The sequence below is a fragment of the Paenibacillus sp. FSL H8-0283 genome, assembly GCF_045040675.1.
In the GTDB taxonomy this organism is placed as follows: Bacteria; Bacillota; Bacilli; order Paenibacillales; family Paenibacillaceae; genus Paenibacillus; species Paenibacillus amylolyticus.
This window is the reverse complement of the sequence record NZ_CP150295.1, coordinates 2822513-2937855: the sequence shown is the minus strand read 5'-3', so window position 1 is coordinate 2937855 and position 115343 is coordinate 2822513. Positions and strand designations below refer to the sequence as shown.

The window sequence follows — 115343 nt, the reverse complement described above, 5'->3', positions numbered from 1 at the left end:
GGCAATGCAATGCCCAATCCGAGCGCAGTCAACATGCTTTTTTTCAATATCGGCTTAAGCCGTTTTTTGTTTTGTTTCCCCTTCAATTCATGTTCCTCCTCGTGTACATTTCAAATTTGAACAACTACATGCTCAGTATAACGAGTCATTCTGAACCGATTCTGAACAGGACCATGGAACTATTTCCAGTTGTAATTCGACAAAAAACGCCATGGAGTATGCCTCCATAGCGTTTTGAACACAAATCATTTTCCAGTTCGGATCATATTCACCTAAAATTAAATTCCCTCAACAATCCGTTTGGCTCTAACCTTCACCTCACGGTAAAGTTCATCCTCATCAATCGTGAGCAGCTTTCTGCCTCTCATGAGGATCTGACCATTCACGATCGTGGTGTCCACGTCCGCCCCATTTACGCTGTAAGCCAGTAACGATTCTACCTCATGTACCGGTTGAAGATGTGGTTTCGCCAGATCGATCAGGATCAGATCAGCTTTGCACCCCACCTCAAGCATACCCACTTCATCCTGTAGACCAAGCAGACTAGCACTTCCACGTGTAGCCATGCTTAGTACGTCCTTGGCTGGCAAGCGAGTGGGATCACCATAGTCCAGCTTTTGCAGCCAGGTCGCGGCTTTGATCTCCTCGAACATATCCACGGTTGTGGCACTTCCCGCTCCATCCGTTCCGATTCCCACATTAATTCCCTGAGCCAACATCTCGGTAATTGGAGCAATTCCACACCCCAGCTTCAGATTGCTGACTGGATTGTGTGCTACACCGCCGCGCATGCCCTTCAATCTGCCGATGTCCCTGCGATTGAGTTGCACACCATGTGCAAGCAACACATGTGCCTGTTCGAACATCCCCGCCTCTTCCAGATACTCTGTCGGTGTCATGCCATAGCGCTCACGAATCTTCACAACTTCTTCCTTTGTCTCAGCCAGATGAATATGTAGCGGGATATCCTCTGTGACAGCCATGGCAATGACTTCACGAAGCGGCTCCATGGGACAAGTGTAGGGTGAGTGGGGCCCATACATGGTTGTAATCCGTCCATCGGCCGCTCCAGACCAGCGTTGTACAAGATCGATCGCTTCCTGCAACCTGCGTCCCCCATCATCCTCCATGAATACCATCCCACGTGTAAGTGATGCCCGCATGCCCGTTTGCTTAACCGCTTCTGCAATCTCATTCATATGAATGTACATATCCGCAAACGCAGTGGTACCCGAACGGATCATCTCGGCGATGGATAACTTGGCACCCCAATAGATGTCTTCCGGGTTCATCCGTGCTTCAGCAGGCAGCATTTTGCGTTCGAGCCAGTCCATCAGCTTCAGATCATCCGAAAATCCCCGGAGCAGACTCATCGGTGTATGTTGGTGGGCATTAATCAGTCCTGGCATGGCAACCTTATTGCGTCCATCGATAATCTCATCTTGGGGGTGAGGCACAATGTGATCAGCAATCTGCGTAATGCGATCACCCTCAACACGAATATCCCCCGTAAAGGGGGCATCGGCATCTTTCATCGTTAGGATCGTAGCTTGCTGAATCAGTATACTCATTACATTCACGGCTCCTCTGAATTGGTTATGGTTCTTTCCATATCCGAGGGTAAGCCTTCACGTAACGGCAAGGTCAAGTCATTTTAATTTTTGAATCGTCATCTTTCTGAAACTTTGTATAAAAGGTTTGGGGTCGATCTCGACCATATATGGATATACTCCTGTGCTTGTGTGCAAATAGAAAAATCCACCTTCATCACCCATACGGCGAAATGACATATCAAACACTTCCGTGATGTTGAACTCGCGGTATTTGGTCACGATTTTATCTGAATACAGAATCATGGAGCGGGCATTCATCTCAATCTCTTGGGCGAGACCCGTCACTTCTCTCTGTACTTTGTAATAAGGTAATACAGCAACGCAGTTCATGATCTCCCTCCATTCATGCCATGATTATTGTTCCATCATAGCAGATCGGAGGGTCCTAACAAAAGAACATGAACTCAGGTAATCGTGGTCATCACGCTTAGCGGCGTAGGAAGTGCATCCTGAATGTCTTGCAGAGAGAGACACTGTTCAATATGAAACACACCATGTGGCAATTCTGTTTTATACACGCGTTCTGCCACGGCTGCAGCTACCGCTGCTGTTGCATCTGCTTCCTTTGCGCCGACCAGTAGTTGTTCGACGCGGATTTGCTCACCATTTTCCCATCCTACGGCATCGACCTTGACCGCATACATCGGCTCTCCTCCGGGAATAAGGCCAAATGCCTTAACCGTTCCATTCCGAATAGACGGGATACGCAGCAACGAAAACAACCCTGCACGTTTGGAGATTGCCATGGATCTTGTGATCCAGCGGGAGTCCAGACAGAGTCTGGTAGATACGGTTGGAATACGCAACGTCCGAGCAACCACATGCTGATCCGAAAAGTTAAATCGATAGGCCTTCCGCTGCCCAAGTTTTGCTCCAAAATCAATACGTTTGCCATCTCCGAAACTTTGTACCTCAGCAGGTTTGCCCTTTTGCATCACTTGGTAAGTGGCATTCATCTGATCAAGGGTCCACTCCACGGCAGCTTTTCCGTGCTTCTCTCCAAGTCCCAGCATTACGGTAATGTCTGCTTCCTCCACCTGATCCATATGCATGGTCGCTTCGCGCACAAGCAAATTAGTCACTCCGGGTGATAATCCAACGCTGAGGATCGCGGTCGATTGGGAACGTTGTATTTTGGTGTGCAGCTGTTCAACCTGAGCGAGAAAATCATATTTTGCAGAAATATCAATATAATCGGTTCCGGCTTGTGCACAGGCTTCAACAAACCGGGTATCGCTCTGATCCACACACATAATGACCAGCTTAACAGGCCTTAACATGGATGGCTCTACAGGTCGTGTTACATCCAGTTGAAGTGGTAGCACAGCACCACCTGTAGACCTGCTGAATTCTTCCGCACGATTCATGCGTGTACCCGCAGCCCATACTTTACCCGGGAACAATTTCCCCAGTTGAGTACATATCATCTGCCCCACTTGACCATAACCGCCAACCACCCAGATCTGATCTTTCATAGGCTTCACGTTAGTTTCGAATTGCATAATACCCCTCCACCCAGAACGCCCCGAAGTAACGTGTAATATGTGAGAAACCGCATTCGGTCAGTAGCTGAGTCATCTCTTCAGAGGATATTGGATCGGATTCACGGCCCAGGGAAGCAGCAAAGCGCTCCCACTCTTCAGGAAGGACGCCCACACTCAACATGTGATCCTTCCAAGCTTGCATCATGATTGGATGTGCAGGTGAACGAAGATCGGCATTTACAGCCGCAATGATCAGTGGTGCACCCGGTTTAAGTCTAGCTGCGAGGCTGGTCAGAAACGTTCTCTTGGCCTCCATCCCCTGAAGGAAATGTACCATGAGCATGCTTGTCGCCCCATCATATACAATATCCTCCGGCAATTCTTCAACCGTGACAGGTTGCAGCTTCACTCTGGAACCGATGCCTGCTTCCGCGACTCGTTTCTCAGCAAGTTGCAGCATGGGCTGCGAAGGATCTACTCCAGTCAATGTCCAACCGGCATGACGTGATCCGAGCAGAGCAATCTCTTTTCCCCCTCCCGCTCCGGCAACAAGGATATGAATATCGTTGTTATTCGCAAAAGACGCTGTAAGCAGCCTTTCCATTAGATCATGCATATGTGAATAACCCGGAATTTTCAGGGCTATCGATTGTTCGTAACGATGAACATCTGCTGTTTCCCAGCTCATCGGTGATAGATTGTGATTCATGGACACCGCACTCCTCTTGAATTGAAGTTAGACTTGACTCGTTGTTCGTCTAATTTCATTATAGAAGGATACGGCGAGCCTACAATCCCAGAACATTGGGATATGCGCACAGAGAGAGGAGTAATCTTGTTGACATCACGTATTGATCGGAACCACAGACTTATCACTTCTCTTGAAAAAGGAACCTGGACCTCATATACCTATCGGGAAGCTGTTCTCAAGCAGATCCATACGGTGTTACCTTACGATGCATACTGTTTCACTACCGTTGATCCTCTGACTCTTCTCTCCACAGGAGCCGTGACAGAAGATGGTATTGAGGCCATTCATGATCGGTTATTCATCAATGAATACATGGAAGAAGATATACATAAATACGCTGAATTAATTCGCAGCGGTGAGCATACAGCTACACTTCATTCGTCCAACTTACAGCTTGAACAAAGCCCTCGATATATCAACATTCTTCAGCCAGCGGGGTTCGGTGATGAACTACGTGCTGTATTGGTTAGTGGAGACGCTTGCTGGGGATATCTGACCCTGTATCGTAAGACAGAAAGTGCTGTCTTTACAGAGGGGGAGCGGTTGGTGATTCAGTCCTGGACCGCTTCTATTGCATCGATGCTACGGTCCACGAGCTTGACACTGATCGATGAGATCACGAGTGAAAGTCCCGAGGAACCCGGAATTTTGATCACCTCAGACACGTTCCAGCTCTTATCCCTGAACGCCTCCGCTCAATATTGGCTGTCCCAATTGCGCATGCTGGAACATGTAGGGCCTGATGTTCTGCCCCGTCCGGTACGTGCAGTGAGTTCCCACCTGCAGCGCAAGAATCGGGCAGAACTGGTCGTGGATACTCAGATCGCTCCCGAATCACCCTCCAAAGTTTGCATCCAACTTCCGGATGGGCGTTACCTCATACTTCATGCCAGTCTCATGCAACAGCTTACAGGGCCGGATCAGATTGCTATCCGTTTGGAGCAGGCGATGCCACAGGATTTACTGCCCTTGCTCGCCGAAAGCCATGGATTATCCAGTCGAGAGCGGGAACTGCTCGGATATGTGCTCCGCAGCTATTCGTCCAAGGAAATTGCTGCTGCGATGCATATTTCCGTCTACACGGTTCAGGATCATTTAAAATCCATTTTCGCCAAGACCAAGGTATCCTCACGTCGCGAGCTCATCTGGTATTTCGTTTCCCGTTTTCAGCTGTCGGATGAACCTGCCATATAAATCTTGAATAATTCTCCAGTATCAAATTAACTATCAAATGAGAAAAAATCAAAAGATGCCAATACGATATCCTCGTAATGGCATCTTTTTCTATAGCTATTGTTTAAAAAGCATAGCGGTAATACAGGGTAACTTCGATGTTTGAACTTTTGATATCGTGCATTCTGCTTTAAAATGCAGCGCACAGTCCTGCCAAGCCGTTTTCCACAAAAAATTCCGACTATATTATTGATTGTGTTATTTGGCTTTTGCTAGTAAATAAAGAAAATATGGAACACTAATAACTGTAATAACGATTCCTGTTGGCACATCTCCTACGAGGCTAACCGTGCGCGTAATCGTGTCAGCCAACACCACGACTAGTCCCCCAGCCAAGCTGGCAGCCGGAATGAGCAATTTGTGATCGGGACCGACCAGTTTTCTGGCCATATGCGGAGCGATCAATCCAACGAAAAAGAAGCTGCCTCCCACAGCTACACTGCCAGAGGATAAAGCAACAGCAGCGATTGACAACCCCAAAAACTGCCGCTTTACGGAAACACCAAGCCCCTGTGCTGTCTGATTGCCCAGATGGAGGGCATCCAGTATGCGAGCCTTGTAAAAAATATAGCCGAGTAAGATCAAGACCCATGGTGTCAGTATGGAGATATAACCCCAATCATCGCCCCATAGGCTCCCCGCCAGCCAATACAGCATGAAGTTCATCTGCGAATCATCCAGCTTGAGTGTCAAGAAGGTCGTCAGCGCCCCGTACCCGCTTCCTAACGCGACCCCGGTCAAGATCAAACCGATTGGCGAGATGTCTCGTCCGCGGCGATACGATAATAAGAAGATCAAACCCGCTGCCAATAGTCCGCCTACAAAAGCCAACAGAGGCAGAGCAATAAAGGAACTCTTGCCTGTGGATGCAATGAATACAACGAAGAACAGGACAAACAAACCCGATCCCGAACTAATTCCCAGTGTTCCCGGACTAGCCATGTCATTACGCAGCAAACTCTGCATCACGACCCCCGCCGCTCCCATTCCCAGACCTACCAAAATCGAAAGTACAATTCGTGGCAAACGAAAATCAAACACAATCAGATTTTGCTTATCGGTACCGTTTCCTATGAGAACGTTCAGCACTTCTAGCGGTGAAAGATTCATTTTGCCAGAATTCATGCTAATGATCGCAAACACAAGGATGAGCACCATAAGCACTACATTGATGATAATGCCTCGTTTCATCGTATAACGCCGCTTGATCATTCATATTCCCTCCTTTGTCTTCGAGCCAAGAAGAGAAAATACGGCACACCAATGATAGAAAATATAATGGCAATCGGCGTTTCGAACGGTTTATTGATTAAACGTCCAGCCAAATCGGCCGATACGGTCAGCAACGCACCATATAATGCCGCTGCAGGAATAATGTATCGATAGTCGACACCTACCATATATCGCACAATATGCGGGGTAATCAGACCCACAAAACCAACCGGGCCAACCACAACAACAGCCAATCCAGTCAGTACAAGTACAATAATTGTCGACAAAATCTTGACCAGTCCGCTACGAATGCCGAGTCCACTTGCCACATCATCTCCCAAACTGAGCAATGTAACGGAAGGGGACAGCGCCAGTGCCAGCAGTATACCAGCAACAAAGAGCGGTGAGATAATCAGCAATTCTCCCCATTTGACCCCCGCTGTGCTACCCGCCGTCCAGAATGTCAATGCTCGTCCCAAATCATAATTGATTGCCAAGTACTGACTGAGTGCGCCAAACAACATTGAAATAGACAGACCTGCCAGTACAAGCCGCTGAGGCGTCATTCCGCGATTGCCCAGTGACGCGGTAAAGTAAGTCATACCGGTGGCGATCGCTGCTCCCAGACAAGCGGACAACATCATCTGCCAATACGAATAACCCGGCAGAAAGGCCAGGCATAGTGCAATTGCAAATGCTGCGCCAGAGCTAATCCCCATCAGCCCGGAGTCGGCCAGCGGATTACGCGTTGTCCCCTGCATGATAGCGCCACATACCGCAAGGCTGCACCCAACGATCAGATCAGCTACGGTACGCGGGAGACGCATGGTTTGAATAATTTGATGTTCAGTGAGCATTGGATCAAATCGGAAAATAGCCTCCCATACCGTTGCTAACCTCATATCAGCAGCACCAAACATAATGGATGCCGCCGACATGAGAACCGTTAATCCAAGCCCTATTACCATATACATGGTGAAGTTCATCGCCCCACGGCGTTTTTGTTCAGGCTTGCTTTTCATCTCGTTTCCCTTTCATCACCTATTTACAATCCAAACGAATATGGATATGAACGTCCATAAATTCGACTGGTCATGTTTGAAAATTTGGAGTGCTCAATTAAAATTTCGTTCTAACTCTTATTTAGCTAATGCTAGCAATTGACTAACAATATAATCAATCAATGCACTGGAAGTCATTACGTCGGTGGACCAAGATAGCGAAGAATCTACCTTTACGATCCGATCATGTTGCACAGCAGGTATGGCATTCCACACTGCATTATCAGAAGCAACGTTTCCATCTCCTAAGAAGATCATATAATCCCCAGAGTAAGCGGGTAATACTTCCATGGAGACATCGCCCCAATATTTATCTGCATCGATAATATCCGTTTGGACTTTTGAAGGTGCCTGCAATTGAAGTTCATCGTAAACAAGCTCGCCAACAGCATGCTTGGCTCCAGCTATGTAGTTACTTTTATCACTGAATTCTCCAACCGTAATGGTTACATCGGATAGGCCCGCATTCTGAAAAGCTAGCTTTGCTTCTTCAATTTTTCCGGTATAAGCATTCAAAACATCCTTAGCCTCTTCCTGTTTGTTCAAAACATCGCTAATAAATTGTATCCGCTCTTCTGTAGTCATATCACCATAGGGAACATAAATGGTCGGGGCAATTTTGGATAAATCATCATACGACTCATCACTCCATGCCAAAATGATAAGATCCGGCTCAAGCGTCATGATATCTTCCGGCTCCATGGCTACTTTTATCGAGTCTGTAATCTGGTTAGCATAAACAGGCTCTGTCTCTCCCCGTGCAGCTCTAGCCACACCTAAAGGAGTTACACCTAGGGCTACCACATCACCAACCAAATAATCGACTACAACTCGCTGAGGGTTATCAGGTACCTCAACATCACCCTTAACTGTGGATATCGTTCTGGTCTGCGAGACTGCTTCTGAAGCTTTTGTCTCCGACCCTTCCTGTTGTGTCGTTTGCTGTGTCTGAGCAGGTGTTGTATTTGCCGTTCCCCCATTATTCGCTGGCGTCCCCGACGTACATGCCGTCAATAACAGCATCATGCTTATCGCCGCCGCCAAAATCATTTCTTTACTTCTTAAAGATCCAAACATCGTTGATTCCCCATCTCTATAAGACTTGACTAGACTCGCTAGTTCCCTCTCATCGTAAGGGAGATGAGAATCATTATCAATACCATCAACCTGCATGGATAGTGCGTTTATTTTCCGATAATCACTTGGTGTCATCTTGTAATGCTTCTTAAACATACGGAACAGGTTTTTCTCATCTGTGAAACCAGCTCCTGTTGCGATTTCTTTAACCGTCGCTTCTGTATGTTTCAAGTCATGACAGGCAGCTTCAATCCTTCTCTGAATGAGATACTCCTGTAAGTTCATCCCTTCCCTTTTTTTGAACAAACGCGTCAATTGTCCACCACTGATCCCAAACATATCGGCAATTTGTTGAAACATAATCGGCTCCCTGTAATGTTTATCGAGATATACCTTGGCAGAACAGGCTGGATCTGGCTGGAGATACCGAATCTCACCACCCTCCAAATCCCTGTACACCTCATGAATCAATTGATATAGAAAACTTTTGGCCTGTAGCTGATCCATCGCTTTGCCACGTTTCCAGCCATTCATCATTCGTTGGAACCAATCACGTAGCAAGATGGGATTACTTGGCGTATAACCAAACTGTTGAACAAATGGATTTACTTGCTCCAGTAATTGTTGCAGATGTTTCTTGAAAAAGAGAGGTGATTCTGCTCTATAAAACACCATAAAGGTCTTCACCATCTCCTCTTTAGGCGTAATACTGAGCAGGCTCCCCTTCCCGCCGTGAACTAAACCGAAGCGTTCCATTGCAAATGTGGTTTCATTCAGTTGGATTTGCGCTTCACCCCCATATGAATAGATAAACATGCTACTAGGCATTTTATATTGCTCCAACGGGTATTGTGACGCTACATTCTGAAAGCGTACATCTATTAATGTAATAATCGAACGTGTCCAGATACTGGCCATCATATCAATCATCTCTGGTGTAAATCCCTGTCTTGCTTCTTCCTCTTGCATCTACCCGCACTCCTCGTTTCACTTTTTCCAATGTATACATCACTCAATAATTGATATTGATTATCAATATCACATTTGATCAGGTAAGTATATATCATTAAGTGATATTGGGGAACAGGCAGTGGACGTTATGCTTTCCATCCGCTTTCGTAAAAAACTAAAAAGGAACACCTGATAGTACAAAAAAGAAGCCTGCTCCATATGGATCAGGCTTCTTCATTATGTTTATTGTATTTAACAAGATTACGTAGTCACCATGTTTCTCTTGTCACCTGCAACCAAATTTATTAAGACTTTGCAGGTTTCCGAGAAGGTTTGGCGGAGCTGGATTTTTTATTCTTTTTCTTACTTACTTCCACAACCACAGGCTCCTGTGGGTGCTCCACCGGGTACATTTTACGGAACAATAATGTCTGTAGTACCAGGAATGAACCCCCAACTGTCCAGTAGAGCGGCATCGCTGCCGGAGCTGTAAGAGAAAAGAATGCCATCATCAATGGGGAGAGATAACCCATAATGGCGAACTGTTTTCGCTGCTCAGGCGCCATATTGGCTTGTGATACCTTGGCTTGAATCAGATATATGACCGCGACCACCACAGCGAGTACGTAGTCCGGCGCTCCCAGTTTGAACCACAGGAACGAGTGGGAGGACAACTCCGGTGTAAGTCGGATGGCTGTGTAAATACCTGAAAGTATAGGCAACTGAATGAGCATCGGCAAGCAACCAATGTTCAGCGGATTGAACTTATGTTTCTTGTATAGCTCCATAGTTTCCTGAGACAGCTTTTGCTTATCAGCAGGATCATTTTTGCCCTCATATTTTTTCTTGAGCGCATCCATCTCGGGTTTCATGGCGTTCATGATGACTCGTGTTCCCTGCTGGGACTTGGCTTGACGCATCATCAATGGCAACAGTGCCAGACGAATGACAAGCGTAATTACAATAATCGCGATCCCGTAGCTTCCACTAAATATGGTGGCAATGTGCTGAATCAGGTACGACAGTGGAAATACAATGTAGTGATTAAAAAATCCCGGTGTCGATGAAGTAATCTCCGACACGTTGTTACTGCATCCGGCAAGCAGCATGACTGCAAACAAAATGGCAATCAGGCCATAGATCCGTCCCTTGCCCGAAGTAAAAGTGAATCCCTTGTTGGTCTTATGTTCCATATATATCCTCCTCGTTGATTTGTTGACCAATCGTTCAACGAGGAATGACAATCTGGTTCATCTTCATCGGGCGCTTCTCTTCGTCTAATCATGCGGCTCCAGTCTTCCTGTCTATGCTGTCTGTCCAAACACAGGGCGGGAAGAACAGGTTCAAGTCCACCACCGGCGCCACCTTCCATCCAGTACTCCGTCATGCCACAGTGAAGATGGGCAATATAGGCATAACTGACGGTGAAGATGAGTCCAATCGAAAATAAATATGGTAATAACTCCTGCAGTTCAAACAAGGGATTCACCCCCTTTATAGGTTAGTTTTTATATTATAACACTTACATATTGTTTTTGCATAAATCCGTACGTGAAAACAACGACTATTCAGCTATTCCGTTCTCAATTTGGACATTTCTAGCTCAGCTCGGTGTCTCGCCACGTTATAAGAAGGCCATGAACGATCTGATGCATCCTCGTCCAGGTAGGCTTGACGTTCCAGCATTTCCCTCTTAAGATCCGGATACTCCTCCTGAGCAAACTCTCGAAGTAACGGAACTGCATCTGCCGACAGACTTGCAAGATAGGTTGCATCAATATTGCCAGTCTGATGATAACGTTCAATATTCAGCTCGGCAATCCGTTTATCCATGCCCACATAATTGACAGCAACATAAGCTGTGAGCGCCAGCACGATATACCAGCGGATCAGCGGTATTGATGTGTACCGTATACGAAGGCCAGCAATCAGCAACAGGAGTGCGAGGAAGATCATGAATGCGTGTACCAGGAAGCGGATGTACGTATATCCATATGCCTGCTCATACAGATTTAGGCGCATAAACGCGGAATACAACATAATTGCTGAACAACTGACCAGAATCAAGAGAAGTACCTGATGCACGATGGAACCCGTTTTGCCACTCGAACGGGTATACTGCAAAGCAACAATAAGAATAAAGAAGTTAATACCAGTGACGAGAATTAACTCTGCGAATCCACTTCTCGCATAATCTGCGTAAGACAGATCTACCGGAAGATGCCCCTCTCCTGCACCAAACAGATACGAAAACTGTACAAGTACAAACAAAACGTACACACAGTTAATGACAATCAGCATCGTCCCCACAATGATGGGGTCCAATCTGAATGGTTCCCGCTGAATCGGAGTGCGTTCGGGCTCCGGTGTAATCTTATTTGTAACCTTACCTTCAGTGGCCGGGTCCACAGGAGAGAATATATAGGTGTGATCACGCTTATCAACCGTGGATACTGCTCCATTTTTCCAATGTGCGTTCGCTCTCTTCTCTGCCTCATATTGCATTGGCTGTACAAATCCCCATACATAACCGAACAGCAATACACCTGCGATGACAATCCAGATGATTCTTGGTATCCCTGGAGTAAAAGCCAATTGATTCAGCCACTCCGGAAAACCGGCTAAATACTGATCAAAGACCCCGTCAGCAGAGGACAGTAATGCAACGACTACAATGAGGATAGGCAAGGACGCCACAAGACCAATGAGTACTTTGAAAACAACTGTTTTCTGGGATTTGCCCATGCCACGCCCGCCTGCTCTCACAGCAATAGCAGCAACAGTCCCCCAATGACGTATGGCTTGAGGTAGCAAGTGGTCAATAGCCGTACCAATCAAGCCAATCTCCCACCACTGCTTCTGTTTTCTGCCCATCAGATACGTCATATGTAAGATAACTACGCCAGGTATGACCAGAAAATTAAGAACATACAGCAGTTCATTGTCGTATAACAGAAACGTTAGCGACAACAATAGCACTACAGCCGCTACAAAAGCATCAATGAACTTGAAAGACCTCATGCGATCCCTTGCAAACAGATACATGAACACATAAAAGAGAATTACAAAGATAGGATACGATACGCCAATCTCATTACCATAGAATAAATACTGGTGAATGATCGCCAGCATCCATGCAGACAGTAGCGTGATTAGAGCGCGTTGCGGTGAAGCCATTATTTTATCAATCATGGGAAAAACCTCCATTAACCTTTCTATGCTATATTCTAGATGATAAAATAGGAATATAAATAGAAATTAAAATCGACAAAACTTCTTATTTTAGAGGAATACGTCAGAGTTCACCTCCAGGAGGGAATCAACACTTGAAATTACATCAGCAATATCTGCTGTTACATCGTCATTACGGTCACCATACAGAACATGAACTTACACTCGCCGATCTCGCTGAGTTGCTAAATTGTACACACCGCAATACGTTAACAATTGTCAAAAAGATGGTTGCCCATGATTGGATTCGTTGGGTTTCCCAGCGTGGCCGGGGTCGGCGTTCTTCACTGACTTTGCTTGTTCCGGCTGATCAAATCGCCGCAGAATATATGATGCAGGCCATGAATCGCCGGGAGTTACAGGAAGCTGCCGAGCAGGTGAGCGCATTCTCCAGTTCAACAATCATGCAGGATCATCTAAACCAGTGGTTGCTTGGATATTCAGGACATCATACGGAAGCCGGCACCAATAATGAGCAGATTGATACGCTTCGGTTGCCCCTCCGCCAACAGCTTCATGCGCTTGATCCGCTGTACATTAATCTATTAGCTGAATCCTTTGTTACCAGCCATGTCTTTGACGGGTTGGTTCAGCGGGGTGAACAGGGAGAGATCCTCCCATGTCTCGCTCATACCTGGGATGTCAGTGCAGACCGAAAGACCTGGATCTTTTATTTGCGAAAAGGTATTACATTTCACGATGGTCAGTTGTTGACGGCCCATGATATAGTGCATACGTTTGAACGGCTGCAATCTACAGATCGCCGGACACTGTACCGTGATGTAAGTAAACAGATTCTATCTATTGAAGCGGTCGATTCCTTAACCGTGTGTTTCCAGCTTAAAGATCCTCATGAATTGTTTTTGTCCTTCCTGACAACAAGTCGTGCAGCGATTGTACCTTCACCAGGGACAAACGAACATAAGATGAAGCATTCGGGTGATGTGCATGGGATGCAAAAACCTGTTGGGACGGGACCGTTCAAGGTCACCGCCTGGGATGATCACTTGTGCAGACTTGAAGCCTTTTCATCGTATTTTCAGGGTAGAGCCCATATGGACCGGGTAGATATCCTGCAAATTCCGTGGAGTGCCTCGGCAAAAATGGACGATAGCCAAGATATCGAAACTCCGTTCTTTCATCTTGTTCATAATCCGTCTTTGTCTGCGGGTGCAGATTGGACACAGATTAGTGCAGGTGTGATGGTTCATAAATTACTCACGTGTAATACACAAAAAACCGGACCGTTAAACGATCCGGAAGTAAGAGCACACCTTCAGTCATGCCTTGCTGGAATGTATAGAGATGACGGACAAGCAGATGACTCTGAAGTCATGGAGACTGATTTTAGTGCGGTGAATACCGGGATGGTTGACCCGGAGGGAATTAGAGATATTACTAAACGACTTACTTCGTCTACTCCCATCTCACTGCAAATTGCGACCATCCCACAGTATCGCAGGGATGCCCAACATCTGGCGTCCATACTGGAGCAGTGCGGTTTCTCCTGTACCGTCCGAACCGCTACGATGGAGCAGTTCAAAGGAAATCTCCGGCTGGAGTCTGATCTGATTCTCTTCTCTCTCATTCGGGACAGGGATGAAGAACTGCGCAGGTATGATCTTTACTCCACGTTGTCTGAGCATCTGGAAGATTCTACTCGTATAACGATCCATGAGATCTTGCAAACCATCGTTGCCTCTCCCATCGCTGCGGATCGAACTTGTGAATTAGATCGAATTGAGCAATTTTTGGTTGATCAGAATTTACTGTTCCATTTATCAGAAAAACCGGTAGAGACGGCTTATCTGCCTTCGGTACGTGGTCTATCTTTCAACAGCCAGGGCTGGGTGAACCTGCGTCATATCTGGTTTCCTTCTGACGCACGAGGACATCAATCTGATTAAACATCGTATTATATGACTTATACCATCCGATCACGTATCTTTTTTATTTTGACATTGTCGTGATCGGCTCTCCCTGTTTGCTTCTCAATGAAATAGTATCTTTACGTCGATATACTCCAAGTAGTAAACCCATCATGGCGTATTCTAAGATCACATGAGAACCAAATCCAATAAAAGGGAAAGTAACGCTAACAATCGGAACCTTTCCGGTAGTCATAGCCAGCGAGTAAAGCATTTGCAATGCGAACATCATTGTAATACTGAACACGATCATACGACCAAATTCATCGAGTACACGAGGTAGCATTTTCAGCATACTAGTAAGAAACCATACGATTCCAAGCAACAGCATTATGCCTGCTAACCAACCAAATACATCAATAAGCATTACACCGGGATAGTCCATATAAAATCCTGTAAAGTGGTCCAAAGACGTGTCAGAACCGTTTCCCCACCATCCGGCAGAATGAAGAATATTCATAATCGTTTGGTTATAGTAACCGTTTCCTAGCGGATCATTCTGGAGATCCAACACAACAGAGAGTCTCTCAAACCGCCTGTATTCACCACTCAAAAACAACTGTATCATAGTGACACTTCCCGTAATTGCAGCACCCACAAACGTATAAAACCATTTTCGTGTGATCCAGGCAAACAAGATAATAGTTGCCATTCCGAATGGAAACAATCGCACCCAATCTGAAGCCTGAAACAGGCTAAAAGACGGCAAAGCAACAAGAAGAATATACGTGGAGACAGATTGTACATCGCACTTAGTACGCAGCTTATCCATCATAATCGCACCTATGGCAAGGGGCAATACCCACATGGATATCGTCGTAAGATCAATTGTTAACCCAAATATGCTCCAGAACCGTTGTACACCATAATCAAACGGTGATACCAGCGGATTAATCCACAACATACCACTTAACAAAATATAGATCCACCAGGCAGATTTTTTCCATTTTTGATAATCAAAATACATCAAAAATACCATCAGCACTAAACCAACAATAGTGTAGAGCAAATGACTTTTATACAAAAACTGAAATCTTTCAACCGAGATATTTGTCGTATAAATCCATGTCAGCAGCAGGCTAATGATTAGCAAACTGGCAAGTCCCGTTAGCAACCCCCAATGCATACGATGGCGATGCAATCGGTGCATACTCTTGCCTACGACAGTAGGATCGCCCATCTGTTCAATGGCATATGCAATTGCTTCTTCCTCTGTGTAACCTTCTTGTTCTTTATCCAAAATCATCTCTTCCATGTGGTTTCCCAACTCATCACGCAGGTCGTTATGTACTTCGCGAGCTTTAACCTCAACACACATGTGATCAAGATAATGCTGAATTCGCTCATCTCGATTTGTCATGTCAGGCCTCCTTCCCCAAGAACCCGATCCACAGCTCTACGGAACATATTCCATTCTGCTTTTTTACTTTGTAAGGCCTCCATCCCCTTGTCACGAATTGAATAATATTTCCGTTTACGGCCTTCAACCTCCATCCAGTACGACTCTACCCATCCTTCAATCTCCATGGCATGCAAAATAGGATATAACGTGCCCTCTTTCAGATTAAACACACCCTCGGATTGACGATGTAATTCCTTAATTAATTCATATCCGTACAACGGTCGTTCCTGAAGCAGGGTCAGAATCAATGTTTCGGTACTGCCTTTAATCATTTGTTTGTTAACCTGCAACGCGCTCACTCCTTCCTTTACAATTCATTTAGCAAGAATTTTTAGATTTTGAAAAATACACTTTTAAAATCTCTTCTTTTTATATACATCGGAAACCTATGCATAGAACAACTAGGTATGATATTACCTTACCCTTCCTTTTCTGTCTAGCCAAAAAACCTCTTTATTTATGTTAAAATAAACAAGTCCTCTCATTCACGAACTCTAATGATGACTCTATATATTCGTGTATTTTTCAATTACATATACTATTTTTTTAATACATTTAAGGAGGCATTACATTCATGAGCAAACTAATTTTCTTTCTCGGCGGGGCCGGAAGCGGCAAGACCACCCTTGCCAAAGCCCTTTCACGTAAACATAAAGCGGCTTTCTTTGATATGGATATTCTGCTTCGTCCCGCGGCTGAGGCGATCATGACCCTTCAGGGACTTGATCCATCCGACCGGGATTCGCCTGAATACAAAAGGTTATGCCGTGATCTTGGGTACCGCATTACGATGGACGCCGCTCTGGATAACGTTCAGTTGGGTATCGATACGATCGTTGTGGGGCCATTTACCAAAGAAATCGGTACCCCGGATTGGATTGCTCAGGAACTTGCACGAATCGGACATACCCTGGATGATACGGATGTGCGTGTTGCCTATATTTATCTAGAGAATGAAGCGTTGTATCACAAGCGGATCACAGCAAGACAATCCCCACTAGATGAATGGAAGTTAGCCAACTGGGATGCCTTCACAGCTTCTCTCGTCCGTAAAGAAATAGCCTGGCCCCTCCCTGCTTCATCCGTCGGTTATATTGATAATTCCAGTGATGATCCTGCGATTGCCTATGCTGAACTTGAACGACGGATGTACGAGTAGTTTTATAAAATCTACTTCCCAATTCCTTTGCGCTATGTCGCTTCGCATGGAAAATATAAAGACGAAACAAAGAGAGGTATTTGTCGAGATCCCTGTTGGGTCCATCATGACAAATACCTCTTTTCATATATTCAAGATCATTCCAAACTCACTCTTCATCCTCCACAATTGCGAGATCACGCAAAAAGGTTTGCGGAAGTCCTGCCGTAATAAGCGCGTACTACGGAATCGCCATCACATTTGAACTGATAGATTATAGATGTACTTGAATGTAAGAGAACGAACATATCCCAACTCAAAGGAGAATTTCATGAAATCTCACGTAGCAACATGTCCAACTCGACAACAACACAGCTACAAATCAAATCCTAATTGGAAACGTGCCGTAGCCAACATCCTCCTGGTTGCATCTCTAAGTTTCACCACGATGACCAGTGTATCAGCTGAAAGCAGTCTCCCCCTTCATCAGGTAAGTCCTCAGGAAACTGAATCGTTCATCAATCAATTCTTCGCCCAACCTGAAGTGAAGTCTGCTCTGAAAGGTGCCGTAGTCACCGTTGTTCACGATCAACAGATCGTTTTGAATAAAGGATATGGTTATGCCAATGTGGAAAAACAAATCCCCGTCGACGCCGACTCCACTCTATTCCGTGTAGCCTCCATCTCCAAAACGCTGACAGCAACCGCTATTATGCAATTGGCGGAGCAAGGTAACGTAAAGCTTGATCAGGATATCAGCGCATACACAGACGCTTTGCATCTGACCAACCATACCGGAACAGCGTTAACATTGGATCATCTGATGACCCACACCAGCGGGTTTGATTTCACAGATGTAGCAGCTACAGACAGAGTACTGGAAAGTTCTTATCCGCTTCAGCAATTCATCCAAGACAACAAACCGTCCGTTGTTCGCAATCCAGGAGAAGTTTTCCGTTACGACAACTACGGCTATGCACTCTTGGGCTACATTGTTCAGAAACAGTCCAAACTTCCGTTTGAAACTTATGTACAACAGCATATATTCAACCCTCTTGATATGTCGGATAGCCATTTTACACTAAGCAAAGACACGCTGAGTAAACTCGCAACTCCTTATGGCGCTGAAGGGCAGGAGCTTCCGCAATATCCCAATATACCGGACAGCTCCCCTGAGGGCGGATTAATTACAACTGGACGGGATATGGCTCACTTTATGCTTGCGCAGCTCAATCAAGGTTCATACCAGAGTACACGTATACTCGAACCGTCATCCGTCCAAGCGATGCAAACGTTGGATGTGTCCATACACCCGGATATACCTGGCACAGGTTACGGATTCGAATCCACCTATTCGCAGTATAATCATGGACGTAAAGTCGTGAGTAAAGCAGGTGATCTTGACGGATTCCACTCCAATCTGTGGCTGTTGCCTAACGAGAAGACTGGACTATTTATCGTCTCCAACAGTGATGGACCAGATGTGCGAGAAGCGCTTTTTCAAGCATTTATGGATCATTTTTATCCGAGTAATGAGGTCCAAGATGTCAATTATAGCGTACCCAAGTCTTCACTCCGTACCTATGAGGGACTATATCGGGATATCCGTTTGCCTGCATGGTTATATGATATTTCAGCAACAGAGAAAGGTCTTCAGGTTATAGATGCTTATGGCACTCACACTTTAACACCTGTTAAGGACATGCTGTTCATGGATGAGGAAGGCAAGCTCGCTGGTTTCAAAAAAAATCAGTCAGGTGAAATCACGTATTTCTATTACAACAAGTCAGATAGCTGGTCCGAGAAATTGCCAGAAGCCAGACCTTATGAAGATGTGCCAGAAAACCATCCCTATGCTCCGTACATCTATCGCTTAACACAGATTGGTCTGTATCCACAGGATCAATCCCTATTTGAACCAGAGAAGCCAGTAAGTCGTGGGGATTTTGTAGCACAGGTTGTGGGCGTAAGCGGAATGTCCATTTCAGCTCAATCACCAAAATTTAAAGATACCCAATCAAGTCCCTATGCCGCCTACATTCAAACAGCCCTTGAACTGGGTATTGTGCAAGGTAATACCCGTGGATTGTTCCATCCTGACCAAGCCATAACAAGGCAAGAGGCCGCGGTGATCATATCGAGAACGGCACAACAACTCCTTGGCGCACCTGCCGTAACTGCCGATCTCATCGGTTCACAGGATCGTTGGGCTGAAGAAGGTGTCCAGTTTGTGGTTGCTCTAGGTCTCTACGGTCCGGAAGTATCTGTATCCAGCACTGGTGCTGTGGATTATAGATCGAAGCAACCTATGCTCAGGCAGGAATCATCAGTTTTGATGTACAAAATGTTAGGCACTCTGCTACATTAACATAGAGTGATGCTCGGCAAGCCATGTCATTGCTACATGGCTTGTTTTTCCACTTCATTTTACCAATGATGCATTTTATAAGAACGGATGATTTTACCATGCGACTAAAACTCTCATTACATAGATTCATGAAAACTAAATTTAATTTCGTGTGGTTTGTAACGATGTTGTGCTTTATACTGACAGCCACGTATATCCATATCTCTTCATTTATGAATCCTTATATCGGACTTTCGTTAACGCCAAATGCCTCCAATTCTTGGGCAGTACATGATGTAGATCCGCAAGGTTTAGCATATACATCCGGAATAAGATCGGGTGACACCATTATCTCGCTGGAACCCAAAGGAGGAGTCCGGTTACTCCATCAAAAAGGTGTATTCTTAGTGACTGAAGCCTACACCATCGGCGTTGAGAATTCTCACGGTCAGGCATCCGAACATACCATGAAGCCTGGACCACGTGAATGGTTCAACATCGGCTTCTCATCCATAGTGGAATTATTGCTATTGTTGACCGGAACCTATGCCTTCTTTAACCAACCCGGTTCACGAGTGATGCGCCTGTTCTACCTCCTTAACCTGTCCATGGCCATATGTATACTGACGATATACACATCCCAGTTGCCTTTATCTAATTATATTCTGGCCTTTTGTGCGGCATGGTTACCTTACTGTCTAACTGCTTTTTATGTGTCTTTTGTATTCCGTACCCGTCTGCATCGTTTCCGATGGTTATTAATCATCAGCAGATGTATTGCCGTTGCCTACTCTACCGGCCTTGCCTTTCTGTACATCAAGCAGTGGATGATGACCGATGTTCAGTTCAATCAAGGCATTACTACCGTCAGTACTCCTGTTGCACCGTCTGGTCCAACCAATCTGCTTAACTTTATTCTTTGTGCAACCCTTCTGATCTTAATCTGGATGACATGGGTTTATCGTAAAAGCTACAATCGCAAGGAGCAGAACCAGCTATTGCTCATGTTAACAGGAATACTTGTTAGCCTGATTCCCTTCATCATCTGTTTTGCTATTCCAACCCTGCTTCAAGGTGAACCATTATTGCCTGTAGAGTACACATTAATTGGATTTCTGCCTTTATCATGGATGTTCACTTATGTACTTGTACAACGGAGTATGCTTGACCTCAAACTGGTTATGCCAAGATTGATGATTCATGGACTATATGCTTTAATCGTATTTTTACTGTTTCTGGCTGCTTCTCACCTGCATTCGTTAATTCATATCAGCTTGCTGTTTGTCTCGTTTTTGCTGATCACTTGGGTGTATCAGTACACGCTCACACGCTCACGCAAGAAAAACAAACTTAACAAAGACTGGTTGGAACACCAGCAACTCCGGTTGACTGTGCGAATGGCTGAGCAGCAAAACATGCGGGACATGATTCACGTGTTTGCCGAGATGTTCCACAAGATGCTGGATATTGAAGGTGTAATTGTCATATGGATTGATGATAAGCACAGATATTCTCAGGAAGGTACAGGGGTTTTTGCTTCCATTCAGAATATAGATAACCAGGCGTTGGATATTAAAGTTTTACGACAAAAATATGATTTGGCACAGGTTTGGGAGCTGTCGGGTGAGCCCACTACGGAGACGATAGGATTTCTGGGCATTGGTCACAAAGAAAATCGCACCCTTTTTTCAGCAGAGGAACAGGATATCATTGATAAAGGCAGGCTGGAAGCAATTCGAATGCTCGTCAATGGCAGACTCTTATCCGATCTGCAGAAGCGATATGAACACCGTGTAGACCAGACAGCTTTTCATGAACACCAGATACGCCGTCATCAGCAGTTCAATGATATTATGATGGAAGCCCAACAGGCAGAGCGTATGAAAACCTCATATTTCCTTCATGATCAACTGCTACAAAACCTGATTTTCCTGTCTCGAGATTTGGAGGAATTACACGATACCGGAGAGACACATAAGGATCAAACGGCTGTTTGGCTGGAGTGCCTGTATGCTTCCCAGAGAGATATACGTCAATTGTGTGATGATCTCTACCCTCATATTATGGATCGAAGTGATCTTGAAGAAGCGTTGCAATGGCTCATCCGTACACTTCAAATGCAAAGTGGCATCAGCATGGAACTAAACTACAACGCCCTCTCTGAAGAGTTGAAGTACGAACCTCTGAAGTCCACCGTCTTTCGGACGATCCGTGAACTCATCATGAATGTGATGAAGCACGCACAGGCGTCGTTCTGCTCTATTCAGGTACATACAAGGGATACTGACTTGATTCTCCAAGTAGAGGATGATGGCTTGGGATTTAATGTTCATACCACATTTGATACTGCAACAGGGCACTTCGGTTTGATATCCATACAGAGCAGCATTCAGCATCTCGGTGGAGAATTCACCATACATTCCAACCTTGGCAAAGGAACCTCAATCAACATCCGTTTGCCTTTAACCAAAGGAGCAACTGAACAATGAGCGAACCCATTACAGTCGTACTGCTTGATGATCACCCCCTGGTCATGGAAGGTCTCAACAACCGCTTAAACCGCGAATCCGGCATAGATGTACTGAAAACATTCAGCGATCCATTGCTTTTTTTATCCGAAGTAGAGGCGTTGCGACCAGATGTTGTTGTGATGGATATCCGCATGCCCCAGCTTGACGGGTTCGAGGTTGTGAGAAGATTGAAAGATCAATACGGGTTATCCGTTAAAATCATACTGTTATCCGGATACAACTATCACGAATTCCAGTTAAAAGCTTATGATCTGGGCGTTCATGCCTACTTGTCGAAACAAGCAACGTATGGACAGATTATCAACGCCATTCACCAGAGTATGTTGGGTCATGTTCTTATTCCAGAGACCATGTTATCCCCTAATCTGGAGGAATCACTCACGGCAACAGAACGGGAAGTGCTTAATCGTATTGCACTGGAGATGACCAATAAGGAAATTGCACAGGATCTGGCGATCAGTCAACGTACAGTGGAGTATCATATAACTTCTATTACGCAGAAATTTGGTGTGAAGTCCAGAATTGGTGCTGTAGTCAAAGGCTATCAGGCAGGGATTCTCGGTGACGTAACACTCCCTGAGAAACGGTAAAAACATGTACCCGTTTAAAAGAACAACAAAAGAGCAGTAGAACACCCTCTAACGCAACCTGAGGTTTGTTCTGAACCGCTCTATTTGTTGATTTACTTTACTATGAGGTTTTCCTATAAGGAGCATTCATGCTTGATACGTCTGCTCCTTTACCCGCGCTGACGCGCCGCATGACGTTCAGCAATACGAGCCGTGATTATTCCATGACTCTCATCAATCTCTTCCGGTGTGCACGCGGCTTTCAGCTCATATACTTTCACTGGCGAACGTTCAATGATATCCAAAAATGAATCAAAAAAGGTCATGTCTTTACTATGGATGTATGGACACCAATGATCTGCCAACCCTACAGTTTCATGAATATGCACGCCAACCACGTGATAAATCAACGCGTTAGCCTCACGTACATTATCGTACAGCCCCATTCGATCCATCATCATGCTTCTTCCGTCGTATCCAACTCCACATCAATGTTTATCGAATCAGGCGTGAGATCCGCATCGAACGTTATTCCGCGCAGATGACTATTCCACCCCTCGCCCACCTCACGACGGATCAAGCGAAGATACTAACGCTCCCCCGTCTCCGTCTGCCAGTGAATCATAGCTGGATGCATCTGGCCGTTGGTATTCACATTTCCCAACATGGCCCCGATCATGCGCTCCTCGCCAATCCAAGCTTTGGCTGTACACAAATTCCAATTGGACGTTGGATCATTGCGCTCACACACGGATCTCCATCCTTTATTTCTGTAGTTGCTTCGCCTATTCTCTATTTTTAAGTGCGTGTCAGACTGGACTTGATTGCAGCCAATGCACCGATTGCTCCTGCTTTGTTCCCCAGTTCAGCTACAGCTAGAAGTGTAGGCAGAACAGTGTAACGTTGGAGGCGTGTGCGCACTTCATTTAGATAATAGGATGGGTTGGATGCAGCCACGCCACCACCGATCACTATAATGGAAGGATTGAGTAAAGCCGTAATATTCGCCAGACCTCTCGCCATATAACGCATGGGTAGTTCCAGAATCTCCAGGGCAGCAAGATCACCCGACTCCGCTGCTTTGAATACATGCCTGGCTTCAATCTGTTCCGCTTCCCCTCCTGCCAGACTCATGATCAGGGATAAGGAACTCCCCTTTCCAGCAGCAAAATAACGCCTCGCCTGTTCGGTAATTCCCGTACCTGAGGTCACTTGCTCAAATACGCCAAAGGAATCCGCATCCGCAACGTAACCGGTATAAAGCCCTTCGTCTCCTGCAATGAAATGCCCAATCTCACCTGCTGCTCCATTCTGGCCGCTATAGAGCTGTCCATTCAGGATAAGAGCAGATCCAATGCCTGTTCCAACCGTGACCATTACACAGTGTTGATGTCCCTGTGCTGCCCCTTGATCATACTCTCCCATTGCGGCCATATTCACATCATTATCCAACATGATATTCCCGCTGTAGTACTTCGCAATAACAGGGCGAATATCTAGCTCAGGCCACTGAAAAGCGGGAGCATTTCGCAGTATCCCCTCCTCTTGCAGAATCACACCAGGGAATCCCAAGCCTGCACCTTTAAGTTGATCCAGACTGCATCCAACTTCGCGGCAGAATATTTCCAATTCAGTGAATAACCATCGGAAGAACTCATCCGGCTGATCACTGGCAAGCGTAGGCAAGATACGTTCATGAACTTCATTTCCAGCCTGTTGTGATGACAAGAGCATTAATGTTTTGGTGCCTCCAATGTCAATACCTGCAATCCAGCCGGATAGATCACCTCCAACCGTACCATTCTGATTGGTCTGATCATTATTACTTACGTTTTTCACGGATTCTGTCATGCCTTTTTCCTCCTCACATGTTGTATATCCAATCTCTTATTCCATGGCTTCCTGCTGAAGGTTCAGCATCGTTTGTTGTATGGCCACCTGTACCGCGCCAGTGACAACAGCCTGCTCACCAAGCTTGGAACAGATTAACTGTGGTTGCACAGGGAATTGCTCAGAGATGATCTGCCTCAGTAAAGGCAATAACACATCACCGTTCCCTCCTACCCCTCCGCCAAGCACAATGAGATCTGGAGCAAGCACAACGCTAATCTGACGCAGAGCGGAAGCAATCTTCTGGCTGTATTGTTGTAGAATGTCTAACGCCTCTACTTCTCCACTGCGCGCAGCTTCAAATAACTTCTCGGGAGTCAGGTGTCTGTGAAGATCATCTGCGCCCGAATCAGCAGCCTCCAATAATAGTTCATCATGCTGATCTAGATAATCTTTCGCCAGTTGCATCAGACCATCAGCGGACAGCACTTCCTCCAGACGTCGGCCATCGTCCACCAGCATCTCCGCGATCTCTCCAGTTAAGCCACCTAAACCTCGAAGTAGTTGGCCATGTACCATGATTCCAGCGCCCGTCCCTGTACCGATGGAGAAAAAAACAAACAAGGGATATCCTGCTGCTGCACCACTCCGATACTCCCCAAGGGCTGCAAGATTCACATCATTTTCCAGAATTACTTCACAGGGAAAAGCTCCTGACAACGATTCTAGAGAGAAAGCTTCTTCCAGACCCGCTAACGGGTCCACAATACGATTGATACGCCCTGAATCAGGCAGCACTACGCCTGGTATACCGAACCCGATGCACTGAATCTGATCCCAGTTCAGATGATTCTCATCAAGCAGTTCGTTCATATGGCTTCGAAGAAGCTCCAACATCGTCGCTTCCGCTCGCTCATAAGTTTCTTGAACAACCATGGGATATGTTCGATAGGCAATGATCTCTCCATTCAGATCGGATAATGCAATCCGAATACGAGTTGCGCCGATATCTATACCACAGACATAATAAGCCGTTTCGTTGAAACGAATGAGGGTTGCTTTTCGACCCTGAGCGTTGTCAGCTGGCCCCATTTCCCTAACCAGATTACGGTCAATCAGATGTTCGACCGCCAAAGACACCGTTGGTTTACTAAGTCCGGTCTGACGGCTGATATCCGCTCTCGACATGGTTCCCTGAGTTATGAGGGCATCCATGATAAGATTTTCATTCAGATTGCGGATATACTGCGGTGTGCCAGCCATGTTATCGCCTCCTCTTATAGTTAGCATTTTTCATAATTCGATTAAAGTCGCTCTCGGGTACAAAATATAGACGAATAACACCGTTTCGATCTATATTTTGCTGATTGTAAAACGCTCTTGGAAATTATGCTAAATGCTTAGTTAGTTAGGTTTATTAACAAATTGATTAAATTCAATATATCATCGTGTTTGGTAGGTGTACAGCTTTTTGTCATTGCACTCTTTTAGTAGAAAGTTTTACTAGAAAGAACCAACCTTCACCTGTAACACAGAAGCCTAATAAAGGAATTATTATACAATAATAGACGTTTATACATTTCCGAAACAGTGACACGCTCATAGAATACCTTATCACGATCAGGGAGGTTTTAATATGTATAGAAAACATCATAAATGTCATCATCCAAGACCAAAGTGTTTTTACAAAAAAATTACGAAAACTTGTGTTACCAAAGTTAAATATGTCCCTACAAAGTGTAAAAAACACTGTCATGTCACTGTTGAATATTGTGGAGTCAAAAAAAGAAGACATTACTAATACTCTTTTGCCCTTCTCTTCGGAGAAGGGTTCTTTCTTATTGAACTAGATTAATACCGGATACCATTAACCTATCAAAAAAAGTTGCGGTGATATTTCACCGCAACTCCTTTCTTCCTTATATACATATATTCATCAAGTTTTAGAGAGTTCAATAAATCCTTCACCGAAAACATCACGCACGTCATGAATGGTGATAAAAGCAATCTCATCTTCTGCTCGTACAATCTTCTTGAGCATAGAAACTTCCTGCTTGCTAATCACAATGTATAGAATTTCTTTCTTATTTTTTGTGTAATAGCCATGACCGGACAGGACGGTTACTCCGCGATCCATCTTCTCAATGACTTGCTTCGCGATTTCATCCTGTTTGGAAGAGATAATCATAACGGCTTTTTTCGGATTGAGCCCTTCAATAATGAACTCCATTGTTTTGGTTCCAACAAACAGCAAGACAATTGTACACATTAATCCTTGCGGTCCAATGATGAAGTATGAGGAGAAAGCCACAATCAGATCGAAGAACAGAAGTCCGTAACTGATATTCCAATCCAGATATTTGTTGGCAAGTCGGGCCAGGATCACTGTTCCCGCCGTTGTGCCTCCTACTCTAACAATCAAGCCAATACCAAGACCGGCAAATAATCCGGCAAAAATGGTATTGATCCAGAGTTCATCCGATGCAATCGTCCAACTCTCCGTCAGATGCAGGAACAACGAATTGAATACCACTGCAATAATCGTATATACCGTAGTCGTTTTATCAAGAAACCGATATCCCACAATTAACAAAATACCGTTCAGGATCAAGTTCATCAGTCCAGGGGACCATTCAAACAGGTAATACAAAATAATCGTGATACCCGTGACGCCGCCTTCAGCCAAATCGTTCGGGATGACAAACAGGTTCACCGCCAGTGCAAACAGAAATGCACCTGCCATAATAAATAGGATATCCGTAATTCGTTTCTTCATTATGCATTCCATCCAATCCATCAGAAATCAACCTAATCGACCCGTCTCATAAGTTGTCATAATCACTCAAGGATAGATTTTACCATGCTCACAACAAAATTTGTATACATAATACAAATTGTTGCGTAATTTGTGCAAAGGAATTAGTAAAACCTGCTCTTCTGTCTTCTGCAGAGCTATTGAGTATCATACACCCATGACAAATGTCATGGTCCATCATTGATATTCATCATTACAGAAGGCTGACGTTTATGACTTACTGTCATGTTCGGATTGTTTTACAATGATAAAAACGCTTCCTACAGGAAAGTCTAGCGGGAAACGCCAAGTTGTAGCTGATTACAGTTATAACGATTGAAGGAGGACACAATTTTATGAACAGATCAAAAGAAATGGCCTTAAAAAAAGAAGTTACCCCTTACGAAAAAAATGATCTCAGACTAAGTATCCGCCAGTTAATCAATACATTGCTCCCGCTCTTCTTGTTATGGGCTGCAGCTTACTTTAGCTTATCGGTTTCCTACTGGCTGACCTTCCCGATTGCCTTGGTGGCATCCGGATTTGTACTGCGGACCTTTATTATTTTCCATGACTGCTGCCATGGTTCATTCTTCAAGAGCAAACGCGCCAATGATATTCTCGGTACCATTACTGGTGTATTAACAGTGACACCCTATCAGCAGTGGAAAAACGAGCATTCTATCCATCACGCAACAAGCAGTAATCTTGACAAACGTGGTGTAGGTGATATCTGGGTTATGACAGTTGACGAATATAAAGAAGCTTCTCCTTGGGGTCGTCTCTTCTATCGGATTTATCGTAACCCGTTTGTATTGTTTTGTATCGGACCCATTTACGTGTTTCTGTTGGCTTACCGTTTTAACCGCAAAGGTGCTAGACGTAAAGAACGTATCAATACACACCTGACTACCGTATTAATCGTAGTGCTCTATGCATTCATGTCCTGGTTAGTCGGATGGCAGGCTTTTGTAATGGTGCAGGCACCTATCTTCTTCTTCTCCGGTTTCTTTGGTATCTGGTTGTTCTACGTCCAACATCAGTTCGAAGAGACTTATTTTGAACATGAAGATGAGTGGAGTTATGTAAAAGCAGCTGTTGAAGGCAGTTCTTATTACAAATTACCAAAATTATTGCAATGGATCAGTGGTAATATCGGGTTCCACCATGTGCATCACTTGAGCCCACGTGTACCTAACTATTTCTTGGAAGAAGCACATAACGCAACACCACCTTTGCAAAAAGCAACGACTATTACACTACGTTCCAGTCTGGTTGCCCTGCGCTTCCGTCTGTGGGATGAAGATTCTAAACAGTTTATTAGCTTCAGACAGCTCAAAAAGCTATCCCGCAAGCCGTATGTTCAACCGCCTATCCGAGTAACCAATCCAGCGGGTCTGACAGAGAAGCCTTAACTCTGTCGGATTCGTTTTCTTGTGTTCAAGCCATAGTCATGCTACAGTCATGCTAAAGTTGAGTACAAGTTTGAGGAGGAGAATTCCATTCAAAAGTGGATGCAAAATTTTTATAAAAAAACAGGGTTGAACCTTTATGTATGGCTCGCCTTTTTCATCCTGCCATTCTATTTTATATCGCAATATTCTAAATTATGGACGATGGTAACCGGCATCATCATTATCCTCGTCTTCTTCGTCTGTTACCTGCTCGCCTTCATCACCAAGGGCTGGCAGGTGTACATGTGGATTGGAATGCTTATTGCCATATCCATTACGATGACGATCGCCTATGATTATGCCTACTTCTCATTGTTTCTTGCTTTCTTTATTGGGAATATTAAAAATAAAGCTGGTTTCTTCACCCTCTACTCGGTGAACCTGGGAGCCAGTTTCGTAACCATTAATTACGGTTTCATTAATCAGAGTTCTCTGTTGGTGAGCCAACTCCCGTTTGTATTCATCAGCTTAATGGCCTCCATCCTGCTCCCAATCAGTACGTATAACAAAAACAAAACTGAACATTTGGAAGGCCAATTGGAGAATGCGAACAAGCGACTTGATGATCTCGTAAAAATGGAAGAACGCCAGCGTATTGCTCGTGACCTGCACGATACACTTGGACAGAAGCTCTCTCTGATCGGTCTGAAAACCGATCTGGCGAGACGGTTGCTCCGCAATAATCCCGATCAGGCCGAGATTGAATTGAACGACCTCAGACAAACGGCAAGTACAGCTCTGAAGGAAGTCCGGGAAATGGTCACCACCATGCGTGGTACACAATTGGTCGATGAACTGTTCCGGGCGGAGCAGATTCTGAAGGCCGCTTCGATTGAATTTGTGCTGGAAGGTAATCCGAAGTTACAGGATACGTCACAATTGAATGAAAATGTGCTCGGTATGTGCTTGAAAGAAGCTGTCACGAATGTCGTCAAACACAGTCAGGCAACAACCTGTACTATCATCATTAAGGAAACACTAGCGGATAATGTAGTAACCGTTCAAGATAACGGTGTTGGAATAGAACGAACTCGCAAACAGGATCGGCGCGGAACAGGAATTTTGGGCATGAAGGAACGACTTGAATTTGTGAACGGTTGTCTGGATATTCGCTCTGCGACAGACATCCCGGGTACAGCGATCATTATTCATGTTCCGAAACTCGTTCGCAAACCGATAAAGGAGGCAGAATCATGATTAGAATTGTAATCGCGGAAGATCAGCGCATGATGCTCGGCGCCTTGTCCTCCCTCCTCAATCTGGAGGAAGATATGGAAGTCGTCGGACGTGCCAGCAACGGCCAGGAAGCCCTTGCCCTTGTCCAAGAGCTTGCACCAGACATCTGTCTGATGGATATAGAAATGCCCGTGAAAAGCGGCCTTGAAGCTGCAGAAGAACTCAAAGGAATGAGCTGTAAGGTCATTATCCTGACCACTTTTGCCCGGACCGGATATTTCGAACGTGCCCTAAAGGGCGGTGTCCGTGGTTACCTGCTCAAAGATAGTCCAATTGAAGAACTGGCCGAATCGATCCGCCAAGTTATGAATGGCAGACGCATCTTCGCTCCCGACTTGGTAGATGAAGCTTATGTAGAAGAAAACCCCCTGACAGAACGGGAAAATGCCGTACTAGGCCTCATGGCAGATGGGAAAAACACCAAGGAAATCGCCGGGCATCTGTTCATCACAACGGGCACGGTGCGTAACTACATCTCCATTATTCTCAACAAGTTAAATGCCAGTAACCGCATTGAGGCCATCACTCGCTCCAAGGAAAAAGGGTGGTTCAAATGAAAGCACCGCTTTAACCTATTGAAACAAAAATAGCATGTACCCCGGCTGCATAAGCTGCGATAACATGCTCAAAATAAAAAGCTTGGCCCAGCAATTTCTTCCTGGGCCAAGCTTTTTTTAGGTGTATCGTAACAATCCCAAACTCATTTCTTCTACATTGCAGGATAACCGTAGAATACTTAAGATTTCACAGATACAACCATACCAAGAGCTTCTAATGGCACTTGATCGGTCTTAAGCTGATGAATTTGGTTACCGTCCTGCCATGAGATCGTTACATGAACAGACTGTCCACCACTTGGATATTCAACCTTGATATACCCTTTATCTTTAGGTACAGGCAAGGTATGTAACTCCAGGTACTCCACCATTTTTTTCGCTATGCCCGGATTATTCATTTCATCTTCGGATACCGAACGAATTTCCAGCGTCCATCTACCTTCTTGCCAAGTCAGATATTGACTGCCTGCGGCACCTTCACTCATACCTTTGATGCCATGTCCTAGATCCACAGCCATATCTGCTGGAATATCTTTAAGGTCCGTCTCAGGGAATATTTCTGGCTGATCCGGGTCCTTGTAGGTTTTCACTTCATAGGAAGCCAGTACAGGTATCTTACTGTCGGATGCAGTTAAAGATTGATCATTAATGGCAACAGACTGAGTGGTAGCGTAGAAGTTTACCTTAAATGCATCCGCAGTATTGGACAGTATTGCCGCCCCCAAAGATGTACCCTTGTCCAATGTGAATGAAGTGGGTAACGCTGCATCCTTCATTTTCAACTGGTTGCGAACTTGCTTGATCACATCATTCACACCTGAATGACCAGTGGCAACTTGGTTGTCATTTGCCTTCGATCCTGATGTGTCTTCATTATCTGTTGTGCCCGTATTCTCTTTGGTTCCTGTTTCATTTTCATTAGAGAAATCAGCACCACCGCTGCCGGTCTCGGTCTGCTCCCCCACTGTTGTCGTTGGTGAAGAACTATTCTCTGATGATGCTGTATTTGAATCCGGTCCGCCACATCCTGCCAAAGCAAGTAAAACGGCTGTCGTTACTGGAATCGTGATCCATAATGGCTGTTTCTTCATGATGTGTACCTCCTTCGTTGTAGCCAATCTAAAAATTCAAAAGATTAACGCTTGTCGTTCCAGAAGTTAACCGGCTGTACTTTTTTGCTTAATACTTCAAAACGATACCCTTCTGCCTTCAATGTTTTCAATACTTGCGGTAATACTTTCAGCGTTGCTTCCTGGTCGTGCATAAGCACAACAGGTGTTGTTCCGCTCTTTTGCACATTGTGGATTTGCTTCATTACACTGTTATAGACTTTCTGGTGATCCTTCTTGTATTTCCAGTCTTCCGAGTCGACATTCCAATCCCATAGATGGAATCCACCCTGGCCCAGCAGTACATTACGGAATGCCGGTTTGAGATAAGGTTTACTACCATATGGCGTCCGCACGAGACTTGTTTTAACTCCGGCAACCTTGTTCAGACTTGCATTGGCCTGTTGCATCTCTTTCAATCCGCTATATGCAGATTTATAGAATTTGCCTGGAACGTGAGTCACACCATGCAGACCCAATCCATGTCCGTCAGCTACGATACGTTTGGTAGCCTTCTGAAATTGCTCCATCTGAGGTCCCAGCATGAAAAACGTTGCCTTCGCATGATATTGATCCAGAATATCCAGTAACTGACCCGTATGAGCGGTTGGCCCATCATCAAACGTCAGGTATATGATTTTGGAATTTGCTTTGCTTGCACCATCCTTGGATGCAGCTGATTTGGCAGATACCGACTGCGGCAATAATAGTGGAATGATTAATAAAATAGCAAGTGTGACCATGATAGATTTACGAATATGTAGCATAATTAAAAGTCTCCCTTATGTGTTATATTTCCCCGGGTGTCCATGTTTTTCTACCTTCATCCCTTGGCGATTAATCCTAATACTATCAAAGATAGTGGCTCCTGTTCTCGCTCCAAAGGCTACGGTAGAGTTACACTTTTGTCAGATAAACCTAAAATTTAATACGAATTTGATAGATTTGCGCAAAATAAGATCCCGGCAGGATAGATCAATTGTGACATATCCTCTATTACCCACATTCAGAATTTTGATAGACCTTTACTCCAATTCAAGTAAATCAATACAATCTATAAATATCGTTGCATGCAAAAAAACCTGCACAAGTGCAGGCTTCTTTGTCTTCAATCAGCATATGGCATCAAACCATCATCCCATGCAAGGGGATTGCCCCCATTGCTTTCAGGATCATTACCTCATGCTGTATGTAAATGGTGTTTTGACGCTGGAATCTTCTCGACTCCCTACGTGCAATTTATTCAGTTGGAGCAGTGAACGAACGTTTGCCAAACTCGGCATCCAGCATGTAGAAGGCATTGCTGTCTTTTTCAATGCGGCGCAGCTTCTGAATAATATTGTCAAACAAAGCTTCCTCTTCAACCTGCTCATCAATGAACCATTTCAGGAAATACATCGTTGCATGTTCACGTTCATTCAGAGCGATGTCAGCCAGATTGTAGAATTTTTTCGTGTTTTGCTGTTCATGAGCATAACCATGCTCAAACACATCCAGCATCGAAGCATATTCATTCTTCGGTTCTGGCAAAGCCTCAAGTGTCGCACGTTGCCCACGATCATTCAGGAATTTGTATATTTTCATGCCATGGAATCGCTCTTCTTCCGCTTGCACGATGAAGAAGTTCGCAAATCCATCCAGACTTTTGCTGGAACAATAGGCTGCCATAGCCAGATATACATGAGCGGAATAAAACTCAAAGTTCATCTGTTCATTTAAAGATTCTGTTAACGTTTGGCTCATAATCAAAACACCTCTTTCTTTCTCTAGGGATGGTTATATTCTAACATAACGTAAGCAGGACTTACACCGATTTTCTACAAAATTCGCCAAGGACTGAACGAACAAAAAAGCTCTGCCGCGATGGCAGAGCTTCTTTCATTCTTTAGAGATATGCAATTATACCAAGAACGCTTTGGAGATGATAACCAACAGGATGAACAGAACCAGAATGGCACCTACAGAAGTGAAACCTCCGTATCCGTAGCCTCTTGTTTCTCCACCTAATACTTCGCTCATTGACCGTACCTCCTCTGCAACAGGTATGGGTTATCTTATGCAGGAAGAACGACTTTGACAGGGCGGATGCCCTAATTATTCAGATTGCTGTTTTTTTCGTTCAGTACCGGGGAGATTGCACACGCATGATATCCAGAAAAGGTACCTTCGCTGTGAACTCTTCTTCGGTATACTCTACATGCACGAGTCGTGTACGGGAGTCCATTTTGACGATGACTCCTTGCACCTGATCTTCTTTGCCCCATACCGTCAACAGTACTTCCGAACGTTCCCGAAAAGCTTCAACCAGCTGGTTTCCCAACTCTTCGAGTTCAAACTCATCCCGTGTAGGTCTTTTTGCTACTTTTGCTTTTGCCAATGTGGCTGCCTCCTCTACTCCGACGTCCCGATTCCACGGGTTGATTGCCGAGTTCATATTCAATTAGTATACCATTCATTTACGTTCGTGTAATCTCATGGCCACCAGAATGAGCAAATTCCTCAGGCAAGTTACCGTTAACCGTGATACCTCCTATTCTTCTCTATACTCCACAATGATGCTGTACTCATTCGATCGGGTTTCGCCAGCCCGTTTTTGTCCATTCCATTCATACGTGTACCTGGCAATCAAGTCTCCTTGCAGCGTCCCCACCTTCTCAGAAGCTAACTTCGCTACATACGAGATGTTCTTTTCCGTTCCAGGCTCAATCACGCCCACATGCAGAACCCGTGGTGTGGAATACTCTGATATGCTCAATTGGAGCTGACCCGTAGCTTGACCAAGCCATCTGGCACCCTCAGGTAAAATGCTCCCAAGTTGTACACGTGCCGGCAAATTCCCCGTATTCCCCACACGTACCTGAAAAGTGACGGTACCTCCCTGCTCGACCAATGTGGGTGTCACTTGAACATAAGCCTGAATTATCGGCGCTTTCAATTCGACCACAGCCTCATTAGATGTAATCATCCGCTGCACTGACCGTGAATCCGGCAATCGAAATGTATACATCAGGCTAGCATGATTCACATACCTGTAGTCATCAGGCATCGATTCATCTCGATCTGGAAGTTTCGCTTCGAACTGAATATTCAGAACCGACCGGGCTGTCAACGTCCCCAGATTAAGACCTTTAGCCAGGTTGGTTCCGGGACGTTTAACCCCATTCCAGCGCAGACTGCCTTCGACAAATGTCATACCTGTTGGCAGTACATCCAGGAGAGTTCCATCCACCGCATAACTGCTTGCATTGGAGACGGTAATATTATATTGGACGGCATCACCCAATGTGGCCGTTACCGGGAGCACACTTTTCACCACAGAGACCTGGGGCTGTATCACTTCCAGAGTAACCTGATTGGAGTAGACCATCTCCTGCTGTCCTGCCGAGATATACGCCAGTACAGCTACACTTGATATTCCCTTTGCATCGCTTCCCCCCGTAACCTGAACCCGATATTGTATTCTAATTGAGCTTCCGGGTAAAATCTCTCCAAGTTGTATGCCCGTATCAGGCGTTACTTGTGGCGCAAACATTTCATCTACGATGACACTCGCAGGTATAAAAACAATACCTTGTGGCAAAGAAATCGTTACTTGGGCATTCGGGGCTGCAATAAAACCCGGATTGCTCACGATGACGGTGTACATGACAATATCCCCTGAGAAGGTATAGATGTGATCCGCCTGAAAGGAAATCTCCAGCCGGGATGAGACCAGATTGACCTCAACGATATTGGATTGTTCCATACCCGTAACCGATCTGCCTTCTGGTGTCAAAAACTCATAGTTAACCTGTGCCTGATTCAGCAGCTTCAGTGTCTCAGGTAAACGCAAGATTACAACTTGGAAGTGGTATCGCAACGTGGCTCCAGGCGCGATTTCGGCTGGAGGCAATCCTCTCTCCGGTGATGCTCCCGGTAACGGAATACCATCACGCAGTACACTGTTGGGAAGCAGTGCCGTCTCTGCAGATAGCTGATCCAATAGGTACACTAGGGCCGTAAGATTTCCGGTGTTAACAATTTCAACACGGTAGATAAGAGACTGCCCCAAGGCAGCCTCCGTGATATTGCAGACTTTTCTGACTTCAAGCCTGGGGCCGATCCACGGTGTTACAACCGTATTCGAATAAGATACCTGTTCCAGTTCAGTCGCACCCGAGCTGAATCGAACCAGGGACTGATTCTTTAGCCAGTGGGACAACGGACCGGAAGATTGGCTCATATCACCACAACCTCTACTCTGAATGTAACCGTAACGGAAGCACCCGCAACAATCGAACCAAGCGTGATGCCTGTATTCGGATTCCCTGTTGGTCTTGGCACACCATCCACCGTAACACTTCCTGGCACAAATACTGTACCGACAGGTACCGGGTCAACCATGACCACATTATTCACCACTTCAATGCCGCTATTGGTTACTACAACGGTATAGGTGATTACATCACCAACAACAGCATCAATGGCACTTGTGCTTTTGGCAACAACAACATTTGGTGCAGATACCGGGATAACCAGAACATTCGAAGATACGCTCCCCGTCAACAGACGGCCATCGGGTGGACTAAATGTATAGTTGGCCACCGCCTGGTTAACCAGTTGCTGATCCTGTGGCAACGAATCCACAGTCACTTCGAGGGTAACCGTTACAGTAACCGTACCTCCGGACGGTATGGTACCCACAACGATACCCGTCTCCGGATTGGCACCTGGCTGTGGAACACCATCAATCAGAACACTGTTGGGAAGCAGTACCGCTCCGTTTGGTATACTGTCGATTAATGTTAAATTAACAGCAAGATTCCCACTATTGATAATTGCAAAAGAATACGTGATGGTGTCACCAATCGTTGCATTGGAGGTGCTCCCTGTTTTGGTTACGGCAATAATCGGCTGATAGATTGGTGTTACAACCGTATTGGAATACGCTGCTCCCGAGAAAACACCCGATGTGAAACTTACGGAAGACTGACTGCTTACTTCCGGTGGTGTTGGCAGTGTATTGACCCGAACTGCATACGATACCGTTATCGATGCTCCAGGGGCTAAACTACCAAGGGCTATGCCCAGCGCCGGGTTTGCCAAGGCCCGTGGAACGCCATCTACCAGGACGCTCCCAGCAACAAATGTTACGGCCGGACTGATGGGATCGGTTAACACAATATTGTTTACAGGGTCAATTCCTTCATTGGTCACAACCATTTCATACACAATCGTGTCGCCTACCACGGCATCAACTACCGAAGCTGTCTTAACTACACTGACGTTCGGAGCAGATACTTGAATGTTGAGTGCGTTGGACGTAATCGTGCCTCCAAGTGTTCTTCCATCAGGTAATGTATACGAAAATGTCGCAGAAGCCTGATTGGTAATGGACTGGCTCAAAGGTAACGTCACAATCACAACGGAGAAGGTAACTAGAGTTGTTGTGGAAACGACACCAAGCGGAATACCCGAAGCTGGATCTGCACCTGGTGCAGAAGCCCCGTTAATAATAACGCTATTAGGAACAAACTCTGTTCCTGCCGGAATGGTATCCGTTAACGTGACAGATGCGCCATAGTTCCCGGTATTGGAAATGGCGATGCTGTACACAACGGTATCCCCTACCGTTGCTATCGTCTGATCTCCCGTTTTGACTGCCGCCAGAATAGGTTGAAAGACCGGAGTTGTAACCGTATTGGAGAATGTGGTCGCTGAGAAAGCCCCTGATGTAAAGCTGACCGTGGACTGATTGTTTAACACTGCACTTGCCGGAAGCGCCGTGACCTGCACACTAAATACAACGGTTACCGTTACGCCAGGTGCGATGGAACCAAGGGTTATTCCCGTAGAAGGATTGGCACCAGGGCGCAGAACACCATCGACAAACACGCCGGTTGGCGCAAGAACGGTACTTGTCGGCACTGCATCCGTGAAAACCACATTGTTCACCGTTGCAATTCCGTTATTGGTTACAGCGATGCTATACGTTACGATATCACCAACTGATACCGCCGTTGAAGTTGTGGATTTGACGACATCGACATCCGGTGCCGATACGGTAATGGTCAACACATTGGATAGAACAGACTCCGTGATGTTCCGCCCATCCGGCAATGTATATGATAGAGCTACCGAAGCCTGATTCACCAGTTGTTGCGGACTTGGCAGCGTATCAACAACTACTGAAAAGGTAATGGTGGTCGTAGCTCCGGGAGCCACAGTGCCTGCGGGGATGCCCGTTGCTGGATTTCCTGCTGGCAGCGGTTGACCGTTCACAATAACGCTATTTGGAACAAGGATGGTTCCGGCTGGAAGGTTATCTGTCAGGTTAATCTGGGCTCCAAAGTTTCCCTGATTGTTCACAGTTATCGTGTAGCTGACTGTATCCCCAACGGTAGCATTTTGTGTACTGGCTGTTTTTTGCGCTGAAAGAATAGGCTGGTACACCGGAGTGACCACGGTATTTGAAAAGGTTGTGCTTGAGAATGTACCTGAGGTAAAACTGACCGTAGAGCGATTGCTCAACTGATCACTTGGCGGGATCGCGTCGATACGGATACTGAATGTGACCGTCGCGGACGTTCCTGGCCCCAATGTACCAAGGGGTACCCCACCTGCCGGATTGGCTCCGGGTTGCGCAACCCCATTCACTGTGACACTCCCTGTAACAAAGGAGGCTCCAGCTGGAATCGGGTCTGAAAACTGAATATTGTTCACCGGTGCAATTCCGCTGTTGGTCACCAGAATGGAATAGGTCACCGTATCGCCTACCGTAGCCGCAGTGGAAGCTGTGCTTTTGACAACAGCGACGTTTGGTGACGAGACCGGGAACGTGAGTGTATTCGAAGTGGCTGAGCCAGTCAACGTCCGCCCATCTGGAGGTGTAAATGTAAAGGATGATGTAGCAAAATTGCTAAGCTGCTGTGGGGATGGAAGTGAATCCACAACAACGGCAAACGTGACAACAGCCGTCGCCCCTGCTGCTACAATGCCTACCGGAATACCTGTTGCTGGTGTTACTCCCGGCTCTGGCACACCGGATACAACCACACTGTTGGGTACAAAAGTAGTCGCAGAAGGAATATTGTCTGTGAGAGTAACATTTGCTTCCAGATTGCCAGCATTGCTGACCGTCACCGTGTATACAACCGTATCACCTACAGTTGCATTTACGGTATTTGCTGTTTTGACAAGTGAAATCTGCGGTTGTATGACCGGAGTCTGAGTGGTATTGGACGATGATGACCCTGAAAATGAACCGGACGTGAAGCTGACCGTCGACTGATTGTTAATCTGCGAAGGAATCGGCATGGTAATCGTCACCTCAAAAGTTACGGTAACCTCGGCTCCTGGAGCCAACGTACCGATTGGAATGCCGGCGGTCGGATTGGAGAGCGGGAACGAAGTCCCGTTCACAATGACACTTCCGGGTACAAATGGGGTATTCGAAGGAAGAGGATTGACATATACCACATTATTAACGGCTACTGTGCCGTTATTACGAATAACAGATGTGTATCGAATGACATTTCCGACTACGCCATACTCTACATTGTCACTGTTGACAATCGTAACATTGGGCAGAGACACTGGAATAGTGATGGTGTTTGATGACGAGAGACCGGCAATCGTTCTCCCGCTTGGGAGTGTGTAGGCAAATGAAGCAACCGCCTGATTAATTAACTGCCTTGCATCTGGCAAACTGGTAACCGTCGCAACAAAGGTGACCGTTGCACCTGAGCCCGCTGCAATCTCTCCTAGACTGATACCCGACTCCGGGCTGAATCCAGGTGTAGGTACGCCATTAATAATGACACTATTTGTGCTGAATACTGCTCCTGCTGGAATGGGATCTGTCAAGGTAACCGTTGCAGCTATGTTACCTGTATTGTTAATTTGGATGGTGTAATTAAACGTATCGCCTACCGTCAAACTTGTTGTACTTGCTGACTTCACCACTTGGATCATTGGAAGAAATATGGGAGTATTTACTGATATTGAAGAAGAAACACCGTTAAAACTGCCTGATGTAAATGCTGCATTGGCCTGGTTACTAACCAAACCCGTAGATGGAACGGAATTCACTCGGGTCTGATAGGTCACAGTTACACTGCTTGAGCTATTCAATGAACCCACTGCGATTCCCGCAACGGGGCTTGCGCTGGGAACAGCAGATCCATTAATCGTGACACTACCCGGGACAAATTCAGAGCCGGATGGTGCATCCGAAATCACCAGATTTTGTACTGCACTAATTCCTGCGTTTGTTGCAACAACGGTATACGTAAGCACATCTCCAACTGTCGCATCCGGTGTGTTTACTGTTTTACTAATAGAAATATTGGGAGCCGATGCAGATATACGAACGATATTGGATAAGCTGCTGCCTGAGAGATTCCTTCCACTTGGAAGCTGGTACGTATAACTTGCTGTCCCTTGATTCTCCAGTGTCGGGGGAGTCGGAAGTGTGGTGAGTGTAGCGCGAAACACCACCGTAGCCGCAACTCCCGGCAGGAGGCTTCCCAGTGTTATTCCGGTTAATGGGCTTGTTCCAGGACGTGCAGTACCATTCACAGTTACCGAATTCGGGACAAACGTCAGCCCCGCTGGAATCGTATCCGTCACATTCACTTGATTCGCTATATTCCCACTGTTCGTGACCACAAGTGTGTATGCAATCTGATCCCCCAGTGTCGCATTGGTTTGGCTTGCCGACTTGTTGATACCAACAACAGCTTGGTATACAGGGGTTGTAATGGAATTGGAGTTGGAAATGCCCGTGAACGAACCAGAGCTATAGGACACTACCGCTCGATTAACTAACGAACCTGAAGCAGGCAAAGACTGCACATTCACCTGAAACGTCACCGTCGCAGAACTTCCGGCCGCCAATGTCCCAATAGAGATACCACTGCTCGGATTCGCAGACGGTACGACAGTTCCCCTTACGGTTGCACTGCCGGGAACAAAAGCTATTCCAGCAGGGATCGCATCTGTAAGTACCACATTATTAATCACCTGAATACCGCTGTTGGTCGTAACTACGGTGTACGTGAAGGTTTCCCCGACAGCAACATCGGTAACGGATGCTGATTTTACCGTGGTCACATTGGGCAATGTTACCGGAATCGTTAAGGTATTCGAGGCGATGTTTCCCGTGATCGTCCGACCATCAGGTGAATTGAAGGAATAAGAAGCTGTAGCCTGATCCACAAGAGTCGGCGGTGTTGGCAAGCTTGTTACAAGTACCTGAAAAGTCACGGTATTGGCACTTCCTGCCGCGAGGCTCCCCAGATTTACGCCGGTAACCGGATTGGCGCCAGCAATCACATTTCCATTCAGACGAAAGCTGCCTGCTACATATGAGCTACCACTTGGAATGTTATCCCTCAATGTAACGTTGGCAGCAACATTCCCTCCGTTGTTCACCTGCAGTGTATAGGTTACCAGGTCACCCACCGTGGCATTGGTGGTACTCGCCGATTTCACAATGGACAGGTTTGGCGAATAAACCGTAAGGGTGGAGTTGTTGGAAGGAATAACTCCGGTAATGACCGGCCCCCCTGCTACACTTTGAAATGTAAAGGCTGCATTGGCCGAATTCACCAGTTGCAGGATGCTTGCATCCTGACCGATGAGTGCTCGATAGGTTACAACAACACTGCTGGATAAAGTTAACGAACCCAACGGAATGCCTGCCGTCACATCAAGTGTTGGACGGGATACACCTGCAACCGTGACACTGCCTGGAATAAAGGTAAGACCTGCAGGAAGTGAATCGGATAAAACAACACTGGCCGCACTCGCAGTGCCTGCATTGGTAACGGTGACCGAATATAGAATACTATCCCCGGCAACTGCACCGGCGGCGACCGTTGCCTTAGCCAATGTGATTTTGGGTGCATTAATATCAACTTGAATTGCATTGGCGTTGACAATGTAGGCATCCCCCGAGGTCGTTAATGTCAACACCGCAGATGACTGGTTATTGATCAGTCTTGCTGAAACATCCACATTGGTAATATCCCAGCCTTGACGTCCACCGATAATATTTGTACCTGGAGCTCCGTTGATCTGATTTCGTGTCCCAAACGTTCCTGTTGTATTAAGCGCTCCGGTATCTCCGTTAATCTGAGAAGCAAAAAAGTTCGCAGCTAGATTATTGGGCCCGGACAAAGCAACCGATGTAGCTGAGGTTGGCCCGAATAATGCCTGGTCACCGGTCCGGTTTGCGTCTCCCTCCTGCGCACTGAACAGTATTCTTCCTCCCAATACACCGGAAAGGGGCGTTGCAAATCCAGTCAGTGTGGTAACAACAGGTGGTGAAGTGGATTGAACGAGTACGCCGCCTGCACGCAAAGACATGTTGCGAAAAGGCAGATTAGGATTCTGATAAATGACTCCAAGTGTCCACCCCGCATGATTGGCCGTGGAATCATTTGTAATAACTATAGTCCCTACCACTGCACCGGTGATATATGTACCTGCTCCCCCATTTTGTACAAGTGTGGTTACGTTGGCGGAACGTACATAGCCAGCAGCACCGCCCCCCAGATCAAATTGATTGTAGGTAAGTGGATCAGGGGTAACACTGGAAGTCCCTGCGGGTGTAATAAACGTAACCGGATTGTTGATGGCAGCACTCAGATTGACTGTACCATTGATGTAACTGCCGCCCCAGATCAATTCTGCATACAGAACGCTACTTCCAGCAGGTAGTGTAAGAATGGCTGCTGAACTGTTGCTCTGATACAGGCTTGTCGTTCCCAGTGGATAGGTGCCGTACTGGAGGCTGGTGTTGGTTGTGATAAAACCTCCAATACTGTCCTGTGTTCCGGGTACTCCCGCTGTTTCCGAACGACTCAGTCCAAGCGTATTTCCTGTAAATGTAATTGCTCCCGTAGCATTAACGGTTGAACGAACGACAAGAGGAATGAAGATCACCTCCCCTTCATCAATGATTTCCTACATATGGAACGGAGCCATGTATATAGTCTATGAGTGTATTGTTGAGTTTTGTTTGTCCTCCATAAAAAGTTTGTGACAACTCGAAACTTCTGTGAGTCTTGTTCTCACATAACAGTTAAATACATTTGCGTTTTGTTCATTGTGATTTATAATTATCATATACGAGAGTAATTCTGTCGTACCATTATGATGCAGTCAGCGGTGATATATGAAAGGTTTCCATACGCATAATAGCCACATTCCAACAGAGTACGAGTTCAAACATTCCAAATGGATCCAAAAAATGCTCCATGCCTACTGGATTGTTATCATTGCACATTTCGCCATTCAGATTGGCTGTTTCCTGTTTCTGGAGTATGATCGCACACCTACAGATTTCTTGATGAATGTCCTCTTCTGGCCTACGGCCGTCAGCTGTTCATGCATTTTGTTCGCAAGTTGGGTTGATCGGCGCTTCAGTTCATATTCCTTTTACACCATGTCTATAGCCAGCACGGTTATCGCCTGGACGATTATTCATGTCAATTATGACATCCGAATTATATTAGCAATCTGTCTGTTGCCCATCTTTGCTTCGGTGCTGTTTTTCAGTAAAAAGAGAGTCTGGATTGTCTTTCTGATGCAGATGACTGGTTACTTTTTGGTTTTGTTCGATCCGGCCTACAGGTTGTACCTGTCTTCATTTGACATGGTATCCATTCCTGCTTTTCTAATCCTAGGTACATATGTAGCACAGGTTATCGTAACCAGCGGCGTTGAGGTGCTCGATGATCTTCATGCCAGCATGCTTGCCAAGCAGGACCTTATTGTGCGAAATGCCATTATGACCAAACAGTCCAAAACAGACGGTCTAACCAACCTTTATAATCAAAGCTCATTCAAGGATTATTATGAAAAAGCATTTGAGTATGCCAACAGTGGCATGAGTCTGCATCTGGCCCTGATCGATATTGATGACTTCAAATCCATTAATGATACGTATGGTCATCGGGTTGGAGACATCATTCTGGAGAAAGTGTCCCTGATCATTCAGGAAACCATTACCTCAAGTGATATTGCAGCACGGTACGGGGGCGAAGAGTTCGCCTTATTGATGTTTGAGCAATCTTTCAAGCAGGCCTATGCCTTGGTGGAACAGATTCGTCAGAAGATTGCCCTGATGGGTCATCTGGAACTTGAAGGAGCTTCCATCACGGTGAGTATCGGTCTCAAAAGCTACAGCCCTAATCTAACCAAAGACAAATTGTTCGAGGAAGTGGATGCCTGTCTGTATGCCGCGAAACGAACAGGTAAAAATAAAACCGTAACATCACTTGATCTGACTTCGTCCTTGTCAGAGAAAATATAACTAAAAAAGTTGTGCTGTACACCGGAATTCCGGTTTGTACAACACAACTTTTTTTGGGTTTGAATACGATCAGCAGGCTGATCTTCTTCATACGTCTATGTTTTCATTCCGCCCATTCCCAGCGATGACGATTTTGCTCCAGCCTAGGATGCAGGTATTCGGACGATCCGTCAATGATGAGACGCAGCTCTTTGATCCAATCCTTGAAGGAATCAAATGAAGCAAACATATTCGCCATCTCTATCGTCAAATAAAGAAAGTGAGGGGCTGGATATTCCGCAGTGATATGGCGCAGCGCGCTATCCACAGGTGTATATTTCTTTCTCTTACCCTCAAGCCCCTCCACACGTATACGTGAAGTTGGATGTTCCCGCCGCCAATCATGCAGGCGGTCTTCTCTTTTGTAATATGCCTGTATCGTATCCTTGCTCATTCGTTTAAACGTGCTCTCGTGTAAAGGATACAGCACAAGCTGTATGAATGAACGGGTATCTACCGTTGCAGCGGCTCGCTCGAGTTGCTCATCGGTCACATGTTCAAACGAGTCATAAAAAGTCAGTGTACCTTTGCGGCTGGCCGCAGGTGGCTCATAACCATAAGGTACAGTTGTATATTTTCCAGACAATTTCACCCCTCCTTGTCTATACGCTTATTCGCACAAAGGTAATTGGGATAACCCCGCTAATGTTATTATACGCTAACGATCCTGCTTCAACTCGGAATAAAATGTCATTCTGTTCTTGCCTGCACGTTTGGACTCATACAAAGCTTCGTCCGCCATCCGGATAATCTCACTTGGGTTGTCGCTGTTGGTTGGATATTCAGCTCCTCCAATACTACATCCAATTCGAATTCGCTCGTATTCGATAATAAACGGCTTGTTCAGGCTTTGAATGATGGCTTCTGCATAAGCCATGGCTTCTTCCCTCGGATGACTTCCAACAGACTGAAGTACAATCAGGAATTCATCTCCGCCCAATCGGACAGTTATCCCCTTCACCTGACCAAGAGCAGACAGTCGCTGGGCCACTTTCTGTAACAGCACATCTCCAGTCTGATGTCCAAGTGTATCGTTGACCCGTTTGAATCCATCGAGATCCAGATAGAGAAAAGTCAGCGTGTGATTTTCACTTTCGGTCTCCAGAGACTCCTCCAGATACACTTCAAGGGCAGTGCGATTTGGCAGTCTAGTCAACTGATCAAAATGCGCCAGATTCTGCATCACGACCAGCTCTGAGTTTTTATTCATAAGAGAGGTCAGCATATCCCGAAGCGAACGGGACAACACTTCAATCTCCTTAATCCCCTTAATCGCAGGAATCTCAAGCTCTTCCCCTGCACGCAGTCGATTGGCTACTCTGGTAAGACGCACAAGCGGGGCAGAGATCAGACGTGAGACAACCCAGCCAATCAGTGCAAACAGCACGGTAACGGCGAGTCCAGACCACACATTAAACCACATCAGGTCAAACACAGAAGCAAAAGCAGATGACTTGACTTGACGAATGACAACGGTCCAGCCTAATCCGGGATAATCCAGATGACCCTGGCTGTAGGCAAACCCTGTCACATATTCATTACCGTCAGGCCACTTTTCAATGGACCAACTGCTCTTGTTGAGCTGGGCCTCTTCGATGCCAGGCAACACCAACGGTTTACCGACCCATTCCTTCGGCCCGAGCAACACTGTATGTTCCTTTTTGCTTACGATAAAAAACTCAATGTCCTTTTCTTCCCTTTCCAATGGGGCAAGTACAGATTCCTCGACTTCCTTCGCCCATTCCCAGCTTAAATGTGCAGCGAGCACACCTTGAATCATTCCTTTGCTATCCTTCAGCGGAAAACTGATATCGACAAATTGCAACGGCTCTCCCGTTGGATTCGGAAGCAGCTTGGCAAGAAGTACTGCATTATGCACATCTCCAATGAATTTACCCTTGATTCCCTCCTGATACACAGGTCGCTCTGATAAATTTTCCCCAAGCAAGATACCATCCGTAGCAGCTAACACTTTTCCCTTCGGGTCCATGAATCCAACCCATGAGAATGAGGGAAAGCTATCTTGTAACTGATCCAGCAGCATCTGAATCTCATCAGGTTGGAATTCATCTTCCAACGAAGCCATTTGGCCCAGCAGGTCCAGTTCACCCGCACGAGCGGACATGAATCGATCCAGCTTGTCCGAAGCCTGTGAGGCCGTGCCTGTAAGCGAGTGACCAATCTCAGTCTCTACAGCAACAAATGACTTTTGGCTAAAAATAGACCCAATCGTCAGGGTAACCAGCAAGGATAACACAGCAAAGATGACTGTAAGCACAGTTCTAATTTTGAATGACATTACTTCCTCCATTACACGGTGAAACCATCTTGCTTCTCAACATAACTATGCTGTAAAGAGTACACGGAATGTCACCTCGGACGTGTCTCAAAACTCGCTGAAGTGCATCTTTTACCGCCTTTTCGCCCCCTGCTGCGTCACTTTCCCTTGACGTGCCCCGGCACGCCTGCGGAAAACTTCCTGGCTTGGAACGAAAATTCGGCAAAATCTGCTTCTTCGGAGTTTCAGACACGCCCTAATCGTTTTCATATTTATCGGAACTTGTGTGTTTTTTTATTATACATGCCCATACAATATTATACTGAAATCTTCACCGTGTTTCTTCCATTCAAAGAATAGACACGATTCTGTATATACATACTTGGGTTATGAATATAGAGAGCAAGCATATCCTTCAAAGGATCATGCGCCTGTATGTCACACAGAGAGAAGTCGAAATTCTAAACATTGGGGGTGTAATGTTGAGCCTGCTTCATGTTGCTGTTATTCTGCCTTTTGCCGCTGGCATTCTTCTTGCCATGCTGCATCGTTTCTTCCGTAAATTACATTTGGGATGGCCGGTTCTCCTTGTCCCGGCACTATTATTTGTATACTTTGCGAGTCTCATACCCGCTGTGTCACAGCGCAATACCGTATCCGGAAATATCCCGTGGATCCCTTCATTGGACATTGGATTCAATCTGTATCTGGACGGTCTGAGCCTCATGTTGACACTGCTAATCACCGGAATCGGTGTCCTCGTTGTTCTCTACTCCATCTTCTACATGGATATGAAAGAAGCGCTGAACCGTTTCTACCTGTATCTGTTGATGTTCATGGGAGCCATGTTGGGCGTGGTACTGTCTGATAATATGATCGTGCTCTACGGATTCTGGGAATTGACCAGTATTACGTCATTCCTGTTGATTGCATTCCATTACAAACGTAAAGCCTCAACTTCAGGAGCACAAAAATCATTCCTGATTACGGTATTTGGCGGTTTCGCCATGCTTACCGGATTCATGATGATGTATCTCATTACCGGAACATTCAGTATTCGTGCAACCATTACAGGATTGGGTCAGTTTCAGGAAAGCGCACTATTTCTACCCGCACTTATCTTGATCCTGATTGGAGCTTTCACCAAGTCAGCTCAGTTCCCGTTCCATATCTGGTTGCCGGATGCCATGGAAGCTCCGACACCTGTGAGTGCCTATCTTCACTCAGCCACCATGGTCAAGGCCGGACTGTACGTTGTAGCACGGTTTACACCAATCTTCGGTGGACAGGGACTCTGGTTCTGGCTCGTTACCGGCGTTGGTCTTCTGACTTTGTGTTATGGATCATTCCTGGCGGTGAAAAAAAACGATCTCAAAGCGATTCTTGCCTATTCGACCATCTCTCAACTTGGTCTGATCATGTCCCTCTTAGGGGTTGGATCTGCTGCTCTCTACTTCGGATATGGCGAATCCTCTGCGATGTACACTGTTGCAATAACCGCTGCGCTGCTTCACCTGTTTAATCATGCAACCTTCAAGGCCGCTCTGTTCATGGTCGTAGGGATTGTTGATCATGAAACGGGTACACGTGACATACGGAAGCTCGGTGGACTTGCTTCATTCATGCCAATCACATTCACCGTGGCATTGATCGGCTCACTTGCCATGGCGGGTATTCCGCCCTTCAACGGATTCCTGAGCAAGGAGTTATTCTTCCAGGCGATGGTGGAAGTCACGCATCTACGAATCTTTGGACTTGGGTCCTGGAGTGTTCTATTGCCGGTATTCGCTTGGCTTGCAAGTGTGTTTACCCTGATCTATGCGCTTATTATCGTGTTCAAAACATTCCTCGGTCGTAGCCAAAGCGAGATCCCTGCCGAGAAGCTGCACGAAGCGCCCGCTGGCATGCTCATTCCGCCTGTTGTTCTAGGTGTTCTTGTCGTTGTATTCGGACTCTTCCCGAATCTGCTGGCCGGATCACTGATTGAACCGGCAATGGCCGCTGTGCTTCCATCCCTCTTGAATGGGAATGAGCGCTTCGATGTACATTTCTCCCTGTGGCATGGATGGACTCCGGAACTGATTATGACAATCGGAGTTGTGATTCTCGGAATCACTCTCTACAAGCTGTTGCCACGATGGAGGAATATTTATGAGCATTATCCACAAGGATTAACAATTAACAATATGTACCATGTCGTGCTTGATAATCTTCAGCATTATGCACGCAAATGGACGGAAGCCTATATGAATGGCTCGGTTCGTAATTATCTCGTTTACATTTTCTCATTCACGGTCGCGTTGCTGGTCTATGCCTTCTTCCGTTCAGGAGAAAATATTACCTGGAATCTGCAAGGCAATGCACCTTACTCATTTTATGAGGTGGTACTACTAGTCACGCTCATCGGTGCTGCAGTTTCGATTCCTTTTGCCAAGAACAGACTATCGGCAGTCATTATGACTGGAGCAGTTGGTTACCTTGTAACTCTGCTATTCGTACTCTTCCGGGCGCCGGATCTGGCGTTGACACAGATGATTGTTGAGACGGTATCCGTTGCATTGTTCCTGCTCTGCTTCTACCATCTGCCTGAGCTTCAACGTGGCAAATCAAGCCGCAGTTATCTCACGGTAAATATGATCGTAGCGATTGCAGTCGGAATCGTGATGACTTTTGTTGCATTGGCCGCAAGCGGAACAGCCTCACTGGACAGCATTTCTACTTTCTTCCTTCAGGAAGCCTATGACTCAGCTGGTGGTAAAAATGTCGTGAACGTGTTGCTGGTAGATTTCCGTGGCTTCGATACGTTATTGGAGATTATGGTGCTTGGCGTTGCTTCGTTATCTATCTACTCCATGATTAATCTGAACCTCGAAGCAAAAGATCTTGGAGCCCGCTTGAAGTTCCGTAAGAAGGACGAGAGTCAGGATTCCGAACCTGCTCTGGATGATGAAGCGGACAATACGAAAAAGTATGGTAACCGGGAACGCAGCTCATCCTCGTGGGATACTGTCCCCTTGCAGAGTAATGATGTATTGCTACAAACGACCACCAAGGTTGTTGTGTTCATCATACTGACGTTTGCCATGCACCTCTTCTTTGCAGGTCACCACAATCCGGGCGGAGGTTTCATCGGCGGCTTGGTCACAGCGGCAGCGCTCGTATTGATTGCCCTGGCATTCAGTACAGATACGATACGCAAAGCGTTACCGGTTGACTTCCGTATGCTAACAGGAATCGGATTGGGTATAGCTTTACTCACGGGTGCGGGTTCATTTATATTCGGAGTCCCGTTCCTAAGTCAAACCTTCGGCTATTTCGAACTTCCTTTGCTGGGAGAGACAGAACTCGCTACAGCCATGCTGTTTGATCTTGGCGTGTATCTCGCTGTCCTGGGTGTCACCATGACCATCATTCTACAGATCGGGGAGGATCGCTGATATGGAAATATTGATGTGTGTAGCCGTTGGCATTCTGTTTGCGGTTGCCGTCTTTTTAATCTTGTCGCGGAGCCTGCTCCGCATCGTACTTGGCATGTCCATACTAACCCATGGTGTGCATCTGCTCTTGATCACCATGTCACGTCTCAAAACTGGGGCACCACCACTGCTTGGGGAGATGGCTGAACGTTATGTCGATCCTCTTCCTCAGGCTTTGATACTAACTTCGATTGTTATCAATTTTGGACTCACTGCGTTTTTCTTTGTTCTCTCCTATCGTTCTTATCTGAAGCTGAGAACAGACGATATGGAAGAAGTAAGGGGGCGCCCATATGAATAATCTCGTCGTTCTGCCCATTCTGTTGCCTTTGATTACAGGTGTTCTGGCTCTGCTATTTTTCCGGAAAACGAATATCCAGCGGATCATTAGTGTCATTGGACTTTTGTTTACAGCAGCGGTCTCAACGATACTCATTACGCGGGTAGCTCAGACTGGAGTTCTAACGCTTAATATGGGTGGATGGGCACCTCCCTATGGTATTGTGCTTGTTGCGGACATGGTATCGGCGCTACTTGTCGTTGCCGCTTCCATCATTGCACTGGCGTGTCTGCTGTATGCGTTCCGCAGTGTGAACAAGGAGCGGGAAGAGCACCACTTCTATCCGTTCTTTCATTTTCTGATCGCGGGCGTTAACGGTTCATTCCTAACCGGAGATCTGTTCAATTTGTTTGTCAGCTTTGAACTGATGCTCATCTCTTCCTATGCACTGATCGTATTGGGAGGTACGGAAAGACAGCTTCGGGAAACGATCAAATATGTCTTGATTAACATCGTTTCTTCAGCTCTTTTTGTCGCTTCCATCGGCTTCCTCTACTCCATAACTGGCACACTGAACATGGCAGATTTGTCCGTCAAAATTGCTGAAGTGGGACAGAGCGGAGTCATTACCTTAATTGCTGTTCTCTTTCTGATCGTATTTAGCATCAAGGCCGGACTGTTCCTGTTCTTCTGGTTGTCGGGCTCTTATGCGGCACCACCTGCTGTTGTCACTGCATTGTTCGCAGGATTGCTTACAAAGGTTGGCTTGTACGCGATTGTGCGAACATTCACACTGATCTTCTATCATGATCCTGATTTCTTCCATGCACTAATCGGATGGATGGCTGGAGCAACGATGGTCCTGGGTGTCATCGGTGCGATCTCATACCGCGATGTAAACAAGATTCTCATCTACAACGTGGTCGCAGGTGTAGGGTTTGTCGCTTTTGGTATGGCTGCGGCCAGTCGCCCTGCACTGGAAGGTCTGCTCTTCTATATGCTGCATGATATGTTGATCAAAACATTGCTCTTCCTGCTCGGCGGTGCCTTGATCGCTGTTGCCGGAACATCCAAACTCGACAACATGGGCGGGTTAATCCATCGCTATCCGCTGCTAGGCTGGATGTTCTTCATTAGTGCACTTGCCTTGGCAGGTTTGCCGCCATTTAGTGGATTTCCAGGGAAGTTGCTTCTCTTTGAAGGAGGCTTGCAGGCAGGCTTGTATGGTCTTACCGGCATTGCGGTGCTTTCGAGCTTGTTGATGTTATATTCGGTACTACGCATCTTCATACAAGCGTTCTGGGGCGAACCACCTGCCGGGGTTACAAGACGCCCTTACGCGGTGAACGGCCTGCTGATTCCTGCCGGAATTCTGTTTGTATTCATCATCGTAATGGGTGTGGGGGCTGAAGGCATGTTCCAATTGACCTCCCGCGCAGGCGATATTCTACTGCATCCCAATATTTATATTGATGCCGTATTGAAGGAGTAGATGTCTATGGCCTTTCAGATTGTACTGAATCTTATCATTGCTTTTGTATGGATGTTTCTGAACAACGCCTGGAATGGTGTTGGTTTTCTCATAGGTTACCTGCTCGGACTGCTTCTCATCGGGGGGATGCGCAGATTCTTCCCCCAGCGCTTCTATATTGTGCGAGTCTGGGCCATTTTCAAACTAATTACACTGCTGTTCAAGGAACTGGTGCGAGCCAGCATTGAGGTTATACGCCAGATTATCAAGCCCAAGTTAGATATAAGGCCCGGTATTTTTACGTATAAAACTCAATTGTCCTCGGATTGGGAAGTTACTCTGCTCTGCTTACTCATCTCATTGACACCAGGTTCTCTGCCGCTTGAGATCTCGGGTAATCAACGTAAACTGTTTATTCACGCACTGGATATCAAGGATGAACAGAAAATGAGAGATGATATCCAAAATACATTCGAAAAAGCAATTATGGAGGTGACGCGTTAATGTTATCCTCACTGTTGTTCATCTCATTGCTCATTCTCTCCTTAGCCATTCTGGGTTGCTTGTACAGGGTGCTTCGGGGACCATCCATGGCTGACCGGATCACGGCACTGGATACCATCGGTATCAATGTGATTGCCATCGTTGCCGTTCTGTCGATGATGCTGCAAACTCAAGCCTATCTGGATATTATCTTGCTGATTGGCATTTTGGCTTTTCTAAGTACAGTGGCATTTGCACGTTATATTGAACGGGGGGCGGTATTCAAAAATGATGGAGATCGTTAAAGTAGCCGCTGAAACCGCTATAGGTCTACTCGTACTGCTCGGTGCACTACTCAGTGCACTCAGTGCATTCGGACTTATTCGTCTGCCTGATGTATATCTACGTGCCCATGCCGCAACCAAAAGTATGACACTTGGAGTGTTCTGTGTATTAAGCGCTACATTTTTCTACTTCTGGTATTTCGATAACTATATCAGTGCCCGCTTGTTGTTAGGTATCCTGTTTGTATTCATCACGGCTCCGGTCGCCGGACATCTGAACGGACGGGCCGCCTATCGCACAGATGTACCACTGTGGGAGCAGAGCGTGCAAGATGAACTGGAACCCTTGTTAAAAGGAAAAAAAGTGAACCATGAAGCCAAGGATATGATGGAGTAATCCCCAGCCTAGGCATAACAAATCCCCCGAGGATCAGCCGCCCGTTTCGCGGGTTGTTCCCGGGGGTATTTTTTTATTTTGCATACACGGATCATATCAAGCACTGATTATGCAGACTGATTAAGTAGTAAAGTCAGAATCCATTCAGTCCCTGTCTTCTCAGGTCCGCAGCCACAATACGCGCAAGCTCCGCAGCCCCTTGACGATTCGGATGCAGACTATCCCCTGTCATATATAGAGCAAGTGTTGCCGCAGGACCAATGGACGTGAAATAAGCAGAACTTAACTTATTCAGTTCAACCAGGGTGACTCCCTCTTCCTGAGCGAGTGCACGGGTTGATTGATTGTACCAGCGGTTCTCCGCTTGATGCACATTGGCTGTATTAAAATCTGTTGCCCGGCCCTGAGGCGTGGAGAGGATAACCGTTGCTCCTTTGTTCTTCGCCTTACGTACCATATCCCGCATAATCTCTTTGAACTGCGCCTCCGTTGTATTATTCTTGGCATTGGTATCGTTAATTCCGAATTGCAAAATAAAATAATCTCCCGGCTTGATATACTTCAGAATCGCTTCCATCTGACCATCATCGCGGAAACCTCTCGCAAATTGACCACTTGCCGCCATATTTCGAACCTGGAAGGTGGCATTGTTCACATAGGACGGAAACAACTGTCCCCAACCTCCTTGTACACTGCTACCCAGCGGATAGTAATTACAAACTGTTGAGTCACCACCTATGTAGATCGTGCGGTTGGTAACGGTTTGATTGGATAACTTCCGGATTTCAAGTGCACTAAGTGTGAAGGCGGTGCCTGTCTTTCCTTCTGTAACCAGCAGGTTTAATTGCCCGTCAGTCACCGGAATTTGAAACTGGTCCGTTGCCCCGTTGCCCGTCATATTAATGATCTGGTAGACACCTTCTGCAGCCACACTCGCTCTGGCAGTATTGCCCAGGACCACTTTAACTTCATATAGGCCATTGGACAGATTCACATTGAAGGTATTGGTACTCTTGGTGCCGTAAGTCAGAAACTGCACAGCGTCACTCTTAACCCCGCTTCCTGATGCAGGCACATTTCTCATATTGGCAGGTGTGTTGAAGCCATAACCTTTCGTAGGCGTATAGGCATCTCCTGCGGACACGCCTGTGTAACCGTTCTCAACAGCACCCGAACCAAAATCAAATCTGTAATTGTCCGTTGCCGCTTCGGCGACTTGCCCTCCACTGCTTCCCAAACCGATGCCCATTGTACTTGCAAACAGAACAAAACAGAGCAGAAGCTTAACCGATATTGACCATTTCATCACTAATTTCTCCTCTCGAATCAGAATTATATTAGTTGAAGATCCACAGCTTCACAGAACTTGATCAAGCCAGCCATAAGCCTTCGCTCCGCTAATCTCATGTCCACCGGTAAAGAAATCCGCATCCAGTGATTCTGCTGCTCCCGCCTGCTCATATATGTGTGTCAAACGGGCATACGCCTCTCTCGCTGCATAGATTGGGAACACCTGATCATCACTTCCAGCTTCAATAAAAAGTGGCCTAGGCACAATCAGGCCGATGAGATCCGGCAACTCCGCTTCACGCAGGATACCTGGCACATAGTTGTCGAGACAATGGTTCCGATCCAATATGCTACCCTGGAATGTATTTGCATAACCGCTTACCACAGTTGCCCTGAACCGTTCATCCAACGCGGCTGTAAATGCGGTCACCAGCCCACCGCCCGAGATACCCATGCTTCCAATTCGCTCCAAATCCACTTCTGGCCGAGTCGATACATAATCCAATACACGTGTTGTTTCATACACCCTATGACCGGCGAGGGTCTTCCCCACCATGAGCAGATGCGCAGCAATCTTCGTACAGGAGCTTACCCCTGGTGGCGCATCGCGGTCCTCTTCCAGTCTTCGATCACCAAATCCGAGCAACTCTGGAGCCGCAACCACATAACCACGCTTCACAAGAGCTACTGCAAAGTCCTTGTGTAATCCGGGCTCGCCTGTCCGTAGTGACCCATCCGGTTCCATACCCGATATCTCTCGGCTACCGTAGCCATGCCCATGACAAGCAACGATAGCAGGTCTCTTGTTTTCGGTAATGCTTCCATCACCCGGAATTAATAAATACACTGGCATGCGAAGTCCTGCATAGGTCGTGATTTCAATCCGCTCCCGAATATATCCGTCACATGTAATGCGCTCCAGTAAGACAGGATTCAGTGCTGCCGCCATCGTGGGAAAACCTCCCAGCCGTTCTTTCACACGTGTACGTAACTGACTGCGCCATAACTCCAGGGGTTGATCTGCATGATACGCGGAACGACCACGAAGATTCGTTTGTTGTTGTAGATAGGCTTCAATATCAGACATGGGCCTGTGTCCCTCCTGTTTTTCATAGGATAACGTAGATATAAGACTGTGATATGGAATTAATTCCATCCATTATAGAACATCTATGTCACCCATGAATTGAACATGTTTGCCTGTTTTGAATAGAATCACACGATTTCTAGCCAAAAAAAGGATATCTCCAACCGGAAGACAGGTTACGGAAATACCCTTCATTTCATCTGACCTGGCAGCCACCAGTTCCACCTGCCCATTAATTTCATCAATGCAGGTACCAGTATTAGACGGATTAATGTAACGTCAATCAACACCGCTGCCGTGATTCCGATCCCTAACTGCCTCACACCTGCGACTTCAGCAAAGGCAAACGGCACGGTCACCGCAAGCAGAATGGCCGCTGCGGAGGTGACCAGACGACCTGTAGAAGCCAATCCCTGTTGGACAGCCACATCACTGTCTCCGGTTCGTCTATACACTTCCTGAATACGGCTCAGCATAAACACACCATAATCCATGGATATGCCAAACACCAATCCTGCAATGAATACAGGAATCATAATGGCAATGGCTGACGGCTCCATACCTAGATGTCCTTCATTGAACACCCACACCAATATGCCAAATGAAGCGGCTAAGCTGAGCAGATTCATCAGAATTGCCTTAATTGGAATGAGCATCGATCGGAATGCCGCCAGTAACACAAGATAATTGGTGACCACTACAAATACCAGCACTTTGGGCAGTTGACTTGTGACTTCCTGCATTATTTCATACTGCTTGGCAGCTTCCCCACCATAACGTAGTTTTACGTTATTGAAACCTGGTGCATGATCGCTATTCCTTATTCGTTCCAGCCAGTCTGCAACCTGTTCCGACCCAGGCTCCCCGTGCACGGCGGCTATTAAGCGTATGGAATGATCAGAGACCGTTGAACGCAGCCATGCCGTCCTGGTTGACTCCTTGCCTTCTATGGAAGGAGTCAATAAGGACGGTGGAATTTGAAAAAGGCTCTGCGAGCCATTTTGATTCGGCTGTAATAGGCCCCATGGTGAAACAATGCTCAATACGTCTGAGTCCTGCAGTAGTTGACGGGCTTTGTTGTGGGCCAACTGCCAGTGAGAGGCAGTCAACAGTTCCTGCTGTCCGCCAATCAGGATCTCGATGGCGGAGGTACTCTTTTGCCCCAAATCATGTTGCAACTGCTCGGCTGCCTGGCGGGACTCCATTCTCTCTGGCAGTGAAGAGGCATCCGGGACGGACAGTTCCAGCCGTGTCACTGGATAAACACACAGGAGCAGCACAACCGTACCTCCAATGGCCATACTGACTGGTCGTTTCATAACCATTGCAGACCATCTATGCCAGACCGAGCTTCTGGGTAACGAATGGACTAACTTTCGCCTGAAGACCCGACCCGCAGACAGTGACAGCAGAGCTGGCAGCAGCGTAACATTTAACAGTAGCGATAGGAGCAGAACAATAATGGCACCCAAGGAGACACTCAGAAACATCGGCAGTCTGATCCAGAGCAGACCCAGTAGCCCAAGGAGCACGCAGGCTGCCGAGAATAACACCGCTCTGCCTGCTGTACGCAATGTTCGCTGAAGAATCTCGCTCCGAAGAACCTCGCTCTGCATATCCAGACTGCTGCCTGTAAAGTTAACTTCGCCTTCATCTTCATAGGCCCGCTGAACTTCTTCCCTGTACCTGCTCAGGATGATCAGGGCAAAGTCTATACTCAGTGCCATGCCCACCATGGGAATCACATTAATGATAAAGTTGGACATTTCCAGATGATAACCAAGGAGTGACGTGACTCCCATCGCAGTAATCACAGCACTGATCCCCATCATGACAGCAATCAACGCGGCATATAGCCCCCTGAATGCAAAACACAAAACGATCAGGGCAATCGGTAGGCCCACCATCTCTGCCCGTTCCAGATCACGAAAGCTCAGATGATTGACATCCTGCTGCACGACTGCCTTCCCCGTCAATTGCACCGTACCTGGACCGTCTGTTTCCAGCACGGCGCGTAGCTGCTCCAGTGGGGGACCCATCTGATGCGCGGGCACATCCATTTTCACAAGGGAATATGCCCTATGGTCTTTAAGCGTCACCCTTTCGCTAGCATCCAAAGGGGACGTGATAGAGGTTACCGCAGGCAACACTTGAACCTGTGTCAAACGATCCTTGATCCACTGCCTGAACTGTAACGGCGAGGTATTTTCCTTTTTCTCAAACACCAGAATAACCGGATCAGCGGGAGATCCGAATTCATCCTCCAGAACAAGTTCAACCGCTTGCGCATCCCCGTGAACCCGTTTTAATCCGTGATCCTGAACAATGTCAGGTAACTTCCACGCCCAGACCGTTGACATCCCGATGATAAATACCCAGCAGAGAATAATGAACCGCGGATATCGGCTGATGAAGGCAGCAAGTCTGCGATAACCCATACCTAAGCTCCTCTGCGATCAGATTAGTCATTCGATTATATTCATCGGTAAGGGTAAGATCATAAGCACATTCATACACTTGCGGTGTATATCTCCTTCACTCGGGTCCGCGAACTATTGGATGCCATGATTCACAGGTGTTCTGTTCGCTATGGGGGCAGGGATGTATGTAAAAGGAAGTAACTCTGCTGTCAGTCCCGGGCCAAAGGCCAGCGCTATCCCACTGGAATGCTCTTCCTTCTGTCTGTAATCCTCGCGGATGGCTTGAAGAACAAAAAGAATCGTCACGGACGACAGGTTGCCATAATCCCGCAGGATGTTTCGGCTGTAGGAGACCTGCTCATCTGTCAACTGATACAGCTTCTGAACGGCATCCACGATGCCTCTGCCTCCCGGATGGATCGCCCATATTTCCGGTAAACCGCTCCCCTCTAGCAACCGTTCTACCTCTGGACCGAGATGCAAACCAAGCAGCTTCGGAATCTGTGGTGACAGGTAGAGATCAAAGCCTGTATTGCCGACTTCCCAGATCATTTCTTCTGCACAATCCGGGAGCAGCGTTGAGTGCCCTCGGCCTAGTCGAAAACATTCATTGCGGTCTGTACCGGACCCACCAATAACACAGGCAGAGGCACCGTCTCCGAAGAAAGATGCAGCATACAGGTCGTCCCGTTTGGCAGATGGCTGAAAGTGAAGTGTACATAGTTCCACACACACGATGAGAACCGTAGCCTTCTGATCTGTCGTTACAATGGAATTCGCCAGTTGGATCGCCTTCAGACCGGCTGCACATCCTTGAAACACCAGTGGAATCCGGTTGATCTGCGGTGACAGTTCAAGCTGTTGGATCAGCCGAACATCAAGTCCGGGCAGGAATTGCCCCGTGCAACTCACCGTAATGAGATGTGTAATTTCCGAGGAGGTTACGTCTGCATCCTGAATGGCCTGTCCGGCCGCCTCGAGACCAAGTGGAACAGCAGCAGCTTTGTATTTGCCCATACGCTCGGATGTAGTCGGAACCTCGTCCGCATTGGTAAAGGGTAAATATCGGCAAGAATCAACAGGCTCAAGCAGATTCGGTTCACACGTATACCGAGTCTCCACACCGCACTGATTAAAGATTCGTTTGGCCCACCTTCTCGCATCCGGCTCATGTTCCAGCGCTTGCGCGAGACGGGCAGACACATCCTTTTGCTCAATACGGTGGGCAGGCCACGCCGTTCCTATTCCCATAATACTTGCCCCAGTATTTGCCTCAAGCTGGTTCATCGGCTTAACCCCCTTATAGTACGTGTTCAAAAGTAGGCTTTTTAAACAACCTATATATAAAATAGGTTCATATGACATGTGTGCAGGATATAGTACAAGTCTATTCACTACCTGTCCTGTTTATGTTCATATTAACAAGCAAAGGCGGACAACTTATGCGAGTTTCGCACGTGCTGTCCGCCTTTGATACCGGATTAAACCCGTTCCTATATTACATATTCGATCTGTCAGAACTATTCAGGCCGAATTATCGTGAATCTCTCCCCAAGCTTGGCATAATCATTACCTGCCAGTCGACTTACTGGTTTCAAATGGTCCATCAGGATATAGCCCTTGTCCGGATTGTAGACTTGTTCACTGAAATGATACTGTACAATGCGTACCAGCAGCAGGTCACTCACTGGTTTGCCCTCATCATTCGTGATCGGAATGTGTTGATACAGCTCACACTCCATCCGAATGAGTGCTTCCTGAATTCCTGGCACAGCAACCTTGGTACTTGGCACTGTAGTCAGTTTTGTCCGCTCAAGCTCACTTTCGTGGGGTTCCAGTATGGCTGCTGTCTCATTCACTTCTGTTATGATTGCTTCATCACAGATATGCACGACCAGTTCTTGATGAGCAAGCACATTTCGTGCAGTATCTTTCATGATACCGTCTTTACGTGCAATAGATATGGATAACAGCGGCGGGTCCGAACTAACCACATTAAAGAAACTAAAAGGCGCTGCATTAATTACACCATTCTTATCTGAAAGTGTCGTCACAAAAGCAATTGGACGTGGTACCACCGAACCACTCATCAGTTTATAGTTGTCTCTTCCCGTTATTTCACGCGGATCCAATGTATACATATGTAAATATCCCCTTCCATGCTCGTGTAACAAGTGTCAATTTCACTTCAGGACACGATAACACACTCATATTTATTATATAACGTAAAATGCTGAATTAACAAAAAAACTCCCTGGTGCGATTGCACCAGGAAGTACGAACATGCTTTTTCATACCGACTATTTCTTATTTAACAATGCTGTTCAGAATGTCTTCCATAATTTGAAGGTTCGCTTGAACTCCGCTGTACAACCAGCTACTGGACCGGGTGAATTCAAAGACATTACCTGTCTTTACAGCAGGAATGCTCTGCCATACGGCATCTTTCAGCGCTTCTGAGCCTGCTCCCTTGTCACTGTTCACCAGGAATAGATAGTCTGTGTCCATTTCCGCGATCTTCTCCAATGAAATCTCAGACCAGTTACCCGTTGCCTTCGCAGATGCTTCCTTCACAACATTAGGCTCTGCAAGTCCAAGTTCGTTGTACATCACTTCACCACTGGAAACATTGTTGCTTACAACATAAAACTTGTTATTGAACAACCACAACGCTGCGGCCGACTTTGTTCCTCCAGTAACAGCAGTTACTTTTTCTTTGATTTCCTTTGCCTTGGCATCATAATCGTCAAGCGCCTTCTGCGCTACATCCGATTTGTTCAGAAGCTCGCCGATCTTGAGCAGAGCCTGACGCGAGTCCTTGTTGACCTCATCTCCGAGTACATAAGTAGGGGCAATTTTGTTGTACTGTTCGTATTTCTCCCCTTCCACTGTACTTTCAGAACCCATAATAATCAGGTCTGGTGAGAAACTGGCCATGGCTTCAAAAGGTAGATCACTTGCAATACCAGGTATACCATTCAGATCGGTTTGCAGATAATCCTGCAAACCACTGCCGTTGTTGATGGCCCATTGTGCTGCTGGCTTAACACCGAGTGTAACAAGATGGTCTTCCAGATAAGAAGCGATAATGCGCTCCGGATTTGCGGGAATTGTTACTTCGTGTCCCATTGCATCTGTTAATGTGCGCTCTGTAGCAGCTTCTGTTTGTGTCTCAGTCTCCGTTTTTGTATCGTTCAATCCTGCTGCTCCATTCTCTGCAGGCTTCGCTCCACACGCGGCCAACCAGATGGACATAACCATCACCGTCATTAGAAGCATGATCATCTTTTTATTTCTCTTAAACACTTGATATATCCCCTTTCAATTCATTATAAAAACCTTATTCGGCGTTATTGTGACAGATTTCAATGTTCAAAAATATTGACACTATTATTGATACATATAATATCCGTATGTACATTTGTCTGATTCCATTGACAATGATAATTGTTATCAGTTCAGTTGTCAATTCGATTATATTCTGCGCTATACAGTTGAACTAAAATTTATTTACACTGACACTACGATGATAGAACAACCTTCCAATCGCTGTTATCCCCAGATTTTTTCGATTCCCCTTTCTCTAAGGGAAAATCCGGTGATAAATGCGAGCGCTTCGCTTTTTCAGGTTTTTTTTATCTTCTCCGTTTGGTGTAAATGATTAGTTCAACTATATAGATCATTTAAAATCTTCTTGACGGCATTCACCTATAGGCGGATGCCGCCATATGCTGAATGCAGAATACGACGACAGGAAGGATGTTCTGTACATGTATTACGAATATAACCCTTATCTAAGTTATGGAGAAGACCGTTCCTTTCAATTGCCTCCACTGTTCCCAGGAGGTGGCGGTGGCGGCACACCGGGTGGTCCGACGTTTCCTGGTATCCCTGGCGGTCAAGGCGCCTATCCTCCATACATTCCAAGCGGAGGACCCGGTCCATATATCCCTGGAGGCATTCCAGGTACAATTCCGGGTACAGCACCGGGCGTACCTGCGCAACTGACTCAAGGCAACCTGCCCACCCTACTTAGTGCCTATCCTCGTCCGGTAGGTCAGCCTCCGGCAGAAATGCTTTTTCTGTATAACCTGATCAAAAGCAGCCCGGGTCTGCTTCCGCTTTTCCTCCAGCAACAGCCGCAAAGTCTCACTCAAGCTGTGCAATTTGCACAGACTGGTGCAGCGGCACCACGAGATAACGAAGAACGTGCGCTGCCCAACTTTTGCTATAACCGGTGGTCCCTTGTCTTCACATACAATGATGTCTACCTGATGTGGCCTGCAATTAATCTGTTTGGTTTTGTGGTGGGGTACTTCTATCCATTCCTCACGCCAGGTATACTGTCCAATACACAGATTTTGTTTGCGCTCTGCTAAACCTCTCCTTACCTACAGCAAGAGCCCCACTTGGAAGCATAATTCCTTCCAAGTGAGGCTCTTTTTCGTCCTTTTATCCAGATGTACCTTTACATTACTAAGACTCCATAAACGCAAGGTGTACAGAATCAGTACCTTTAACTCAACACTTGATCGTTCTGGCGCTTCCCGCCTCTACTGACCATTAGGAAGTAAATCACCAAGGCACCGAGATCAGCACACGCGATAACGATTCCCATTGGCACGGCTGTTCCTTCTCCCCCGAGACCTACGAGGGGAGCGACAATACCTCCGAACAGGAACGTCATCACACCAATTAGCGCAGACGCACTGCCTGCCGATTTCTCCTGATTGGCCATCGCCAAAGCGAAGGACGCGGTATTGACCAACCCAACACTGGATACCACCAAAAATAGCGGAATCAGTACAGAGATTAGATTACCTCCAGCCAGAATGGCGATGAGCAATGAAGTTCCTCCGAGCGCCGCGGTTAGCAGCCCCGCGATTAACAGGCGATTCTCTGATACCTTTCCTGCAAGTCTACCGGCAATCTGACTGGCCAGAATAATGCCTAACCCGTTAATGGCGAAGCATACACTGAACATTTGCGGGGATACCCCGTATATTTTCTGAAGCACAAACGGTGAACCTGATATGTACGCAAACATGCCAGCAGCTACAAACCCTTGGGTTAACGCATAACCCATAAACTGACGATCCCCCGCGATTTGGCGAAACGTAAGTAATGTCTGCTTCAATCCTCCGCTTGATCTGCGATTGGAAGGTAATGTCTCTCCAAGACCGAAAATGACAGCCAACAACGTCAGTATACCGATGAGGCTAAGCAAAATAAATACGCCGCGCCACGATGTATACGTCAACAATTGTCCACCAATGATTGGTGCAGCAATCGGGGCTACGCCGTTAATCAGCATTAACAGAGAGAAGAACCGTGTCAGTTCCGGGCCCGAATATACGTCTCTGACGATTGCGCGCGAGATGACAATCCCTGCCGCTCCAGCTACACCTTGAATGAACCGCAGCACAACAAAAGAGCCCATCGTCGGGCTAACCAGGCAAAGTATGGAGGCGATCGTATAGAGCACAAGCCCTGCAATGAGCGGTGTTCGCCGACCACGCACATCACTTAGAGGTCCAGCAAGCAACTGTCCAACCGCAAGTCCAATCATACACGCCGTCAGACTGAGTTGAGCATACGATGTAGATGAACCAAACTCATCAGCCAGCGTGGGCAATGCGGGTAAATACATATCTAGGGACAACGGCCCGAAGGCCGACAATGTCCCCAGAATTAAAGCCATTCGTACACGAGATGTGGAGTTTGTGTTCAATGAAGCTGTTGTACTTTTCATCAAATACTACTCCCCGCTACCCAGCAGCTTGAGCAGGTTGGACGGCAGTGTGAACTGTTGATTGTTAATAATAATACGGCGCAGTTCTTCTTCATCCCGCTCATTATCGGCGTCCTTAATCTCCTGAATTTCCCGGTGAAGTCGCTCCATCTGTTGATCCAGCGCATTTGCCGAATCTGCCGCACTCTTTAACTCTCTCGTCAAATGCTCGGGAACATCCTTATTGTATTTATAAAAAATCTTATGCTCCAGACTCGCCCAGAAATCCATCGCGATTGTACGGATCTGGATCTCCACACATGCTCGTTCCTCACCATTGGACATGTACACAGGCACTTCCACCAGAAGGTGAAGGCTTTGGTAGCCGTTTGGCTTTGGATTCTCGATGTAGTCTTTGACCTCCAGTACACGCAGATCACTCTGGTTGCACAGCATATCCTTAATGCGATAGATATCCGAGATAAAGGAACATGTAATCCGTACCCCGGCGATATCCTTGATATTTTGCTTAATGCTCTCAAACGTTAACTCATGATTTTTGCGGAACATCTTGTTCATAATGCTCTCAGGAGATTTCAGTCTGGACTTTGTATGCTCAATTGGACTGTAATCATGCAAAGACTGGAATTCTTCCTTCAGGACTTCAATCTTGGTCTCCATTTGATCCAGAGCAAATTTATAGATCATCATAAATCTGGTAATTTCATATTTGAATTTCTTGAATTGATCAATTGGATGTGGAGCGTTCATCATGGCTTTCTCCCTTTCTTTCTGCACACTAAAATTAGTTTTATGAATATGAGAACAAGCGGTCAATCCACATGTCTCCTGAACCATTATAAATCATATGGAGCCAATAAACGAATTTCTCACATTTGGGCTGGCGATTCAGCCTGGAAGGTATGGGAACTTATTTTACGCGCATCCTATAGAAGCATCCCTTTCATTTGGCCCGCAAATATTAATAAAAGAGGTGGATTTTCCTGCTCTATCAAGTGACGTATTCATCCGATACACTTCGGGTTAAAGCTTATTTATACCTGCCACAAGGTTGTTCATTACCTGATATCAAAACATATGAAACTTCTCATCCCGGCTCTATCTCCTCTGCCTTTCCAGACTTCGCTTCCATACATAAGCCTCTACATCTTCATCTGCAACCGCTCGCCAGCCATTACCCTGCTGCAACAATACATGATACGGATAACTTACCGGAACAGTGGCCGGTTTTGATCTATTGCCGCGGCGGACTTGGTAGCTATGGCGGGGTAAATACCGTTTGGCTTGAGCAATTTGTACATAAAGGTTATATCGTGTTCGCCCCATCCTATCGTGGCAACGAAGGAGGTGAGGGCCGTGACGAGTATGGCGGGAAAGATGCCGAAGATGTGCATGCCGCTTACCGGTTGATACAGCGTTTACCCTTTGTCGATCCGACTCGGATATCGTTAATGGGGTTCTCCCGTGGGGCCATTAATGCTGTACATACCGCAACGACCTATAATGAGGGACCGGACAGAGTACATAAGTTAATTCTTTGGAGCGGTGTCGCCGATGTGGAACGCACTTACCATGAGCGAACCGACCTGAGGCGCACATTGAAACGGGTGCTAGGTGGTTCCCCACGCACGGTTCCAGAAGCTTATCTCGCCCGTTCTCCCTTGTCGAAAGCGAACAAACTATCTTGTCCCGTGCTAATCATGCATGGTACATCAGATACACAAGTGAATTATAGTCACGGAACCCGAATGTATCACTGGCTTAAGCGGCGAGGTGCAGACGTCACATTTCACGCTTATGGCGGGCAGGATCATCATTTTCACGAGAAAATACATCAGTCAGCGGTTATCAATATGTTTGATTGGCTCGCTGCACCTTAAGTCTTGCGCGATGAATTTCATTTTGAAGATGCATGGGTTATGGCTGTATACTGGAGGGGCTACGTTTTTTGAAAGGACGGATAGGATGAATCAAAGCACCCTCCAAAAATACGCCATGTTGCTTCTCTGTATGTCTGCCGGAATGGTGGACCTGATCGGATATCTGGGACTGGGGCATGTGCTCACAGCCAATATGACGGGAAATATTGTTTTGTTGGGTATTGCCATTGCCCGTGCTCAGGAATTTGTCGTGCTGCGGTCATTGCTTGCTCTCATCGGTTTTATTGCCGGCAATGCCATTGCAGCACATATGGTTGGACCTGTGCAGACCAAAAATGGCTGGTCTTCTAAGGTCACAGCTGTATTTACTGTTGAAAGCATATTGCTCCTGCTGTTCGCGATCGCCATGATTAGTCCATTTTCAGAACAACTGTCCTATCTGTTAATTGTCATCCTAGCCGTTGCAATGGGGATGCAAACAACTGCGGCACGCCGCATTGGCATTGCTGGCATCTCAACAACCGTGCTCACCAATAATTTGGCCGCTGTGGTTGAGGATACCGTAAACATCCTCAAAAAGCTGCGACATGCCAATATCCGATCGTTAACCAAAGCCTTGTCCACAGATTCCTACCTTCGTGCAGGTGCTGTTGTCATCTATTTGATCGGCGTCATTGCAGCCGCATTGTTATTCCACCGTGTGCCCATGATTGCAGTCTGGATTCCTGTCCTGATCATTGGCGGCGTAACCCTATACGCCCGATTACATGCATGGGGAACTTCACAACAAAGCGAAAGTTAATAAAAGTGAATAGTAGAAGAAGTAACCTGTCCATGTTCAAGTGGCTGTTCAAAAGTCCGCTTTAGGATACTGAAAACTGGTCTTTTTGAATATGGACTTTAAGTTATTTTAAGTACAATCACGCTATTTATTTCATCAAAGCAGCTTCTTGGCGGATAAGCTTGACCAGATGCTGTGCAGCAGGTGATAATACCTCCCCGGCTCGTGTACATACGGCAACCGTATTTCTCAGCTGTACACCTCGAACAAACACACGTGCCAGCCTGCCTTGCTGCACATCTTCGTTCACAACCAAAGAAGATATAAAGTTGGCCCCATAACCTGCCTTCACCGCACTAATCGTTTCGTTCAGCCCGTTGAACTGAAGCGCAATGCGGGGAGCGGCCAGGTTATTTGTTGTGCAAAGGGAAACGAGTCGCTCACGCGTGGCACTGCCTTCTTCGCGCATGATGAACGGTTCTGCCATCATCTCATGTAGCTCGATTTCTTTGCCCGCATACGGATGGTCAGGGTGCACAACAAACCACATCTCATCGTCAAACAATTCATCCCATTGGACACCTGCATGTGTAATGCCACTTCCACCATACACTGCAATCTCTGCCTCATAACGAAGTAATTGGTCAAAAGCCATCCGGGTGTTGGTTGTGCTCACAACAATCTCCACATCCTCGTGCATTTGCTTAAACCGCGCAATCCAGCCCGGCAACAGAAAATTTGAAGGCAAGTAGGTTGCCGTAAGACGGATCAGTCCTTTCTTGCCCTCCCGAAAATCCTGCACAAAATTCTCGACATCCTGCTCCAGCATGAACAGACGTTCCGCATAACCTGTCAACTGTATCCCCGCATCCGTAAGCACTAGTCTTCTTCCCTCCGAAACAAAAAGCTGGATTCCCAATTCACGTTCAAACTTCTTCACCTGAGAAGATACCGCAGGTTGACTAATATTTAGTTCCTCTGCGGCACGAGTGACCCCGCCATATCTCACGATGGCATGAAATAATCGTAATCCATGCAGATTCATGTTTACACCTCTTCCACGTCAAATTACATAATCTAAAGTTATATTATCATACATAATATATATTTTATTTATATATCTGCTCCATTTATAGTTGAAATATGAAATCCAATACAAGGAACAAGGAAAGGAACATGTGAACATGAAAAATATAAATACGACGAACCTACAGCATACCTGGACTCAAGTCGACGACTACATGAATGATCTGCTGATTCCATCAGATTCCCTGCTGGAACATACACTGCAAAGCAATGCCGAAGCTGGACTCCCTGCTCATGACGTAACACCAAATCAAGGAAAGTTACTTCAGCTCCTGCTGCAAATCCAAGGCGCATCCCGTGTACTTGAAATAGGCACATTGGGTGGATACAGTACCATCTGGATGGCAAGAGCGCTGCCTGAACACGGACGCATCGTCTCACTGGAATCGGAATCACATCATGCAGACTTGGCCCGAGCCAATCTCACACGAGCAGGACTGATGCACAAGGTTGACCTGAGAGTTGGTCCTGCCCTAACCACCCTTCCCGATGTTCAGGAAGAATACAGGGAACCGTTTGATATGATCTTCATCGATGCTGACAAACCAAGTAATCCCGATTATCTGAGATGGGCCCTGCGACTGACTCGGACGGGGAGTCTTATTATTGGTGATAATATCGTCAGGGACGGTGAAGTGATCCGCACAGACAGCACAGACCCCAGAGTTCAGGGCGTTCGATCATTCCTGCAGTTGATCGCGGATCACCCTCGACTTGAAGCTACAGCACTGCAAACGGTCGGTAGCAAAGGTTACGATGGATTCGTCATTGCTCGTGTGATTGATGCCCCTGAACCAAAATAAACAGTGGTCAATTCTTCCGCAAATTCCCCTTTCCTGTTAAACTGGAATCACTGCACAGGCAGACTGGGGGGAACCACTTGAGAGTTTTACAACATATTAATGATGAAATTCGCGGCTGGTCCCGCAATATTCAACTGTTTTTCCTGGCTAGCATTCTGTATCAGATCGGAAATGGCATGTTCTCTGTCCTGTACAATCTGTACATTCAGGGTCTGGGCTATAATGATACAATGAACGGCCAGATTGTAAGTATTCAATCACTCGCAACAGCCATTATGTTTGTTCCTATCGGTCTATGCGGTGATCTGTTCAGCCGCAAGCGATTACTCATTACCGGGGCGTTATTCAGCGGAATCTTTCTGATCGGACGCTCCTTCGATTATTCGGCTACAGGACTGATCTGGTTCGCGGTATTCTCTGGCCTTTTCGCTGGGGTGTTCCAAGTACTGGCCATTCCTTATCTGGCGGAAAACGTCAAGAAAAGCCAGCGGCTGAAGATGTTCAGTTATTATTCATCTCTTGTGCTCGCTTCCCAGGTTCTTGGTAGCCTGGGTGGCGGCGTATTCGCAGATTTGTTACATACGGCAGGACTCGCCAAAGTGACCGGATTGCAGACGGTTTTATTTGTTGGTGGTGCAGCAACACTAGCTGCATTTATTCCACTGTTATTTGTAACCGAAGGCAAGGCTGCTCCGCAGACCACGATTCCGGCGCAACCCGTTCTTCAACCCAATACGGATCTAAAAGAAAGTTCAACGATTACCCCAAGCACGGACGATTCGATCACGAAGAAAAAAGATTCCCGACTGATTGGTCAGTTTATAGTGACTCAGTTGTTAATTGGATTAGGTTCCGGACTGGTTGTACCGTATCTGAATCTGTATTTCACCAATCGGTTCTCGGTTTCTCTGAGTGGCATGAGCTTACTGATTGCACTTGGTCAGATTATGACGATTGTATCCATGCTGATTGGTCCTACCTTGGCGGCAAAGGTCGGAAGCGTAAGAGCCGTTGTCATTTTCCAGGTCATGTCGCTACCCTTCCTTCTATTAACAGGCTTCACCAATCTGTTGTTCATCGCTTCGCTCAGTTTCTTATTCAGACAAGCATTGATGAACGCAGCCAATCCCATTCATTCAGCGATACTGGTGGATCGGATCTCGGACAAACGCCGCGGCATTGCCAATTCACTGATGCAGACCTCGTTCATGATTGGATGGGCGACCATGGGACCCGTTCAATCCTATCTGGTCACCACGTACGGAACGTATTGGGGTTACGCGATCACTTTCAGCATCACAGGCTGTCTATATGTTATTTCATCACTGATGTACTTTGTAATGTTCAGAGAACCCAAACCTTCCGCTACGGCTCTCGCAGGATCTTAATGAGTTGAACAGTAGCAGTCTGGTTGTTCCGCAGATAACGCAACGTATCTCATCATCAGGAGTGATCACACATGAACATGAATCCTTCATTAAACCTGAATGCATACCTGAATCTCATACCACCTCATTCAACCGGTAGGCTAAACGGATGGAACTGATGCGCAAGCTTGGTTCCCACGTTGTCTTTCGGTTTTTTCTTAGTCTGGGTGTCTCTGTTCTTGGCGGATTGCTGTTCACAGCCATTCATACACCAATCCCGTGGTTGCTCGGGCCAATGGTATTTATGCTGCTTGGCTCCCAAGTCGCCAAATGGCCCCTCATGTGGCCTGCCTCCATTCGGGACTATGGCATTCTGATTGTAGGTTATTCGATTGGACTCACCTTAACAAAAGAGGCACTGCACGGCATTTTGCAACAACTTCCTATGATGCTTCTGATGACCCTGCTGTTAATCGGATTGTGTGTAATTACGGCCTACATCGCTTCAAAGATAACCGACTTTGACTTCCCCTCCCTGCTGGTTGGCAGCATTCCAGGAGGACTGTCCCAGATGGTGTCCCTTGCAGAAGAAATGAAATCTATCAATCTGACGCTAGTTACCTTTTTGCAGGTGACTCGGCTGATCATGATTGTCTTCTGTGTTCCGTTCCTACTGTTCAGTCCGTGGATTGGAGGTACCGCAGGTGGAGGTTTGGATCATCCGTTCATTGACGTAACAACGTGGGGTTCCCTTTTCCCGGAGATTCTTGTCTATGCTCCGCTCTGTGTAGCTGGTGCATGGGTTGCACGCAAACTCCGATTTCCGACGGCCTTTATGCTTGGCCCCATGATTGTCATGTGTGTCGTTCAATTAAGCACAACGATGCATACGCCCAGTCTGCCAACCTCCCTCTTAAACGTATCGCAATTGATGATTGGCAGTCACGTTGGACTGATGCTCAAGCCGGAACAGTTGCAACGTAAGACACAGACGGTGACCCTAGCCGTGATTAGCAGTGTACTTCTCATTGCTGGTGCGCTTGGATTGAGTTATCTGTTAATGAATGTGTTCTCCCTCTCCGCGGCAACCTCACTACTCAGTATGGCCCCTGGCGGCATGGATCAGATGAGTATCATGGCACATGAAGTGAATGCCGATCTTTCGGTTGTATCCGGGTATCAATTGTTCCGCATCCTGTTTATCTTTTTCATCGTCTCTTCCGTACTGAAGATGATTCTTGTACATATGTTAAAAGAAAAGAAAGCAGAGCCCTCACTTCAATGATCATATTTTGTCTGATCCCATGCCAAAGAGAGTATCCATTTGTTGCCACATCCTGCGGATACTCTCTTTTATTTGTACAGACTTAACTTCAGCATTTGGCTTCATTCAATTTTAAGCATAATGACTACTTATGAATAAATTCGGTTGTACATCCAGCCTACAATGCCCACCGTAACCACTGTTGCCCCAATAATAAATGCATAATAGCCAATCTTACTTTTGGACTCCGAAGTCTGATGGTCATAATAATCCGAGTTACGTCGGTAAAACCCCATCCATAACTCTCCGATCATATTCACTACAACCAATACAAAACGTTTAACAAGCCCCATTGTATTCGCGTCTCCTCTCTCTAATCAAACTTCTTCCCTATTAAGTATAATTATCCCAATTCATTAAAACAACCTACTCATATTACCTTTGGTGCAGTTTCTTGCTCCAACCAGGTTAGAATATCAAATGCTTCCTGATCGGTGCTACCACACATCTCTTCCTCAGCTTGCAATCCACTGCATACCGCAGGACGATCTTTTTGGCCAAAAATTCCGCAGCGATTATCATCCGTAAGTTGCACACAACGTACACCTGCCGGCTTGCCATGAGCCATGCCCGGTATCGGTGATGATATGGAAATCGCGATACAACATGCGGCACAGCCTGTCCTGCATTCCATACATATTCCCTCCTAATTTCAATACTTATAGTACTGACAATACGTGTTCAAAAAGACCGGTTTTCAATACCAAGAAGATGGGATGAATTCCATCTTCGATACTGATGATGCCATTAGGCATCCTTCGTAATCAAAAGCGGACTTTTTGAACTACCTCTTAATTATGAACGATTTATCCAAGTCCAGGTTCGAGCGAGCCCCTGAGCAATTCTCCGATTCATACTTCGATTGGAAAAATACCCTCCATGACTTAGCGGGTTCCAACTCATAGCCACGCCGCCAGAGTTCACTTCAATGTCTTCTTTGACCGCTTTCTCATAAGCGGGATCAATGGGGCGTAATGGATAACCCAGAATATCATCCCGATCGTAGAAGTTCACCCACTCCCCTTCCAGCCCAGCATAGTACTGATTCACATGGGAAGAGGGCACCTGAATTGGACAACTAAAGTCATGGTAACGCAAACTCCATAAGGGCAGGGTTGTACCAAACGAGTAAAAATGGGTCAGCGTGTCCCCCCGCTCCAGAGCCGAGTTCACATCCACAACCTCAGGAATACGACTGGACGGATATTGCAGATCGTAGAAGAAGTTACTGGCGATTACGGCACCCAAACTATGGGCAACCACACAGAGCGGAGCTTCCGGTCCATTACGCTGTGCAAGGGTATGCATCGCCTGATTCAACGTTCGATGTACGGCATCGTAGTTATGGCCTTGATTTTCCACCGGTTGATAAGCAACCGCATCAGCCAGGTAATGGATGACAAATCGGCGCAACGCCTGAAAGTTCAATCCCGGTGAGCTGACGAGCTGTTGAAAAAGCGCCTCTTCCCGCTCCTCAAATACATCCGCCCAATATACAGGTTCGATATCCAGCATCTGTTTGGAGGCTCCAGGCAAGACCATTACCTTGTCCAATTCCTTATGCAAACAAGCAATCAGCTTATCCGCGTACCCATCCTTCCGCATACCCAGCCCATGAATGACCATCACCGCAATACGTGTCATGGCTCTCCTCCTCATCGATCTAGGAACTCTTTCTCCACCATATGAACGCCACGACTCGAACATGCCTGAAGCTTGCTTTGTCAGAAGAACCTTTCCAACCACCATTATTTTAAAAATGTGATTCTTCCATTTTATATACAGTTTACCATGATCGTCATGAAAATAACGATCATACAGCAAAAAGGAGCTGCACATCACGCAGCCCCTTCTTGTTGTTGTATTCAATTAACCTTTCAGGTGAACCTTCAACACACCATTTTGATTAGATGTAACATCACCTGTCGTGACTTCCACCCGCTCAACCATATCTTGACCATCTGGAATGATAATCGGTGTAATCAGCGGGTATCCCGCATCTTCAATTACCTTACGATCAAACTCCAACAGCTTTTGTCCAGCTTTTACATGTTCGCCGGCTTCCACATGCATGTTGAAGCCTTCACCCTTGAGGGATACCGTATTAATCCCGACATGGATCAGAACTTGTAATCCACTCGCGTGTTCAAGAATCACCGCATGTTTACTTTTGATCACATGAGCCACCTGAGCATCAAACGGAGCCACAACAACGTTGCCGGAAGGTTCAATCGCTACACCTTCACCCATCTGTTTCTCGGCAAAAGCTGGATCAGGTACTTGCTCCAGTGACACGGCCTGGCCGGTTAATGGCGCCATGATTTCCAGTGTATTCACGGCTTCGTCCCCTACTTGAGCTGCACTACGTGTGAGCTGGTTTGGATCTGTTTTTGCAGTTGAAGAGGTAACACCCGAAGCAGACTGCGATGTAGCCGCTTTAGGCTCATTAACGGTTTCATTGCTTGCACTACGATCTTCTTTTCTCAGTTTGGCTCTGCCAAAAAGGACCGTCAGTACAAATGGTACAACCAGGACAATCGCCATGCCGATGAAGAAGACACCCCATTTGTTAGGGAAAATCGACAGGAATCCCGGCACGCCACCTACACCGATGGAGGTTGCCTGAACATTATTCATCGTCAGCAGCACACCACCAATCGCGGAACCGATCATACCAAAGATAAACGGATAACGGTAACGAATGTTAACACCAAAGATCGCCGGCTCGGTTACCCCGAGGAAGGCCGATACCGAGGACGTTGCCGCAAGTCCTCTCATTTTCTTTTCACGCAGGACAAGCATCATCGCAAGTGCCGCTGAACCTTGTGCAATATTGGACAATGCCAGCATCGGCCATAGGAACGTACCGCCCTGACTACCAATGAGCTGAACATCTACCGCGAGGAACGTGTGATGCATACCGGTGATAACAAGCAAAGCGTATAGACCACCGTAGATCAGACCACCCAGCGCCGCGTATGAATCGTAAACATAGATCAAGCCGGAAGTAATTGCATTTGCAATGGCAAATGTAACTGGTCCAATGATCGTGAAGGCCAGGAATCCGGTAATCAGCAACGTGACCGGTGCAACGACCAGCAGTTTAATTGAATCATGTACCCTTTTGTTCAGGAAAATCTCCATCTTCGCAAGCAGATACGCCGATACCAGTACCGGCAGGACCTGCCCTTGATAACCGATCTTCTCAATCTCCCAACCGAACAGATTCCATGTTGGCACCGTGCCATTATTCACGGCATCAGCGTAACCATATGCACTCAGCAGATCGGGATGTACCAGAATGAGACCAAGCACGATCCCGAGCAGCGGACTGCCGCCGAACCTTTTTACAGCTGCCCAACCAATTAGAGCCGGCAGGAACGTAAAGGCTGTACTTGCGATCGTATTAATAATGGACGCAAGATCCTTCCAGGCTGGATAAACATCCACTAATGATTTTCCATCAAAGAAAATGCCTGGACCTGTCAGAATATTGTTAATCCCGAGCAAAAGACCTGCCGTAATGATTGCAGGCAAGATCGGAATGAAAATATCCGAGAGTGTTTTGATCGCTCGCTGGATTGGATTTTGCTTTTTACCAGCAGCCGCCTTCACATCATCCTTGGAAGAACGATCTCCCCCGGTAATCTGAATCATCTCATCATAGACTTTATCCACCAGACCAGGCCCAATAACGACCTGGAATTGTCCTTGGGAAGAGAACTGTCCTTTGACCAGATCATTCTGATCCAGACTTTCAGTATCCACTTTACTCTCATCGTACAAGGCAAACCGGAGTCGTGTAACACAGTGTGTAGCAGCTTCAATATTCTCTTTGCCACCGACAGCCCGGACGATCTCCTCAACCTGTTTTTTATCGATTGCCATAGTGTCACTTCCTATTTATAAAATGTGATTAGTCCTGTTGTGGCACAAGCCACATATAGGATGCATACGGACTGAGAGAGATTTCCTGCGTCAGCACAGGTGCTGCCTCCGTATTTCCTATGAGTAACTCTGCTGATTTGCCTGCAATGTGATCATTCCAGACCGCTTCCGGAAGCGAGACCGTGACGTCTCGTTTACTGAAGTTGGATACAACAATCAGGGTTTCATTTCCATTGGTCCGTGCGTACGCGAATACATCCGGATGTGCATCGTCCAATCGTTCATACAGACCGTCGATCAGCACGTTAACCTGTTTACGTAGGGCAATCAATTTGCGGTAGTGGTAGTAGATCGAATCTGGATCAGCCAGCTGCTGTTCCACGTGAATGGAAGGATACCGCTCATCCACCTTCAGCCAAGGTGTTCCGGTAGTAAATCCGGCGTTCTTACTTCCATTCCACTGCATCGGTGTCCGAGAGTTGTCCCGGGAACGCTCTTTTACAATGTTGAATGCTTCTTCAGCGGATTTGCCTCGTTCTTCCTGAAGCAAACGGTACATATTCGTTGATTCGATATCGCGGAACTCGCTAACGTCATTCCAGACCGGATTCGGCATGCCGATCTCTTCTCCCTGGTAGACATAAGGCGTACCTTGCATGCCGTGTATCGTTGTTGCAAGCATCTTCGCACTCTCGGCACGATAGTCACCATCATCGGCGAATCTGGACAGTGCCCGAGGCTGATCATGGTTATTAAGGAACAGCGCGTTCCAGCCACCACCAGCTTGCATGCCTGTCTGCCACTCACTAAAGAGCTGCTTCATCGCTTCGAAATCATACGGCATCAGTTCCCACTTCTGACCATTCGGATAATCTACTTTCAGGTGATGGAAGTTAAACGTCATCGAAAACTCCCGGGAAGCCGGGTTCGAATATTGGATACAATGTTCCAGTGTTGTGGAGGACATTTCCCCTACGGTCACCATGTTGTAAGGCCCGAATACTTCATCGTACATCTCGGTGATGTACTCATGCACACGCGGTCCATCCGTGTAGTATTTGCGTCCATCACCCGGTGACACGCTACCATCATCATCAGGGAACCGCTGGTCTTTGGAGATCAGGTTGATCACGTCCATACGGAAACCATCCACACCTTTTTCGGCCCAGAACTTGATCATATCCCGCACAGCTTTGCGTACTTCTTCATTCTCCCAATTGAGATCTGCCTGCGTTTTATCAAATAAAGTCAGGAAATATTGTCCCGTCTGTTCATCGAACTGCCAAGCAGGCCCACCGAACTTGGATTGCCAGTTGTTTGGCACACCGCCATCCGGAGCAGGATCTTTCCAAATATAATAATCCCGATACGGATTATCCTTGGAAGAACGGGATTGCTGGAACCACTCATGATCGGTCGAGGAGTGATTCACCACGATATCAATCATCAGTTTCATATCACGAGCCTTCAGACCTTTCAGCAGTTCGTCAAAATCCTCCATCGTTCCATAATCCGGATTAATCCGATAATAGTCCGCTACGTCATACCCATTATCATGCTGCGGAGATATATATACCGGCTGCAACCACACAATATCGATACCCAGATGTTGCAAATAATCAAGCTTCTCGGTTAATCCACGAATATCTCCAGTACCCGATCCGGTTGTATCATTAAAACTCTTCGGATATACCTGATACACCGTTGATGTCTTCCACCAAGATGACGGAGTTGTGTTATTAGAACTCATGTTAACGCCTCCAATAAATTGTAATGCTCTTATGTGATGTTCTCGGCTAACTTCATATCTATATTACATAAGTAAACATGTATATACAAGTTGAAACTATAATATGTATATTCTCCGCCTCTTCTACACATTCCCCATAAATCTTTCCTCTGTAACATTTATTTTGGAACCTGCGTTCGTGAACCCAATGATATCTGTATTGGGACAACAAGAAACCGTCTGTTCTCCCCACCATTGGTGCGGGCAACAGACGGTCTAATTTGGTTGAACTTGGTTGAATTTTTCAAAAACGCCTCTTACGACATCTCCGGTGAAACTACGGTTATCCCTTGTTTTTCCTGCATATTCAACTTCAATAGAGATAGTGCAGCTTGCTCTTCCCTTTCCAATTCAGCAGCACTGATCTCACCAGAGAGTACGGCACGCATTCGCTTTTGATCCAGCAGACCTTCCCATTTTGCCACCACAAATGCTGCGACACAGTTGCCCATCAGGTTGGTGAATACACGCATTGTATCCATGAATCGATCTGCACCAAGCAGCAGAGCAACCGCTGCTACCGGAAAAGCATTGACAGCCACTGCCGTTGCGGACAGGGCCAAGAATGCGGAGCCAGGTACTCCTGCCATGCCTTTGGAACTTAACATCAACACCAGCAAAATCGTAATTTGCTGCATCAATGTCAGTTCAATCCCTACGGCCTGAGCAACAAAAACCGTGGCCAAGGATAAGTAGATCGAAGCGCCATCCAGATTAAACGAGTACCCCGTTGGCACCACAAGACCCACAACAGCACGATCACAACCCGCCTTGGTTAGTTTGTCCATCATGCGAGGCATCACCACTTCTGATGATCCGGTTCCAATCGCCAGCATCACTTCAGAACGGGTATATTTCACAAATTGCAGGAAATTTAGCCCGGTAATCCACCAGGCAGCCAATGCCAACATGACCAAAAACAGCAGTGCTGCGCCGTAACAGGCCAGAATCAGCAGACCAAAGGACGACAATGTGGATGCCCCATAGGCACCTACCGTGTAAGCCATGGCTCCAAATGCACCAATTGGTGCGAGTTTCATGATATAACCGATGATACGAAACACAATGCCGAGCAAGTTCTCAATCAGCGTCAGTACATTCTCTTTTGCCTTACTCTCCGTTGCTGCCAGGGCAACCCCGAACAGGCAGGCCACGAGCAGTACTTGCAGAAGCGCATTTTGTGCAAAGGCATCTACAACACTTGTCGGAATAACATTCATGATAAAGTCTACCGTATGCGGTAACTCGGAACCATTGGTTTTTGCTTCAATGCCGCTTGCATCTATGGTTGAAGGGTCCACGTTCATTCCGGCACCGGGGCGAAGCAGATTGGCTGTTCCCAATCCAAGTACCAGCGCCACTGTAGTTGCAATCTCGAACCACACGATGGCTTTCAGTCCGATGCGACCTACCGACTTCAGATCACCGATCTTGGCAATACCTGTCACAATCACCATGAAAATCAGTGGTGCGATGATCATCTTGATCAATTTGATGAAACCTGTTCCGAGCGGTTGCAGCAGGCTACCCAGATCCGGCCACAGGATGCCTACGCCAATCCCGATGATTACCGCTACAATAATTTGAAAAAATAATGATTTCATAAATGACATGAACGCTCCCCCTGTTTGCGGTCAATTCGGATTTCCGTTTGGTTTCCGTGTAACTTTTTATATCATTCTAAAAGGGAGTTCAACAATGGAATTTCAATGTTTTTGTCATTTGTACCAACTCTATCGGTGAAAATTGAACCTGGAACCGAAAAAAGACGAATATCGCGTCAGTTATCTTGACGTGATATTCGTCTTTATCCATAAATCCATTTATTATTGAACAGGGGTTAAATGTGCATCACAGGGTAATCGATTCTCCCGGGGCCAGCACACGTCCTTCCAACCCTTTTGCAGCCAGCTGCTGCACAAAGTGTTCCGCATCCTGACGAATTACCGGGAACGTATCATAATGGACCGGAATCGTCAGTTTGGCATTAAACCATTCGGCCGCTTGCAGCGCATCCTCAGGTCCCATGGTGAAGTGTCCACCAATCGGCAAGAAAGCTACATCAATATCATGACGATCACCGATCATTTTCATATCCCCGAAGAGACTTGTGTCTCCGGCATGCAAAATCGTTTTACCACCAATATTAATGATATATCCAGCAGGCATACCTGCATACATGATCCGTTGTTCTTCTTCGAGCACAATCCCGGAAGTGTGGAACGCCTGAATCATTTTAGCTTGAGCAAAATCAAGATCTACCGTTCCGCCCATGTTCATGCCGAGTGTATCCAGACCCTTCCAAGACATATATGTAGCCAATTCCACAATAGCCACAACTTTGGCGTTATTTGCTTTGGCAATAGGCTCAGCATCGAGGATGTGATCCATATGTGCATGTGTCAGCAACACAACATCGGTCTTAATATCTTCAGGCTTCGTGACGGCAAGCTCGTTGCCACGCAGGAAGGGATCAATGATCAGAGACTTTTCTTCTGTGCTCAGCTGTACACTGGAGTGACCGTGGAACGTAATATTCAACAACTTGGATTCCTCCCGACATATGTTTTGATTATTTTGAAAACCACTATTTATTATAAATCATACCTCTTCACCAACGCAAAATCACGCTAGCCTCCGTGTCACCGCTGCTTACGATATACTCTTGCTTCATACGGCTGAAGCTGAATCGCACCTTCATCGGTAGAATAACGTCTGCTCACATTGCTGATGATCAGCTTGGCATGCTCGGAAGTCCAACCTTCCGGCCAGTGCATCTCAGGTTCATGCCCACGGAAATTCAGAATGACCAGCATCTGCTCATCATCCAGCGTTCGGGTATAGGTATAGATATCCGGATCATCCGGCAACAGCAATTCATACGCGCCATAGATAAGCACTTTATGTTGTTTGCGAAGCGCAATTAACTTACGGTAATAATGCAAAATGGATTGCGGATCACTTTCGGCATCAGCTACATTAATTTCAAGATAATTATCATTCACCTGAATCCACGGCTGACCCTGGGTAAAACCTGCGTGTTCCGTCTCATCCCATTGCATAGGCGTGCGGGCATTATCGCGACTCTTCAGCCAGATCGCCTGCATGACTTCATGCTTTGATTTACCTTGACCAATATAATGATTGAAATAATTTTTGGTCTCGATGTCCCGGTATTGTTCGATATTCGGGAAAGCGACATTGGTCATGCCGATCTCTTCTCCTTGATAGATGTAGGGGGTCCCTTCGAGTGTAAGCATCCATGTCGCCAGCATCTGAGCAGAACGCACCCGATATTTACCATCATCACCAAAACGGGAAACCGGACGTGGCTGATCATGGTTCCCCATATAATTGGCGTTCCAGCCTCTACCATGTAAAACCGTTTGCCATCGGCTCATGATTTCTTTGAGATCGGTCAATTTCCATTCCTTATAGTTCCATTTACCAATTCCGGAGGATTTGGCATCGATAAACATATGCTCAAACTGGAATACCATATTAAGCTCATCACGATCCGTCCCCACATAAGCCAAGGCCTGCTCAGGTCCAAGTCCTGAAGTCTCGCCAACTGTCATGGGTCCGTAGGGTTTCAGGATCATGTTATTCAGTTTCTTCAGGATGGAGTGTACCTGTTCCAGGTTGGAAAAGAGCTGATACGCTGGAACCACCGGCAGATTATGCGGGTTGTGGGCACTTGGCAGACCCTCTGCCTTGGCGATATGCGCCACTGCATCGAAACGGAATCCGTCGACCCCTTTTTCCAGCCACCAATGCACCATCTCATACATCTCTTCTGCCATCTGTGCATTGTTCCAGTTGAGATCCGGTTGCTGTTCGGAATACAAATGCAGATAATATTCATTTGTCTCAGGATCATGCTTCCACACTGAACCCCCAAAATAGGACTCCCAATTATTTGGCACCTGCCCATTTTTTCCTGAACGCCAAATATAATAGTCCCGCTTCGGATTCATCTTTGATGAACGTGATTCGGCAAACCACGCATGTTCATCTGACGTATGATTCAGCACCAGGTCCATCATGATCTTGAGACCACGCTTGTGGGCCTCTGCCAATAATCGATCAAAATCCTCCATCGTGCCATACTTGCGTAAAATGCCGTAATAATCCCGGATATCATATCCGTTATCATGTCCTGGTGAATCGTAAATGGGACAGAGCCAGATCACATCTACGCCCAAATTCTCCAAATAATCGAGCTTCTCATAGATCCCCTGCAAGTCGCCATATCCATCTCCGTCCGAATCCTTAAAGCTGCTCGGGTAAATCTGGTATACCACACTCTCTTTCCACCAAACGATATCGCCCACCTCGCTCTCATCATTGTTCAATATATAAATTGAACGAAAGAATATTTACACTAGACACTCCGATGACAGAACAACCTTCCGATCGCTGTTATCCCCAGATTTTATGAATTCCCCTTATAAGGGGAAAATCCGGTGATAGCTTATGCTTCCGATGCAGCTTTCTTTCAGAAAGCTTTTAGGCGAACGCTTTCGCTTCTTCAGGTTATTTCTGTCCTCTCCGTTTCGTGTAAATGTTTAGTTAAACTTATATATAATCTCTGCTCATTGTATTAAGCCGTTAATATGTTTTATCCGAAATGATTCCCTTGTAAACATTTGAAAGGTATCTTATGCAAAAAGACCCGGTCATGGACCGCGATCTGCGGTTCAATTCCGAGTCTTTTTTTGTGAATATAAGACTAACTTAAATCCAGCGTAACCTATCCAGGCACCGATCGTGTTCAGAATAATGTCATCCACATCAAACGAACCTACACGTGTAATCAATTGTGTGACCTCAACACCCAGCAGAAGCAAAACAACTGTAGATGTAAAGGTCAGGAACGTACGGCACCTTCGAAACAACCATGGGATCCAGATACCCAGCGGAATGAACAATACGATATTGCCAAACAGGTTTTTGACCCAGGTATCTGTATTGTACCTCTCCCTCTCCATAAGAAGTGGACGAATCGTCTCGAAGGGTACGAGATTATATTGATAATACATGCTAGGTGTTCGTCCACTGACAAACAGTAAAATACCCATAATCAGTATGTAAAGCAGTGCCATGCAAGCAACAATGGTCAGCGTCCACTTGGAGTGGAGCCACGACTTTTCGCTCATTCATCCCGTCCTCCGACCTTGAATTCCGCGAAGCGGTAAGGTCTATTTTAACGGGATATATATCTTCATGTCCAGTTGTTCAGGGGTCGATTTCCAGACATCCGTCACTTCAAAGTCTGGTCCTTCCCTCCGTTCATAGTTCGACTGCGGCAACCAGCTGCCATAGATCATTTTCCGAATATCCTGCCCGGAGCCTTCCACGGTGAACTCTGCATACAAGCCGCCCGGAATTTCAATCGAAGTAAAACCGGGTTCAAGTACCTGCGATGCTCCACTGCTTTCTTCACCCACAATAAAAGAAAATGCTCCATCCTCTTCAAAATGACAGGCCACACCATAAGCCATATCAGGGCGTTTCCTCTCCGGGATCGCCATGAATTTCTGTTCCATGCCAAAATCGTGATAAAATCCGGGTATTTCAGCATAATGCTGATTGTCATTCAGGTTGGTCTTATATTCATAGCCGACAATCCAGTTCGGTTCCCGTGTGACCAGACGGGGTGTGTTCATGTGGAAAGTTCCATCAAGCCGAGTTCGATAATCGTTAAAATCAATGCTCTGTTGCATCTTCAGAAGAGACAACTGATCCACTTCCAGCTTACGCAGCTTCGCCGGTGTCATTCCAAAGTAGGCTGAAAATGCACGGGTAAATGCCTCTTGAGATTGATAGCCAAAGCTCATCGCAATGTCCAGTATGCCTTCCGATGTGCCCCGCAGCATCCCTACAGCTTCCGTTAATCTGCGTCTGCGCACGTACTCCAGTACCGTGAATCCCGTGATCGCCTGAAATAAACGCTGAAAATGAAACGCCGAAAAGCTCGCAGCAGCGGACGTCTCTCTGATATTAAAATCATCTTGCAAATGCTGCTCCAAATACTCAATAGCAAGCTGAATTCGTGTGTAATGATCCATAGTGACGGCTCCCCTATCTAATTCAAAATATCAAACGATTTCTTATGTAGTATGACTGAGATCCAGATCTTTTTTTTGATTTTGTGTGCGAACTTGTATGACGAAAGATACGTGAGTTCCGATTCTCTTCAAGTTGAATGACACTATGATACACTGTATGCCAAAAACCCCTTGTTCTACAAGGAGATGCTCTCTACGCTGGTTGATTTACCAACAGAGATAGCTCTTGTGAACAAGGGGACTTGTTTGTTTAACAATCTATGCTTAACCTTTCCAGTTCCCGGACACGGGATGAATACCCCAGATATCTGTCGCATACTCACTAATGGTACGATCACTGGAGAATATGCCGGAATGTGCCGTGTTTAATATCGCTTTCCGAGTCCAGCCCGGAATATCCCGATACGCCTGGTCAATCGCAGCATGGGCGTCTGCATAAGCAGCAAAATCACGCAATACAAAGTATTCGTCACCATGGGCCAGCAAGGAGTCATAGATATCCCAGAACTCCCCGTCACGATAACAGAATGCACCTGGATGTACCAGTTGCTCCACAACCTCGCGAATGCGTTCATCTTGCTGCACAATCTCATTCGGACGATAGCTGCCGGAACGATAATACTCAAGTACTTCGTCTGCACGCAGACCATAGATGAACATATTTTCTTCCCCAACCTGCTCCGCCATCTCCACGTTGGCTCCATCCATCGTGCCAATCGTTAAAGCACCGTTCATCATAAATTTCATGTTGCCCGTACCGGAAGCTTCCTTACCTGCGGTTGAGATCTGTTCACTAACATCCGCAGCGGGAATGATCTTCTCTGCAAGAGAGACGGAATAATTTTCGAGGAAAAATACCTTCAAGCGGTCATTCACGGCCGCATCCCGATTCACCGTGTCAGCCACGTTGTTGATCAGCTTGATAATTTTCTTGGCAAAATAATAACTCGGCGCTGCCTTGGCACCAAAGATGAACGTACGTGGCACCATATCAAACGAAGCATCATTCTTAAGCCGGTTATACAGATGCATAACATGCAGAATGTTCAACAGTTGACGTTTGTACCCGTGTAGTCTCTTCACCTGTACATCAAAGATGGAATCCGGATTCACTGCTGTCCCGGTATGATCCAGAATATACGCAGCAAGCCGCTCTTTGTTATCCCGCTTAATTGAACGGAACTGCTCCTGGAATGATGTATTATCCGCAAAACCAGCCAACTGGTCCAGCTTGCCCGGCTCTGTTATCCATTCGTTACCGATTGTATCCGTGATGAGATCCGACAGTTTCGGATTGGCATGCATCAACCAGCGGCGATGGGTGATACCATTCGTTTTGTTATTGAAACGCTCTGGATACAGTTCATAGAACGGAGCCATCTCGCGCTCTTTCAAAATCTCGGTGTGCAGAGCAGCAACACCATTCACGCTATGACTGCCTACAATCGCCAAATGTGCCATCCGTACCTGATCGTTTGCAACAATCGCCAAATGCCCTATGCGATCCTGATCTCCCGGATACCGGTCCAGCAGCATGCCACAGAAACGTTTGTTGATCTCTTCAATGATCATGTAGATTCGTGGCAGCAGTCTGCTGATCATGGATACAGGCCATTTCTCAAGAGCCTCACTAAGCGTTGTATGATTGGTATACGATACAGTACGGGTTGTGATATCCCATGCTTCATCCCAGCCGTACCCCTTCACATCAATCAGGATGCGCATCAGTTCTGGTATAACCAAGGTTGGATGCGTGTCGTTAATGTGGAAGGCCACTTTATCAGGCAAACGATCATACGGTAGTTCCAGTTTGTTGAACGTACGCAAAGCGCTCTGTACACCTGCCGAGCACATGAAGTATTGCTGCTTCAATCGCAGCAGCTTTCCTTCATACTGGGAATCATCTGGATATAGAAACTCCGAGATCGATTCAACCGATCGGCTATAATCCAGATAACCGTAATAGTTCGAAGGGGTGTCGAGTGAAGTCTCGCGCTTTGGCTCGGCACTCCAGAGACGCAATGTATTCACATGAGTTTGACCATAACCGATGACAGGCACGTCATAGGGAATGGCGACAACCGATTCGGCATCTTTTGTAACAAACTGATATTCTCCATCCTGCTCATGAGCTTCTACCCGGCCCCAGAACTGTACTTCCACCTTTTTGTCTGGACGGCGGACTTCCCATTCATTGCCCTTATCCAGCCAATTGTCGGGTAACTCTACCTGATTACCATTGATGATTTTTTGCTCAAACAACCCGTATTTATATCGAATCCCGCAACCATGTCCTGCATATCGTAGTGATGCGAGTGAATCCAGGAAACAAGCAGCGAGTCGTCCCAGACCTCCATTACCGAGTCCTGCATCCGCCTCCTGTTCTTCTATCTCCTCCAAGGAGAAGCCCAGCTCAGCTAAACTGTCACGCACCAATTCCAATTCATTCACATTCAACAGATTGTTGCCGAGCAGACGTCCAATCAGGAATTCCAGCGAGAAGTAATAGACCTGTTTATCCTGGCGCTGCTTGAACCCCTGATTCGACGCTGCCCAATCCTGGCCTGCATATTCACGAATCATGCTTCCCAGTACATGGTACACGTCTTCCTGTGTTGCTTCTTCAATCGGTTTGCCCAATTTGCTGACCAGATTCCGTGTAAAGATACTCTTGAACGTTTCCTTGTTGTCAAACAAAAGTAGGTTCCTCCCGGGGAAATCCTGCAGGATGGTGGCGGTTCATATACTCAATTGCTCAACATTGTGCAAAGTGGCCGTTACGGTTACGAATCGTTCTTATGATCGCTGTTACCCCTGTATTTTCTTGAATTTATTATTTAGATGTGAAAATACAGTGATAAAGGCGAGCGCTTCGCTTCTTCAGAATCGATTTCGTCCCCTCCACTACGTTTGCACGTATGAAGGAGCTCTAACAGTGGCACCCGATGCTTAGTAAGTGTATGAACCTAAAATCCATCCTACAGGATTTTTATTTTATATATATTTATAGAAGATATCGGTTACGTGGGGGCATTAGATAATAGTACTTTTCGCTAAAATGTATGGATTCGACGGGTCGCCGATCAGCGTCTGTCCTCCGGTCAGCTTCACGTCTTTATCGAGAATGACGTTCTCAAGTACCGTCCCCTCACCAATGTAACATTTCTGCATGATGATGGAACCTTTTATTTTGGCACCCTTGGCCACCTGTACCCCACGGAACAGAATGCTGTCCTCCACCTCTCCACCAACAATGCAGCCATTCGCGAGAAGTGAATGTTTAACATCGGCGGTATCCAGGTATTTGGCAGGCGCTTCGTATTTAATTTTGGTCTGGATCGGATCTTCCTTGAAAAGTTGTTCATATTGCCCTGTGTTCAGCAGATCCATACTGTTGCGATAATAACTGTCAATGGAATTGATGACTGCGTGATAGCCATCATATGCATACGCAGCGATATTCAATCCATCCGGATTTTTTTGAATCACATCCCGGAAGAAATGGCTCTCGCCATGATCGATGCAGCGTTGCACCTGGCGCAGGAACAATTCTTTTTCCATGATGAAAATTTCTGTATATATATTCGGGTGATTAGCGCTTTGGTGAATGTCCACCACGTTACCGTCCCCGTCATGTTCAACTTTGACACAGGCGTCATGCTCAGGCAGCAGCTGATCTACTTTTTTGCAGACCAGTGTAACGTCCGCTCCTTTACTGATGTGATACCTGTAGACATCCTGGAAGTCTGCTTTGGTCACATGGCGACTGCCCGCATGCACAACATATTGTCCTGCCCCTCTGTGGAAAAAGTCCAAATTGTTATGGAAATGTTGCAAATCCCCTTGTGATGTATCTGTTGGATCGTTCCAGTCTGGTGGCAAAATAAACATGCCACCATGCTTGCGATCCAAATCCCAAGGTTTACCGTCACCAAGATGGTCCATCAACGAGCGATATTTTCGCCGTACAAATACACCAATACTCTCAATGCCTGCATTCATCATATTGGATAGAACAAAATCGATCAGACGGTAACGTCCGGCATAAGGCACCGCGGCTCCGCAGCGAAAATACGTCAATTCCTTCAATTCTTCAAGTTCATGGTCAAGGTTAATAACTCCGATCAATTGTTTCATCGCATGCACCGTCCTTTTGACTTCAATTAGGCCTTGCTGGTTATTCCTTGGCGAAGCTGACGTTCCAGTTCTTCCTGATCCACGAGCAATATATCACTCTCATCTTCCGGTGCAGGCGAAATCTGTGTTCCATCCGGAATAACCAATCCTTCTGCGATAATAGCTCGGTAAATGCGCACATTTTGCCCGATTTTCACTCTTGGCATGATCACCGAATCGATGACCGCACTGTTCTCACCAACTTCAATTCCATAGAACAGCACAGAATGATTGACCTCACCATGCACTACAGTACCTTCACTAATAATACAATTCCGCACCTTGCCCGAAGGTGAGATGTATTGTGCAGGTTGGTTTGGATTACGTGTGAAAATACGCCAGTCCGGATCATTCAGATTAAACGGTGTGTCTTCGTCCAAAAGGTCCATATTGGATTCCCACAGACTGCGAATGGTACCAACGTCTTTCCAATAACCTTCAAATGGATACGCATATAAGGATTTTTCATTTTCAAGCAATAAAGGAATAATATCTTTACCAAAATCATAGGAGGTGGATGCCTGTTGTTCATCCTGGATCAGGAAACGTTTCAGTACATCCCACTTGAAGAGATAGATACCCATGGAAGCCAGTGTGCTCTTGGGCTCAGGAGGTTTTTCTTCAAATTCATAGATGCTATAGTCATCGTTGGTGTTCAGCACTCCGAACCGGCTGGCTTCTTCCAATGAGACATCAATGACCGATATGGTGCAATCCGCATCTTTTTCTTTGTGATACTGGAGCATTTTTTCGTAGTCCATCTTATAGATATGATCCCCTGACAGAATGAGCACATGCTCAGGATCGAATTGTTCAATAAAGTTCAGGTTCCGGAAGATCGCATCCGCTGTACCCCGGTACCAGTTGCTACCGTCTTCACGTTCATGTGGAGGAAGTACATATACCCCGCCGTTTTTCCGATCCAGATCCCAGTCACTGCCAATGCCAATATAGGAATGTAAGACAAGTGGTTCATATTGGGTCAATACACCCACTGTATCAATACCAGAATTAGAGCAGTTACTCAGCGGGAAATCAATGATTCGGTACGTGCCCCCAAAATATACAGCTGGCTTAGCCAGTGATTTGGTCAATCCTTTTAACCTCTTACCTTGCCCTCCGGCAAGTAGCATCGCTACAACTTCTTTTTTCGCCATCATTACAGCCTCCTCCACGTGCATTCGTTCTGATTCATTTCAGAGCCCATAATCGATATTCTGTTGTGTGGACACTGTTGTCTTGATTAGGAGCTTGCTGTACAGATGTGTAACCGGTGAATCTTTGTTGCAGTTGAACTTCTTGGATTGTAAAGCCTGAAATAGAGATGATGCTGGTGTAGAATTGCTTGACTGTCTTACAGAGGTGAATGTTAGATGCAGAACTTAAGGTGTAGCTCGTGAACAATGAAATAGTCTACTCCTATTTAACATTAAACACGAAACGGACTGGGGAATCTTACTGGAAAACATCGACATCAAGTTGCGGGTAAGATTACCCTTTCTCTTGCCGCTGTTATTCATATTGTATTCGATAATAGAGAAGCAAAATCCTTTAGTTTTTGTGCAAACATTAAGTGGAAAAATAAGTAAAAAGAATGAGTTCACATGACAAAAAAGCCGACTTTCGATCCCGGCTCATTTTGTCTGTTATTTTGGTGTATCCGTTCCTGAAACAGTCTATATAATTTTGCGGAACAGCTCCATCACCTCATCCTTGGACGGTTGATAGGGATTGCCTGGTGCACAGGCATCTTTCATCGCGTTATCGGCAAGCAGTTCCACATCGGGATCTTTTACACCCAGTTCAGACAGTTTCTCAGGAATGCCGACTTCCTTCGATAGCTGACGTATGGCCTTAATGACGTAATCGGAACACTCCTCATCACTTCTACCCTTCACATTCATACCAATTGCCTTAGCGATATGACGGAATTTGCCGGGTACATGCTTGGCGTTCAACTCTTCCACATAGGGGAGTAACATTGCGTTACAGACACCGTGCGGCAGATCATATACGCCACCCAGTTGATGCGCCATCGCATGGACATAACCCAGGCCCGCATTATTAAAAGCAATCCCGCCAAGGAAACACGCATACGTCATATGTTCCCGCGCTTCCAGATCACTGCCGTCTCTCACGGCTCTTGGCAAGTATTCAAAGATCAGTTCAACAGCTGCTGCAGCTGTCGCACTTGTCACTGTAAATCCACCGGGTGTAACCATCGCTTCTACGGCATGTGTCAACGCATCCATTCCTGTGGCCGCTGTGAGACTTGCAGGTTTGCTGAGCATCAGCTCCGGATCATTAACCGACAGGGAGACCAGACTGTTGCGGTCCACCATCACCATCTTCACTTTACGTTCCTCATCTGTAATCACGTAGTTAATTGTCACCTCGCTCGATGTGCCAGCCGTTGTGTTAACCGCCACAAGTGGCACGGACTTATGTTTTGATTGATGAAATCCTTCATATTCACGGATATGCCCACCGTTCGTAGCTACAATGCCAATGCCTTTGGCAGCATCCTGCGGTGAACCTCCGCCTATCGATATAATGGCGTCACAGCCATGATCCTGGAATACTTGTAGTCCATCATGTACATTCTGACATGTTGGATTAGGCTGAACCTCATCATATATATACTACATAGTCTAACCCTGATTTTCTTAGTATAGACAGTACCTGTTCAGCAACGCCTGAAGTAATCAATTGGCGATCGCTTACAACCAGCGCCTTGCGGATACCCATCTGTTCAATCATCTGACCTGCTTCCTGTAAACAGCCTCTACCCATCAAGTTCACGGGCGGAACATAATATGCATGTGTTGCCATTTGAACCAGCCTCCTGTAACCCCTGATTTACTATCTTCATTGTAACTGAATCCGTTTTCAGATATAGTGAAATAAATCACAATGAATCCGATAAATGTTACACTTGAGATTGATTTTTCCCCGTAATGAAAAAGACGACCCAGACACCCGAAGGTCTCCAAGTCGTCTTACTTATCTATCTTAAAGCTTTATCCACTACTTATACCTTACCGAAGGTACTTACACTAAAAGCATCCTTACGAAGGCTTACAGCGCCTTATCGTTCACGCCGTCAAGCCATGCCTCAATCTCACCAATTACGGAGGATACACAGCCATCCTCGAATGGAGAGTTCAATCCAGCCAGTTCAACCAATCCGGTGAAGGACAGGCTTCCTCCCGCTTTGCACAATGTCAGATAATCGGCCCATGCGGACTTCATGTCCTCATTGCTGCGTTTCCAGAACTGGAATGCACAGATTTGTGCCAACGTATAGTCAATGTAATAGAATGGCGATGAGAAAATGTGACCTTGCTTATGCCAGAAACCACCCTGCTCCAAATACGCATTATCTTTGTAATTGATGTGTGGCAGATAGGTCTTCTCAATGTTGCGCCATGCCTGCTTACGCTCCGTTGGAGTTGCATCCGGGTTCGCATACACAAAATGCTGGAATTCATCCACAGCTACACCATACGGAATGAACAACAGACCGGAAGACAGGTGATCAAACTTGTACTTGTCCGTATCTTCCTTGAAGAACAACTGCATCCACGGCCATGTGAAGAACTCCATACTCATGGAATGGATCTCAGCCGATTCATATGTCGGCCAGTTGTATTCAGGCACTGCAAAATCACGGCTTTCATACACCTGGAAAGCATGACCTGCTTCATGCGTTAATACATCAATATCACCGGATGTACCGTTGAAGTTGGAGAAGATAAACGGCACTTTGTAATCGTTCAGGAACGTACAATATCCGCCGCCCTGTTTACCTTTTTTGCTTACCAGATCCATAAGCTCGTTTTCGGTCATCATCTGGAAAAATGCATCCGTCTCTGGTGATAATTCAGCGTACATTTTTTTTCCATTATCGATAATCCAGTCCGCGTCACCCTTAGGTGTCGGGTTACCCGTCTTGAAGCTGAAGCCCTGATCGTAATAATACAGCGTATCCACATCAATCCGATTACGCTGACGCTCTCTGAGCTTGGTCGCCACAGGTACGATATAATCACGAACTTGCGCCCGGAAGTTAGCAACCATCTCTGCGTTGTAATCCGTGCGATTCATGCGATCATAGCCGAGTTCCACATAGCTTGGATAACCCAGTTTCTTCGCGATCTGTGTACGCACTTTAACCAGTTCATCGTAAATGCGATCAAATTCAGCTTCATGTTCAGCCATGAAAGTGTATCTGGCTTCCGAAGCACGCTCCCGCATGGAGCGATCCGTGGACAGTTCAAATGGATGAAGCTGTGGCAACGTGCGCTCTTCACCTTCGAACGGAATTTTGGCCGATGCGATCAACTGATTGTATTCTGTGGAAAGTTTGTTCTCCTTCTGGAGCTCTTCAATAATTTCCGGGCTGAATGTTTTCAGTGAAAGATCCGCCAGTTGGAACAGCTGTGAACCCCATTTTTGTTCCAACTCGTTGCGGAATTTGGAGTTAACCAATGCACGGTAAAAATCCGTAATGTATTCCTGTACAATTGGTGCATTCTCATCCAGAAATTCGTTCTCCGCCTTGTAAAACTCATCATTGGTATCAATGGAATGACGGATGTAGACCAATTGGGCTTGTGTCTCAAAATCACTGCGCAGCGCGTTAATCTGATCCATGAACCCACTCTGTTCTTCAACCGTTGCCGCAGCTTCAAAACCGCTCAACAGCTCACGGAAAGATGTCTTGATGTGTTCCAGATTCGGACGTGTATACGTATACTCACTAAATTTCATTTATGTACACCCTTTCCTGTTTGGCAGAATTTCGGGAGTATCCCGAGTTAAACTACCCCCTATTATACAAAAGAGCAGCTAAAAAATCCCATAATTACGAAAAATATTTGTCCATCGGTCAAATTGTGCAACATGAATGGTTACAAATATTACTTACTTATGTAAGGTCAGTGCCTCAAAATTTTTCCCCACACAAATAAGCCCGCCTCGCGTTAGCGAAGCCAGCTTATAGGTTGTCTCTCTTCTTTTCACATTTAAACAATACTAGCTTTGGTCTTTATCCATAATCTGATAGAACCAGCCCATTCCGACCATGCCCACGACCATAATAACGGCCATAATAATGATATATGTCATGAATGTAACCTCCCTGCTTCCGTATATTAATCACACTACTACTAGTGTACACGGTGAATCGCCGTTTGAATTGACCGAACATTGACAAAAATACGAAATCTTTAATTTTAATAAATGGATTATTTCCCCGATCACACTAAATCATACGTACCTCGCTACACGGTGCAAAGTTTCATCCGCCATGCTTACGGTGTATACTATACTTCTATGAAATGGAATTTGGATTTTTACGCAGAAAGGTTGAAAGACATGTCAACTCGCATTCCCTTACGTCAGCTATTTCTTACTGTTTTATTAGCCCTTATGTTATCTGTTTTGACCGCCTGTGCTGATGGAGAAGCCCATCTAACGGTAAATATGGATGGATCAACGGATCTGGATCTCAATCTCAACGTAAAGAACTCCGCTCTTGGAAAAATTGGACAAGACAATCTCATGCCTCTGATCGCAGATGCATTGAATCGAAATAACTTCCAGGCAGAGGTTTCGGAACAGGGAGATCAGAAGCAGCTCACAGCGACCACCCATTATGAAAAAAGCAATAAAACCAGCTTTGATACGTCCAAGTTACCACAAGGGATCAAGGTTGAACAAACAACTTCCCCCGGCTTCTTCACTTCCAAGATGCACATTACAGCAGAAGCCGATCTCATGGAGTCCATGCCCGATGGTGAGATCAAAAATCAAATTAACAAGGTGCCTAGCTTTCTTAAAAACCTATTGTTAAAAGATGTTAACTTTAACTTCAAGTTGTCTTTGCCCATCAAGGCAGCCGATTCGAATGCGGATCAAGTGGAGGATGGCGGAAAAACGCTCATTTGGCACGTTTCACCCCTCCAGATGAATAAACTGGATCTGACTGTACAGGTCCCAAATATCCGGAATATCATCATAATTGCAGTCATTGGCCTATTATGTATCGCTGCTCTGCTCATTTGGTTTTTTGTTCGTCGCAGACGGGCCAGACAGCGCCATAGTGCAAGATCACATCGGGGAAAAAATTAATTCTTCACACCAATTTTATTTGTGACTTGCCAAACGGTGTTATGGATAGTAGAATACATCCGTACTGTGTGAACGGTTAATTTTTTATTAAGCAAAGCTAAAGAGGTGACAGGTTTCATGAATATCCGCGAATGCCCACTACCTGGTATCGGAGTTAAGTACCAGTTTGATACAAAGGGCGGCCATCAGTTAGTCATTATTGTGCATGAGGACGGACGCCGTGAATTATTCTCTGTTGATCCACAAGACAACGAAGAACTCACTCTGATTGCAGATTTGGAAGATGACGAATGCGTAACCCTCTCCGGTTTAATCGGAGGCTGGTCGTAAATGACAGAATAACCTGTACCTTGAATTCAAGGTACAGGTTATTTTTCTGTTACGTCACCCTTTGAGAGCGAATATATGGAACCCATGTATTCAGTACGCGGCTAATCTCCGTGGAATGAAACGGTTTGCTGATAAAGTCCTGCATCCCGCATTTCAGACACTCCTCACGGTCACCGGCGCCTGCAAAAGCTGTAATCGCTGCAATAACCGGTATTTCTGGGTGGCTCTGTCTGATGTGGCAGGTCGCTTCAATCCCATCCATAACTGGCATTTGAATATCCATAAACACCAGGTCATATTGAACCTTGTTCAATATGTCGACGGCCTGTGCACCATTCTCAACGATATCACAGACTCCGCCAAACTTGCGCAGCATCTCCTCCAACAGATGACTGTTGACCGCTTGATCCTCAGCAATCAAAATTTTGATGTCATGGGCAAGACTCGCTCGATCCAATTGCAGTTCATCATTCGTGGTGACTTCAATCGGGTCATTACTTTCCTCCAACCACCGCTCCACTACGAGGGTGAACTGGAATTCTGCCCCCTCACCGATCTCACTCTGTACGCCAATCGCTCCGCCCATTAACTCCACCAGTTTTTTGCTGATCGCAAGCCCCAGACCTGTCCCGCCAAACTTACGATTGATGGCCGGATCAAGCTGTGAGAAGGATTGGAACAACTGATGCTGCTTTTCTATTGGAATGCCAATGCCCGTATCTCTTACCTTAAAGGTCAACATCAGGTTATCCTGACCATGCTCATCTGAGAAATCAGCACCTACGCTCACCATAATACGGCCCTGCTCTGTGAATTTAACGGCATTACCCACCAGATTAATCAAAATCTGCCGGATTCGTGTCTCATCCCCTCGAATGCGTTCAGGAATATGGTCCGACACTTCACAATAGAGTTCAATATTTTTTTCTGATGCCTTCAGTGCAAACAGCTCGATCACCCCACCCAGCATCGCCTTAATATCAACAGGTGCGCGCTCAAGATCCATTTTGCCTGCTTCGATTTTGCTGAAATCCAAAATTTCGTTCAAAATGTACAAAAGGGATTCGCCGCTATCAATCATGATTTCCGCAAAACCTTTCTGTTCATCATCCAGCTCGGTTTCCATTAACAGATGGGCCATGCCCATGATGCCGTTTAATGGCGTACGAAGCTCATGACTCATGATGGCGAGAAACTCGGACTTGGCCCGGTCTGCATGCTCTGCTGCTTCCTTGGCACGTATGATGTCCTTAACAGATGTCATATCACGGAAAACCAACACTGCTCCGCGGGTTCTACCCTGATCCATAATCGGCTTCAATTGGAACTCCGCCAGGAAACTGGACCCATCCTGTCTCCAGAATACGGATTCGGTACGTGGCAGACCTCGTCCCTCACGAACAGCCTGTAGAATTGGTGTATCCTTGGATGGGTAGGGGATGCCTTCGCTCTGCATTTGGATCATCATCTGCTCTAATGGTCTGCCATTCAATTCACTTGGACAGAAGTTCATGATCTCCGCAGCGGCCGGATTGGCAAAGTTCAGATTCCCTTCCAGGTCCAGTCCAATAACACCTTCAGACATGCCATTCAAAATCAATGCCCGTTCATAACTAAGATTCTCGATTTCCTCGACGTAACGTTTGGACTCAGTAATGTCACTCGTAATCCCGTAGATCCCAACAACTTTGTCCTCAAGTATAATAGGAACATTAATCACATTTGTTTCAATCCGCTGCCCATTTTTGTGAATTAAACCTATCTCGTAGCTCTGTGCATTGCCTTTCACCGTTTCCTCAAAATGATATCGAGTCTTCTCCAGATCCACAGGATCAATGAGGTGATCAAAAGGCCGACTCAGCAGCTCCTCCTTGGTGTGTCCTGTCAACTGTTCCTGACCCATATTGGCTTTCAGCAGATTGCCTTCCAGATCAAGAGAAGCCACACCTAGGGGATTACAGTCAAATAACGATCTGTACTCCTGCATGCTTAACTGTTGTTGCTGGCTGGCTGTGATATCGCGGGTTACGGCGACCATCTCCATTAATTCACCTGAATCGTCATATACATAGTGCGTAATCGTATCTGCCCATACCGTAGATCCATCCTTATGTAACAGGCGATAATTGAGCCGTTTGGGAGCCAGACCCTTTCTCTGCTCTTCTACGTACGCTTCAACCAAAGGCACATCCTCCGGATAGATAACAAATGTTCCCGGCTTACCTATAACTTCTTCCAACTCATAGCCCAACATGGTTTTACATGCATTCGATACATATTTAAATGTACGACTTGAATCGGCATCATGTATTGCAATCAGGTCTAGTGAAGACTCCGCCAGCAGGCGAGAGATGCGACTGCTCTCTTCCAATTGCTTACGTTGCACAATGAGGATTTCCTCTGCATCTTTTTGTTTCGTAATGTCAGCAGCCTGTACCAACAGATACAATGGCTCACCATTTGTTTCATCCCTAACAATGCAAGCTCTAATGGTTGCCCATAATAACGAACCGTCCTTTCGTTTCAGACGAACCTCCGTCTCGTACATCGGACTTGTTTCATGAGTCATTTCCCAGAACTTGCTGCGGAATTCCTCCATATGCAGATCTTCTTCGTAGATCATATGTATGACCGAAGTATCGATCAGTTCATCTTCACTGTATGCAAGCATCTCGCAAAATGCAGGATTAAGCTGCAACCACCGTCCATTTACATGCGATGCGACAGCAATGCCGATTGGTGCGTGCGTATACAATTGTTCGAACAGAGATCGGCTCTCTGTAATGGATTTCGACATTACATGTCCTCCTTTATGAGAATCTGAATGTATTCCGTATGAATAGATAGACCTGAACATAACTTCATCTATAGAGTACTACCCCAAATGCCATGATTGATAAACGAGATCGGGCAAAATCCCTGCATGAATCGACATATACTACACAATACCCGTGCTCTCCCGATTATACAATGTTGAATATTCGAATAGGAACGGAGGTTATGGATCATGATCATTGTTGCTAATCAACCCGTCCAGCTGAACCGCTCGGAATGGTCTGATTTTGAATGGTATTGGTTACAGCAACTCCAGAATCGTCCAACGAGGTATGTGTACCAATCCATGGATCATCTTCGATTTGAATGGGACTTGAGGGGCTCTCTCGTGGAGGCCGCGGAAGGACTGGATCGAAGCGGTGTGAGTTTTGCATCCTTTGAAAAATCCAGATGTAATCCTGCCTACTGGAATCGTAATGCGGAAGGTGGGTTTGAGCTAAGATCAAACGTGACCCCCGCCGACGGCATCCGGGATATCTGGAGGAATGGACACTTATATGCTTTTGAATGTGCAACAGCTACCGTTATTGTGCTGTATGGTGGAGTGCTGGGAAGCATTCGCGAAGACGCCTTTAATTCCCTGTTTCGCAATCTGTTACTCTTTGACTGGCATTATGACAGTGACCTGCGATTAACCGAAAAAAACGGTAGCGAAACCGCCCTGCCAGGAGATGTGCTGTATTTCAAAAATCCGGATGTTTCTCCGGAAACCCCCGAGTGGCAGGGAGAGAATACGTTCATGCTGCGCGAGAACTTGTATTATGGTCATGGCATTGGTATTGCAAGTGGCGAAGAGATTATACGTACCCTGAATCAGTTCCGCGTTCCAGGTAGCCGAGTCTCCGCCTACTTAATGGATATGGTGATCTATCCGGACTTCTTTTATTTATCCCGATTCGCCAAAAACAGCCAGAATAATATTGCCGCTGGTTCTACGCCCGTATTACCCGGACAGTTATATGTACGACTTGGTGGCAGCCGTTATTTACGCAGCTGAACTACTGAAACGGAAACGGATTTTGCATTCAATTGCGAACAATACCTCAATCCAAGTGATGACAAACAAGCCCAATACAGTAGCAGTTAACCTGCCACCTCATTGGGCTTTTTTACATCCAAAAAAAAATCATTACTATATCGACATTCGCTTTACCTTTGTGCTACATCGAGGATCGCTCTGGCAGTTTACGCATTCGGGTCCAGTTGCACAACAACCTGTTTACCACTTACCTGAACACCTGTCGTTTTGCTACCGAATTCAGCCAGCGATTTGCTCAGTTGCTCAGCCCACTCCTTGCCTGCAACTCCTTCTTTGGCTCCATGCACCTGGATGACGAGTTTTACCGAATCACCCTTCTTCAGAATGCGCTCCGCCTGAGACTGCTTCGTCTCCCGGTCATGATCTTCCATCGCAAGGTTCAAGCGAATTTCCTTGACTTTACGTTTATCGGGAGATTTACTCGCTTTTTTCTTCGCCTGTTGCGCTTCTGCTTTGGCTGCTCCAGCTCCAATCAGCTTGCATGGTGGTGGACTCGTCATCAAGGACAAGCACACCAGATCCACTTTATGCTGCTTTGCAAGTAGAAGTGCTTCCTGCGTGGACATCACACCCAGATCTTCACCATTCAGGCCGGTCAGTTGCACTTCGGTTGCTTTGATCTTTTCATTTTTGATCATGATTCTACCTCCTCTACATCAAAAGCCTGTCCTGACCATTTACGGATCAGAGCAGGCTAGGATGGTGTTGCTACTTATTTGTAATACATATCAGCGTATGAATATGCCAATCGGTTTGATTTACAGCGTGTTGAATGCTTCCGTCAGAACCGGTACAATTTGTGATTTGCGTGATACTACGCCTTTCAAGATAGCTCTGCTATCAGACAGCGTCACATTGTAGGCTTTCTCCACTGCTTTAGTGGATGTACCGTATGCCAAAGCTACGGAATCGTTGTTCAGAATGTCTGTTACGACAAATACAAACAGGTCGAGACCTTTGCTGGAAATGATCGCATCAATAGCTGCTTCAAGCTCAGGTTGCTTCACGAGAACATCATTCACGTCAACAGCATTAACCTGTGCAATTTCCACTTTGGATTGACCCATTACGAATTCTTTGGCATCCAGGGAAATCAGTTCAGCAATTGTTTTTTGGCTCAGATCCGCACCGGCTTTCAGCATGTCCAGACCATAGCTGTCTGCATCTACACCAGCAATGGCAGCCAGTTCACGCGCAGCGGCTACGTCCTGCTCTGTGCAAGTCGGGGATTTGAACAACAGGGAATCGGAGATAATGGCAGACAACATCAGGCCAGCAATCGGTGCACTCACTTCGATGCCATTTTCTTTGTACATTTTATTCAGAATGGTTGCTGTACAACCTACAGGCTCTGCACGGAAATACAGAGGTCCGCTTGTCTCAAAGTTAGCAATACGGTGATGGTCGATAACTTCAACAACAGTCACTTCCTCAATATCGCTTACACTTTGCTGACGCTCGTTGTGGTCAACCAGAATAACTTTGTTTACTTCATTTGCAGCGGTTTTAATCAGACGCGGTGCTGCAATTTTGAATTGATCCAGTGCAAACTGGGTTTCACCATTGACTTCGCCGAGACGAACTGCTTCAACGTCCTGACCCAATTTTGTTTTGAGATCCGCATAGGCGATTGCCGAACAGATCGTATCCGTGTCGGGATTTTTGTGACCGAAGATTAACGCTTTTTCCATATTCATAGCCCTCCGTCAATTCTGATTTATATAAGTTTAACCAAAGAATGTTTACACTTGCCACTCCGATGACAGAATAACCTTCCGATCGCTGTTATCCCCAGATTTTTTGATTCCCTTTTAAAGGGAAAATCCGGTGATAAAGGCGAACGCTCCGCTTCTCCAGCTTTTTTCTGTCCTCTCCGTTCTCGTGTAAAAAGTTTAGTTGAACTTATATAGAAAATATATGTCATATTTCAATCATACCCTACTGATTATAGCGCTAATAAGGCTAAATTCCAATCCCTTTACAGCGAATTAATTGCAAATCATTCTCAGGCAAGTCATTTTGGAAAATAGCCAAACTTGGTTCATTCCCCTCAAGTCGATATGGTATGTATCCTATTTATTCCATCGTACAACCTTATAAATTAGCATACGAAACTCTGATACGCAACGAAAACATTAAATCTCAGGCTCTTCCGCGCTCTGCCCTTGCCGTACAAAAAAGGTCTGTAGACTGCCGTCCTCGCTAATCTCCAGCAGGTTCAGTTGTGCTCCGTAGGCACAACCACCATCAATGCCAATTTTGTCTCCGCTTGGGTCAAACCAAATGCCTGTCTCATCATGCAAATGCTTCACGGGGGTGTGTCCAAATACGACCGTCTCTCTAATCGTTGTTGGTCTGGAATAGAATGATTCACGAATCCAAATGAAGTCCCGCTCGGACTGGCTTCTCCAATCCTCGATATCCGGGTTGATCCCGGCATGCACAAAAATATAACCCGGAATCTCGTACACCAGCGGAAGCTGTTCCAGAAAACGAAGATGGTGTTCATAGTGTGTACGTATCCACTTTTTGGCTTCAGCATAAGCTTCCCAATCTATCTGTTGCTCATCATAAGTAAGTTCCAGATCCAGATAACTTGCCATCGTCTGTAATCCGCCATTACGAATCCAGTGTTGATCATATTGCTCAACATCCTGGGTTAACGCCTTGACCATCATGGCATCGTGATTGCCTTTAATCACCATAATATCGTGCTGTTGCTGAAGCTGCATAATCTGTTCGATGACCTGTTTGCTGCTTGGACCGCGATCCACATAATCACCGAGTAAAATCAATTCATCCTGCTGCGGATTATAATCTGCAAGCTTAAGCAGTGCATTAAATTCATCGTAACAGCCATGAATATCACTAATGACACATCTGCGCATGTGAATCTCTCCTCTCCCTGATCACGCAAGAGTATAACTGGAACCTTGCATGAGCAAGATTCCAGTCTGTTCAGAGTAGTTATTCCCGCTTGCTTACCATTAGTCCTGCTTGAGTCCAAAGGCTTCTGCAATCAAGCCGAATGAGCGCAGACGTGCTTCAAACGAATGGACCGCTGATGCAATAATGACTTCATCTGCTTCATGGCGTTCAGCCATTGCGGTAATTTTGTCTTTCACCTGATCCGGTGTTCCCACGATGGAAAAAGAACGACGTTGACGAATCTGTTCCATCTCCATCGCTGTGTATGGATAGTTGTTCACCGTCTCCAGAGATGGGAATGAACTTTGTTCAAGACCTCGTCCAAGGCGTAAGAAGAAAAGTTCATTGCTGCGTGCAAGTTCAGCAGCTTCTTCCTCTGTCTCCGCGCAGAATGCCGAGACAGCAATCATTGAATGTGGTTTGTCATTCAGGATGGACGGTTTGAAATGTCTGCGGTAATGTTTCATCGCTTCTTCGCCGCCTGGTGTTCCAAAGAATTGGGCAAACGCATACGACGTCCCTTGTGCCGCAGCAATTCTTGCACCTTCGGAGCTGGAACCCAGCAACCACACTTCTGGTACCGTGAGAACCGATGGTCCGGCTACCAGAGATGCAAACCGATGATCCTCGGGCAATTGCTCATGGAAGTATCCACCCAGATCCGCAATCTGTTGCGGAAAGAATTGTACATTCGATGATTTCCCTTCATTCAGAGCTCTGCTGGCAATCGGCATGCCGCCTGGTGCTCTGCCAATCCCCAGGTCAATCCGCCCCGGATGCAAAGCTTCCAGCAGACGGAAATTCTCCGCAACCTTATAAGCACTATAATGAGGTAACATAACGCCACCGGAACCTACGCGAATCCGATCCGTATGTGCAGCCACATGTGCAATCATAACTTCAGGACTGGAGAATGACAGCGCACCACTACCGTGATGCTCCGACATCCAGAACCGGGAGTACCCCAATTGATCCGCATGTTGTGCGAGTTTCACCGTTTCCTGCAACGTATCCTGTACACTTCGTCCTTCATTGATATGTCCATGTTCGAGTACACTCAGTTTCATATATATTCAATCCTCTCGTCTGTTAGGTTCATAAGTTCTGTGAATATGAGATCTGCGAATATTACGCGCTTTTGCTCACTTCATTCTTGCTCATTCCATTGTAACATTAATTATTACAGTTTCAAACTTTAGTTATCCTCTTTATTACCACACTTGTGCAAGAAACATGCAAAAAAACGCCACCAGCTTCTGAACTGGTGACGTTTTTGATCTGACCTATTGCAGAAAATTAATTTATGGTGCACGTTTCGGTAACAACTTCACATACTCGTCAGACAGTTTCATGAGGCTGAGCACATGTTCATAATCGGCACGATACGGTTCCAAATCCGTTACCGTCTCGTATGTCTTCAGCGAATAGGCTGTTCCATCGTCAAAGCCCGCACCCGGGATAAACATAATGTCATCGTTGACAAATGAACCCGTTGGCAAGTAATACCGGATACCAAAGGCATTGTGGTCCATGTTGAGCAGATCATGTCCGAAGGCAGTGAATTTCTCATCCTGGAGCGAAACTCCCATCAGATTCATGATCGTTGGCAGCATATCCAGCTGACCGCCAGGCTGCTCGATCAATTGTCCTTTGGTCTGTTTCGGCGTGTGGATCATAAACGGGATGTTGAATCGACTTACTTTGCCGTCATAAGCAACGCCCAGATTGGCCTGAATCTGCTGTGTAATCTCTTCGTCAGCAGGCAGACCAAAGTGGTCTCCGTAGAGAACTAAAGTAGTATTATCCCATAATCCGTTCGCCTTCAACTCATTAATGAGTTGACCGATGGCATAATCCGTATAGTTGATCGCTTGCAGATAATCGTGAAGCAGCTTGTTCGTGATGGTCGCAGGAATCGTGATCCGTGCACGATCAGCGGGAACCGTAAACGGCGAGTGGCTCGATGCCGTTATGAACTGAGCATAGAACGGCTGAGTCGCAGCCTGATGCGCAGTCATTTTTTCCACACCTACACGGTACAGCTCTTCATCCGATGGTCCAAAGTCATTGAATCTGTCGTTCTCGAAGCTGGGCTTGTCGAAGTAACGAGTGAATCCGAGTGCCGGATACATTTTGTTCCGGTTCCAGAAGGTGACGTCATTAACGTGATACGTCTCGGACTCATATCCTTCTTTACCTAATAACTTGGGAAGACTCGGCAGTTCACGGTCACTATACCCTGCTGACATGGGAACAACTCCGGTTGGATAGATAGACGTGTTCGACATGAACTCCGCATCTGATGTGTTTCCCTGTCCGATCTGTTGGAAAAAATGAGAGAAATAATAGCTTTCTTTGGCCAGATCATTCAGTACCGGTGTTAACTCCTGACCATCCAATGAAGCATTAATCGGGAAATTCTGAAAGGACTCCAGTTGCAGTACAATCAGGTTACTACCTTTGGCCTGACCAAAATATTTGGCTTTCACGGCTGTACCGTCACTTGGTTTATCCTGATACGGATACTGGCTAACCAGCTCATTGATCTTGGCAATGGTTTCGTTAATGTTGCCATTGGCAATGGCCTCATTTTCTTTGCTCGTCAGAATGGCAGACGATACCTGGTAGTTCAGGAAACCGAGATTCTCGGCTCGCACCAACTCGTTATCAATCGTTTCACCTTTGACAATAAAACTGCCAGACAGCACGATGCAGAATGCAGCAGTAAGCGCAACGCCGAGCTTGCCCCAGTAACGTCTGCGAATTCTGCCAAACGTCAAACCGCTATCGCGGTAACTACTGTGGTTACGCCCGCCAGCACGTTTGCGCATAATCAACCATATTGGCAATGCCAGTACGATGTCTGCAAAAAACAGAAAGTGCTCCGGTCGTACCAGTGGTCCGATACTTCCCCGTACTTGGGCAACTTGCCCCAACTCACTTAGCGCGGTATATGTGGGTACCGAACTGAAATGAACGTTATACAGCGTAGCCGCGAACAACACCAGAGAAAACAGAATATTGAATCCTCCGTATACTGCTCGCTTCCAGCCTTTGGGCACGATCAGATCCAGCAGGCATACCACGGTTAGTGCGCCTAATGCGTCAGTTAACAGACCGATGCCGGACAGACCCTGGAAAAAGAAATACCGCAGCAGTGACAGCTTCAGCAGCATAAGAATGAATAACACGGCGAATAAGGTCCGTGATGAAGTTCGTTCATTTTTGGAATTATACATGGTCGCTTTCAACCCTTACCCTGAAATTTTACGTTCATTTTACAAAACGCATATTTCAGTATAACAGTTTTCTGGTTGCTATTCCATGGAAGTTCCGTGTAGGACAGGGTGAGCGTTACGCAATTGTAGAAATATCCGTGTTCTGCGTGTCTGCTCCCTCTCTCTGTGCCTTAATGGCTGCTTGTGCAGCAGCAATTCGTGCATAAGGGATCTGTTCAGGCAAACAGCTTACGTAATCCAGTCCAATGCGGTGGCAGAACGTAATCGACTCCAGGTCCACAACATTTTCCCCACAGATCCCTGTCTTCAGATGAGGTTTTCGAATTCGACCTTGGACTACCGCCATCTCAATCAGTTGTCCGACTCCCTCAATGTCTAACACATGAAATGGATTATTCGTTACCGTACGAGAGTCCGTATCACGTTGAAGGAGAAGGAGCCGCTTCTCAGCTTCATGACGGCTATATCCAAATGTCATCTCTGTCAGCTCATCCGTGCCAAACGAGAAAAAGTCAGCCTGGCGTGCAATATGAGTCGCCGTCAGCGCCGCTCTCGGAGCTTCGATCATCGCCCCTACTCTATAGAGACAATGCCGCTTTTCTTCACCCAGCACTTGGTCAGCCACATGATCCACCAGGTCTCTCATCACCTGAAGTTCATGCACATGACCGATCTGCGGGATCATAATCTCGGGACGTACCCACCAGCCTTCCCGGATGCCTTTCACCGCTGCGCGGAATATCGCTTCCAGCTGCATATCAACGATTTCCGGGAATACCGTACTCAGCCGACAAGCCTGTTGCCCCAATGTCGGATTATGTTCATGCAATTCAGAGACTCTGCGAATGACACGCTCCAGTTCCTCCAGTTCAACCTGATGGTCTTTTTGCTCCTGCCACTCCTCTGCTTGTAACCACTCACGTCGTTTCTCCAACACTCCCAGATCCGGTAACAGTTCATGCAACGGCGAATCGAGCAAACGTATCGTTACCGGGTATCCATCCATCGCTTCGAATATTTGTTCAAAATCAGACTGCTGCATCGGCAACAGACGCTCCAAACCACGCCTGCGCTCGGATTCGCTGTCAGCCAGAATCATTTTTTGTACAAATGGTAACCGCGCAGGTGATAACAGCATGTTCTCCGTCCGGCATAGACCTATTCCCTCGGCCCCTTGTAGCCGTGCTGTCATGGCATCCTGTGGATGATCTACATTGGCCAGTACCTTCAGCTCTTTCACTTCATCAGCCCACTTGAACAGTAGTTGCAGATCTGCTGATAAAAGTGAATCTGAGTTGTTATAAGCTGGACATTCATCATTAGTTACTGGCTGGATCTGTATGGGCAGATGTCCATTGCTCGCTTCGCTGTTAGAATCTGTGTAGTGTTGCTTCAACACTTCCGTGATATGCGCAGGTTCGATGCGAAGAAGTGCATCCTCCTTGGTGAGGAGTCCTTCATGGACAAAATCCACAGTACTCCTCAGTGTGGCTGTTGAGGATAATCGTGCGGGCTGGGTCTGCACAACATACAACGCGCCGGATTCAATCACAAAGGTGATTTCCTGCACTTCTCCCTTATGCGTCTCCAGCTGGCTACCTATCTCCAGCAAACTTGTGTACAGCTCAGGTTCGTCATTCCGTAAACGCTCCAGGCTGTGATCTGTCTGGCTCGCGTTCCCGGTTGGGACATATTGTCCTGTAATTCCCTTTTCTCCTGTAAGTGGGTTACACGTATATATTGTTCCGATCCCGCTTGATTCTCCACATTTTCCATGCATCATCGTCTGTATAAGAACAGGAGCGCTTTGCTCCGAAGAGATGTAATATGATTTACGCATGATCTCGTCCTGAGATCTGGATGCTTTAATACGCTGTGAATGATATACCGCACGTACTGCTTCTTTGAATTGAATTTGAACATCTTGAGGAAAAGGGTTACGCCCCTCCCCTTCGATCAAATATTTAAACTCGGTAATGGTTAATTCAAGTTCCGTTTCATCCCGACCCTTGACGTGACTCGATATTTCTGTGAAAGATTCAGACGGAATTGCATATACCAGCTGTCCATATTCCTCTAAGTAATCTAGATAACATTGGAGTGCATACAACCGATCACCAGTTTGACGTGCGAGTCCTTCCACAGTAACATCATTCAGACCAACATTGAGCAGTGATTGTGTCGCAGTTGCTGAGGTTCGATCCTGGTCCGTACGTACCGCGAGTAGTAGCGGGTTCACCGAATGTCCGAAGAACTTCCCGGTTTGCTGTTCCAGATGCCGGATCGCGTTAATAATCTCTTCCTCTCCTTCACCGGAAAGATGTCCAAGACGGGTACAGAACTCGCGACAGCATTCCGTTGTGACCACAAATCCGGCTGGGACAGACCACCCTGCATGGATAAGTTCTGCAAGATCAGCCCCTTTACTGCCCATTAGCCCTTTCATCTCTGCCGTACCTTCTTCCAACAGAATTACCCGTTTTGTCATTACAGCTCTCCCATCCGCCATTCATGGCTATGCTTGAAGGCTTCAATCCCTGCGTTACAGATCAGCCTTCACTCTAATGGTATGTCACAATCGTTCAGTCAAGGACATCCGCTTTTGCATTTTGTGCTCGTTATCCTGTTTTTTTGTAAACGCTACACTAAAATAAGATGAAACAAGCCTTTCGGGTAATTGTATTGGCTCATTCATCACTGGGAAGCAAAAAGAAGCCCCTTCAGCTAAGCTGGAGGAACTTCACATTTTTTAGTATTCACTTACCTCAAACGTCAACACCCGATCAAACAGGATATAATCCTTCCGACTCTTAAATGGCCCTTTGTTGTTGTCGTGTTTATTGATCGCATACGATGCTTTTCCGCTTCCCGCTTGCTTGGCTTCATACCAGTTGATGAAATCATTTACTTCTTTCATGCTTAGGTCGAATTCTTTCTCCAAACCTGTTGTCATGGTAACGACGAGAATCGCACGGTCGCCAGGAGGTTGTTCTGGTGTTGGAGTGTCGGTCTCCTTCTCATTCACAGCTAATACAACTTCATTGGAAATTACGGTTTCCACTCCATTAAATATGGCAACAATTTGAAAGTAGTAAGTTTTACCGTATTCTAAATTAGGCACTTGGTAAACTGAACTTTCTTTCCCTTCAATTGTAACCGAATCTTTATAACTCCCTGAATCAGTACCATATTGCAGTTTATATCCTGTTGCATCATTTATTGTATTCCAATTTAAGGTGGCAGTCGTTCCTTTAACGGAACCATTTAATCTAATATCTTCTAAAATACCTAAAGTTATCTCATCAATTGCCAACCAAGAAGACCCGCCTTCTCCATCAATCTTTATTCCTTCGTATTTTCCTTGTGTAACTTTAATTGGCGGAGGTGTGTTGAACCTTTCTGATAATGATTGTGTTTCTTTTTGACTTATAGCGGTCCATTTTCCATCCTTTAGACCATATATTTGATATGAAACCGCTCTAATAGGCTCTGCTGCAGTGCTAATATGAACAAAGTTTAACTCAGTTGGCTCGGGAAATTTAAGCTCTATGCTACCATTATATGTACCAGCATTCCATTCGTTTTTTAATTTCCTATCAATTACATTTTTCGCAACGTAAATAGAATACTCACTACTTGCCTTAACTTCAGTTCCTGTAGGTGGAGAAAATCCAAGCATGCCATCTACCTTATTACTCAATGGAGATGCCGCTCTTGTTGTCGACTGAGAAAACAACAGTACTATAAGCAAAACAGTCATAAACGCCAAACAATTTTTTTTCATCGTTAATCTCCTTATTCATTATTCTTGAACTAACTATAGCGACCTTCCAGATTAACGTCTAAACATAAACTTGCTGATCTATAAATATCAGCTAATTTCTTGAAATTTTATTTTTTATTGGATTTTACACTTCACAAAATACTCGTTTCTATTCATAAAAACTGAGTTTAATTACATTGCATCTAATAAGATACATAGAGATACGAAAAAAAAAGCCTTATGTATAATTGAAGTTAAAGTACCCCCATTAATTGTCTGAAATCATTCTCTAACTCTTCTTTCAATGAGGTATGGATGCATTTATAGAGTTCCATGCATCGTGCCATACATCTTTTTGTCTTACTTGCGAGTCTTCAGTGCCGTCTATTAATGTGAATCTCTCATAGCTTCTATAATACGCAAGGACTCCTTAATTAGCATATCTATACTTTCGCAAGTAGACTTACCGAAAAATATCTTATTAAGCTGATAAAACCTCAGAAATTCTCCAACAGCTTTGTATGCCTCTTTTGCTCTATCTTCAAGGTATAATGGCCCTATGTACTCTTTTGGCCAAAAAGTTTGCACCAACCAATGCTCCATTTTCACTAAATGGCTATACATAATTTTTATCACTTCTGCCCGATCATTATGCAATTTAATATTTCTAATTTGATGCAACTGCAACTCTCTTTGAATTTCATACTTATATTGCTCCACTGATTTATTTAATTCGGATTTGTGGGATTCAACATTTTTATTGAGCCAACTAGAAAATATGGACTTTGTAAGCCAACCAGCCCCACCCACTATCACTGCAGTTTGACCTATTTGAGTAAAAACTTCAGATACAACATCCATAAACTCATCCTTTCAAACAAAATAAGAGGGCCGCCATCAAAATACTGACAACCCCTTTTACCATTGTCTTCGGAATTATTTTTCCCAAACTACCACACTTATCCTTCTGCTTTCGGGTCTCTCATGTCTCCATTTACCTCGCGGAACACTGCTAAGAAATAGCGTCTTAACCCTATGACATTTCTTCCATCTTAAATTGGTGCACCAGGATGCGATCCCTCAAGCCATAAACCGCAATATATCCTCAATCTTCTTCCCATGAGAGATCACACCGTAGTTCATCCACGACATGAAATCCACTTCATACACATTGCCGCTCTTCACCGCAGGCAGACGTTTCCATTCATCCCTTTCGAGTAGTTCGCGCTCATCTCCAGGTTTGGCAGAATTTCCAGTGTCAAATGTAATCAACAAGTGATCCGCATGAAGCTGACTTAACTGGTCCAATCCAATGAAAATCCTCCGCTCGTGTCTTGTCCATTGCTGTACACGGGAGTGCGGAGTCAGTCCAAGATCCTGATAAATTACAGGCCCAACGTAACCCTGCTGATCCCCATAGAGAGTAATATCCGAAGCAGATATACGCAAAAAAGCTACCGTCTGACCACGCATATAACGTGCTAACCGGCTCTTAGCTTCCATTGCCTTGTCCTCATACGCACCAATTACATCTTGAACCCGATTCACTTTTCCCAATACATCGGCGGTCGATCTCAAAATAGAGCGCCAATCCTCCCCCAGATGATCTACGTAAAATGTAGGTGCTACCTGCTCAAAGCGGTCCAGATTCCATCGATCATATCCCTTATCCAGCATGATAAAATCAGGTACATTGCATAGATTAAACTGCGCATCCATCTGGCTCACATCAAATTCAGGTACGTCATCCAATCCCAAATAATGCTGTCTACCCCAGGAGTGATGCGAACATTGCAATACGGGTTTTACGCCAAGAGCCAACACAAAGTCCTCCAGATACGGAGCAAAGACACGAACCTCTTGACGGTGATGACGGCGGTATAGTCCAGGTGAAATACCAGCATATTGCTTAAATCGGCGGCCAAAATAATACTCGCTGCTAAATCCCACATTCTGTGCAATTTCATGGATGCGATCATCTGTGAGCTGCAATAGTTGCTTCGAGCGTTCAAGCCGAACCGCATTTACATATTCAAGCGGGAGTTTGCCCGTAATTTTTTTGAATTGCCGAGTGTAGCTGGCTCTGGTAAGACCAATATCTGCCGCGAGCTCATCCACGGTTATCGTCTGATCATAGTGGTCGCCAATATAACGAATTGAACTTTGAAGACGGGCACGATCATCGGGTACTTCTGTTTCGGGGGCACTCTGGCGAATTAAGGCACGGAACCACTCTTGGAAACGAAGCTGTACCTCCCATTGCTCCAGCCAATCGCCAGTGACCTGTTGACGCAGTATTTGTTCCAAGGCTTCCAGACAAGAACTCCACGGACTGAAGCTGAGTTGCATAAGAGGTAAAAATGTCGAAGAATCTGAACTTTGGAAAAGTTCCTGCTGCTCCTCCGTGTTTCTTCTAGACAAAGCGTTCGAAATATCTTCGCTTAACTCAGCCACCATCAGATCAAGCTTATAATACTGCAATTCACTTTCTGTCCAAGGCGAACCTTCTATTTTAACGGATGTTCCAGCCGGAACAAACATAATCATTCCTTTTTCCAAATGAGATTCCCGATCTGAGCAAACTATTGAACCCTTCCCAGACGTTACAACAAAAATAGCGTGTGAAGACGACGTTCTGTATAACAAACGTTTATCGATATGAGATTGATGGTGATCTACGTATTCCATATGCTGAAGTGAGCATAGCCAGGGCTTGGGGATCAGTTGTATTATCGTAGGGCACATGTTCATCGTCCTTAACTGAGAATTATTATCATTTAAAATAGTGTATACGAAAAAAGAAAGCTCTTCAACCCTGGCTGAAGAACTTTCTTTAAGTAATCGATTCAATTATGGAGTCAATTTTTCCAAGAGATCATCAATTTTCATGGAATTTGCTGTAATCGCACCTGATTGCCAATGTGATCTTTCCATAATATATACCTGATTGTTCTTAACGGCCGGAAGAGATTTCCACAATTTGCTGTCAAGTACCTTCAAGGCTTCCTTGTTCTCAGGAGAAGACCATTCACCATTGGAAGGGAACACAATAAGATGATCTGCATCAAGTTGCGGCACGGCCTCTTCAGACAGAATTTCCTGGTATTCTTCCATCTTGTTAACCAGAGGATGAGGTGTTAGGCCAAGCTCCGAATAAATAAATCCGGTGAACCGATTTTTCACACCGAACAGTGCCAGTGTATCATCGTTAACATTCAGTCGGACAACTGCGACAGTCTCGTCTCCAACCGCTTCCTGCAACTTCGCCTTAGCATCTGCAATCTTGGCCTTAAATGCCGCAGCAACTTCTTCACCCTTGTCCGGTTTCCCTACAACATCGGCAATGGTTTTCAAAATTTGATTCGAATCCTGCAGTACGCTCTCAGGCAGACGATATGTCGGTGCCACCTTGGAGTACATCTCATATTTCTCCATATCTACCCCACCATCTACAATGATGAGATCCGGATCATATTCCAACAAAGCTTCAATACTCCCCGTAGTATCAAATTGAGGAACATCCAGTCCTAAATAATCCTGTACACCCCACATCGGGTTATACCACTGCACTACAGGTGTAATATCAAGCGCCTTCAAATAATCTTCCACATATATTCCAGCAATCCGCTGTGGTTGAACCGGAATTGTCACATCTCCAAATTCATCCTGTACAACTCGTGTCGCAGGCTCTGTCTCGGTTCCAGAAGTATTTTCTCCAGAAGCCGCACTTTCAGTTGCAGTTGCAGGAGTCTGTTCCGCATTCGTAGCGGTATTTGTACTACATCCTGAAATAACCAGACCCATGAGCAGTAATGTAATCGTCCACCCTTTGAAACCTTTAACTAAACCTACCATGTTACCCTTCACCCCTATGTGATCTGTTGATGTAACCGTGAGAATATCTCACATATAATGATTATCATTCTCATCGATTGCTTAGGTGAATTGTACCTTATGCCTCAGCCGACCCACAATGTACATTTGATGCTGTTTTTTTATACAAACGAAAACAACCCTGTTGGTCCTCCCCCGCTTATCGCAGGGGCAACCTGCCTTGACGGTAACTTTCCAACAACTGATCCACAAAGAAATCGTTCGCCGTACCCTGTAACAATGCAGCACCAATTAAACCCATATCATCACTCACATACCCCGCTAACTCAGGTTCGCCGGTGAGAGCCAAGGTTTGTTTAAACGCCTGTTCCCTGCATGCGCGCAGCACCTCTTCTTCAGCTACCGCGGTATCTTGAGCCCATCGTACAAAAGCTTGCATCCACTCGTCAGCAAATGCAGAAGCATCCCTTTCATCCAAGTAAATTTCCACATCCAATCCTTCGAATGTCTGCTGGGTCAGAATCTGTCCCTCGTTAAGATCCAACAGTAGCTTCTCCACATCCGTTTTGCTCATTGATCTCTCCTCCAGTTCCTCGTCAAGTCAGATACATCTCTGGTATAACGAAACGTTTCATCATCTGCTTTGGATCGGCTGTAAAATGATCCAATTGAAGTTCCTCATATTCGCTAAGGATACTTTCAAAGATACCAGCGATCACACCACAATCTGCCAAAGCATTGTGCCTGTGAATTCCATCTGTATTCAGATCGTAATACCGAATCAGAAAATCTGTAGAAACGACCTCGTTAATCTCAGGATGAATGTAGGTGAACATCGCTTTTGTATCGAGCACCGGGTTGGTCAACATCGGAAGCCCATACTCATCACAATGCCGCTTCAAGATGGGTAGGTCATACTCATATCCAGCTTGTGTCACAAGAACGTTATCACCAATAAATTTCTGAAATTCCTGAAATGCTTCTACGAACGACGGAGCCTCCAACATTTCCTCATTCGAAATTCCTGTTAATTTCGCCACAGGTTCTGGTATTGGTTTGTTCGCGCGTGTTAGTGAAGAAAATGTTGTCTTGCATTGTTGACCTCTTTGGTAATGCATCGCACCAAATTGAGTCACACTCTCCACCACAGGATTAATGCCTGTACCTTCGAGATCAAATATGCAGTACATTCTATCCTGTAATGGAGATACGCTTAGATTTTCAATAAAGTATGTATCAGGCAAAAGCGTAATTTTCATCCGCCAACTCACTCCTCCCCACTATCATTCTGGCAAATGCATTTCTCATATATAACTCTGTCACTCCCACAATCGGGTGACCTGGACCAACTTGCGCGTTCCATCAAACTGCAATTTAAAAATATCCGGCATCGTAGTACTCTCCCAAAAGTCATACCCGTAGGAAGAATCATAGTGTTGTAAAATAAGTGTCATTACATCTCCATGGGTTCCGATGACTACCTTGTGACCCACATGTTTATCCAAAATTTTCTCAATTACCGCTACTGCCCTTGAGCGAGCCTGTTCACCAGACTCCCCACCTGAATACGCATACGTAGGATCACGGTACAACTGCTGCTTGGCTTCACGAAAATTAGCATGCTTCACATCTGAACTCGACAACTGGCGTTCACGCAAATCTTCCTCTGTCACCACAATTCCATCTGACCAATCTGCCAGAATCTGAATCGTATCTACCGCTCGCCTGTAGGGGCTAGAATAAAACAGTTGAATCTGCTCCCCATGGAGCAGACTGGCAACCGTTCCCGCATCTTGATGACCTTGCTCTGTCAGTCCACGCTCGCGTTCCTGTCCTTCAACATATCGAGACTCCGCATGTCTGACAAAATATAAAAACGTACTGGCCTCACTCATCATCCATCCGCCACCCCTTTTTTCTTCTCAATGACAATCAGGCAGGTACTGTCTGGCAAAGGCGCAGGCTCACCATTTTCCTTCATGAAGATCATTCGTTCTCCAAGTGCTTCCGTGTACCCCTCCTGGAGAAAATGTCGGAACGTAATCATCTCGGCTTGTTCACCCAGCGCTTCTCGAATACAGTTCTCATAGGCTGTCGGCGTGAATATACCGAACTGTTCCTGAATTTCATGCACGTATGCCTCTTCGCCCCACGTATAGGTGTAGAGAAACTCCATTGCATCGTTGATCGGCAATACGACCTCATTGTCTGAGACCCGCTCATATTGAATTGCACGTCCCTGAAAATCCTCTGCATACCGCTCCAGCCAGCGCATCCCATCCGGTTCCAGGAAACGAATCCGGCGCTTCTGCGCCTCCGGCTCACTCATGATCCCATCCCGAATCAGAATTCTTCCTCCAGGTGACAGCACACGGAATGAACTTCTCAGCGCTGCTACAACCGTATCGGAATTAAATCTTCGACCGTCCAGTTCAATATATGAATATAATTCATGCAGAATGGATGAAAAAATAACCGTATCCACTGTGCCCGGCTGCACATATTGCTCCAGTTGTAGGGCATCGCCCTTCATCACTTGCCAGCGATGTCCCTCACGTTGTTTTTTGCGTTCCAGCGCTTCAATGACATTGGCTGAGATATCGATACCAATCGGCTCCACTTCCGGTTTTTCCTGCTCAATCAGATCCAGCAGAATTCCTCCACCTGGACCAATATCCAGTACTCGTTTACCAACGATATAGTCGAGCAGTACTTTTTTGTAATCACCGGAGCTGTTCATATCGGACAAATACGTCTCTTCGTTGTGGAAACGATCATACGCATCCCGGCGTAATCCGAACAGGTCAAATAACAGCAGTACAGCCTTCTCGTATAACGGCGACTTCTCCGCTTCAATACAGAATGCAATCAGCTTCTCGGCAGCCGGAGAAAATTCGAAGGTCACGAATAATGTATCCGGCAGATCCGTATGACGTTCAATGCGATGGGTTAGATGGGGATAGACGATCTGCTCCCCTGCCACAATCTGTTCCCACGAATACTGTTCCAAATATTTTTCAATCATTCGTTTCTTGTAAATATTGAGCTTCTTGACGCCCTTATAGTCGTAATACATCGTATTCATCAATGGTTCAAAGCTGATATGGCGAACGATTTCAGATCGACTCTCCATGGATGTTGGATGCATTCTCTCGCTGCGAAGTGTCAACAGGAACACTTTCACCATCTCCTGCAACGAAAAATCCTGCATGGCCGACTCCACATACCATAATGTGCGATGAGCCAGCGGAGCCAGCGCCTGTTCTACATCCAGTTCCGTTTGGAGCCTGGCATAAGCCGTATCCATAGCTTCTCCTTGCCGAATGGATGAACTTCTTAAGCGGGATAACCGTTCCTTCACGCTCCAGTCCTCATGATTCGGTCCGGTGATAATCCAGCCTACAATTCGCTGTACCTCAGCCTGAACCTGATTCCATAACGCTCGATCAACGCCTGCAATAATGCACTCATTTAATGCCATCAGTATGGTGTGCAATTCATCTGTAGTAAGCCATCCTTTGACGATCAAGCCGTGAAGCGGAGCATTTTCGGCAAATGGAATCTCACCCCGTATGTATTGACCAATAAGTCCATGTGTAGCAATTAGAGTACGTATAATCTCATGCCTTGGAGTGTGTGTATTCAGCGCATCATGCTCGCTTATATCCGCATTGTTACTTAGAGCACCACTCGGAGAACCAAGTTGATATATACTCGTCTCCTTGGTCTTATCGATGTCATTATCCAGGTGCTCTGCCACTGCGTATAAGTCATATAACTGAGCGGACCCCACATTGTGTACAAACAAGTTAACGCCCTGCTTTTGCCATACCCGCCGTTGCTCCCGTGATCCGGCCTTCGCCGTCTCTGACCAGGTTAATACGTCTTCCAGAATTTCTCGCACCCAAAAAGAAACCTGAAGCTCCTCCAACACATGCAGTGTACGCTCGGTGTAGTCCAGTACTGGATTTGTTCCCTCAAGTTCGGCAATGGAATGAATGCGTTCGAGGTTAATATGGGGTTTCTCCGCTGCTGCCAGCAGTTGCAGCCATAGCTGCTGGGCTTCCGGCGTATTACCTGACTTGTATGATTGTATGGCCTTTAATGAATGCAGCATAAATATGTCCCCTCTCTTTCTCTACCCTTATATATAAAAATCATTAGATTCGTCTAACCGACGAATTCGTTCCTGAACAAACTTGAGCAGCTGTTCCACCTCTTGAGCGGGCAAATCCTCGTCAAGACGCGCGGCAGCAACTGGCAGCATCCAGGACTCTATTGCTTCACGTGTAATCCCGGAAAGTTGCATATAATGATGGATGTAAAATTCGACCAGCGATTCACGAGCCGTTTCAAACCCCATTCGTATAGCAGGATCTATATCTTCCGGCAATGTGGCACTCATTAATATTACCCAGCTTCGAGCCACATCACCCGCAGGATCACCCGACATACCAGTCATCCAATCAATGACCCAGTATTGATCGCCAGCCTCACTGAGCATAACATTATCAGGGTGAAAATCGCCATGACAGATCTGTTGCTGATCAGGCAATGTTGTTAAGTAAGAAAGGACTCGCGCTTGATCGTCCTCCGACAATAATTGAACATTGTGAATCGCTCCAGATAAAATCTGCTTCTGGGAGGGGAGTGTTCCTTCATCATCTCGCTCGCAATGAAGTCTGTAATGGCAGTCAGCCATTTTAAACGCCAGCTGCTCTAGTAACTCCGGTTGCTGAATGATAAGTGATAACAGGGTAATCCCCTGGATTCGCTCAAAAACGATGCCTGCTCGCGATGTAGTATGTTCTATTAAGGATACTGCCTGTGGGACGGGGAGTCCTTTTTTGAATGCCAACTCACTTATTCTAAATTCATTCTGGACGGCTTCGTGAGGAAAATCCATTCGATATAACTTCATAATGTGCTCGTTCGAATACGCATAGATTTCCGCAGTTCTTCCTTGACCGATTCGCTCCATATCTACCCTCCCTTTACTCGAACTCACT

93 protein-coding genes and 1 pseudogene (2 of these 94 running past the window's edge) are annotated in these 115343 nt (G+C 46.1%); 25 read left to right on the top strand and 69 right to left on the bottom strand.

Going from position 1 to position 115343, the window contains the following annotated elements; genetic code table 11:
• From MHI52_RS13420 to MHI52_RS13400, 5 genes are all read right to left on the bottom strand, one after another.
• Window positions 1–86, bottom strand: partial view of a dockerin type I domain-containing protein gene (locus MHI52_RS13420; RefSeq protein WP_405159180.1) — the 5' end (the start) only. It extends 973 nt beyond the left edge of the window; the window shows 86 of its 1059 coding nt (coding positions 1–86); its start codon is at window positions 84–86; its stop codon lies beyond the left edge, outside the window.
• A 192-nt stretch (window positions 87–278) separates the two neighbouring features.
• Window positions 279–1571, bottom strand: a complete 1293-nt coding sequence (locus MHI52_RS13415) for an amidohydrolase (RefSeq protein WP_405159179.1) — start codon at window positions 1569–1571, stop codon at window positions 279–281.
• 78 nt (window positions 1572–1649) lie between these two features.
• On the bottom strand, window positions 1650–1943 hold the full coding sequence (locus tag MHI52_RS13410; RefSeq protein WP_076214685.1) for a hypothetical protein: 294 nt from the start codon (window positions 1941–1943) through the stop codon (window positions 1650–1652).
• A 74-nt stretch (window positions 1944–2017) separates the two neighbouring features.
• The gene (locus tag MHI52_RS13405; protein ID WP_405159178.1) at window positions 2018–3115 is read right to left on the bottom strand and encodes a saccharopine dehydrogenase family protein; all 1098 of its coding nucleotides are present in this window, start codon (window positions 3113–3115) and stop codon (window positions 2018–2020) included.
• Entirely contained in the window at window positions 3099–3806 is a 708-nt protein-coding gene (locus MHI52_RS13400) for a class I SAM-dependent methyltransferase (protein ID WP_405159177.1), read from the bottom strand. The genes MHI52_RS13405 and MHI52_RS13400 overlap by 17 nt, the downstream gene beginning before the upstream one ends.
• Before the next feature lie 129 nt (window positions 3807–3935).
• Here MHI52_RS13400 and MHI52_RS13395 point away from each other — a divergent pair, with 129 nt between their 5' ends.
• The gene (locus MHI52_RS13395) at window positions 3936–5042 is read left to right on the top strand and encodes a helix-turn-helix transcriptional regulator (RefSeq protein WP_405159176.1); all 1107 of its coding nucleotides are present in this window, start codon (window positions 3936–3938) and stop codon (window positions 5040–5042) included.
• 237 nt (window positions 5043–5279) lie between these two features.
• Here MHI52_RS13395 and MHI52_RS13390 read toward each other — a convergent pair whose 3' ends face one another.
• From MHI52_RS13390 to MHI52_RS13365, 6 genes are all read right to left on the bottom strand, one after another.
• Complete coding sequence (locus tag MHI52_RS13390; RefSeq protein ID WP_405159175.1) at window positions 5280–6293, bottom strand: FecCD family ABC transporter permease; 1014 nt, start codon at window positions 6291–6293, stop codon at window positions 5280–5282.
• Window positions 6290–7315 (bottom strand): FecCD family ABC transporter permease, encoded by a 1026-nt coding sequence (locus MHI52_RS13385; protein WP_405159174.1) that lies wholly within the window; start codon window positions 7313–7315, stop codon window positions 6290–6292. Before MHI52_RS13385 ends, MHI52_RS13390 begins: the two co-directional genes overlap by 4 nt.
• 117 nt (window positions 7316–7432) lie before the next feature.
• On the bottom strand, window positions 7433–9400 hold the full coding sequence (locus MHI52_RS13380) for an AraC family transcriptional regulator (protein ID WP_405159173.1): 1968 nt from the start codon (window positions 9398–9400) through the stop codon (window positions 7433–7435).
• Between the two features lie 287 nt (window positions 9401–9687).
• Window positions 9688–10575 (bottom strand): membrane protein insertase YidC, encoded by an 888-nt coding sequence (yidC, locus tag MHI52_RS13375; RefSeq protein WP_074094811.1) that lies wholly within the window; start codon window positions 10573–10575, stop codon window positions 9688–9690.
• On the bottom strand, window positions 10512–10862 hold the full coding sequence (locus MHI52_RS13370; protein ID WP_235193801.1) for a hypothetical protein: 351 nt from the start codon (window positions 10860–10862) through the stop codon (window positions 10512–10514). The genes yidC and MHI52_RS13370 overlap by 64 nt, the downstream gene beginning before the upstream one ends.
• Before the next feature lie 92 nt (window positions 10863–10954).
• Complete coding sequence (locus tag MHI52_RS13365) at window positions 10955–12574, bottom strand: DUF4153 domain-containing protein (RefSeq protein ID WP_405159172.1); 1620 nt, start codon at window positions 12572–12574, stop codon at window positions 10955–10957.
• Between the two features lie 134 nt (window positions 12575–12708).
• Here MHI52_RS13365 and MHI52_RS13360 point away from each other — a divergent pair, with 134 nt between their 5' ends.
• Window positions 12709–14520 carry an ABC transporter substrate-binding protein gene (locus tag MHI52_RS13360; protein ID WP_405159171.1) on the top strand — a complete coding sequence of 604 codons (1812 nt, stop codon included), beginning with the start codon at window positions 12709–12711 and terminating at the stop codon, window positions 14518–14520.
• A gap of 43 nt (window positions 14521–14563) precedes the next feature.
• Here the strand turns inward: MHI52_RS13360 and MHI52_RS13355 are convergent, their stop codons facing one another.
• Window positions 14564–15901, bottom strand: coding sequence for an FtsW/RodA/SpoVE family cell cycle protein (locus MHI52_RS13355; RefSeq protein ID WP_405159170.1), 1338 nt, complete (start codon window positions 15899–15901; stop codon window positions 14564–14566).
• The gene (locus tag MHI52_RS13350; RefSeq protein WP_074094807.1) at window positions 15898–16233 is read right to left on the bottom strand and encodes a PadR family transcriptional regulator; all 336 of its coding nucleotides are present in this window, start codon (window positions 16231–16233) and stop codon (window positions 15898–15900) included. Before MHI52_RS13350 ends, MHI52_RS13355 begins: the two co-directional genes overlap by 4 nt.
• A 284-nt stretch (window positions 16234–16517) precedes the next feature.
• On the opposite strand from MHI52_RS13350, the gene MHI52_RS13345 reads away from it, so the two are divergent.
• The 4 genes from MHI52_RS13345 to MHI52_RS13330 all read left to right on the top strand — a co-directional run bounded on the left by MHI52_RS13345 (window position 16518) and on the right by MHI52_RS13330 (window position 22549).
• A complete protein-coding gene (locus tag MHI52_RS13345; protein WP_405159169.1) occupies window positions 16518–17102 on the top strand; it encodes an AAA family ATPase in 585 nt (194 codons plus the stop codon).
• Between the two features lie 310 nt (window positions 17103–17412).
• Window positions 17413–19449, top strand: a complete 2037-nt coding sequence (locus tag MHI52_RS13340) for a serine hydrolase (protein WP_405159168.1) — start codon at window positions 17413–17415, stop codon at window positions 19447–19449.
• Between the two features lie 128 nt (window positions 19450–19577).
• Window positions 19578–21917, top strand: coding sequence for a sensor histidine kinase (locus tag MHI52_RS13335; RefSeq protein ID WP_253507916.1), 2340 nt, complete (start codon window positions 19578–19580; stop codon window positions 21915–21917).
• Entirely contained in the window at window positions 21914–22549 is a 636-nt protein-coding gene (locus MHI52_RS13330; protein ID WP_253507914.1) for a response regulator, read from the top strand. The genes MHI52_RS13335 and MHI52_RS13330 overlap by 4 nt, the downstream gene beginning before the upstream one ends.
• Window positions 22550–22698: 149 nt before the next feature.
• On the opposite strand, the gene MHI52_RS13325 is transcribed toward MHI52_RS13330, so the two are convergent.
• The 6 genes from MHI52_RS13325 to MHI52_RS13300 form a co-directional block, all read right to left on the bottom strand.
• On the bottom strand, window positions 22699–22989 hold the full coding sequence (locus MHI52_RS13325; RefSeq protein ID WP_405159167.1) for a hypothetical protein: 291 nt from the start codon (window positions 22987–22989) through the stop codon (window positions 22699–22701).
• Window positions 22986–23108, bottom strand: coding sequence for a hypothetical protein (locus tag MHI52_RS13320; RefSeq protein WP_405159166.1), 123 nt, complete (start codon window positions 23106–23108; stop codon window positions 22986–22988). The genes MHI52_RS13325 and MHI52_RS13320 overlap by 4 nt, the downstream gene beginning before the upstream one ends.
• A 9-nt stretch (window positions 23109–23117) precedes the next feature.
• Complete coding sequence (locus tag MHI52_RS13315) at window positions 23118–23279, bottom strand: hypothetical protein (protein WP_405159165.1); 162 nt, start codon at window positions 23277–23279, stop codon at window positions 23118–23120.
• A 47-nt stretch (window positions 23280–23326) separates the two neighbouring features.
• Window positions 23327–24379: an ROK family protein gene (locus tag MHI52_RS13310; protein WP_253507903.1), complete on the bottom strand. Its 1053-nt coding sequence runs from the start codon at window positions 24377–24379 to the stop codon at window positions 23327–23329.
• 36 nt (window positions 24380–24415) lie between these two features.
• Window positions 24416–25621, bottom strand: a complete 1206-nt coding sequence (locus MHI52_RS13305) for an ROK family transcriptional regulator (RefSeq protein WP_405159164.1) — start codon at window positions 25619–25621, stop codon at window positions 24416–24418.
• Window positions 25622–26294: 673 nt separating this feature from the next.
• Window positions 26295–27134 (bottom strand): YitT family protein, encoded by an 840-nt coding sequence (locus tag MHI52_RS13300; protein ID WP_017688839.1) that lies wholly within the window; start codon window positions 27132–27134, stop codon window positions 26295–26297.
• Window positions 27135–27508: 374 nt separating this feature from the next.
• On the opposite strand from MHI52_RS13300, the gene MHI52_RS13295 reads away from it, so the two are divergent.
• The 3 genes from MHI52_RS13295 (at window position 27509) to MHI52_RS13285 (ending at window position 30399) form a co-directional block, all read left to right on the top strand.
• Entirely contained in the window at window positions 27509–28567 is a 1059-nt protein-coding gene (locus MHI52_RS13295; RefSeq protein ID WP_036608678.1) for a fatty acid desaturase, read from the top strand.
• An 87-nt stretch (window positions 28568–28654) separates the two neighbouring features.
• A complete protein-coding gene (locus tag MHI52_RS13290; protein ID WP_036608689.1) occupies window positions 28655–29803 on the top strand; it encodes a sensor histidine kinase in 1149 nt (382 codons plus the stop codon).
• Window positions 29800–30399 (top strand): response regulator transcription factor, encoded by a 600-nt coding sequence (locus tag MHI52_RS13285; RefSeq protein WP_036608692.1) that lies wholly within the window; start codon window positions 29800–29802, stop codon window positions 30397–30399. Before MHI52_RS13290 ends, MHI52_RS13285 begins: the two co-directional genes overlap by 4 nt.
• Window positions 30400–30578: 179 nt before the next feature.
• On the opposite strand, the gene MHI52_RS13280 is transcribed toward MHI52_RS13285, so the two are convergent.
• From MHI52_RS13280 to MHI52_RS13250, 7 genes are all read right to left on the bottom strand, one after another.
• Window positions 30579–31490, bottom strand: coding sequence for a hypothetical protein (locus MHI52_RS13280; RefSeq protein ID WP_405159163.1), 912 nt, complete (start codon window positions 31488–31490; stop codon window positions 30579–30581).
• A 44-nt stretch (window positions 31491–31534) separates the two neighbouring features.
• Window positions 31535–32275 carry a polysaccharide deacetylase family protein gene (locus MHI52_RS13275; RefSeq protein WP_074094795.1) on the bottom strand — a complete coding sequence of 247 codons (741 nt, stop codon included), beginning with the start codon at window positions 32273–32275 and terminating at the stop codon, window positions 31535–31537.
• Window positions 32276–32747: 472 nt separating this feature from the next.
• A complete protein-coding gene (locus MHI52_RS13270) occupies window positions 32748–33251 on the bottom strand; it encodes a ferritin (RefSeq protein WP_047842684.1) in 504 nt (167 codons plus the stop codon).
• 156 nt (window positions 33252–33407) lie between these two features.
• Complete coding sequence (locus MHI52_RS13265; protein WP_017688846.1) at window positions 33408–33527, bottom strand: hypothetical protein; 120 nt, start codon at window positions 33525–33527, stop codon at window positions 33408–33410.
• A 100-nt stretch (window positions 33528–33627) separates the two neighbouring features.
• On the bottom strand, window positions 33628–33885 hold the full coding sequence (locus MHI52_RS13260) for a YolD-like family protein (RefSeq protein ID WP_036608707.1): 258 nt from the start codon (window positions 33883–33885) through the stop codon (window positions 33628–33630).
• Window positions 33886–34038: 153 nt separating this feature from the next.
• Window positions 34039–35730 (bottom strand): hypothetical protein, encoded by a 1692-nt coding sequence (locus tag MHI52_RS13255; RefSeq protein ID WP_405159162.1) that lies wholly within the window; start codon window positions 35728–35730, stop codon window positions 34039–34041.
• Window positions 35727–42437, bottom strand: coding sequence for a hypothetical protein (locus MHI52_RS13250; RefSeq protein ID WP_405159161.1), 6711 nt, complete (start codon window positions 42435–42437; stop codon window positions 35727–35729). The genes MHI52_RS13255 and MHI52_RS13250 overlap by 4 nt, the downstream gene beginning before the upstream one ends.
• A 232-nt stretch (window positions 42438–42669) precedes the next feature.
• On the opposite strand from MHI52_RS13250, the gene MHI52_RS13245 reads away from it, so the two are divergent.
• Window positions 42670–43809: a GGDEF domain-containing protein gene (locus tag MHI52_RS13245; RefSeq protein ID WP_076249565.1), complete on the top strand. Its 1140-nt coding sequence runs from the start codon at window positions 42670–42672 to the stop codon at window positions 43807–43809.
• A 103-nt stretch (window positions 43810–43912) separates the two neighbouring features.
• Here MHI52_RS13245 and MHI52_RS13240 read toward each other — a convergent pair whose 3' ends face one another.
• Entirely contained in the window at window positions 43913–44434 is a 522-nt protein-coding gene (locus tag MHI52_RS13240) for a hypothetical protein (protein ID WP_405159160.1), read from the bottom strand.
• 72 nt (window positions 44435–44506) lie between these two features.
• Window positions 44507–46147, bottom strand: coding sequence for a diguanylate cyclase domain-containing protein (locus MHI52_RS13235; RefSeq protein ID WP_338708636.1), 1641 nt, complete (start codon window positions 46145–46147; stop codon window positions 44507–44509).
• A gap of 461 nt (window positions 46148–46608) precedes the next feature.
• On the opposite strand from MHI52_RS13235, the gene MHI52_RS13230 reads away from it, so the two are divergent.
• Genes MHI52_RS13230 through mnhG form a run of 6 tightly spaced genes read left to right on the top strand, consistent with a single transcriptional unit; the run spans window position 46609 to window position 52517 of the window.
• Window positions 46609–49563 carry a Na+/H+ antiporter subunit A gene (locus MHI52_RS13230; RefSeq protein ID WP_076249960.1) on the top strand — a complete coding sequence of 985 codons (2955 nt, stop codon included), beginning with the start codon at window positions 46609–46611 and terminating at the stop codon, window positions 49561–49563.
• A 1-nt stretch (window position 49564) separates the two neighbouring features.
• Window positions 49565–49903, top strand: coding sequence for a Na(+)/H(+) antiporter subunit C (locus tag MHI52_RS13225; RefSeq protein ID WP_036608715.1), 339 nt, complete (start codon window positions 49565–49567; stop codon window positions 49901–49903).
• The gene (locus MHI52_RS13220) at window positions 49896–51374 is read left to right on the top strand and encodes a Na+/H+ antiporter subunit D (protein WP_036608717.1); all 1479 of its coding nucleotides are present in this window, start codon (window positions 49896–49898) and stop codon (window positions 51372–51374) included. Before MHI52_RS13225 ends, MHI52_RS13220 begins: the two co-directional genes overlap by 8 nt.
• Window positions 51375–51380: 6 nt before the next feature.
• The gene (locus tag MHI52_RS13215) at window positions 51381–51857 is read left to right on the top strand and encodes a Na+/H+ antiporter subunit E (RefSeq protein ID WP_036608718.1); all 477 of its coding nucleotides are present in this window, start codon (window positions 51381–51383) and stop codon (window positions 51855–51857) included.
• Window positions 51857–52141: a Na(+)/H(+) antiporter subunit F1 gene (locus MHI52_RS13210; protein WP_017688855.1), complete on the top strand. Its 285-nt coding sequence runs from the start codon at window positions 51857–51859 to the stop codon at window positions 52139–52141. The genes MHI52_RS13215 and MHI52_RS13210 overlap by 1 nt, the downstream gene beginning before the upstream one ends.
• On the top strand, window positions 52125–52517 hold the full coding sequence (mnhG, locus tag MHI52_RS13205; protein ID WP_017688856.1) for a monovalent cation/H(+) antiporter subunit G: 393 nt from the start codon (window positions 52125–52127) through the stop codon (window positions 52515–52517). The genes MHI52_RS13210 and mnhG overlap by 17 nt, the downstream gene beginning before the upstream one ends.
• A 133-nt stretch (window positions 52518–52650) precedes the next feature.
• On the opposite strand, the gene MHI52_RS13200 is transcribed toward mnhG, so the two are convergent.
• From MHI52_RS13200 to MHI52_RS13175, 6 genes are all read right to left on the bottom strand, one after another.
• Entirely contained in the window at window positions 52651–53766 is a 1116-nt protein-coding gene (locus tag MHI52_RS13200) for a rhamnogalacturonan acetylesterase (protein WP_405159384.1), read from the bottom strand.
• A 108-nt stretch (window positions 53767–53874) separates the two neighbouring features.
• The gene (locus MHI52_RS13195) at window positions 53875–54894 is read right to left on the bottom strand and encodes a dienelactone hydrolase family protein (protein WP_101313944.1); all 1020 of its coding nucleotides are present in this window, start codon (window positions 54892–54894) and stop codon (window positions 53875–53877) included.
• A 191-nt stretch (window positions 54895–55085) separates the two neighbouring features.
• On the bottom strand, window positions 55086–57332 hold the full coding sequence (locus MHI52_RS13190; protein ID WP_405159159.1) for an MMPL family transporter: 2247 nt from the start codon (window positions 57330–57332) through the stop codon (window positions 55086–55088).
• A gap of 114 nt (window positions 57333–57446) precedes the next feature.
• A complete protein-coding gene (locus MHI52_RS13185; protein WP_405159158.1) occupies window positions 57447–58601 on the bottom strand; it encodes a type III polyketide synthase in 1155 nt (384 codons plus the stop codon).
• Window positions 58602–58834: 233 nt separating this feature from the next.
• Complete coding sequence (locus MHI52_RS13180; protein ID WP_036608732.1) at window positions 58835–59455, bottom strand: flavin reductase family protein; 621 nt, start codon at window positions 59453–59455, stop codon at window positions 58835–58837.
• A gap of 166 nt (window positions 59456–59621) precedes the next feature.
• Window positions 59622–60620: an ABC transporter substrate-binding protein gene (locus tag MHI52_RS13175; RefSeq protein ID WP_101313941.1), complete on the bottom strand. Its 999-nt coding sequence runs from the start codon at window positions 60618–60620 to the stop codon at window positions 59622–59624.
• A 422-nt stretch (window positions 60621–61042) separates the two neighbouring features.
• Here MHI52_RS13175 and MHI52_RS13170 point away from each other — a divergent pair, with 422 nt between their 5' ends.
• The gene (locus MHI52_RS13170) at window positions 61043–61693 is read left to right on the top strand and encodes a hypothetical protein (protein WP_180361767.1); all 651 of its coding nucleotides are present in this window, start codon (window positions 61043–61045) and stop codon (window positions 61691–61693) included.
• A 137-nt stretch (window positions 61694–61830) separates the two neighbouring features.
• Here MHI52_RS13170 and MHI52_RS13165 read toward each other — a convergent pair whose 3' ends face one another.
• Window positions 61831–63066 (bottom strand): multidrug effflux MFS transporter, encoded by a 1236-nt coding sequence (locus MHI52_RS13165; protein ID WP_101313939.1) that lies wholly within the window; start codon window positions 63064–63066, stop codon window positions 61831–61833.
• Window positions 63067–63072: 6 nt separating this feature from the next.
• Complete coding sequence (locus MHI52_RS13160) at window positions 63073–63816, bottom strand: GTP pyrophosphokinase family protein (protein ID WP_036608962.1); 744 nt, start codon at window positions 63814–63816, stop codon at window positions 63073–63075.
• 245 nt (window positions 63817–64061) lie between these two features.
• On the opposite strand from MHI52_RS13160, the gene MHI52_RS13155 reads away from it, so the two are divergent.
• Window positions 64062–64946, top strand: a complete 885-nt coding sequence (locus MHI52_RS13155; protein ID WP_101313938.1) for a S9 family peptidase — start codon at window positions 64062–64064, stop codon at window positions 64944–64946.
• An 85-nt stretch (window positions 64947–65031) separates the two neighbouring features.
• A complete protein-coding gene (locus MHI52_RS13150; RefSeq protein ID WP_047842669.1) occupies window positions 65032–65748 on the top strand; it encodes a YoaK family protein in 717 nt (238 codons plus the stop codon).
• A gap of 127 nt (window positions 65749–65875) precedes the next feature.
• Here the strand turns inward: MHI52_RS13150 and MHI52_RS13145 are convergent, their stop codons facing one another.
• The gene (locus tag MHI52_RS13145; protein ID WP_036608744.1) at window positions 65876–66772 is read right to left on the bottom strand and encodes a LysR family transcriptional regulator; all 897 of its coding nucleotides are present in this window, start codon (window positions 66770–66772) and stop codon (window positions 65876–65878) included.
• A 139-nt stretch (window positions 66773–66911) separates the two neighbouring features.
• On the opposite strand from MHI52_RS13145, the gene MHI52_RS13140 reads away from it, so the two are divergent.
• The 3 genes from MHI52_RS13140 to MHI52_RS13130 all read left to right on the top strand — a co-directional run bounded on the left by MHI52_RS13140 (window position 66912) and on the right by MHI52_RS13130 (window position 70268).
• Complete coding sequence (locus MHI52_RS13140; RefSeq protein WP_101313936.1) at window positions 66912–67616, top strand: O-methyltransferase; 705 nt, start codon at window positions 66912–66914, stop codon at window positions 67614–67616.
• Between the two features lie 77 nt (window positions 67617–67693).
• Complete coding sequence (locus MHI52_RS13135) at window positions 67694–69004, top strand: MFS transporter (protein WP_282321683.1); 1311 nt, start codon at window positions 67694–67696, stop codon at window positions 69002–69004.
• A 148-nt stretch (window positions 69005–69152) separates the two neighbouring features.
• The gene (locus MHI52_RS13130) at window positions 69153–70268 is read left to right on the top strand and encodes an AbrB family transcriptional regulator (RefSeq protein WP_405159157.1); all 1116 of its coding nucleotides are present in this window, start codon (window positions 69153–69155) and stop codon (window positions 70266–70268) included.
• A 128-nt stretch (window positions 70269–70396) separates the two neighbouring features.
• Here MHI52_RS13130 and MHI52_RS13125 read toward each other — a convergent pair whose 3' ends face one another.
• The 15 genes and pseudogenes from MHI52_RS13125 to MHI52_RS13055 form a co-directional block, all read right to left on the bottom strand.
• Entirely contained in the window at window positions 70397–70600 is a 204-nt protein-coding gene (locus MHI52_RS13125; RefSeq protein WP_017688872.1) for a hypothetical protein, read from the bottom strand.
• Between the two features lie 77 nt (window positions 70601–70677).
• The gene (locus MHI52_RS13120; protein ID WP_017688873.1) at window positions 70678–70941 is read right to left on the bottom strand and encodes a YkgJ family cysteine cluster protein; all 264 of its coding nucleotides are present in this window, start codon (window positions 70939–70941) and stop codon (window positions 70678–70680) included.
• 161 nt (window positions 70942–71102) lie between these two features.
• Window positions 71103–71951, bottom strand: coding sequence for a chemotaxis protein (locus tag MHI52_RS13115; RefSeq protein ID WP_405159156.1), 849 nt, complete (start codon window positions 71949–71951; stop codon window positions 71103–71105).
• Window positions 71952–72176: 225 nt separating this feature from the next.
• On the bottom strand, window positions 72177–74195 hold the full coding sequence (gene treP, locus MHI52_RS13110; RefSeq protein WP_405159155.1) for a PTS system trehalose-specific EIIBC component: 2019 nt from the start codon (window positions 74193–74195) through the stop codon (window positions 72177–72179).
• 28 nt (window positions 74196–74223) lie between these two features.
• Window positions 74224–75945 carry an alpha,alpha-phosphotrehalase gene (gene treC, locus MHI52_RS13105; protein WP_405159154.1) on the bottom strand — a complete coding sequence of 574 codons (1722 nt, stop codon included), beginning with the start codon at window positions 75943–75945 and terminating at the stop codon, window positions 74224–74226.
• A 296-nt stretch (window positions 75946–76241) separates the two neighbouring features.
• Complete coding sequence (gene dctA / locus MHI52_RS13100; RefSeq protein ID WP_340982741.1) at window positions 76242–77597, bottom strand: C4-dicarboxylate transporter DctA; 1356 nt, start codon at window positions 77595–77597, stop codon at window positions 76242–76244.
• 238 nt (window positions 77598–77835) lie between these two features.
• Entirely contained in the window at window positions 77836–78528 is a 693-nt protein-coding gene (locus MHI52_RS13095) for a metal-dependent hydrolase (protein WP_405159153.1), read from the bottom strand.
• Between the two features lie 98 nt (window positions 78529–78626).
• Window positions 78627–80318 carry an alpha-glucosidase gene (locus tag MHI52_RS13090; RefSeq protein ID WP_405159152.1) on the bottom strand — a complete coding sequence of 564 codons (1692 nt, stop codon included), beginning with the start codon at window positions 80316–80318 and terminating at the stop codon, window positions 78627–78629.
• Between the two features lie 366 nt (window positions 80319–80684).
• Window positions 80685–81143, bottom strand: coding sequence for a VanZ family protein (locus MHI52_RS13085; protein ID WP_405159151.1), 459 nt, complete (start codon window positions 81141–81143; stop codon window positions 80685–80687).
• A gap of 42 nt (window positions 81144–81185) precedes the next feature.
• Complete coding sequence (locus MHI52_RS13080) at window positions 81186–82055, bottom strand: effector binding domain-containing protein (protein ID WP_405159150.1); 870 nt, start codon at window positions 82053–82055, stop codon at window positions 81186–81188.
• A gap of 264 nt (window positions 82056–82319) precedes the next feature.
• The gene (locus MHI52_RS13075) at window positions 82320–84752 is read right to left on the bottom strand and encodes a glycogen/starch/alpha-glucan phosphorylase (RefSeq protein WP_405159149.1); all 2433 of its coding nucleotides are present in this window, start codon (window positions 84750–84752) and stop codon (window positions 82320–82322) included.
• Window positions 84753–85088: 336 nt separating this feature from the next.
• A complete protein-coding gene (gene glgD / locus MHI52_RS13070) occupies window positions 85089–86192 on the bottom strand; it encodes a glucose-1-phosphate adenylyltransferase subunit GlgD (protein ID WP_405159148.1) in 1104 nt (367 codons plus the stop codon).
• 26 nt (window positions 86193–86218) lie between these two features.
• A complete protein-coding gene (locus MHI52_RS13065; protein WP_036608767.1) occupies window positions 86219–87388 on the bottom strand; it encodes a glucose-1-phosphate adenylyltransferase in 1170 nt (389 codons plus the stop codon).
• 519 nt (window positions 87389–87907) lie between these two features.
• A pseudogene (locus MHI52_RS13060) lies at window positions 87908–89063 on the bottom strand (iron-containing alcohol dehydrogenase).
• A gap of 246 nt (window positions 89064–89309) precedes the next feature.
• On the bottom strand, window positions 89310–91004 hold the full coding sequence (locus MHI52_RS13055; protein ID WP_076318693.1) for a M3 family oligoendopeptidase: 1695 nt from the start codon (window positions 91002–91004) through the stop codon (window positions 89310–89312).
• Between the two features lie 606 nt (window positions 91005–91610).
• On the opposite strand from MHI52_RS13055, the gene MHI52_RS13050 reads away from it, so the two are divergent.
• On the top strand, window positions 91611–92366 hold the full coding sequence (locus MHI52_RS13050; RefSeq protein WP_340982748.1) for a hypothetical protein: 756 nt from the start codon (window positions 91611–91613) through the stop codon (window positions 92364–92366).
• A gap of 117 nt (window positions 92367–92483) precedes the next feature.
• Window positions 92484–92696, top strand: a complete 213-nt coding sequence (locus tag MHI52_RS13045) for a hypothetical protein (protein ID WP_017688899.1) — start codon at window positions 92484–92486, stop codon at window positions 92694–92696.
• A 49-nt stretch (window positions 92697–92745) separates the two neighbouring features.
• Here MHI52_RS13045 and MHI52_RS13040 read toward each other — a convergent pair whose 3' ends face one another.
• On the bottom strand, window positions 92746–95493 hold the full coding sequence (locus tag MHI52_RS13040) for a PAS domain S-box protein (RefSeq protein WP_340982749.1): 2748 nt from the start codon (window positions 95491–95493) through the stop codon (window positions 92746–92748).
• Between the two features lie 210 nt (window positions 95494–95703).
• Here MHI52_RS13040 and MHI52_RS13035 point away from each other — a divergent pair, with 210 nt between their 5' ends.
• Window positions 95704–96528 (top strand): protein-glutamine gamma-glutamyltransferase, encoded by an 825-nt coding sequence (locus MHI52_RS13035; RefSeq protein ID WP_076327827.1) that lies wholly within the window; start codon window positions 95704–95706, stop codon window positions 96526–96528.
• Between the two features lie 188 nt (window positions 96529–96716).
• Here the strand turns inward: MHI52_RS13035 and infC are convergent, their stop codons facing one another.
• From infC to MHI52_RS12955, 16 genes are all read right to left on the bottom strand, one after another.
• Window positions 96717–97208 (bottom strand): translation initiation factor IF-3, encoded by a 492-nt coding sequence (gene infC, locus MHI52_RS13030; RefSeq protein WP_076327826.1) that lies wholly within the window; start codon window positions 97206–97208, stop codon window positions 96717–96719.
• A gap of 120 nt (window positions 97209–97328) precedes the next feature.
• Window positions 97329–98261, bottom strand: a complete 933-nt coding sequence (locus tag MHI52_RS13025) for a manganese-dependent inorganic pyrophosphatase (RefSeq protein WP_017688903.1) — start codon at window positions 98259–98261, stop codon at window positions 97329–97331.
• Between the two features lie 444 nt (window positions 98262–98705).
• Window positions 98706–99458, bottom strand: a complete 753-nt coding sequence (locus MHI52_RS13020) for a metallophosphoesterase family protein (protein ID WP_340032774.1) — start codon at window positions 99456–99458, stop codon at window positions 98706–98708.
• A 99-nt stretch (window positions 99459–99557) separates the two neighbouring features.
• Window positions 99558–100565 carry an LLM class flavin-dependent oxidoreductase gene (locus tag MHI52_RS13015; protein ID WP_340390234.1) on the bottom strand — a complete coding sequence of 336 codons (1008 nt, stop codon included), beginning with the start codon at window positions 100563–100565 and terminating at the stop codon, window positions 99558–99560.
• A gap of 234 nt (window positions 100566–100799) precedes the next feature.
• Window positions 100800–102737 carry an LTA synthase family protein gene (locus MHI52_RS13010; protein ID WP_340982750.1) on the bottom strand — a complete coding sequence of 646 codons (1938 nt, stop codon included), beginning with the start codon at window positions 102735–102737 and terminating at the stop codon, window positions 100800–100802.
• Window positions 102738–102852: 115 nt separating this feature from the next.
• Complete coding sequence (locus tag MHI52_RS13005) at window positions 102853–105225, bottom strand: putative PEP-binding protein (protein WP_340390232.1); 2373 nt, start codon at window positions 105223–105225, stop codon at window positions 102853–102855.
• A gap of 261 nt (window positions 105226–105486) precedes the next feature.
• Entirely contained in the window at window positions 105487–106521 is a 1035-nt protein-coding gene (locus tag MHI52_RS13000) for a fibronectin type III domain-containing protein (protein ID WP_340390231.1), read from the bottom strand.
• 366 nt (window positions 106522–106887) lie between these two features.
• Complete coding sequence (locus tag MHI52_RS12995; protein ID WP_340390229.1) at window positions 106888–107361, bottom strand: hypothetical protein; 474 nt, start codon at window positions 107359–107361, stop codon at window positions 106888–106890.
• A 219-nt stretch (window positions 107362–107580) separates the two neighbouring features.
• Entirely contained in the window at window positions 107581–109059 is a 1479-nt protein-coding gene (locus MHI52_RS12990) for an AraC family transcriptional regulator (RefSeq protein ID WP_340390227.1), read from the bottom strand.
• A 291-nt stretch (window positions 109060–109350) separates the two neighbouring features.
• On the bottom strand, window positions 109351–110355 hold the full coding sequence (locus tag MHI52_RS12985; protein WP_036608793.1) for an ABC transporter substrate-binding protein: 1005 nt from the start codon (window positions 110353–110355) through the stop codon (window positions 109351–109353).
• A gap of 178 nt (window positions 110356–110533) precedes the next feature.
• On the bottom strand, window positions 110534–110908 hold the full coding sequence (locus MHI52_RS12980; protein WP_315370902.1) for a hypothetical protein: 375 nt from the start codon (window positions 110906–110908) through the stop codon (window positions 110534–110536).
• A gap of 22 nt (window positions 110909–110930) precedes the next feature.
• The gene (locus MHI52_RS12975) at window positions 110931–111593 is read right to left on the bottom strand and encodes a PolC-type DNA polymerase III (RefSeq protein WP_282321701.1); all 663 of its coding nucleotides are present in this window, start codon (window positions 111591–111593) and stop codon (window positions 110931–110933) included.
• 60 nt (window positions 111594–111653) lie between these two features.
• Window positions 111654–112232, bottom strand: coding sequence for a histidine phosphatase family protein (locus tag MHI52_RS12970; protein WP_235431550.1), 579 nt, complete (start codon window positions 112230–112232; stop codon window positions 111654–111656).
• A complete protein-coding gene (locus MHI52_RS12965) occupies window positions 112229–114451 on the bottom strand; it encodes a class I SAM-dependent methyltransferase (protein WP_340390225.1) in 2223 nt (740 codons plus the stop codon). The genes MHI52_RS12970 and MHI52_RS12965 overlap by 4 nt, the downstream gene beginning before the upstream one ends.
• A gap of 27 nt (window positions 114452–114478) precedes the next feature.
• Window positions 114479–115315: an aminoglycoside phosphotransferase family protein gene (locus tag MHI52_RS12960; RefSeq protein ID WP_127546229.1), complete on the bottom strand. Its 837-nt coding sequence runs from the start codon at window positions 115313–115315 to the stop codon at window positions 114479–114481.
• A gap of 13 nt (window positions 115316–115328) precedes the next feature.
• Window positions 115329–115343, bottom strand: the final stretch of a protein-coding gene (locus tag MHI52_RS12955; protein ID WP_127546225.1) for a GNAT family N-acetyltransferase. 576 nt of this gene lie beyond the right edge of the window; the window shows 15 of its 591 coding nt (coding positions 577–591); its start codon lies beyond the right edge, outside the window; the stop codon is at window positions 115329–115331.

What these genes read in the sequence shown, in the direction of transcription:
- MHI52_RS13415 (WP_405159179.1), bottom strand. Translation starts at nt 1,571, where the DNA reads ATGAGTATACTGATTCAGCAAGCTACGATCCTAACGATGAAAGATGCC.
- MHI52_RS13410 (WP_076214685.1), bottom strand. Translation starts at nt 1,943, where the DNA reads ATGAACTGCGTTGCTGTATTACCTTATTACAAAGTACAGAGAGAAGTG.
- MHI52_RS13405 (WP_405159178.1), bottom strand. Translation starts at nt 3,115, where the DNA reads ATGCAATTCGAAACTAACGTGAAGCCTATGAAAGATCAGATCTGGGTG.
- MHI52_RS13400 (WP_405159177.1), bottom strand. Translation starts at nt 3,806, where the DNA reads ATGAATCACAATCTATCACCGATGAGCTGGGAAACAGCAGATGTTCAT.
- MHI52_RS13390 (WP_405159175.1), bottom strand. Translation starts at nt 6,293, where the DNA reads ATGATCAAGCGGCGTTATACGATGAAACGAGGCATTATCATCAATGTA.
- MHI52_RS13385 (WP_405159174.1), bottom strand. Translation starts at nt 7,315, where the DNA reads ATGAAAAGCAAGCCTGAACAAAAACGCCGTGGGGCGATGAACTTCACC.
- MHI52_RS13380 (WP_405159173.1), bottom strand. Translation starts at nt 9,400, where the DNA reads ATGCAAGAGGAAGAAGCAAGACAGGGATTTACACCAGAGATGATTGAT.
- yidC (WP_074094811.1), bottom strand. Translation starts at nt 10,575, where the DNA reads ATGGAACATAAGACCAACAAGGGATTCACTTTTACTTCGGGCAAGGGA.
- MHI52_RS13365 (WP_405159172.1), bottom strand. Translation starts at nt 12,574, where the DNA reads ATGATTGATAAAATAATGGCTTCACCGCAACGCGCTCTAATCACGCTA.
- MHI52_RS13355 (WP_405159170.1), bottom strand. Translation starts at nt 15,901, where the DNA reads ATGACAAATCGAGATGAGCGAATTCAGCATTATCTTGATCACATGTGT.
- MHI52_RS13345 (WP_405159169.1), top strand. Translation starts at nt 16,518, where the DNA reads ATGAGCAAACTAATTTTCTTTCTCGGCGGGGCCGGAAGCGGCAAGACC.
- MHI52_RS13340 (WP_405159168.1), top strand. Translation starts at nt 17,413, where the DNA reads ATGAAATCTCACGTAGCAACATGTCCAACTCGACAACAACACAGCTAC.
- MHI52_RS13335 (WP_253507916.1), top strand. Translation starts at nt 19,578, where the DNA reads ATGAAAACTAAATTTAATTTCGTGTGGTTTGTAACGATGTTGTGCTTT.
- MHI52_RS13330 (WP_253507914.1), top strand. Translation starts at nt 21,914, where the DNA reads ATGAGCGAACCCATTACAGTCGTACTGCTTGATGATCACCCCCTGGTC.
- MHI52_RS13325 (WP_405159167.1), bottom strand. Translation starts at nt 22,989, where the DNA reads ATGATGATGGATCGAATGGGGCTGTACGATAATGTACGTGAGGCTAAC.
- MHI52_RS13310 (WP_253507903.1), bottom strand. Translation starts at nt 24,379, where the DNA reads ATGACAGAATCCGTGAAAAACGTAAGTAATAATGATCAGACCAATCAG.
- MHI52_RS13305 (WP_405159164.1), bottom strand. Translation starts at nt 25,621, where the DNA reads ATGGCTGGCACACCGCAGTATATCCGCAATCTGAATGAAAATCTTATC.
- MHI52_RS13300 (WP_017688839.1), bottom strand. Translation starts at nt 27,134, where the DNA reads ATGAAGAAACGAATTACGGATATCCTATTTATTATGGCAGGTGCATTT.
- MHI52_RS13295 (WP_036608678.1), top strand. Translation starts at nt 27,509, where the DNA reads ATGAACAGATCAAAAGAAATGGCCTTAAAAAAAGAAGTTACCCCTTAC.
- MHI52_RS13285 (WP_036608692.1), top strand. Translation starts at nt 29,800, where the DNA reads ATGATTAGAATTGTAATCGCGGAAGATCAGCGCATGATGCTCGGCGCC.
- MHI52_RS13280 (WP_405159163.1), bottom strand. Translation starts at nt 31,490, where the DNA reads ATGAAGAAACAGCCATTATGGATCACGATTCCAGTAACGACAGCCGTT.
- MHI52_RS13275 (WP_074094795.1), bottom strand. Translation starts at nt 32,275, where the DNA reads ATGCTACATATTCGTAAATCTATCATGGTCACACTTGCTATTTTATTA.
- MHI52_RS13270 (WP_047842684.1), bottom strand. Translation starts at nt 33,251, where the DNA reads ATGAGCCAAACGTTAACAGAATCTTTAAATGAACAGATGAACTTTGAG.
- MHI52_RS13265 (WP_017688846.1), bottom strand. Translation starts at nt 33,527, where the DNA reads ATGAGCGAAGTATTAGGTGGAGAAACAAGAGGCTACGGATACGGAGGT.
- MHI52_RS13255 (WP_405159162.1), bottom strand. Translation starts at nt 35,730, where the DNA reads ATGAGCCAATCTTCCGGTCCGTTGTCCCACTGGCTAAAGAATCAGTCC.
- MHI52_RS13245 (WP_076249565.1), top strand. Translation starts at nt 42,670, where the DNA reads ATGAAAGGTTTCCATACGCATAATAGCCACATTCCAACAGAGTACGAG.
- MHI52_RS13235 (WP_338708636.1), bottom strand. Translation starts at nt 46,147, where the DNA reads ATGTCATTCAAAATTAGAACTGTGCTTACAGTCATCTTTGCTGTGTTA.
- MHI52_RS13225 (WP_036608715.1), top strand. Translation starts at nt 49,565, where the DNA reads ATGGAAATATTGATGTGTGTAGCCGTTGGCATTCTGTTTGCGGTTGCC.
- MHI52_RS13220 (WP_036608717.1), top strand. Translation starts at nt 49,896, where the DNA reads ATGAATAATCTCGTCGTTCTGCCCATTCTGTTGCCTTTGATTACAGGT.
- MHI52_RS13215 (WP_036608718.1), top strand. Translation starts at nt 51,381, where the DNA reads ATGGCCTTTCAGATTGTACTGAATCTTATCATTGCTTTTGTATGGATG.
- MHI52_RS13210 (WP_017688855.1), top strand. Translation starts at nt 51,857, where the DNA reads ATGTTATCCTCACTGTTGTTCATCTCATTGCTCATTCTCTCCTTAGCC.
- mnhG (WP_017688856.1), top strand. Translation starts at nt 52,125, where the DNA reads ATGATGGAGATCGTTAAAGTAGCCGCTGAAACCGCTATAGGTCTACTC.
- MHI52_RS13200 (WP_405159384.1), bottom strand. Translation starts at nt 53,766, where the DNA reads ATGGGCATCGGTTTGGGAAGCAGTGGAGGGCAAGTCGCCGAAGCGGCA.
- MHI52_RS13195 (WP_101313944.1), bottom strand. Translation starts at nt 54,894, where the DNA reads ATGTCTGATATTGAAGCCTATCTACAACAACAAACGAATCTTCGTGGT.
- MHI52_RS13190 (WP_405159159.1), bottom strand. Translation starts at nt 57,332, where the DNA reads ATGGGTTATCGCAGACTTGCTGCCTTCATCAGCCGATATCCGCGGTTC.
- MHI52_RS13185 (WP_405159158.1), bottom strand. Translation starts at nt 58,601, where the DNA reads ATGAACCAGCTTGAGGCAAATACTGGGGCAAGTATTATGGGAATAGGA.
- MHI52_RS13180 (WP_036608732.1), bottom strand. Translation starts at nt 59,455, where the DNA reads ATGTATACATTGGATCCGCGTGAAATAACGGGAAGAGACAACTATAAA.
- MHI52_RS13170 (WP_180361767.1), top strand. Translation starts at nt 61,043, where the DNA reads ATGCTGAATGCAGAATACGACGACAGGAAGGATGTTCTGTACATGTAT.
- MHI52_RS13165 (WP_101313939.1), bottom strand. Translation starts at nt 63,066, where the DNA reads ATGAAAAGTACAACAGCTTCATTGAACACAAACTCCACATCTCGTGTA.
- MHI52_RS13160 (WP_036608962.1), bottom strand. Translation starts at nt 63,816, where the DNA reads ATGAACGCTCCACATCCAATTGATCAATTCAAGAAATTCAAATATGAA.
- MHI52_RS13150 (WP_047842669.1), top strand. Translation starts at nt 65,032, where the DNA reads ATGAATCAAAGCACCCTCCAAAAATACGCCATGTTGCTTCTCTGTATG.
- MHI52_RS13145 (WP_036608744.1), bottom strand. Translation starts at nt 66,772, where the DNA reads ATGAATCTGCATGGATTACGATTATTTCATGCCATCGTGAGATATGGC.
- MHI52_RS13140 (WP_101313936.1), top strand. Translation starts at nt 66,912, where the DNA reads ATGAAAAATATAAATACGACGAACCTACAGCATACCTGGACTCAAGTC.
- MHI52_RS13130 (WP_405159157.1), top strand. Translation starts at nt 69,153, where the DNA reads ATGGAACTGATGCGCAAGCTTGGTTCCCACGTTGTCTTTCGGTTTTTT.
- MHI52_RS13125 (WP_017688872.1), bottom strand. Translation starts at nt 70,600, where the DNA reads ATGGGGCTTGTTAAACGTTTTGTATTGGTTGTAGTGAATATGATCGGA.
- MHI52_RS13120 (WP_017688873.1), bottom strand. Translation starts at nt 70,941, where the DNA reads ATGGAATGCAGGACAGGCTGTGCCGCATGTTGTATCGCGATTTCCATA.
- MHI52_RS13115 (WP_405159156.1), bottom strand. Translation starts at nt 71,951, where the DNA reads ATGACACGTATTGCGGTGATGGTCATTCATGGGCTGGGTATGCGGAAG.
- treP (WP_405159155.1), bottom strand. Translation starts at nt 74,195, where the DNA reads ATGGCAATCGATAAAAAACAGGTTGAGGAGATCGTCCGGGCTGTCGGT.
- treC (WP_405159154.1), bottom strand. Translation starts at nt 75,945, where the DNA reads ATGAGTTCTAATAACACAACTCCGTCATCTTGGTGGAAGACATCAACG.
- dctA (WP_340982741.1), bottom strand. Translation starts at nt 77,597, where the DNA reads ATGTCATTTATGAAATCATTATTTTTTCAAATTATTGTAGCGGTAATC.
- MHI52_RS13085 (WP_405159151.1), bottom strand. Translation starts at nt 81,143, where the DNA reads ATGAGCGAAAAGTCGTGGCTCCACTCCAAGTGGACGCTGACCATTGTT.
- MHI52_RS13080 (WP_405159150.1), bottom strand. Translation starts at nt 82,055, where the DNA reads ATGGATCATTACACACGAATTCAGCTTGCTATTGAGTATTTGGAGCAG.
- glgD (WP_405159148.1), bottom strand. Translation starts at nt 86,192, where the DNA reads ATGAAACAATTGATCGGAGTTATTAACCTTGACCATGAACTTGAAGAA.
- MHI52_RS13065 (WP_036608767.1), bottom strand. Translation starts at nt 87,388, where the DNA reads ATGGCGAAAAAAGAAGTTGTAGCGATGCTACTTGCCGGAGGGCAAGGT.
- MHI52_RS13055 (WP_076318693.1), bottom strand. Translation starts at nt 91,004, where the DNA reads ATGAAATTTAGTGAGTATACGTATACACGTCCGAATCTGGAACACATC.
- MHI52_RS13050 (WP_340982748.1), top strand. Translation starts at nt 91,611, where the DNA reads ATGTCAACTCGCATTCCCTTACGTCAGCTATTTCTTACTGTTTTATTA.
- MHI52_RS13045 (WP_017688899.1), top strand. Translation starts at nt 92,484, where the DNA reads ATGAATATCCGCGAATGCCCACTACCTGGTATCGGAGTTAAGTACCAG.
- MHI52_RS13040 (WP_340982749.1), bottom strand. Translation starts at nt 95,493, where the DNA reads ATGTCGAAATCCATTACAGAGAGCCGATCTCTGTTCGAACAATTGTAT.
- MHI52_RS13035 (WP_076327827.1), top strand. Translation starts at nt 95,704, where the DNA reads ATGATCATTGTTGCTAATCAACCCGTCCAGCTGAACCGCTCGGAATGG.
- infC (WP_076327826.1), bottom strand. Translation starts at nt 97,208, where the DNA reads ATGATCAAAAATGAAAAGATCAAAGCAACCGAAGTGCAACTGACCGGC.
- MHI52_RS13025 (WP_017688903.1), bottom strand. Translation starts at nt 98,261, where the DNA reads ATGGAAAAAGCGTTAATCTTCGGTCACAAAAATCCCGACACGGATACG.
- MHI52_RS13020 (WP_340032774.1), bottom strand. Translation starts at nt 99,458, where the DNA reads ATGCGCAGATGTGTCATTAGTGATATTCATGGCTGTTACGATGAATTT.
- MHI52_RS13015 (WP_340390234.1), bottom strand. Translation starts at nt 100,565, where the DNA reads ATGAAACTGAGTGTACTCGAACATGGACATATCAATGAAGGACGAAGT.
- MHI52_RS13010 (WP_340982750.1), bottom strand. Translation starts at nt 102,737, where the DNA reads ATGTATAATTCCAAAAATGAACGAACTTCATCACGGACCTTATTCGCC.
- MHI52_RS13005 (WP_340390232.1), bottom strand. Translation starts at nt 105,225, where the DNA reads ATGACAAAACGGGTAATTCTGTTGGAAGAAGGTACGGCAGAGATGAAA.
- MHI52_RS13000 (WP_340390231.1), bottom strand. Translation starts at nt 106,521, where the DNA reads ATGAAAAAAAATTGTTTGGCGTTTATGACTGTTTTGCTTATAGTACTG.
- MHI52_RS12995 (WP_340390229.1), bottom strand. Translation starts at nt 107,361, where the DNA reads ATGGATGTTGTATCTGAAGTTTTTACTCAAATAGGTCAAACTGCAGTG.
- MHI52_RS12985 (WP_036608793.1), bottom strand. Translation starts at nt 110,355, where the DNA reads ATGGTAGGTTTAGTTAAAGGTTTCAAAGGGTGGACGATTACATTACTG.
- MHI52_RS12980 (WP_315370902.1), bottom strand. Translation starts at nt 110,908, where the DNA reads ATGAGCAAAACGGATGTGGAGAAGCTACTGTTGGATCTTAACGAGGGA.
- MHI52_RS12975 (WP_282321701.1), bottom strand. Translation starts at nt 111,593, where the DNA reads ATGAAAATTACGCTTTTGCCTGATACATACTTTATTGAAAATCTAAGC.
- MHI52_RS12970 (WP_235431550.1), bottom strand. Translation starts at nt 112,232, where the DNA reads ATGATGAGTGAGGCCAGTACGTTTTTATATTTTGTCAGACATGCGGAG.
- MHI52_RS12965 (WP_340390225.1), bottom strand. Translation starts at nt 114,451, where the DNA reads ATGCTGCATTCATTAAAGGCCATACAATCATACAAGTCAGGTAATACG.
- MHI52_RS12960 (WP_127546229.1), bottom strand. Translation starts at nt 115,315, where the DNA reads ATGGAGCGAATCGGTCAAGGAAGAACTGCGGAAATCTATGCGTATTCG.